We start from the raw sequence: 83,742 nt of genomic DNA, 5'->3' as shown, positions 1-83,742 counted from the left end.
CGCCGCTCTTGAACGGCCGATTCGTCATGCCCCCAAATCTTACCGTGAACACTGAGTTCTTGCCCAGCCTCGTCGGCCAAATCAAGCGCAGATTTCCGCCCGTCCCGCCTCACTGCAAGAGGGGCGTATCGCGGTCGTCACGAACGCTGAGGTGGGATGCGGTGGGCGTGTCGGATTGCGCGTGGGGCTTCCTCGCGCGGACGAGCAATTCCGGCACGCACGGTCAAGTCGCGCGGTCCTGATACCCCGATGCTGGTATCCAGCGCGATGCGCGCAAGCGCATTGCGCGACACGGTGGCCAAAAAGCCCGGCGCACCGAGGAGAATGCGAAGCAGCCGTTCAACCATCGCGCAGGGAAGGCCGGGTGTTCCGGCTCGTACCTGTGGTTCCTGCCGCCTGCATTTTTTCCGCAGGCGGGCCATGGGTGCGGCCAGCATCCGGCCTTCCCTGCGCCTCTTCGTTATCGGAGGCGATGCATGACGCATAGCTCGGGCGCAGATGCGCCGCGGGGATGCGCAGCCTTGTCTCAACCGCCATCGGCTCTTTGAAAAGTGAAATCCCGCCACCCCAAGCTCGTCATGGCCGGGCTTGTCCCGGCCATCCACGTCCGTCCTCGTGCGCGCCTCAAGCTGTGATCCTATCGTAGAGATCATCCCAGCTGGGATTGCTCGCAAGGATCAGTCCAACCTTCCAGGCGCGCGACCAATGCTTGATGTTGTGCTCCCGTTGGATCGCGCTCTGAATGTCGTCGAAGACTTCAAAGTACACCAATCGCTTCAAGCCATACCGCCTGGTGAAGCCATCAACCAAGCCGGATCGATGCTGAAAGACACGGCGCATGAGATCGCTGGTCACGCCGACATAGAGCGCACCGTTGGGACGATTAGTCATGAAGTACACGTAGCCGCCCGCCATCTCGCCATACTGCAAGACGTGGATGGCCGGGACAAGCCCGGCCATGACGGCGGAGAGAGCGGGCCACAAACTTCAACGAGGCCCCGGGGCTGCGGTCGCCCCCCGTCCCCCTACCGCCCCTTCTCCGCCCTGCTCAGAAGAAACACCCCCTGCTCGCCGAACATGTTCCAGAACCACCAGGGCATGGCGACGCGCAAGGGGCGGCCGTAACTATCAAGTGCGACGGCGCGCTCCATCTTGACGCCGATCTCGTCGCAGAGCTGCACGAAGTCCTTGATGGTGCAGAAATGGATGTTCGGCGTGTCGTACCAGGTGAAAGGCAGATTGTCGGTGCGCGGCATGTGGCCGCCGACCAGCAGCTGCAGCCGCAGCCGCCAGAAGCCGAAATTCGGGAAGGTGACGATGGCACGGCGGCCGATGCGCAGGAGATTTTCCAGCACCGTCTTGGGCCGCCGCGTCGCCTGCAGGGTCTGCGACAGGACCACGTAGTCGAACGCATCGTCGGGATAATCGACGAGATCGGTGTCGGCATCGCCCTGCACCACCGCGAGGCCCTTGGCGACACAATGGTTGACGCCCTCGCGCGACAGCTCGATGCCGCGGCCGTCGATGCCGCGGCTCTCCAGCAGCTGCAGCAGGTCACCGTCGCCGCAGCCGATGTCGAGCACCTTGGAGCCGCTCTCGACCATGCCGGCGATCAGGAGATGATCGGGCCGATAGGCCAGCACCTCGCCGCCGGAGAATCCGTTCAGCGGCAGCACACCCTGCATGCTCATGTCTCAGCCTCCCGTCACAGCCTTGAGGCCGCGCGCCTTGCCGGCGGAATCGAGAAAAGCGCTGGCGATCTCGAAGAACTCGGGGACGTCGAGCAGGAACGCGTCGTGCCCCCTGTCGGTCTCGATCTCGGCGAACGACACCCGCGCGCTGGACGCGTTGAGCGCATGCACCAGCGCCCGCGATTCCGAAGTCGGAAACAGCCAGTCGCTGGTGAAGGACACCACGCAGAAGCGGGTCTTGATGCCGCGGAACGCCGCCGCCAGCACGCCATCGTGGTCGCCGGCGATGTCGAAATAGTCCATCGCGCGCGTCAAATAGAGATAGGAGTTGGCATCGAAGCGCTCGACGAAGGACGAGCCCTGATAGCGCAGATAGCTCTCGACCTGGAAATCGGCGTCGAACGAGAACGTCGGCAACTCGCGGTCCTGCATGCGGCGGCCGAACTTGCGATGCAGCGCCGCGTCCGACAGATAGGTGATATGCGCGGCCATCCGTGCCACCGCGAGGCCGCGATGCGGATGAACGCCCTTGTCGCCGTAGCGGCCGTGGTCCCAGTCGGGATCGGCCATGACGGCCTGGCGGCCGAGCTCGTGGAAGGCGATGTTCTGCGCCGAATGCCGCGTCGCGCAGGCGATCGCGAGCGTGGCGAACACGCGCTGCGGATAGGCCACCGTCCATTGCAGCGCCTGCATGCCGCCCATCGAGCCGCCGACCACGGCGAACAGCGTGTCGATGCCGAGATGGTCGATCAGCATCGCCTGGGCGCGCACCATGTCGGGGATGGTGATGATCGGGAAATCGAGCCCCCAGACCTTGCCGGTCGCAGGGTTCAGCGAGGCCGGTCCGGTCGAGCCCATGCAGCCGCCGATCACGTTGGAGCAGATGATGAAATAGCGGCTTGGGTCGAGCGGGCGGCCGGGACCGACCAGCGTCTCCCACCAGCCGGGCTTGCCGGTGACCGGATGACGGTTGGCGACGTGCTGGTCGCCGGTCAGCGCGTGGCAGACCAGGACCGCGTTCGATCTGTCGGCGTTGAGCTCGCCATAGGTCTGGTAGGCGATCTGGAACGGCGACAGGTCGACGCCGCAATCGAGCCTGAGCGGCTTGTCGGCACCGAACTGCGCGACCAGCGAGCTCGGATGATCGACCTCGTGCGAGCGCTCTTCGGGCGCAATCGTGCGCAGCGCGGAGGTGGGTTTCGGCGTCAGGCCTGTCATGTCTCTCACCCCGGCCATCCGGCAAGGGCTCCCGAACCACGTGACACATCAGGCCATGAAAAACCCGGCCTGAACTGGGGTTCGGCCGGGATCGATAACGTCCCCGGCCTGTTTAGCGAGTTTTTTAACGTGGCTGCAAGCCGGCCGGCTCAAATGACCACGGAACGGGCAGAAACTAGTCCCGCGGGCGCTCCTCGTCAAGGCAAGCTCGGGTTGACCGCCGATCGGGCGCTCCATGGCTGCAGGTCAGCCAAGCCTAGGCAGCACGAGGTAAACTTGCTGTTGCGCACGTCCCCCGCATCGGAGAGAACGGCATCCGTTCCAGTCCGCCGCGCGTTGACCCGCGGCCTGCGAAGAGTGACCCTGCCCATGTCGACCCCGCCGCCAGCCCCTCCCTCGCTCGCCGATTTGCGCAAGGAGATCGACGCGATCGACGAGCAGGTCCATCAGCTGCTGATGAACAGGGCCGACATCATCGACCGGCTGATCAAGGTCAAGAAGACCCAGGAGGTCGGCTCGGCGTTCCGTCCGGCGCGCGAGGCCGACATGATGCGGCGCCTGGTGCAGCGCCATCGCGGCATCCTGCCGCTCGACACCGTCGAGGGCATCTGGCGCGTGATCGTCTCGACGTTCACTTACGTGCAGGCGCCGTTCTCGGTTCACGCCGACGTGTCGGTCGGCGAATCCGCGATGCGCGATTCCGCCAGGTTCCATTTCGGCTTCGTGGTGCCTTATGTCGCCCATTTCAGCGCCCAGGCCGCCGTCGAAGCCGTGGCGCGCTCGAAGGGCGATCTCGCGCTGGTGTCGACGACCTCGGGGCATACGCCGTGGTGGATCACGCTGGAGCCCGCGGGCGCGCCGAAGATCATCGCGCGGATGCCGTTCATCGAGCGTGCCGACCATCCGGCGGCGCTGCCGGTGTTCGCGATCTCGCGCGTCGCGGACGACGCGCTGGTGCTGGAGGTCGAGACCTGGAGCATCCGCGTCTCCGGCTGGAATGCGCAGGTGTCCCGCGCGCTGTCGCCGCTCGCCGACGTCATCGCGGTGCCCGATACCGCCTTCGACGGCGCGGCGCTGTTGGTGTCGATCGAGTCGCCGTCGAACCTCGACAAGATCAAGGCTGCCCTGATCGCGGCGGGCGCCTCGGTGCGCTCGACGGCCCTCGTCGGCGGCCATGCGAAACGCTATACGGTTCCCAACTGAGACGCCCCGCGCCAGTGATGATTTTCCGGAGTTGACGATGAACCGCCCCGTGCCGAATCCCGGCATCCTCGACATCGCGCCCTACACGCCGGGCAAGAGTCCCAAGCCGGAGCTTGGCCGCAAGGTGTTCAAGCTGTCGGCGAACGAGACTCCGTTCGGTCCTTCACCCAAGGCGATCGACGCCTTCAAGAGCGCGGCCACGCATCTGGAGGATTATCCGGAAGGCACCTCGCGGGTGCTGCGCGAGGCGATCGGCCGCACCTATGGCCTCGATCCCGGCCGCATCGTCTGCGGCGCCGGCTCCGACGAGATCCTGAATCTGCTGGCACACACCTTTCTCGGGCAAGGCGACGAGGCGATCTCCACCGCGCACGGCTTCCTGGTCTATCCGATCGCGACCATGGCCTGCGGCGCCAAGAACGTGGTTGCCGCGGAGACGGAATATCGGACCGACGTCGATGCGATCCTCAGCGCGGTGACGCCGCGCACCAAGCTGGTCTGGCTCGCCAACCCGAACAACCCGACCGGCACCTACATCCCGTTCGACGAGGTCAAGCGGCTGCGCGCCGGCCTTCCCTCGCATGTCGTGCTGGTGCTCGACGCCGCCTATGCCGACTACGTCTCGCGCAACGATTATGAGTTCGGGATCGAGCTGGTCGCCACGACCGAGAACACCGTCGTCACCCACACCTTTTCCAAGATCCACGGCCTCGCAGCGCTCCGCGTCGGCTGGATGTTCGGCCCGGCGCACATCGTCGATGCCATCAACCGCATCCGCGGGCCGTTCAACGTCTCCTCGCCCGCGATGCTCGCTGCGGTCGCCGCGATCGAGGACACCGCGCATCAGCAGATGTCGAAGGCACACACCGAGACCTGGCGCAACTGGCTCACCGAGGAGATCGGCAAGCTCGGGCTGAAAGTGACGCCGAGCGTCACCAACTTCATCCTGATCCACTTCCCGACCGACAAGGGCCGCACCGCGGTCGAGGCCGACGAATTCCTGACACGGCGCGGCCTCGTGCTGCGCGCGCTCGCCAACTACAAGTTGCCGAATGCGCTGCGCATGACGATCGGCACCGAGGAGGCCAATCGTCTGGTCGTCGAGGCTCTCAGCGAATTCATGAGGACGAAGTGAGCGTCGCGGGGAGATTTGAACGCGTCGCGCTGATCGGATTCGGCCTGATCGGCGGCTCGATCGCGCGCGCGGCGCGGCTGCAAGGCATGGCCGGCGAAATCGTCACCACGGCGCGTTCGGACAAGACCCGCGCCCGCGTGACCGAGCTCGGCATCGTCGACCGCGTCGTTGCGAGCAATGCCGAGGCGGTCAAGGATGCCGACCTCGTCATCCTCTGCATTCCCGTCGGCGCGTGCGGTCCCGTGGCCGAAGAGATCGCGCCGCATCTGAAGCCCGGCGCCATCGTCTCCGACGTCGGCTCCGTGAAGGGCGCCATCGTTCGCGACATGGCGCCGCACCTGCCGGCGCATGTTCATTTCGTACCGGCCCATCCGGTCGCCGGCACCGAGAATTCGGGACCGGACTCCGGCTTCGCCGAGCTGTTCATCAACCGCTGGTGCATCCTGACGCCGCCCGACGGTGTAGATGCCGACGCGATCGACCGTCTCCGCGCGTTCTGGGCCGCGCTTGGCGCCAAGGTCGAGATCATGACACCGGATCATCATGACCGCGTGCTCGCGATCACCAGCCACCTGCCGCATCTGATCGCATACACCATCGTCGGCACCGCCGACGAGCTGGCGCAGGTCACGGAGTCCGAGGTGATCAAGTTCTCCGCCGGCGGCTTTCGCGATTTCACCCGCATCGCCGCCTCCGACCCGACGATGTGGCGCGACATCTTCCTGAGCAACAAGGATGCCGTGCTCGACATGCTCGGCACCTTCACCGAGGACCTCTCCAAGCTGACGCGGGCGATCCGCCGCGGCGACGGCGATGCGCTGTTCGATCACTTCACCCGCACCCGTGCGATCCGCCGCGGCATCGTCGATATCGGCCAGGATTCGGCGGCGCCGGACTTCGGCCGGCCGCTGCCGCAGTTGAAGAAGCCCTGAAGGCTTCAGAACAGCGGTGGGACGCGGGCGACCTTGAACGGACCGAGCACCACGACCCCGTCGGCGAAGCGCAACGGGAAGGTCCGTGCCTTGCGCCCTTCGAGCGTGGCCTCCTTGCCGAGCGCATTGATGCCGAGCGCGACGCCGACATTGGCGTTCTGCTTGACGACCTTGCCGAGGCCGGGAATCGCGCGGTCGAGCGCACCGAGCAGGTTGTTGACGTCCTGCGACTTCACACCGGGCGCCACGCGATCGAGCGTCCCCTGCGGCACGCCGTTTTCGAGCATCTTGTCGAGACCGAGCGCCGGGATGACCTTTTCGATCCCCGCGACCGTCATCTGCACTTCGCCATCGATCCCGCCATTGGCGGTCAAGCTCAGCGTGCCCGCGGCGACCGCGAGCAATTCTCCCTGCTGGATGCGCGACTGGACGATCTCGACATGACCGCCCGCCGCCTGGATCTCGCGAAACCGCTCCGGCCAGGGTTTGGGCCTGAAGTCCTTGAGACCCGTGACGCGGGCCTGGACGTCGGTATTGAACGGTTCGGCAAGCAGAGGATGGCTGCCTTGGATGCTGCCGTTCGCGATCTGCAACGCAGTCTCCAGCACCGGATGGTCGGGCGGCGAGCCCTCGGCAACACGGCCGTGCAATTCGGCATGATCGGCGCGCGCGGCGGGCACCGCGGTGTTGCCCTCGATGCGGTCGATGGTCGGTTGTTCGAACACGAGGTCGGCGCGCTGCGGCGGCCCTGGCAGACCGCGGACACTGGCCTCACCGACGCGCCAGTTCACGGAGAACGAGGCCGGTCCGCGACCGTCGGCGATCATAGCGGGTCCCTTGAACTCCGCGATGACCCGCTTCGGGTCCCACACCTGTGCGACGACGAGAATCTCGTCGAGCTTGGCGTTCATCAAGGGCGTGCCGGCGGCCTGCGAAAACAGGGCTACGTTCGGATCCGTACAGCGGACCTCGAGCCGGAACGGAAAGCCGGCGACCGAGCGGTTCGCGCAATCGAAGACGCGGCCGGACTTCGCTTCCCGCGCACGCCAGGCGTCGGCCTGGACATCCACTTGCGAAGCGGCGAAGAACCAGAATGCGCTCCACGCGACGGCGGCAATCAGGAGCAGGACGGGAGCTATGAAAAGCCCCCAGCGAGAGCGCCTGCGCGGCGGTTGCGGCAAACGAGACATGCAGGACACCCTTTGGGCAGCAATTTTGGCAATTCGGCGATCACGGATTGTGTATCTAGATTAACAATTCGCGAGCACCACACTTAGGCCTCCGCATTGATGTCCGCAATGACCCTCTCCGAACGCGACCTTCCCCACGGCGACCTCTGGGTCTTCGGCTACGGCTCGCTGATGTGGCGACCCGGATTCGCCTTTCTCGAGCAGGTGCCGGCGCGGTTGATCGGCGAGCATCGCGCGCTCTGTGTGTATTCGTTCGTCCACCGCGGAACGCCGGAGAAGCCCGGCCTCGTGCTCGGTCTCGATCGCGGCGGCGCGTGTCGCGGCATTGCGTTTCGGGTGGCAGCAGACAAGCGCGACGATACCATCGCCTATTTGCGGGCGCGTGAGCAGGTGACCTCGGTGTATCGCGAAGTGACGCGCTCGGTATGGCTGGAGAACGACGCCCGCGAGCGGGTGAGCGCACTGGTCTACGTGGTCGATCGCGGCCATGTGCAATATGCCGGCCGGTTGTCGCCGCAGGAGCAGTTGCGCCATGTACGCCAGGGTCACGGCCAGTCCGGCGCCAATCGCGACTACGTGATCTCGACCGTGAAGGCGATCGAGGCGCAGGGCCTTCGCGACACGCAGTTGCATCGGCTCGCAACGATGCTGCACGATGACGGCCACTCGCTGCATCCTGCGCCGGAAGGTGCGCCACCATAGCGTCAAGCTTTCACCGCCGCCGCTATGCGGCCGAACAGCCGGGCCTGCTCGGCCTGCCCTGCGGCGACCAGCCGATTGGTGGCCTCCTCGATCACGCTTTGGATCCGTTGCATGAATTCATCGCGTGGCAGGCCCGGCGGCAGCGGATCAAGAAACTCCACCACAAGCGTGCCCGGATAGCGCAGGAATGTGCGACGCGGCCAGAACAGCCCTGAGTTCAGCGCCACCGGCAGGCACGGCACGCCGCAATCCGTGTAGATCAAGCCGACCCCGCCCTTGTAGTCCGGCGGTGCGCCCGCCGGGCGCCGCGTGCCTTCCGGAAAAATCACAAACTGACGGCCGTGCTTCACCTCCTCCGCCGCCCGCCGCATCACCTGCTTCAACGCGCGGGCGCCGGAGCTGCGGTCGATCGCGATCATGTCCGCCTTGACCAGATATTGTCCGAACAAGGGAATCCGCAGCAGCTCGCGTTTGAGAACGAAGAACGGCGCGTCGAAGAAATGCAGCAGCGAGATCGTCTCCCACATCGACTGATGCTTGGCGGCGACGATCAGCGGCCCCTTCGGGATCTTTTCGACGCCGCGATATTCGACGCGGATGTTGCAGACGACGCGCATCAACACGATGTTGCTCTGCGCCCACCAATTGGCGACGCGCAGCAGCGCCTTGCGGGGCATCGCCAGGGTCGGCAACGCAATCAGCGCCCAGAGCACGAAGTTCGGGTAGAACAGGATGTTGAACAGCAGCGAACGCAGGAAGATCGAGACCATCAGAAACCCAGTTCAATTGGCTTGCGCCGTCGTCGGTCGGCGCGCCACCGAGCCGGTTGGCGGATCGACCTCGGGCGCGAGATCGAGGCCGAGATCGGCCAGCCGCAGCCGCATCTCGGCGGCGACAAATTTGGCATATTCGGACAGCAGAAGTCGCAGCGTCGGCGCGCTGGTCCACCACGGCTCGTCACGCCATTTCTCGCCGACGACGGCGTACGGAATGAGATCCATGCTCGGCATCGCATGCGACAGTTCGACGATGGCCCGCGGCATGTGATAGTTCGACGTCACCACGATCAGCGACTTGAAGCCGCGCTCGCTGGCCCACCGCCGCGTCTGCGCGGCGTTGCTGCGGGTGTTGATCGCCGAATAATCCAGATCGACGCAGCAGTTGATGAATGATCGCGCCTCGGGCAGCGACCTGGTGATGTTGCTGGCCTCGTTGGTCGGGTGCACGCCGGAGATCAGCAGCCGCCGGCCATAGCCTCCCGCTAGGAGTTCCACCGCGTCCGACACGCGCGACGAGCCGCCGGTCAGGACCACGATTCCGTCCGCCTTGCGCTCGGGCTGGATCTCGGCACCGCGCAATTGCGAGAGGAAGCCGACGAAACCGACCGCGGCGACGAAGAAGCCGAGCCCGAGCGTCGCCACGGCGCCCGCGAGCGTCCGCCACACCGCCACGGTGAGCGGCAGCTTTCGCCTGCTATGGTCGGTCTCCGGCTCCATGCAACGCCTGGCTTGTCCTTGCCTGCCTGCGCGCGGCGCCATGCCGTCGCGCGATCCCGTCGTTCAAGTCCGGGAACGCAGGCAGGTTTCGCCGGCCTCCCGATCACGTTCGCTCGCCGCCGATCCTGGCGCGCGACCTCCGCCGTGTTCGTGACCCAGCTCACCCCGTCCTGCCTCACCCCGGCGCAGACGATTTTAGGCGGTTTTCGGGCCAAGTGAAATCCGCAACGAGATGGCTGGGGATAGAAGCCGCCATCAGTCGATGCTCGCCAGCGTCGTGAACAGGGTCCGGCGTGCGGCCCAGCCGGTCACCGCGGCGATCACGATGGCCTGCAGCGCGATCGCGACATAGCCGAGCGGGCGCAGCGAGAACGTCCCGAGCAATGCCGCAAACTGATCGCCGACGGGGGTGCCGGAGAACCAGTTGGCGATCGACTCCGAGAACCCGAATCCGAGCATCGCAAGGCCGCCGCCGATCACGCCCCCCTCCAGTCCGAGCTGCAAAAAGTGCCGCAGGAAGTGATTGGCGATGTAGCGGTCACCGGCGCCGACGAAATGCAGCACCTCGACGATCGGCCGGTTCGCGGCCATCGCACCGCGGGTCGCGAACGACACCGAGATGATGGTGGCCGCGATCACCAGCACGAGAATGCCGAAGCCTGCAAACAGGGTAGCACCGGTCATCGAGCGCATGCGCTCGATCCAGGCGCGGTGGTCATCCACGCTGGCGGTCGGCGCAACCTGGGTCACGCGGGCGCGCAGGGCGTTGAGATCGAAGCTGGTGCCGGGCTGGACGCGTGCGATGATGACGCGGGGCACCGGAAGCTCATCGAACGACAAGCCGCTGCCGAGCCACGGCTCCAGCAGCTTGCTCGATTCCTCCTTCGTGAATGGCCGGACCTCCACGATTCCGGACTGCGCCCGCATCGCCTCCGTCACCAGGGCAATGTCGCGCTCGAGATCCCGGCCGGTCTTGGGGCGAACCTGAACCGTGATCTCGCTCGCCACCTCCGACTGCCACTCGGCCGCGGACTCGCTGACCAGCAGCACGCCGCCGGTCGTGATCGAGGCCAGGAAGGTCATGATCGCCACCACGGCGACCAGCGCACGGCCCGCGATCGAGGCGCGCGGCACGATCGGCGACACGATGCGGGCCTGCGCCGGCAGTTGCGGGCGGTCGTCGCCGAGATCGACCAGGAGGCCGCGATCGTCTACGCTACTCATAGATGTGCAATCGTCCCTGATGCAGCACCAGCCGGCGGGCCTCGTATTGGTCCATCAGCGTGATGTCATGGGTTGCGATGATCACCGCCGTGCCCGAGCGGTTCAGTTCGATGAACAGCCGCAGCAGGCGGCGGCCGAGCGTCGGATCGACGTTGCCGGTCGGCTCGTCCGCGAGCAGCAGCTGCGGCCGCGAGATCACGGCGCGCGCGATCGCCGCGCGCTGCTTCTCACCACCCGACAGGATCGGTGGCAGCGCATCCATGCGCTCGCCGAGGCCGACCCATTTCAGGAGGTCGATGACCTCCTTGCGATAGCTTGACTCGTCGCGACCCATGACGCGAAACGGCAACGCCACGTTCTCATAGGTCGTCATGTGGTCGAGCAGCCGGAAGTCCTGCAGCACGATGCCGATGCGCTTGCGCAGATCGGCGATCTCTTCCTTGCTGAGCAGCGAGATGTCGTAGCCGAACAGATTGACCAGACCGCGGGTCGGCCGCAGCGACAGGAACAGCAGCTTCAGCAGCGAGGTCTTGCCGGCGCCCGACGGGCCGGTGAGAAACTGGAAGGAATGGGCAGGAATCTGGAAACTGAGGTCGCGGAGAATCTCCGGCCCCAATCCATAGCGCAGCCCAACATTTTCGAACCGAACCAAAGCGTCAGCTCCGTTCGACCGCGTGCGCGGCAGACCCGCACGCTCCAAGCTCAGCGGTACGATGGCCCGATTGAGCGCCCGTTATGGTTTCCGGTTCGTTAACGGTCGCCGTGTACCATTGGCGCGATTGAGTTCCGAAGTTCGTCGACATGGCGGTCCTTGTAGCACGAACTGTCGGAAACAAAGCGGCAATGGCCGTTGGAGAACAGGCGCGATGTTCATCGTTTGCCCTCATTGTACGACATCTTATGCCATCGACCTGGCAACCCTGGGTATGGCTGGCCGCAGCGTACGCTGTTCCCGTTGCAAGGAGGTCTGGCTGGCACGACCGGAGGATGCGGTCGAGGCGCCCGCCCCCATGCCTGCCATGGCGGAGGCCGGCGCGTCGGCCGCGCCCCGTGACGCCGCCGACGAGTGGGAAGCCCTCGCGCGCCAGGAAGACGACGACGAACGGACGCCCGATGTGGAAAGTCCGCCGCTGGCTGCCGGCTGGCCCGAGGATGCCCTCGCCGAGCCCGACGACGACACGGCCGATGCCGAGCAGCCGGCGCAGAGCGGGGCTTCGCGCCTCGCCGGTCTCCGCAAGCTCATCAGGCGCCCGACGTTGCCGGATTTCCCAGGCAATAAGCTGTTGAACCTGCCGGTGCTGACGGCCGCCATGGCGGCGCTCACGATTGCGCTCGTGGTGTGGCGCGCCGACGTCGTCAGGCTGCTGCCGCAGACGGCGTCGTTCTACAAGCTGGTCGGGCTCGAGGTGAACCTGCGCGGCCTGAACTTCAAGGACCTGAAGGTGGCGACCGAAACCGTCGACGGCAAGCCGGTGCTGGTGATCGAGGGAACGATCGTCAGCCTGACGAAGAAATCGGTCGATCTGCCGCGGTTGCGTTTCAGCGTCCGTGACGCGCAGGGCACCGAGATCTACGCCTGGAACACGCTGCTCGATCAGACCGCGCTCAAGCCCGGCGAGCGCACGACGTTCAAGTCGCGGCTCGCCTCGCCCCCTCCCGAAGGCCGCAATATCGATATACGGTTCTTCAACCGGCGCGACCTCGCCGCCGGCAGTGCATGATGGTTCCGGTCTCGCGGCTCTCTCGCGGGGCCCACGACACGGAGACGAAACGACATGTCGCGCGTGCTGATCGCCGACGACGAAGATTCGATGCGGACCTTGGTCGCGCGCGCCATTGCCATGGATGGACATGAGATCGTGACGGCGCAGGACGGTGCCGAGGCGCTCGACATCCTGACGCGCGAGGCCGGCGCCTTCGACCTGCTGCTGACCGACATCCAGATGCCCATCATGGACGGCATCGCGCTGGCGCTGTCGGCAGCACGCGATTTTCCCGATTTGACCATCCTGCTGATGACGGGCTTTGCCCATCAGCGCGAGCGGGCGTCGAATCTCAGCGCGATCGCACATGATGTCATCACCAAGCCGTTCTCGGTCGCCGATATCAGAACCGCGGTCGCCGACGCGCTGGCGTCGAAGGCGGGCAAGGCGTAGCGCGCCAACGATAATCCTCGACGTTGCTGCAGTCCGCGCTGTCATCCCTGCGAACGCAGGGATCCATAGCCACCGCCGCCGTTGAGGGACAAGACTGGTCCCACATCTCGCGCCATCACATCTCCCTGGGGGTATGGGTCCCGGGTCGGCACCACGCCGTCGCTTCGCGCCATCGCGGCTTGCCCGGGACGACAGCGATGGGTGCGATGGAGCGCGGACATGCCTGATGGGCTCGCGCCTGCGTAAAGGTCGCTGAAGGAACTGATCCTCTCTCCTCCGTCATTGCGAGCGCAGCGAAGCAATCCAGAATCCCTCTGCGGAGACCGTCTGGATTGCTTCGCTGCGCTCGCAATGGCGCTGGGGCGGCCGTCGGACGCCCCGCTCAGCTTCACGCGCTGAGCGCGCGCATCTCGGCATAGAGATCGGATTTGCCCTCGAAGCCGATGCCGGGGAGGTCCAGCATCGTGATGTGACCCTCGATGACCTTCACGCCGTCGGGGAAGCCACCATAGGGCTGGAACAGGTCGGGATAGCTCTCATTGCCGCCGAGGCCGAGGCCGGCGGCGATGTTGAGCGACATCTGGTGGCCGCCATGCGGGATGCAGCGTGACGGCGACCAGCCGTAGGTCCTGAGGACGTCGAGCGTGCGCAGATATTCGCACAGGCCGTAGGACAGCGCGCAGTCGAATTGCAGCCAGTCGCGATCGGGACGCATGCCGCCATAGCGAATGAGGTTGCGCGCGTCCTGGTGGCTGAACAGGTTCTCGCCGGTGGCCATCGGGCCGGGATAGAAGTCAGCCAGCGTCGCCTGCAGGTGATAGTCGAGCGGATCGCCCGCCTCCTCGTACCAGAACAGCGGATAGTCGCGCAGCATCTTGGCGTAGGCGATCGCGGTCTCCAGGTCGAAGCGGCCATTGGCATCGACGGCGAGCTGATGGCCGGGGCCGATTTCATCGAGCACGGCCTCGATGCGCTCACGGTCCTCATCGATCGGGGCGCCGCCGATCTTCATCTTCACGACATTGTAGCCGCGCTCGAGATAGCCGCGCATCTCGCGGCGGAGCGCCGAGAGATCCTTGCCGGGATAGTAGTAGCCGCCGGCAGCGTAGACGAAGACGCGCGGTTCGGCCTTGCGGCCGTGCCGCTCCGCGAGCAGACGGAACAGCGGCTTGTCGGCGATCTTGGCGACCGCATCCCAGATCGCCATGTCCAACGTGCCGACCGCGACCGAGCGCTCGCCGTGGCCGCCGGGCTTCTCGTTGATCATCATCGCCGCCCAGGCCCTGTCCGGATCGATGTTGTCCTTGCTGGCATCGAGCAACGATGTCGGGTCAGCTTCCAGGAGGCGCGCGCGAAAGCGCTCGCGGATCAAGCCACCCTGGCCGTAGCGGCCGTTGGAGTTGAAGCCGTAGCCGACGACCGGCCGTCCGTTGCGCTCGACATTGGTAATGACGGCGACGAGACTGGAGGTCATCTTGGTGAAGTCGATATAGGCATTGCGGATCGGCGATGAGATCGGCTTCGTCACCTCGCGGACGTCGACGATACGGACGGTCATGGTCATTCTCCTGGTCGGGGCCGCACGCGCCGCTCTACAGCGAGGCGCCTGCACAGATGGTGATGGTCTGTCCGGTGATGGCGCCCGCGTCCGGCGACAGCAGGAAGGCGGTGAGCGCGGCCACCTCCGCTGGATCGACGTAGCGCCCCATCGGCGGCAGCACCGGCGCGGTGCCCGCGCGGCTGGGATCGCGCAGGAACGGCGTGTCGGTCGCGGCCGGAGCGACGACGTTGACGGTGATCAGGCGCGGCGCCAGCTCGATTGCCCAGGAGCGCGCGAGGCCGGTGAGCGCGGCCTTGGTCGCTGCGTACTGGCTGCGCCCCGCCGCGCCATTGGCGGTGCGGCTGCCGATCAGGACGATGCGCCCGCCCTCCGTCATGTGCGGCGCGAGCGCATTGGCGAGCACCTCCGCCGCGCCGACATGGACGCGCCACATGCCTTCGCCGTTCTCACGCGTGAGTTCGCCGAGCCTTCCGACGCGCATGTAGCCGGCAGCATGAACGAGCGCAGTGACGACGCCGATGCCTGCGAGTCGCGCGACCAGCGCGTGCGGCTCGGCGAGATCAGCTTGCAGACTTCGAAAGCCCTCATGTGAGAACGCCGACGGCGCGCGGTCGATGCCCGTCACGCGCCAGCCGGCCGCCAGCAGGCGCTCGGCGATGGCGCGGCCGATGCCGGAGCTGGCTCCGGTCACCACCGCGTGGCGAAAACCGGAACTGCTGTCGTGATCCACTGTCATCCCTTGTACGCAGCCGCCTCGGCCTTGACCTTCACTGCATCGAAATTGTTGATCTTGTCGATCAGCTCATTGGTGTAGAGCGCATTGTAGTCCTTGATGTCGAGCCCGTTCATCGCGGCTTCGGTGCGGAACTCCTGCTCGTTGATCGCGCCCATCTTCGTATCAGCATAGGGCGGCGCGTAGAGCTTGATGCGGCGGCTGATCGACTGCAGCACGGCCTTCACGGCTTCGTCCTCGCTGGCGCCGCGCGGCGCCGTCTCCGGATAGAGCTTCAGGAACGCCCTGGCGCCGGCAGCGGGATTGGCGAGCAGGAACTGCGAGGCCTTGCAGACCGAGCGGCCGAAGCCGATCAGCAGATCCTTGTCCTTCTCGAACGTCTGGGGCATCGCCATCAGGAACTGGCCGCCGACCATCGGGATCGAGGTCGGACGCGGCAGGTAGCTCAGCTCGATGCCGGCCGCTTCGATCTGGCCAAAACCGGTGTCGAAATAGGCCAGCGCATCGACCACGCCGCGCTGCAGGGCGACGCCGGCCGGCGTGCCGTTGCCGACCGCGACCCAGCTCACGTCCTTGTCCGGATCGAGGCCGAGCGCCTTCAGCACATTCTTGGTCACCGGATATTCGGTGGCGCCAAAGTCCGAGACGCCGATCTTCTTGCCCTTGAGATCGGTGTAGCTCTTGAGCGCAGAGCCGGGCGGGACGGCGATGTCCCATTTGTAGGGGTAGGTGTACTGATAGAACATTTTCGCGCCGCCCCATTCATTTTTGGCGAGCAGCGGCAGCGCCGTCGAGGGCACGCCGACGCCGATCGCCACCGAGCCGCGATCGGTCGCGACCTGGACGTTGGCGTTGGTGCCGAGCGCCTGGACGTCGAGCGAAAAACCCTCCAGCGCATTGTAGCCGAGCGCCTCGCCGATCACGCAATTGATGACGGTGGCGTTGAGCGCCTTGAGGCCAACGCCGAAACGGATCTTTCTGACGTCGGCGGCCATCAGCCCGGCCGGAGCGCCGCTCATCAGCAACGCCGCTCCGGCGCTGCCCTTCAGGAATGACCTGCGCGAAACCATTCTTCGTTCCTCCCTGCTTCATTTTTTGCGGTTGGCGCCCCAGTGCACGACCTTGGCCTCGCACCAGCGCACGATCCCGTGCAGCACAATGCCGAGCACGCCGAGAATGATCAGCGCCGCGAACACGCCGGCGACATCGGAGACCGCCTGCGCCTGGGTGATGACGACGCCCATGCCGCGCTGCGCGCCGAGGAACTCGGCGACGATGGCGCCGAGCAGCGCATAGACCACGGCCATGTCGAGGCCGGCGAAGATGAAGGGCGCGGCGTTCGGCAGCTTGACGATGCGATAGGTCTCGAAGCGCGACGCCGACAGCGAGCGCATCAGGTCGATGCGCTCCGGCTCGACCGCGCGCAGGCCGGTGAAGCTGTTGATCAGCACCGGGAAGAACGACAGCAGCGCCGAGATCGCGATCTTGGAGCCGTCGCCGAAGCCGAACCAGATCACGATCAGCGGCGCGATCGCCACCTTGGGCAGGCTCTGCAGCGCGAACGCATAGGGCATCACGAGGCGCTCGATCGCTTCCACTTCCGCCATCAGCGAACCGATGACCAGGCCGAGCCCGACACCGATGGCGCAGCCGACCGCGGCATTGCTGAGCGTGCTCCACAACGGCAGGTAATAGCCGAGCGGGCTGGCCGGGCTGACCGCGAGCCCGGACCACAGCGCGCGGACGACGGCTTCGGGCTTCGGCAGGATGTAGGACGGAATGTTCAGCAGGTTGACCGCGGCAATCCAGCTCAGGATCAGCACCGCGAGGCCGATCCAGGCGATCGGCGATCCCAGGCGGATGCGGCGGCGCGGACTTGCGGGCTTCTGGGACACGGCTGAAACGGCGACGTTGGCGAGATCAGTCATGGCCGTGCTCCTGCGCATTGAGCAGTCCGCGGACTTCCCTGGCAAGCCGCGCATAGTCCGGATGCAACACGATGTCGTCGAACGTGCGCGGCCGCGGAATGGGCACGTGGAGATCAGCGAGGATGCGGCCGGGGCGGGCCGACATCACGATGACCCGGTCGGCGAGAAAGATCGCCTCGGAGATCGAGTGCGTGATCAGCAGGATGGTCTTGCGGTTCTCCTGCCAGATCCGTTGCAGCTCGAGGTTCAGGCGCTCGCGCGTCAGCGCATCGAGCGCGCCGAAGGGCTCGTCCATCAACAGGATCTCGGGATCGCGCGCCAGCGCGCGGCAGATGCCGGCGCGCTGCTGCATGCCGCCGGACAGCTCATAGGGATATTTGTCGCCGAAATCGGCAAGGCCGGTCACGGCGAGCAGACGATCGATGCGGTCGCCGGCCGGCGCATGCTGGCCGCCGACGCGCAGCGGCAGCCCGACATTGTCGCGCACCGTCATCCACGGCAGCAGATTGGCCGCCTGGAACACGACGCCGACCTTGCGCGAGGGACCGGCGACGTGCTCGCCATCGAGCAGCAGCCGGCCGTCGCTGTAACTATCAAGCCCCGCGAGCAGACGCAGCAGGGTGCTCTTGCCGCAGCCGGAGGGGCCGACGACGCAGACGAACTCGCCCGGCTTGATGTCGAGCGAGATCCGGCTCAGCGCATGGACGGCCGCGCCCGAGGCCGAGACGTAGGTCTTCGACAGCTGCTCGATCGCAATCAGCACATCGTCCGGCGCGGCGGCACGCCGTGGCGCATTGTCGACATCCATCATCAGCATGAGCGTCCACCCGGAATGTTATTCGTTGTCGTCTGGAGTGACGGCCGGGCCACACCCGACCGTCGCTTGTCGATCAATCAGGCCGCAGCCTGCACCGTCAGACCGGCAGCCGCGACCGCGGCGCGGATCGCGGCCATCTCCTCGGCGCTGGGCGCATGGGTCGGCGGGCGCACCGTGGCGTCGCGGATGACGCCGGCGACCTGCATCGCCGCCTTCATGCGGCCATGCGCCTCGCCGGTCGGCTCGCCGCCGCCATAGACGGCGTCCTTCAGCGGATCGATCATGCCCTGCAGCTTCATCGCAAGCTTGAGGTCGCCGGCGGTGACGGCCGCGAACAGATCGTAGATCAGATCCGGAATCAGCGAGGCGAAACCGACCAGCGCGCCGTCGACGTCCTGCACCATCGACGCCAGCAGATATTCGTCGTGGCAGGTCAGAAGCGCCTTGTGCGGCGCCGCCGCACGGATCGCCTTGAGGTCGCGGGCGTATTTGTTCATCTCGCGGGTGCCGATCTTGAAGGCCTGGACATGATCGAGACGGGCGAGCTCGGCGAGCAGCTCGGACGAGAACGAGGCGCGCGTCCAGGCGGGATAGACGTGCACGATCAGCGGCAGCCTGGTCGCCTCGCCGATCGCGCTGAAATAATCCAGGCAGTGCTCGCGCTTGAAGCCGAAGCGCAGCCAGTGATGCGGCGGCATGATGTCGAGCGCGGTGGCGCCGGCCTCTTTCGCCATCAGCGCATGCTCGATGCCGTCCTTGATGCCTTCGCACACGACAGAAGAAATGGTCGGACAGATGCCGGTGAGTGCCTTGGCGACGATGCGCGTCACCTCGGCGCGCTCCTTCGCGGTGAGGCTGAACACCTCGCCGGTGTGGCCGTTGGTCATGATGCCGACGATGCCGCGGCGCTTGCCGAGCCAGGCCGCGTAGCGCGACAGCTCGGCCTCATCGATCGAATGGTCGGCGTTGAAGGGGACGGCGATCGCCGGGATGATCCCCTTGAAGTTGGTCATGACGCTCATGCTTGCTCCTGTTTCGTCACATCGATGTTCATCGTTTCGAGACCGTCGCGGTCGCCCCGCCCATCGCCTCCAGAGCCCGCGACAGCTGGGCGGCCGCTCTGAGCAGCGGCGCCACGCCGAGCCGCTCGAAGTCGTCCGCCGTGATGCGCATGGTGGGCGCAGCGATGCTGATCGCCGCGAGCGGAATGCCGTCGCGATCGATGACGGGTGCCGCGAGCACGCACAGCCCGGGCGCATTTTCCTGATTTGACAGCGCGTAGCCGGCCGCCTTCACCTGACGCAGACGCTGCAGCAGCGCGTCGAGCTCGGTGATCGTGGTCTCGGTGCGCTTGATGCGCGGCTGCGCCTCCAGCACCTCGATCTGCGTCTCGACCGGCAGCAGCGCGAGAATGGCCTGGCCGACCGCGGTCGAATAGACCGGCGCCCGGCTGCCGATGCGGACATCGACGCCGAGCCTGACGAGGCCGGCCTGGATGCGCTCGACATAGACGATGTCGCTGCCGTCGAGCACGGCGAGCGAGGCGGCCTCGTTCATCTCGCCGACGAGGCTGCGCAGGATCGGGCGCGCCTGAGTCCGCAGCTCAGAGCGAGCGATCGCGTTGAAGCCGAGGTCGAGACATTTGAGCGTGAGGCGAAAGCGCCTGGTGTCGCCGACCTTCTCGACATAGCCGAGCATCACGAGCGTGTTGAGCAGGCGGAACGTGGTGCCCCTGTCGAGGGCGGCGCGGCGCGCGACGTCGGCGAGCACCAGCTCGGGCTCCTCGCTGGTGAAGGCGTTCAGCACCTGAAAGCCCTTGGCCAGCGACTGCACGACGCTTTTCCCAGCCTTGCTGTCCTCGTCCACTTGGAGGCTCCGACGTTTCCTGACTGACGCCGGCCTTGGCGACCGGCATTTTGATTTGCTATAGTTCGGATTGCGAACTATAGTTCGTATATTAGAATGCGCATAGCCGCTTCTGTCAAGCGCGCTCGCACGCCGCATGCGCGCACGGCTTGAAATCTGCGCAGCCGGCATGATCTCTCCCTGAGGGCCGCGACATCTCGCGGCCTTTTTCAGGAGTCCGGCGTGAGCGTTGCATTCACCAAGGAAGAGAGCGCCGAGACGGCCGCCGAAACGCAGCTACCCGACCGGCCGGTCTCGCCGCATCCGAACCTCGTCACCGAGGCGGGACTCAAGGCGCTCGAGGAGCAGTTGCGCGAGGCGCAGGCGGCGTTTGAAGCGGCGCAGGGGATCGAGGACGTGAATGAACGGCGACGGGAGTCGGCGCTGCCGCTGCGCGACGCCCGCTACTTTGCAGCGCGCGTGCGGACCGCGCAGGTGATGCCGGCGCCGACATCGACGGAGCAGATCGCGTTCGGCAGCACCGTGACGTTCAAGCGCGGCGACGGCCGCGTGCAGACCTACACGATCGTCGGCGAGGATGAGGCTGACCCGAAGCGCGGCATGATCTCGCACGTCTCGCCGGTGGCTCGCCTGCTGATGGGCAAGTCGGCCGGCGACGTCGTCGAGGTTACCGGACAAGAGCTGGAGATTCTCACGATCGCCTGAGGCGGTACCCATCACGCCGGCAGGAAACGATGCTCAAAGTTGGAATCATCTCCGACACGCATGGGCTGCTGCGGCCGGAGGCAGTGCGATGTCTGTCGGGCGTCCATCACATCATCCACGCCGGCGATATCGGCCGGCACGAGATCGTTGACCGGCTTCGCCTGATCGCGCCGGTGACTGCGATCCGCGGCAACATCGACACGGCAGACTGGGCGAATGCATATCCTGCGACCGAGACCGTCAGGCTCGGCACGCATGCCGTCCATGTCGTGCACGACGTCCACGACCTCGCGATCGATTCTGCAACGTCGGGCATCGACATCGTCGTGTCTGGTCACTCGCATCGCGCAGGCATCGAGAGGCGCGACGGCGTGCTCTACCTGAATCCAGGCAGCGCAGGGCCGCGCCGCTTCAAGCTGCCGATCACGCTGGCGACGCTGAACATCTCCTCAGGCCAACTGTCACCCGCGATCCACGATCTCGGCAGCGCCTGAGGCAAAGCGAAAGGGCGCCCATGGGCGCCCTCCCCGACCCCCGTATGAGATACATCGATCAGAAGCGATCGGCCAGCGCCATCCCGGGGTCGCTGAACGAGGGACGGCCGGTCTCGACGTGGCCGGCGACGCGGCGATAGAAGCTGTCGTCGGTGTCGCTGGTGACGACGAAGTCGTACCAATGGCCCGACTTGCGCAGTTGCCAGTACAGCTCGCCGTGGCGTCCGGGCGCGGACACCTTGACCGTCCACGACGTCGACGGACCGCCATGGCTCGGTCCGGGGAAGAAGCTCGGTGCGCCGAAGCCGAAGCCGGGCGCCTCGAAGTCGGGAGCCGACCGGAAGCCTGGCACCGCGCCAAAACCCACCGGGTGGAAGCCGGGCAGCGGACCGAAGCCCGGACATTGCGGCTCCAGCGCGGCGGAGACCGAGGCGGTGACGGCCTGCAGCGGCCCATAGATCTCGTTGGACTTCACCGTGAAGCTCGCGCGGGCATGGCCGTCGTTGCGCAGCTGCATGTGCAGTCCGCCCTCGAACACGTTGTAGCCGACGAAGATCTCGGGGTTGGCGGCATTCGACGGCCTGACCTTGTCGAGGTCGCCCTTGAAATGACGGTGGAAGCCGTTCGGGCCGAGCACCCAGAGATCATACAGGCCATCGCTGCCGACGCTCCATTCATCGTCGATCATCTTGCCGGCCTCGACGGTGTAGCGGCGCGGAATGAGATCGAGATGCCGCTTGTCGTAGACGTGGAACACGGCGCCGGCAAAGCCGGTGTTGGCGAACAGCAGCTTCACCTTGCCCGCGGCGGCATCGACCTTCGCGGTGGCGTGGAGGATGTAGGGCAGCGGACGCGAATAGCGCGCGCCGGTCTCCTGGAATAGCGGCTGCGGCGTCGCGGGCGCGACCGGCGCCGGCAAGGTCTTCTGGTGCGCATCAGACGCCTGCCAGTTGCTCTGGTCGGGCAATTCCGGGAAGCGCGGATCGTTCGGGCTGGCGAAATCGAACGCCGAGGTCAGGTCGCCCGAGACGGCGCGGTGCCACGGGCTGATGGCCTCGACCTTGATGCCGAAGCGCTTCTCGAGGAATCGCCCGATCGAGGTATGATCGAACACCTGCGAGTTGACCCAGCCGCCCTTGCTCCAGGGCGACACCACATACATCGGCACGCGCGCAGAGAGCCCCCACGGGCGGATGTTGCCGCTGACCGTGTCGGTCGCAGTCAGCACGTTGCCGACGGTGTTGGAGAAATACTCGCCGTCGAGCGGCAAGGTCGCCTTGCCCATCAGCTTGCCGTTGACGTCGTAGGACGGCACTGCGGGCGCCGGCAGATGATCGAAGAAGCCGTCATTCTCGTCGAAGGTCAGCAGGAAGACGGTCTGGCTCCAGACTTCGGGGTTGGCCGTCAGCGCCTCCAGAACCTGGTCGGTGAAATTGCCGGCGCGGGTCGGGCTGCCGCCGCCGGGATGCTCGGAGTTGGCCTGGGTCGGCAGGATCCACGACACCTCCGGCAGCGTACCGGCCATGACGTCGGCCTTCAGCCGGTCGAGGTAGTCGGGACCGCCGGTCAGGCCATGGACGTAGTTCGCATCGCCCGGCTGCGCATGGCGGAAGCTGGAGAACGCGAGGCAGCCGTGCATCGCGCCGGTCCAGTTGTCGTTCATGTCCTGATAGATGTGCCAGCTGACGCCGGCCTTGTTCAGCAGATCGGGCAGCGTGTCCCAGGCGAAGTCGCTGCCGACATATTTGTAGCTCGCCTGTGGCTGCGGCTGGCCGGCGACCCAATTGTGCGGGTTCGGCCAGCAGCGCAGATTGTTGGGCTCGGAGTCGTTGGTCGTAGAGTTGATGCCCTGCGCGCGCAGCGCCGGATTGAAGTTGGAGCCGGACCAGAACACGATGCGGTTGGGATCGGTGCCGGTGGTGATCGAGGCATGGTAGGCGTCGCACAGGGTGAAGGCCTCGGCGAGCGCGAACTGGAACGGGATGTCGTCGCGGCCGAAATAGCCCATCGCATAGGGCGTCTTGTACTTCGCCCAATAGCCCATCTTGCCCTGATTCCAGGCCGCCTGGCTGTCGCCGAACGAGTGCGGCGTGCCGTAGCCGACCAGCGCGTTGGAGGTCGCCGAGTCGCGGTGATAGGGCGGAATCTCGCGGCTGCCGTCGGACTGGAACCAGACCGGCTTGCCGCTCTCCAGCGGGATCGGGAAGCGGTCGCCGAAGCCGCGGACGCCGCGCAACGTGCCGAAATAGTGGTCGAAAGAGCGGTTCTCCTGCATCAGGATGACGATGTGCTTGACGTCCTGAATGGTGCCGGTCCGGCGCCGTGCCGGAATGGCCAGCGCCTGGCGGATGCTGGCGAAGGCAGCCGCCGCCGTGGCGCCTGCCAGAAAATCGCGACGTGTTGTCATGCTGATACGACCTTTTGAAATCTTGAAGAACGTATTCAGGGTTGGCGGGGCGAGCCCGACCTGCTCCTGCGAACGTCGCTGGCGTATCAGCGCGACTTGACAGCGCTGTGAAATTTTTATTTACGAAATGAATCTGAATGAGATTTTCTCAGCATCGGGGCACAGCGTGACGGGATCGACCTTTCGTTCTGGGCCGGGCGTGAACGGCATCTTGTTTCGTATTCGGGAGTTGCAGAACGAGCTGCCGCCGAAAGCGCGGCAGATCGCGGAGCTGGTCATCGCCCGGCCGGAGCCGTTCATCCACATGTCGATCACCGAGGTCGCGGAAGCCTGCGGCGTCAGCGAGGGGACGATCGTGTCGTTCTGCCGGCGGGTCGGGGTGCGGGGGTTTCAGGAGCTCAAGATCATGCTGGCGCGGGACCTGATCGAGCCGGTGCGGCTGATCCAGGAGGACCTGCATCGCGGCGATGATCCGGCGACGGTCACGGACCACATCTTCGCGGCGCATGCCGCCTCGCTGCAGGAGACGCGGCGGCTGCTGTCGATGGACGCGCTGGCGCAGGCGGCGAAGCTGTTGCGGCAGGCGCGGCGGGTCGAGATCTACGGCATCGGCAGTTCGGCGCCGATCGCGCAGGATCTGTCGTATCGCCTGCTGCAGCTCGGGCTGGCGGCCAATGCGATCGTGGATTCGCATGTCCAGGCGGTCAGCGCCGGGATGACCGGGCCCGACGTCGCGACCGTCACGGTGTCGCATTCGGGCAGCACGGTCGAGACCGTGCTGGCGACGCGGCTGGCGCAGGCCGCGGGTGCGCGGACCATCGGCATCACCCGGCTCGGCAAGTCGCCGCTGGCGGCGCATTGCGAGGTGCTGCTCTACACCGTCGCCAACGAGACGCGCTATCGCCCGGAGGCGATGAGCAGCCGCGTCGCGCAGCTCGCCATCATCGACACGCTGGTCAGCTGCTGCGCCCTCACCGACACCGAACGCTCCGTCGAGAGGCTGCAGCACGCGGCGCGCATCCTGTCCGAGAAACGCTACTGACCGACGCGGCCTCCGGTCAAAACGGTGAGCCACGGGCATGACCTCCCGTGGCCGACCCATCCTCAATAGTCCTTCAACAGCCGCTCGATGTAGTCGAGCTCGAGCTGCGGCCGCGACTGATCGCCGAGACGGCGGCGCAGCTCCTCGAGGATGCGGCGGACGCGCTGCACGTCGATCTCGCCCGGGATCTTCTGGGAGAAATCGTCGATGTCGCGGCCGGGATGCATCGGACGTCCGAGCGGATCGGTCTGCTGCGCGCCCTGCTGGCGGCCGGCGCGCTGGCCGGGGCCGTCGCCGGGCTGGTCGCCGTCGCCCTGCTGCATCGCCTCGGCGAGGCTCTGTGCGCCCTTGCGCAGCGCGTCCAGCGCCTTGCCCTGCGATTCCACCGCGCCGTCGGCATTGTTGTCGCCGAGCTGGCTGCCGGCATCGCCCATCGCGCTGTCGGCGTCGTCGAGCCCGTCGCCGGAATCGCCCTGGTCGCCTTGATCACCGGGATCGCCCTGCTGACCCTGTTGTCCCTTCTGGCCTTTCTGACCCTTCTGCCCCTTTTCGCCCTTCTGGCCCATGCCGCGCTTGGCGAGCTGGTCCTGCAGCTGCTTGAGACGGTCGCGCAGCGCCTGCTGGTCCTGCTGCAGGTCGCCCATGCTCTGGTCCTGGTCGCCCTGCTGCTTGTTGCGGTTGCGGCGCGAATCCTGGCCCTGCTTGAAGGTCTTGTCGCGGAGCTGCTGCTGCTTGCGGATCATGTCGCCGAGCTCGTTGAGCGCCTGCTCCATGTCGTTGTCGCCGCCCTGGTTGGGCTGCGCCATCTGCAGGTTCTCCAGCATCTGCTGCAACTGCTCGAGCAGCTCGCGCGCGCCCTCCTTGTCGCCCTGGCGCGACAGCCGCTCCATGCGGTCGATCATGTTCTGCAGGTCCTGCTGGCGCAGGATCTTGGTGTTCTGGTCGAGCGGCCGCTGCGCCATCTGCGGGTTGTTGCGCAATTGCTCGGCGAGCTGGCGCATGTAGTTGTCCATCGCCTTGCGCAGATCCTCGGCGAGCTTCTTGATCTCCTCGTCGCTGGCGCCGCGCTCCAGCGCCTGCTTCAGCGCGTCCTGGGCCGCGCGCAGCGCCTTGTCGACGTCGGAGATGTTGCCGTCCTCGATGGTGACGGCCAGCGCCCACAGGCTCGCCACCACCTCGCGCAGCGCATCGTCGGTGCGCGCCGCTTCGAGCTGCCGCGTCACCGAGCGCAGGCCGAGATACTGGCCGGGCTCGGGCGTGAACATCTCCGGCGCGATCGCCAGCGCATCGAGCGCGGTGAACACGTCGGCATTGCGGTTGCCGTCGAGCGCGAGGATGCGCCGCTGCTCGATCAGCGCCCGCGCCAACGGCTTGGTGAACAGCCGCTCCGGCAGCCTGGTCTCGAACGGCTCGCTGGTGCCCTCATTGCCGGCCTCGTCCTTGGCGGTCAGCGTGAGCGTGACGTCGGCGCCGGCGTAGGGGTCCTCGCTGAGATCCTTGACGGTCTGGCCGACGCCGTTGCGGGTGCGCGCATTCGGCAGCACCAGCGCAAACTCCGGCGGCTGGAACAGCGGCCGCGCGGCCGGCGCATCAGCCGTCTTGGTCTCGGCAGCCTTGTTTTCGGTAGACTTGCTTTCGACAGGCCGCGCGGTGACCCGGGCGCGGGCTTCGGTCACGCCGTAATCGTCCTCGAGCTTGTAGGACAGTTTCAGCGAGCCGCGCGCCTGCCGCTCGGGGTCCTTGGCCATGCTGATGACCGGCGGCTTGTCCGGCGTCGCCGCGAACACCCATTGCGGCTGCCCCGAGGGCGCGCGCACATGAACGGTGCCGTCGGCCTTGATCGTGTAGTGCTTCTCGGTGGTGCCCTTCGGCGCCGCCTCGCCGGCCGCGCCCTCGCCGGGCGCCGCCTCGGCGACGCCGCCACCGGTGATGACATCGAGATTGCCGCCGCTGGAACGCACGATCAGCGTCGAGCCCTGGGGCACCACGATCGGGCCGTTCGCCGGCACGGCGCCTTCCTTGTTGGCGGCGGACAGGATGATCGGCGGCTTGGCCGTGTAGAGCGGCGGCTTGACCCAGGCATCGACGCGGATCGTCACCGGCGTCAGCACGCCGTTCCAGTCGAACGCCGAGGCCACCCGCAGCGCCCGCTCGTCGCCGGCCGCGATCGAGGTCGCCACCAGCAGCACGATGACCAGCGCGCGCACGGCCCAGGGGTCGTGCAGCGACAGCCGCGGCCGCGGCGTCCCGGCGCGGATGCGCTTGATCGAGGCCAAAGTGCGCTCGCGCTGCGCCTGCCACAGCGCGTGCGCGATCGGATCCTTGGTGGTGAGTGTGTCGGTGAGAGCGGTGGCGGGGCGATGGGCGATGCCCGAGCCGCGGTCGAGCCGCGCCAGCCCCTCGTCGCGGCCGGGCCATCGGAAGCGCAGCATCGGCACGGCGGCGCCGAGCAGCAGCACGAGGAACAGCCCGATCCCGATCATGCGGGCCGCAAACGGCAGGCTGAGCCAGAGTCCGGCCCAGGACACGATCAGGAAAAGACCGACCACCGTGAGCAGCCGGGCGAGATGCGGCCAGCCGCGCTCCCAGGCGATGGCGAGACGCGCCCGCTTCAGCGCCTGCGCCAGCTTCAGCCGCGCCAAGCCATCATGCGTCAGGCCATCGGGCGTGCTGCTTGCCGGCCCAGCCGGCTCGGGGGTGACACCGCTCAACAATCCCTCCAGGTTGCCCGGATGTTCAACCTAGCACAAAGGCAGCCGTGAGGCACCCGCTGTGCGGGGACTTTCCCGGCGCCGGCCGCGGTTCACACGGGAGTGTGACCGGCCGGGTTCCCGGAAAGCTACGGGGCGCACGGGGGCCTCGTGGTTCGAGACGCGCCGCAAGCGGCGCTCCTCACCATGAGGGGTAAGCTCAGAGATCGTAGATTCACCTGCCCAAGAACAGCCTGCCCGGGGGCAAGGTCGAGCGCACCGGATTCGATCTGCACGATTCATGTTCCGGGCACCACCTTCGCTCCTCACCCTGAGGAGCCCGCCGCAGGCGGGCGTCTCGAAGGGCGAGGCCCGCACTGTAGCCTGCGTGGACCGACGTAGCGACCGCATCTGCAGCTTGCACGTCGCATGGAAATCCGTTCTCGCGGCGTGTTGTCACCCGAGCTATTCGAGAATGCGTCGCCCCCTGAAAAAGCGAGGGCGCAGGGAAGGCCGGGCGCCGGCCGGCGCCCATGGTCCGCGTGCAACAAAAAGCACGCGGCAGAACCACAGGCTCAGCCGAGATCACCCGGCCTTCCCTGCGCGATGGTGTTACGATTTATACGCGATCTTCCCGGGGATCGGCTGTCTTGCCCCCGTCGCCGGCGATTCGTCACCGCCAACTTGGCATCAGCACCGGGATGCCAGAACCACGCGACTTCATCGTCGCACCGGGATCGTTCGTCCGCGCGGGACAACCCGCGCTGCGCCCCAATGCGCCCACCGCATCCCGCACCCGACGTCCGTGACGACCGCGAAGCGCCCCCTCAGCGGGACGGGATGCGGGGAGTAGAGCACGATTTCGGATAAAGCGCAATAGCTAGTCTGAGTAGAGGACCGAGGCGCATGTCGCGCTGACGAGGACTGCCAAATCATCGCTTGTCCAATTTGAGGGAGCAATCCAACACTGTCGCCAGGCTACTAGAGCGGTCCTGCAATCTCCGCAGCATTACGGAGCTACTAATCGCTTTAACGGAATTTTGGCCCGCTGGCATGAAACTTGCCAAATTTTGGGTCGATAACTCACAAGGCAGCGCAATCGCTCCCCAGCTATGAGGGCCGTTATGGTAGCTCCTACCGCACTCAAGGCCATTCACCTTCCAGTTGCATCTCCATGCAGTTCCTCTAAAATTGCCTCGGGGGGATTCTGGACCATGAGCGGCTGGAAAGATGCCTTAACGGACGACACCACCGTTTTTGGCGCTTTGGGTGGCCTTTCCCCGCAATTGGCGAGAATGATCACCTACGGCGCTAGCGATTTTGGCGCAGCTGCTGGTTCAGTCATCTCTCTTACCCCGCAGCTTATATTAGTCTTTGTTCTTGTCGAACTTGGACTTGCGGCACTCGGTGCAATTGCCGCCCACGGATTGCTTGAAAAGAAATCGCAAACGAGACGCGGCGCGATGGCTGCAGGCATTGCAGGTCCGGCGATCTTGGCGCAAGCCACCTTAGGATTTCAGGATGCTCGTCATCCCCTACCGCCCATAGTGCAGCCCACACCACAGCAGCGATCTTTGACCTCGTACAGCTTCATTGGTAGCGCGAAGGCCGACGACTCAGACGTTCAGCGCACTTTGCAGTCGACTATAGATCGCATCTTGATGGACAAGGCGTTCATAAAGCTTCCCAATCCTAGAACTCTTTTGATAGTCGCAACTAACGACAAAGCTGCCCAATCGCTTGCTCATATTTGCTACCTTACCAAAGACGAAATCATCAAGTTAAACGCTTCGACAAAAGGCAAGGAAACCCCTGAGATCACTTGCCTAGATCAGGAGCTGTTTCGGCCCAAAGATTCGTCATTTACAACCTTCCAAGTACCCGATGCGGCTGTCGCCGTAATGGTCGACGCTCAGTTGTTCGCACTCGACAAGCCCTCAACGACGATTGGTCTCCAGGCGGATGTGAAGCCAACGTTCACAGGGGATCTGCTCTGGGCACTCGGGGGACGTCGCGTAGAAAGCGTAGTCATCGCTCCCAAAGAGCTATCCTCCCCGAACCAGATCGCTCCAAGATAGGACGACTATCAGAGGCGATCCAATAGAGACCAACGACCCGCGCTTATTCAGCGACGCCCCGTATCCCCGTAGTTCAAATTCCAATTGAACGCCACACTCGAGTGCCTTGGGGTCATTGGCCACCGCCATCAGACCATAGGCATCAGCACCATGACTAAGCAACTCGTGCCTGTGGCCGGCGTTCCGGGCCTAGTGCTTCTCGTTCCAAAGCCGAGCGAAAGAATTAGAACGGGTTACTGTCGTCTCCCAAACGGAACGACCTCGCCACTACTGTCTCCCTTTGGAGACCCCCTCTCTCCCAATTGTTTGAGCTGCACTACTTCTCCGGTCTTTTCAGTGAACCAGCCTTGAGGAAGGCACGCGAGATTCTCAATGTCCTTAGGTGACATTGTAAACTCGACCGCGAGTAAATCGTTCTTTGTGCGCACACCGGCGCTGACTATAACATTGAGAGCATCTCTCAGGAGACGCGGCTCATTCATCGGCCACTCTTGATCGAGCGGTTCTTGCCGATTCCAGCCTTTCGCGGAGTACAGCTTGTAAAGGTCGGTGTCGTATCCTTCGGGAATGATTTCAAGATCGGTGAGCCGTCTGATTTGTGCTTTGATCGAAACTCGCCAACGCGCCTTGAGGGTCAAGAAGGATGCCAGCGACGGCCGAGAGACTTCGGACGGGTAGGTTGTGGAGGGCATTAAGAAGGCGCTTGCCAGCCGGAACGCCTGCGTTTCAATCGCTTTCAAATTCTCTTTTAGTTCAGACGCCGTCACGTCCCTATGTAAAACGGCATGGGCCAGTTCGTGAGCCGCATCCATCTGACGGCGTGGGAATGACATTTTGTCAGTCGCAAGTAGTATGTGAGGTCGATCTTCGGCACTCCAACTACAAAGTCCGTCGAGCTTCGACGTCCCCATCTCGATCGTACCAACGATGATGCCGATGCGCTCAAGCAGCGCAACCATGTCGCCGCACGGCCCCTCGCCCAACTTCCAATATCGTCGCATCTCGATAGCGATACGCTCAATATCGTCATCGCGAAGTTGCCGATAACTTGCTCCCGCAAGGAAGTCTGGTAGATCGACGACGGGAAAGTCGACGTAGTGTTCTAGAATCCCGCTGATCTCCTGAAGCCAGCGCATTTGAGAATGTTGGTACTCGATATCCCTTACAAGGGTGCTCATCAGTGAGCGGTGGAACATCGGCCGCATAGAATTCACAATGGGGCGCAGAAAGAATTCACGGCGAACATGCAAAGCGGACGCCAGTGCGCCAAGCGCTTCGGCGTCGGGAGCGCTGGAACCATCCTCCCAGCGCGTCACCGTGCTCGCGTTCACTGTCAGCAGCCGCGCCAGAGCGGACTTGCTCGCGATTCCGCGGGCAGCCCGAGCCTCGACCAGCCGTTCCGGCACGAAGCCGGGGGTACCAACACGCATTTCTAAATCCCTGCCTTCCAACTATTGGTCACGCCCCGACCGGCGGTCCATCTTTCGCGATCGCCTCCTCATCCGCCGTAGCCTCGGGTGGCACAAACGGCTTTACGTGCGCCTTCAACGCAACCGCTGCGACCGCGCCTGCGGTGGGGTTCACTGGCGGGAGAGAGGGAACGTCAGCGTGGCCGCTGAGGAACGTTTCGACGGTCTCGTAGAAGAGAAAGTTCTCGTATTTGGAATCGATGATGCCGATCGCAATCTCCTCGATCAGCCCCGCCCTCTCACGGTGACGGGAGACCAATAGCAGGACGAAATTGTCACCCATCTTCGGGCCGGACGAATCGAAATCCAGCCGGGGTGTCAGGTGATAATTCAGGCTCACCCCTGCTACTCGAGATTTGTTCTTATTAGGAATCGTTTGAGGCTCTGACATCGTCGCAAGGCCGAAGATGATGCCCTTCCCGTCGACTTCGAATCGCATAAAGGGCTGGAACACTCGAAGGTCCGTGCTGGGGATCACGCCGCCCTCAAGCACTGTTCCACCATGCGTCAGACATACTTCTTCAAAACGCTGCTCCATCATCCGAAAGCGTAGTTGGCCCTCGGATTCCCGTGCACGCTTCTTGTTGAGATTGGTGTGGTCCCGGACGATCTCAAATGCCTTTAGCGCTTCTGCGCGCAGGTGGTCTTCGAGATCAACCAGGAGGTTGCTGGTCAACACCTTGACCAAATGGCTCTTGCCGGTGGGCAACATGCGGTGCGAATCTCCAGATTGCGCGAGATCCGATTTTTATCGTGATTCTTTGCGTAAAGCGAGGGTCACATCATGTTTACGGTTTTATAATACCATCTCGCCACAAAATGTTGTGGTTTCCGAGGTGCGATCACTGCGGCCCTGTCGCCTTGACCGGCCACTGCATACCGGGATCAATCGTCACGGCCAAACCGGCGCCCCCTCCAGCCCGGCCGTCTCCGGCAGCCCGCACATCAGATTCGCGTTCTGCACCGCCTGTCCGGCCGCGCCCTTGCCGAGATTGTCGACGACGCCAAGCGCGATCACCAGGTTGCGGTCGGGGTCGGCGGCGTAGCTGACGAAGGCGAGGTTGGAGCCGGTGGCCCATTTGGTCTGCGGCGGCTTGTCGGTGACGCGGACGAAGGCGCTGCCTTCGTAGAAGCGGCGGGCGACGTCGAGGCATTGCGCCGTCGTGGCGCGGCCGCGGGCGTAGATGGTGGCGAGGATGCCGCGGGTCATCGGTACCAGATGCGGCGTGAACACGAGGCCGGCGGCGCTGCCGCCGCTGAGGCGCCCGATGGTGCTTTCGATCTCGGGCATGTGGACGTGCTTGAGCAGGCCGTAGGGGATCAGGTTCTCGTTGCTCTCGGCGTAGCCGAATTTGCTGTCGCCGCCGCGGCCGGCGCCGGAGATGCCGGTCTTGGCGTCGATCACGATGTTGTCGGGCGAGATCAGTCTCTCGGCGAGCAGCGGCGCCAGCGGGGTCAGCGCCGCCGCGGGGAAGCAGCCGGGATTGGCGATGCGGGTCTTGCCTGCGATCTCCTTGGGCCAGACGTCGGCGAGGCCGTAGGTCCAGCCGTCGACGTAGCGGTGGTCGCCGCCGATGTCGACGATCTTCACGTCCGCCGGCACGCGCGCCAGCGCATCCCTCGAGGCGCCGGTGGGGAGCGAAGCGAACAGCACGTCGAGCTTCGGCAGGCGCGCGGGGTCCCACTTCTCGATCACGAGATCGGCGAGCTCGGCCGGCACGCCGGGAAAGCGATCCACCAGCCGGCTGCCGGCGCTGCCCTCGCCCGCGGCGTAGACCAGCTCGAACGCCGGATGCCCCGCGACCAGACGCATCGCCTCGCCGCCGCCAAAACCGCTGATCCCGACGATGCCGACGCGAATGCTCATGGGTGGGGTCCTGCTGGTAGAGTGACGGAACGGGTTGAGTGAGGTAACCGGCTGGCGGGGCCATATGCGGTATCCCGGGTCCTGCCCGCAAGGGGTGAAGAACAACAATGAGCACCATCGATCCAAGCCGATATCCGCTCTTCGATCGAATGGCCGGCGGGCTTTTTCAGGGGGTGTCGAAAGTCTTCGCATCGGAAGATGAGCTGGGCGTCTTCCTGATCGAGTTCTTTGGGGACGACGAGCTTGAACCACTGCTGGCCGAGCTTCGGGACATTTCGACGATGGAGATGAGCGACCAGGACTGGGAAGCGTATTGGTGGCGTAGCCCGGCTCAGAGCGCGCCTCAGGATGCCCTGTCGAGCCATCGACTGCTACAGGCCGTCATCGGTGAGATCGTCGCGTGTCTCGAACGACGTCCGAGATGATGGCGACGCGGATGATCACCGCGACGCCGCGGCTTTCGTCTTCGGCTTGGCGCGGGCCGGCTCGGCCGTCAACCGGATTCCCATCGCATTGATGATCCGCAGGACGGTCGCAAACTCCGGGTTGCCGTTCTCGCCGAGCGTCTTGTAGAGCCCTTCCCGCGTCACGCCGACGGCCTTGGCAACCTGGCTCATGCCCTGCGCGCGGGCGACGAGATTGAGCGCGTCGCGGACCTCGGCGGGATCACCGTCGGCGAGCACGAGGTTGAGATACTCCGCGCGGGCGGCCGGGGTGCGGAGATGCTCAGCGGCGTCGAATGTCTTGAGCTTGCTGATCTTCATCCTCAATCCTCCAATGTCGCCGCGAGGTCCTGGGCGTTCCGGATGTCCCTGTCCTGGGTGCGCTTGTCGCGCTGCGGCAGACCGGCCCCCCTCGCATCTCCCGGTGGCCCGTGCTATTTCATGGATATGACCGACGCTACCACCCGTGCAATGCCTTCCGCGCTGCCGCCGAGCGAAGCCGAGCTTGCCGAATGGCAGGCTTTGAGCCGCGACGAGCAGCTCGCGCGCTACCGCGAAGTGCTGCAGCATACCGATTGCGCGCGCATCAGCAGCTCGACCATGAGCGATATTCGCGCCGAGGCACAACGGCGGGCGGCGGCTCGCCGTGGCTGAGTTCAAGCTCTCAGCCCGCGCCGAGGCTGATCTGCTTGAAATCTACGATTATACGAACAGCACTTTTGGTACGTACCAAGCCGACGCCTACCATGCCGGGCTCGAGCGGACGTTCGATCTGCTGGCGAATTTTCCGCGGATCGGTGCGAGTGTGGACGATATTGCGCCCGGGCACCGGCGGTTTCGGTTCCAGGCGCATATCGTGTTCTACACCGAAGATCGCGACGGCGTCGTGATCCGCGCCATCATGCATCACTCGCGCGAGATCAGGCCCGATCTGTTCGATTGATCGTCCTCACAGCCACGGCGCCGGCGTATCCATCGCGATCAGCTGCTCGACCTCGATCCGTGGCCGGATCACGGCGGACTGGTCGCCCTTGACCAGGACCTCGGGCACCAGGGCGCGGGTGTTGTAGGTGCAGGCCTGCACGGCGCCGTAGGCGCCTGCGGTCATGATGGCGAGGAGGTCGCCCGGCGCGGGCTCGGGCAGCGCGCGGTCGAGCGCGAGGTAGTCGCCGCTTTCGCACACCGGGCCGACGACGTCGGCTATGAAAGCAGGCGCATTCGGCGCGGGCTGCTTGACGGGCAGGATGTCGTGATGCGCCTCGTAGAGCGTCGGGCGGATCAGGTCGTTCATCGCGGCGTCGATGATGACGAAGTTCTTGGCCTCGCCATGCTTCACATAGATCACCTTGGCGACGAGGATGCCGGCATTGCCGACGATCATGCGGCCGGGCTCGAACATCAGGGTGCAGCCGAGATTGTGGCTGACGCGCTTGACCATGGCGGCATAGGCCGCCGGCTCCGGCGGCACCGCGCGGTCCATGTGATAGGGAATGCCGAGGCCGCCGCCGAAATCGACATGGGAGATGTCGTGGCCGTCGGCGCGCAGGGTCTGCACGAACTCGGTGAGGATGCGGAACGCCGTCTCCATCGGGCCGAGATCGGTGATCTGGCTGCCGATATGGACGTCGACGCCGGTGACCTTGATGCCCGGCATCTTCGCCGCGCGGGCATAGACGCGGCGGGCGTGCTCCAGCGGAATGCCGAACTTGTTTTCCGACTTGCCGGTCGAGATTTTGGCGTGGGTGCCGGCATCGACATCGGGGTTGACGCGCACGGAGATGCGGGCGGTGTGGCCGGTCTCGACCGCGAGGCGCGCCAGCAGATCGAGCTCGGGCTCGGACTCGATGTTGAGGCAGTGGATGTCGGCCGCGAGCGCGGCGCGCAGCTCGGCCTCGGTCTTGCCGACGCCGGAGAACACGATCTTGCGCGAGGGGATGCCGGCCGCCAGCGCGCGCTTCAATTCACCGCCGGAGACGACGTCGGCGCCGGCGCCGAGTTTCGCCAGCGTGCGCAGCACCGACTGGTTGGAGTTGGCCTTCATCGCGTAGCAGATCAGCACGTCCTGGCCGGTGAAGGCGTCCGCGAACACGCGGTAGTGCCGCTCCAGGGTCGCGGTGGAGTAGCAGTAGAACGGCGTGCCGACGGTGGCGGCGAGTGAGGTGAGATTGACGGCCTCGGCGTGCAGCACGCCGTCGCGGTAGTCGAAATGATTCATGGGTCTGATCCGCGCACGGGGCCGCGAGAAGGTGGATTGTGGCGGCGAATTGCCGGGAAATGAGCGGGAATGTCAATTGAAGCTGCCGTCCTCGCCGAGGCACAGATGCCGCGCCGTCCGGGCCTCATGGTTCGAGACGCGCCGCGCGCGGCGCTCCTCACCATGAGGGTGGAGATCTCGCCGGGGGCCAGGTCGCGCCACAAGTTCAGTCCTCGTCCTGAGGAGCCCGCCGGAGGCGGGCGTCTCGAAGGACGGTGGCGGCCTAGGTGCCTGCGCAGGCGTCGGTCGGATGCGATCTCCCCCGGAGAAGGGGTGGTGCCCGTCGCGGGCGCGTCAGCCGCTATTTGCTGTCGAGCAGCGGGTCGAGGATGAAGGGTTTCTTCTGGCCGCGGGTGGCGGCGGGGGCGGCGTCGGCGCCGTAGCCGGAGTTGAACAGGCCAGGCTTGTTCGCAGCTTCCGTCGCGGTGTCGGCGGGAGCGGCCGACATCTGCGGCGCCGGCGGGGAATTCGCCGGCAGGTCCAACGGGCCCTTGCGCCCGCAGGCGGCGAGCAGAAGGGCTGCGGCGCCCACGACGAGGAGGGCGCGGGCTACGGACAGCGGACGGCGACTGCGATTCACGTGTGAGATCCCCATGCGGGCGGCACCATACAGAGATTGCCCCGATGTGGCGAGTGCCGGAGTGCCACGCCAAGCCGGTCAAATTTCGGACAGCAGCCCTACTTTCGCTGTTTTTCCAGCCGCTTCAGCCAGGCTTTGGCCTGCGCGGCCACGTTCTTCGGCGCGGTGCCGCCGAAGCTGGTACGGCTCTTCACGGAGGACTCGACCGAGAGCACGCCGAGCACCTCGGCTGATATTTTCGGCTCGACCTCCTGCATCGCCTGCAGCGGCAGCTCGTGCAGCGCGACGCCCTGCTTGGAGGCGAGCGCGACGATCCGCCCCGTGACGTGGTGGGCCTCGCGGAACGGCATCTTCAGGGTGCGGACCAGCCAGTCGGCGAGGTCGGTCGCCGTCGCATAGCCCTCGCCGGCGGCGGCCTTCATCCGGGCCTCGTCCGGGACGAGGTCGAGCGCCATGCCGGTCATGGCGCGGATGGCGAGCGACAGCGCCGCGAACGCCTCCATCGCGCCCTGCTTATCCTCCTGCATGTCCTTCTGATAGGCGAGCGGCAGGCCCTTCATCACGATCAGCAGCCCGTTCAGCGCGCCGACGACGCGGCCGGTCTTGGCGCGGACCAGCTCGGCGGCGTCGGGATTGCGCTTCTGCGGCATGATCGAGGAGCCGGTGGTGAACTTGTCCGACAGCTTGATCAGGCCGACCAAAGGCGAGGTCCAGATCACGATCTCCTCGGCGAAGCGCGACAGGTGCACGGCGCAGATCGAGGCGGCCGACAGGGTCTCCAGCACGAAATCGCGGTCGGACACGGCGTCCAGCGAATTGGCCATCGGGCGCTCGAAGCCGAGCGCCTCGGCGGTGGCGTGGCGGTCGATCGGGAACGAGGTGCCGGCGAGCGCGGCAGCCCCCAGCGGCGATTCATTGAGGCGCTTGCGGGCGTCGAGGAAGCGGCCGCGGTCGCGCCCGGCCATCTCGACATAGGCCAGCAGGTGGTGGCCGAAGGTGACCGGCTGCGCGGTCTGCAGATGGGTGAAGCCGGGCATGACCGTGCCGGCGTAATCGAGCGCGCGGGTCGCGAGCGCGTGCTGGTAGGCGGCCAGCGCGGCGTCGATGTCGTCGATGGTGTCGCGCACGAACAGGCGGAAGTCGGTTGCAACCTGGTCGTTGCGCGAGCGCGCGGTGTGCAGGCGGCCCGCGGCCGGGCCGATCAGCTCGCTGAGCCGGCTCTCGACATTCATGTGAATGTCTTCCAGCGCCCGCTTGAACTCGAACGAACCCTTGGTGATCTCTGACAGAATCGTGTCTAGACCCTTGCCGATATTTTTCGCATCAGTCGCGGTGATGATGCCCTGGGCGGCGAGCATGGCGGCATGCGCCTTGGAAGCGGCAATGTCCTGTGCGTAGAGGTGGCGATCGACGTCGATCGAGACGTTGATGTCCTCCATGATCGCGTCGGGACGCTCCGAGAACCGTCCGCCCCACATCTTGTTGCTCATGCCTGAACCGCTTCTTAGACCTTGCTGACCGCCATGGGATGGGACACGCCGTCCGGCGCCGCCCCGAAACTCGCGCTCCTGATAGCCGCAACCGACCCGAGATGACAAACGATAAGCCTGACCCGTCCCCTGCCCGCCCCGCCCGCTCGCGCCGGACGCTGCTCGCGGCCAGTGCCGTCGCGGTCGTCGCCGCGGCCGGCATCGCCGCGGTGGCCTTTGGCGGATTGCTGAAGGGACGGCCGTCGGGCGACCAGGCGTGCCAGGCGGCGGTCGCCACCGCCAAGCGGATCGCGCCGCTGATCAAGGGCGAGGTGGCGGCGCTGACGGCGGCAACAGTGCCGCTGCGGCTGCCGGATCTCGCCTTCGAGGACGCCGCAGGCGCGTCGAAGAAGCTGTCGGATTTCCGCGGCAAGACGGTGTTATTGAACCTCTGGGCGACATGGTGCGTGCCGTGCCGCAAGGAGATGCCGGCGCTGGACTCGCTGCAGGCCAGGCTCGGCAGCGACGCCTTCCAGGTGGTCGCGGTCAACATCGATACCCGCGATCCGGACAAGCCGAAGGCGTTCCTCAACGACGCCAAGCTGACGCAGCTCGCCTATTTCAGCGACCAGAAGGCCAAGGTGTTCCAGGACCTGAAGGCGGTCGGCCGCGCGCTGGGCATGCCGACCTCGGTGCTGGTCGACGGCAATGGCTGCGAGATCGCCACCATCGCCGGCCCCGCCGAATGGGACAGCGCCGACGCGATCAAGCTGATCCAGGCGGCGACGACGAAGGCGGCCGCGGGACTGTAACCAGAGATATCAGGCGGCGATGTTGAGGTTGCCGCCGACGCCGGGGCCGGCATTGGCGAGCGACAATGTCTGCTGCGCGCCGCCGAGCAGCGTCATGACCGCATCCTTCTGGGCGTTCAGGTTCTGCTTCATCACGGACGTCGCGACCTGCTGCTGAATCGCACCCGTCTGCTGCGCCATGACCGCAGCCACCAAGCTCATATCCATACGCGCTTACCTCTCTGGGGCACACGCTAGCCGAGGAGGCTTAACGAAGCGTATCGAGGGAGCCGCGGTGGCGGGAAATCTAGCGCGTCGGCACCGGCTTGGGGCCGCGATAGTCGTAGAAACCGCGCTGCGTCTTGCGGCCGAGCCAGCCGGCCTCGACGTATTTCACCAGCAGCGGACACGGCCGGTATTTGGAGTCCGCCAGCCCCTCGTGCAGCACCTGCATGATGGACAGACAGGTATCGAGACCGATGAAATCGGCAAGCTCCAGCGGGCCCATCGGGTGATGCGCGCCGAGCTTCATCGCCGCATCGATCGCCTCGACGTTCCCGACGCCCTCATACAGCGTGTAGATCGCCTCGTTGATCATCGGCAGCAGGACGCGGTTGACGATGAACGCCGGGAAATCCTCGGAGACGGCGACCTGCTTGCCGAGCCGCCCGACGAACTCCTTGGCCGCCTCGAAGGTGGCGTCGTCGGTGGCGATGCCGCGGATCAGCTCCACCAGCTCCATCAGCGGAACCGGGTTCATGAAATGGATGCCGATGAAGCGCTCGGGGCGGTCGGTGCAGGCGGCGAGCCGGGTGATCGAGATCGACGAGGTGTTGGAGGCGATGATTGCCTCCGGCTTCAGCACCGCGCACAGATCGTGGAAGATCTTGCGCTTGACGTCCTCCTTCTCGATCGCCGTCTCGATGACGAGATCGCAATCGGCCAGGCCGTCGAGGGTTTCGGTGATCGAGATATGGCCGAGCGCCTGATTGCGGGCCTCCTCGGAGATGACCTTCTTGGCGACCTGACGGGTCAGGTTGCCGTTGATGGTGGCCATGCCCGACTTCAACCGGTCGGCAGTGACGTCGTTGAGCACCACGTCGAGCCCGGCCAGCGCGGCGACATGCGCGATGCCGTTGCCCATCTGTCCTGCGCCGATCACACCGAGCTTGTTGATCTGAGCCATGTTGTCATCCACCCGGACGGCACGCCTGCTGCGCCCGTCCATGCCCTTGGAAGTGAGAACACCGGCCGCCGCGGTCCCATGCGGCCGGTGCCAGCAGCGTTATTTGCCGAGCTTGCCGAGCGCCTCGGTCAGCTCGGGGACCGCCTGGTAGAGATCGGCCACTAGGCCGTAATCAGCCACCTGGAAGATCGGCGCGTCCTCGTCCTTGTTGATCGCGACGATCACCTTGGAGTCCTTCATGCCGGCCAGATGCTGAATGGCGCCTGAAATGCCGACCGCGACATAGAGCTCCGGCGCCACGACCTTGCCGGTCTGGCCGACCTGCCAGTCGTTCGGCGCGTAGCCTGCGTCGACCGCGGCACGCGAGGCGCCGACGCCGGCGCCGAGCTTGTCAGCCAGCGGCTCGATGTATTTGGCGAAGTTCTCGCGGCTCTGCATCGCGCGACCGCCGGAGACGATGATCTTGGCCGAGGTCAGCTCGGGACGGTCGCTCTTGGCGACCTCCTCGCCGACGAAGGTCGACAGCGCCGGATCGCCGGCCGCCGCGACGGTCTCGACCGACGCGCTGCCACCCTCGCCTGCCGCGGCGAAGGTCGAGGTGCGCACGGTGATGACCTTCTTGGCGTCCTTCGACTTCACGGTCTGGATGGCGTTGCCGGCATAGATCGGCCGCTCGAACGTATCGGGCGCGACGACCTTGATGATCTCCGACACCTGCATCACGTCGAGCAGCGCCGCGATACGCGGCATCACGTTCTTGAAGCGCGAGGTCGCGGGCGCAACGATCGCGTCGTAGTTCGCGGCGAGCTTGACGACGAGGTCGGCGAGCGGCTCGGCGAGATCGTGCGTGTACGCCGCGTCGTCGGCCAGCAGCACCTTCTTGACGCCGGCGAGCTTGGCGGCGGCATCCGCCGCGCCCTTGGCGCCCTGGCCCGCGACCAGCACGTCGACATCGGCGCCGAGGGCAGTGGCCGCCGTCAGCGCCTTGTTGGTCGCGTCCTTGATCCCGGCATTGTCGTGTTCGGCAATCAGCAGCGTGGCCATCAGAGCACCCCCGCCTCGGTCTTGAGTTTGTTGACGAGCTCGGCGACGTCCTTGACCTTGACGCCGGCCTTGCGGCCCGCCGGCTCGGTGGTCTTGAGCACCTCGAGCCGCGGCGTGAGATCGACGCCGGTGTCGGCGGCGGTCTTCTCGGCGATCGGCTTCTTCTTCGCCTTCATGATGTTCGGCAGCGACGCATAGCGCGGCTCGTTGAGGCGCAGGTCGGTGGTGACGATCGCCGGCCCCTTCAGCTTCACGGTCTGCAGGCCGCCATCGACCTCGCGGGTGACCTTGAAGTCGGAGCCGTCGACCTCGAGCTTGGAGGCGAAGGTCGCCTGCGCCCAGCCGAGCAGCGCCGCCAGCATCTGGCCGGTCTGGTTCGAGTCGTCGTCGATCGCCTGCTTGCCGAGGATGATCAGGCCCGGCTGCTCCTCCTGGGCGACGGCCTTGAGGATCTTGGCGACCGCCAGCGGTTCCACGTTGCCCTCGGCCTTGACCAGGATGCCGCGGTCCGCGCCCATCGCGAGCGCCGTGCGGATCGTCTCCGAGGCCTGCGCGGGGCCGATCGAGACCACCACCACCTCGGTCGCCTTGCCGGCTTCCTTCAGCCGCAGCGCTTCCTCGACGGCGATCTCGTCGAACGGATTCATCGACATCTTGACGTTGGCGAGCTCAACGCCCGATCCGTCGCTCTTGACGCGGACCTTGACGTTGTAATCGACCACCCGCTTGACCGGCACCAGAACCTTCATCGATCCTCTTTCGCTCTAAATTGTCCGGGGTTGACCTTTCGGGCGCGGAACCTAAAGCCCCCATCCCCCCCGGTCAACGCGCGACGGGCGAAAAAACGCAGGCCCGCACGCCGCCGGGTTAACGGTTTTGCCCGGGCACCCACAACACGTCGCCGGCGCCGTTCCGGTTCGCGGCCCGGCTCGCCACGAACAGGAAATCCGACAACCGGTTCATATAACGAATGGCGGCCTCGCTGACCGGCTCGTCGGGCTTGCCGGCGAGCTCCGTCATGATCCGTTCCGCCCTGCGGCAAATGGTACGCGCCACATGCAGATGCGCCGCCGCCGCGGTTCCCCCGGGCAGCACGAACGACGTCAGCGGCGAGAGCCGTTCGTTCAGCGTATCGATGTCACGCTCCAGGCGGTCGACCTGGCTGGCGACGACGCGCAGCCGCTCCGCCTTGCCCTCGCGCTGCGGCACGGCCAGATCGGCGCCGAGGTCGAACAGATCGTTCTGGATCAGGCCGAGCATCGCATCGATCTCGGGCGCATCGGCCAGATGCAGCCGGACCACGCCGATCGCAGCGTTGGTCTCGTCGACGGTTCCATAGGCGGAGACGCGCAGATCGTACTTGGGACGGCGCTCGCCATTGCCGAGCGCGGTCGTGCCGTCGTCACCGGTCCGCGTGTAGATGCGATTCAGGACCACCATGCTGCTTCTCAACGTCCGTTTCTCGACGCCTCGGCGTCTCGGTCTCAGCGCCCCATCGCCCAGATCGCCGCCATGGCAATGACGACCGCGACGAACTGCAGGATCACCCGCCAGCGCATCAGCTTCTGCGACAGGTTCGGCGAGCCGCCGCGCGTCATGTTGACGAGGCCGAGAAACAGCACAAGGGCGACCGCGCCGACGGCGATGGGAAGGATGAATTTACCGAGAAGTGAAGCCATCGGGGCTAGATAACACCGCAGACGCAAGAGCGCCATGGCGGATCCGCGCGGCCGGCGCTGCAACTTCTGGCTTTTGGACCCGTAATATCGGATTGTACAAACCAAGTTTCTTTTGCGGAGTGCAGGGACAGGTGAAGGCGCTTCGCTACATCTTCCACGTCGTCATGGACGCGTTCTACACCTTCCTCGCCGACGACGGCTGGGCGATCGCCAGCCATATCGCGCTGTCGACGCTGATGGCGCTGTTTCCGTTCCTGATCGTCCTGACCTCGCTCGCCGGCTTTCTCGGCTCCAAGGACCTGGCCGACCAGGCCGCCACCCTGATGCTCGAGACCTGGCCGGCGCAGGTGGCGGATGCGCTGACCGGCGAGATCCACGACGTGCTGACCACGACCCGGACCGATGCGCTGACCATCGGCGCCGTGCTCGCGGTCTACTTCGCCTCGAACGGCGTCGAGGCGCTGCGGGTCGCGCTCAACCGCGCCTATGGCGTGATCGAGCAGCGCCGCTGGTACTGGCTGCGGCTGGAATCGATCGGCTACACCCTGGTCGCCGCGTTCACGGCGCTGGCGATGTCGTTCCTGATCGTGCTCGGCCCGCTGATGCTGGCCACAGCCCGGCGCTATTTGCCGCTGGCGGTCGAAGCCAACGAGCGCTTCGTCAACCTGTCGCGCTACGGCATCACCATCAGCGCGCTGATCGTCGCGCTGTTCATCCTGCACGCCTGGCTGCCGGCGGGCCGGCGCAGCTTCATGCAGATCGTGCCCGGCATCGTCTTCACCTTCGTCGCCTCGCTGGTGTCGGGCATCGTGTTCGGCCAGTATCTGGCGCGCTTCGCCAACAACTACGTCACGATGTATGCGGGGCTCGCATCGGTGATCATCGCGCTGGTGTTCCTGTATTTCATCGCCGCGATTTTCGTGTATGGCGGCGAGTTGAACGCCTCGATCATCAAGTCGCGGCTGCCGCGCGGCGTATCGCTCCAAGAAGCGCAGTCGCTAGAGCCCGCGGCGAAACGGGCTTGAGCAGGAACGCGTCCGCGCCGGCAGCGCGCGAGGCCGCCTCGTCCTCGCCGCGTCCGGACACGCCGATGATCGGGATAGTCCCTTGGGGCGCGTCCAGCTTGCGAATGCGAGCAATCGCCTCGACGCCGTTGATGCCGGGCAGCACCATGTCCATCAGCACCGCATCGTAATTGCCGGCCGCGATCCGCTCCGGCGCCGCCTCGCCACGGCCGATGAACTCGGCCTGGTGGCCGAGCTCGTTGAGGATGGTGTTGAGCACCACGCGGCCGAACGGATTGTCCTCGACCCCGAGGATGCGCAACGGCCTGGTCGGCGCCAGGGTCACGCCATTCTCCGATCCGCCCGCCGCGGTGTGCGGCGCGGCCGCAACGGTCAGCGTCACGGTCAGCGTGAAGGTCGTGCCGCCGCCTTCATGCGGCGCCACGGCGACGTCGCCCCCCATCGCGCGCGCCAGCTGCCGGACCGAGGACAGGCCGAGGCCGGCGCCGCCGAAGCGCGAGGCGATCGAGACATTGGCTTGGCTGAACGGGCGGAACAGCCGCTTGATCTCCTTCAGGGTCAGGCCGATGCCCGAATCCGAGACGTGGAAGGCGATCGCGGCGCGGCCCCTGTTCGCGCCTCGGCCTGCGCTCGTGCTCGGCTTGCCGCGACCGCCGCGACGTGCGGGAACGACCTCCAGCGCGACGCCGCCCTGCTCGGTGAACTTCACCGCATTGTCGATCAGGTTCTCCAGCGCAGCGCGCAGCCGCACGGGATCGCCGAACACGAGTCCCGGCAAGTCGTCGGAGACGTGGACCTTGACATCCAGCCCCTTGGCGGCGGCGCGGCCCGACAGCGAGTCTCCGGCGGCCCGCGCCAGCACGCGCAGATCGAACAGATCCTCACGCAGCAGCGCGCCGGCGGTCTCGTCCTTGGCGGCATCGACGAACAGGGTGGCGAGGCTCGACAGATGCTCCGCGCCGGCCTTGATCGTATCGACCCAGCGCCGCTCGCGCTCGCCGAGCTCGGAGGTGGCAAGCAGGTCGCTGATGGCGAGAATGCCTGTCAGCGGCGTCCGCACCTCATGGGCGAACACCGCCAGCGCGGCTTCGACGACCCCTGGTGATCCGGCGCCAGCCCTGGGCACTGACTTCGCGGCTTCGGGCTTCCTCACTCCGGACTTGGCCGCGCTTCGCCGGCTCCCCGCCATCGCCGTGACCTGAGGAACGTGCTTCTTGAGCGGTCGCGCCTTGGCGCGCTCCTTAGCCGGCGCCGCCTTCGCGGCCTTGGTCTTCGGCGTTTGTGTCTTCGGCGCTTGTGCTGCGGGCGACGGCATCCTGACGGATGTCGTCCTGGAGGACGCCTTTTCAGCGGGCGCTCTGGACGCGCCGGCGGGCCTGGGCGCAGCCGGCTTGGCCGGTCGGGCCCGACGCCCCGTACTCATCTTCCGAACGCGCTTCATCATGGCCCCTGTGACATGAACTCCGAAAAACGAAGGGGCACTTGTACTGTCATGTCTCGTCGTGCCGCTTTCGATTGAAGCTCCCGATTACCCGCGCCATTGAGCAGCATGGCACGGTCGTTTCCGGGTGTCACGATGCCCCGGAGGTTGTCCCCGCCGGAAACATTCGGAGATATCAGGGCTGCGGACAGGACACGGCTAGACCATGCCGATCCTGTGTCGGATTTCCGTCGGCGAGACGCCTTCCGCGCGCAAGGCGCGCAATCCCGTCGCCTGGGTGGACTTGGACAGCTTGTGGCCCTGCGCGTCGCGAATCAGTTGGTGATGCCGATAGGCCGGGGCCGGCAGGCCGAGCAGGACCTGCAGCAGCCGGTGGACGCTCGTGGCATGAAACAGGTCCTGTCCACGCACCACCTCCGTCACCCCCTGCAGGGCGTCGTCGATCACGACGGAGAGGTGATAGCTGGTCGGCGTCTCCTTGCGCGCCAGAATCACATCCCCCCAGGCCTCCGGCCTTGCTTCGACCCTGCCACTCTCGCCCGAAGGCCCGGCGCCGTGCTCGTCCCAGGCCGCCCGGCCCGCGCGCGCGACCGCAGCGACCATGTCGAGCCGCAAGGCATAGGGCGCGCCGCCGGCCATCAGTGCCGCACGGCGCGCTCCGGAGAGCGAGGTCGCGGTCCCCGGATAGAGCGGCGCGCCATCCGGATCGCACGGCCACCTCCCCTCTGCATCCCGTTGCGCGACCATCCGCGCGACCTCGGCCCGGCTCTCGAAGCTCGGATAGACCAGCCCCATGCCCTGCAGCCGCTCCAGCGCAGCGCGATACTCGGCGAGGTGCTCCGATTGCCGCCGCACCGGCTGCTCCCAGGTGATGCCGAGCCAGGCGAGGTCCTCATAGATCGCCTGCTCGAACTCGGGGCGGCAGCGGGTCGGGTCGATGTCCTCGATGCGCAGCAGCAAGCGGCCGCCGCTCCGCTGCGCGCATTGGAAGTTCAACAGCGCCGAAAAAGCGTGGCCGAGATGCAGATAGCCGTTGGGGCTGGGGGCGAATCGGAAAACGGGTGGCATGTCATCTCGTCCTTGCCGGACTTGAGCTGGCGTGGTCCGACGATCATTCTTCGCCGGCTCGTTCGATCCGAGATGGATACGCGGGTCAAGCCCGCGCATGACAATGGAAAAGGTCGCACTGAGATGACCCTTCACCTCGACAGCCAGGACATCCTCGAGGATGCGATCCGCGACCTGGTGAAGCAGGACGCGCGGCTGGCGCCGATCCTCGCCGCCGCCGGCATGCCGGCGCTGCGGCGGCGCGAGCCAGGCTTTGCCGGGATCGCGCACATCGTCTGCGGCCAGCAACTGTCGACCGCCAGCGCGGCCGCGATCTGGGGCCGGCTGCAGGCGGCATTCGATCCGTTCGATGCCGACGCCATCCGCCGCGCCCGCGCCGACCGGCTGGGACGGCTCGGTCTCTCTGCGGCCAAGATCAAGACGCTGAAGCACATCGCGCGCGAGCTTGGCGCCGGGCGGCTCAATCTCGACGTGCTCGCCAATGAGGACGCCGATGCGGCCCACGCCACCTTGACGACCCTGCCCGGCATCGGACCGTGGACCGCCGACGTCTACCTGCTGTTCTGCCTCGGCCATGGCGATGCCTGGCCGGCCGGCGACCTCGCCGTGCAGGAGGCGGTCAAGGTCGGGCTCGGCCTTGCGGCGCGGCCTACGGCCAAGCAGATGATGCCGCTGGCCGAATCGTGGCGCCCGCTGCGCGGCGCGGCGGCGCACCTGTGGTGGAGCTATTACCGCGTGGTCAAGAAGCGCGAGGGCGTCATCGCATCGGCGAACTAACAACTCCGGTGAACGCCGTTTCAAACAAAGTTGGGGTTGCAAAACGGTCATCGATGTCGGCCAGGATCGCACCACGACGCACATCATCGCATGGCCGGGGTCTTCATCATGCAATCGTCCGATTTCATCGTCGCACGCAGCGATCTGCAGCAGTGCAAGACGATCGTCACCGAGCTTCCCGATGGCGACGCGCTTCCCGCCGAGGCGCTGCTGGTGAAGGTCGACCGCTTCGCCTTCACCGCCAACAACATCACCTACGCGCTGCTCGGCGAGCAGTTGAAATATTGGCAACTGTTTCCTGCGCCCGACGGCTTCGGCATCATTCCCGTGTGGGGCTTCGGCGACGTGATCGCCTCCCGCCATCCTGCCGTCGCGGAAGGCGAGCGCCTGTTCGGCTACTTCCCGATGGCGACGCATCTCGTCATCGAGGCCGCCGACGTCGGCAAGCGCGGCCTGCGCGACGCGGCCGCACACCGGCAGGGCGTCGCGCCGGTCTACAACGCCTATGCGCGGGTCGGCGACGATCCCGCCTTTGCCGGACGGCACGGCGATCATCAGGCCCTGCTGCGCCCGCTGTTCATGCTGTCGTTCCTGGTCGACGACTTCCTCGCCGAACAGGCTCATTTCGGCGCCACAACCGTCATCCTGTCCTCGGCCTCGAGCAAGACCGCGTTCGGACTCGCCTACCTCCTGCATACGCGGCGCAAGGACATCCGCGTGATCGGGCTGACCTCGTCATCGAATGCCGCCTTCGTCCGCTCGCTCGGCTGCTACGACGAGGTCGTGACCTACGACGCGGTCGACATGCTCGACGCGACGTCGCGCGCGGCCTTCGTCGACATGGCCGGCAATGCCAGTCTGCGCGCGGCGCTGCATCGACACTACGGCGACAACCTCGTCTATTCCGGCCGCATCGGCCTGACGCATCAGGACGGCAGCGATGATGTCGAGACGCTTTCCGGCGCCCGGCCCACCTGGTTCTTCGCGCCTGACCAGATCAGGAAGCGCGCCAAGGAATGGGGACCGGGCGGCATCGAGGCGCGGCTCGGCGCGGCGTGGCGGGACTTCGCTCCGCGGCTCGACGGCTGGCTCACGATCGTCGACGGACGCGGTCCCGACGCGGTGCGGCGCGTCTATCTCGACACGTTGCAGGGACGCATTCCGCCGGATCAGGGGCACATGCTCACGATGGCAGCATGAGGCGCTTTCCGCCGGGTGCCGGTCGCGTGTAGCCTTGCGGCAACTTGGATTGCGCGAATTCCCGGAGGCCACCGCATGTCCCCCATTGTCGGTTCTGGCGAGCACAGCTATCGCGTCGTCAAGGACTGGGCCGCTGCCCGAAGGCTGGGCGCTGACCGACGTCGCCTCGGTTGCCGTGGACAGCAAGGACCGTGTCTACGCCTTCAATCGCGGCGCCCATCCGATGATCGTGTTCGACCGCGACGGCAATTTCATCAGGAGCTTTGGCGAGGGCCTGTTCAGCCGCGCCCATGGCCTGTCGATCGACGGCGACGACAATCTGTACTGCACCGATGATGGCGACCACACCGTCCGCAAATTCACTCCGGAAGGGACGGTGCTGCTGACCATCAGCCTGCCGAAGCGTCCGACCCCGTTCATGAGCGGCGAGCCGTTCAACCGCTGCACCCACACCGCGCTGTCGCCCTCGGGCGAGATCTATGTCTCCGACGGTTACGGCAATGCGCGGGTCCACAAATACACCCCCGACGGCCGGCTGATCCGCAGCTGGGGCGAGCCGGGCTCCGATCCCGGCCAGTTCAACATCGTTCACAACATCGCGACCGATGCCGACGGCTTCGTCTATGTCGCCGACCGCGAGAACCACCGCGTCCAGATCTTCGACGGCAACGGCCGCTACGAGACGCAGTGGAACAATCTGCACCGGCCCTGTGCGCTGTGTGCCTGCGGCGCCGGGCGCAGGACCTTCATCATCGGTGAGCTCGGTCCGGGCATGCCGGTCAACCTCAACGTCCCCAATCTCGGCCCTCGCCTGACCATCACGGATGCTGGCGGTCAGCGGCTGGCGCGGCTGGGCGGCGAGCACGGTCCGGGGCTGGAAACCGGCCGTTTCCTGGCGCCGCACGGGCTCGCGATCGACAGCCGCGGCGACATCTATGTCGGCGAGGTCGGCGTCACCAATTGGAGCACAAGCTTCCCGGACCGGCCGATGCCCGCCGAGGTCAACATCCACCGCTGCCTGCAGAAGCTGGAGCGTGTCCAGGCCTGACGACGCCTCGCCAGCCAGTTGGGGCGGCGACCGCAGATCTGCGACTGATTTGCAGTGCAGCTGCAAATCGCTCTGCCGCCGTTTTGACGCCTTTCGGGCGCCGCCTCGAAAGACGGGAGAAGCCGTGTCAAGCCATTCTTGGGGCTTCACAATCCCGTCACGCTGCATGTAGTATGTGAGGGCATGCTGCTTCGCAGCCGTTATGGAGGCCAGGAGCGTTACTTGAACGCACATGTCTCGCAAGGCGGTTGGCCGGTGTTGGTGCTGAACGCGGACTTCCGGCCGCTGAGTTATTACCCACTGTCTCTCTGGTCGTGGCAAGACGCGATCAAGGCGGTGTTCCTCGATCGCGTCAACATTGTCGAGTACTACGACAGAGCGATCCGAAGTCCCTCCTTCGAGATCCAGCTGCCCAGCGTGGTTTCGCTGAAATCCTTCGTGAAGCCGACGACGCATCCGGCCTTCACCCGCTTCAACGTCTTCCTCCGCGACCGCTTCGCCTGCCAGTACTGCCACTCCGGCGACGACCTGACCTTCGACCACGTCATTCCCCGCAGCAAGGGTGGCCAGACCACCTGGGAAAACGTCGTCGCCGCCTGCTCGCCCTGCAATCTGAAGAAGGGCAATCTGACCCCGCAGCAGGCCAAGATGTTCCCCAAGCAGGCGCCCTACGCGCCGACCGTCCACCAGCTCCATCGCAACGGCCGGCTGTTTCCGCCGAACTACCTGCACGACAGCTGGCTCGACTATCTCTATTGGGACACCGAGCTCGATCCGTAGCGGATCGGCGCTTTGTCGTCGTCGTTGGACCTCTGTGAAATGGCGGAAGCGCTCGCACGGCCGTGCCGGCTGGGGGTGATCGATGTCCGACGTCGACGACCACCGGCTCGATCGGCCAGACGGCTCGCCGCATGGCTCGGCCGTCCAGCGGTATAATGGGCTGGATTAACCCCACCTTAGGCCCCTGTTCAGCATGCTCCTGCGTCGCCGCGTTGGGCGCCGCCATGGCTGCCCGCTTCCGTCACCGATTCAGCAGGGCCGTCCGTTCCGCGCATGCAGACCGCAATCACCGAGTGCAAAGCGGCGGCGCTCGCGAAAGCCCAGGCAGCGAGCTCGCTGCAGAACATTTCCCTGACGCTGTTCGCCAATGTGGCGATCGCAACGTCGCTGGCGCTGTTACTGTATCTCAGAGAGGGGGGCACGCTCATCTTCTGGTGGCTGGCAGCCGCCATCACCTTCGCGGCGCTCCGCGCTGGATGGGTGTCGTACCTGAAGTCTTCCGGACGGATCGAGCGCGATCCACGGCGCGTGCTGCGCAATCTCACCATCATGGCTTTCGCCAGCGGAGTGCTGTGGGCGATCGTCCCGCTCGCACTGCCGGCCTTCTCCCGCGCGCACAACGTCAACGACGTCGTCTTCATCATGGCCGGCACCACCACCGGCGCCATCATCCAGAGTCTTGCTTATTCGCCGATGGCGATCGCCTTCGGCGCGCCGCTGATGGGCTCGACCGTGTTGCGGATGCTGATCTCGGGCAGCGACGTCGACTACATCGTTGCGGTCGACGTCGCATTCCTGACCTTCATGCTGTTCCGCGCATCGCGGCTCGGCGAGCGCAACTTCATTGCGAGCCAGAATACCGCCATCGAGGCGACGGTGCTGGCGGAATCCGTCGCCGAGGCCAACCACGCCCTGGAGCGCCTGGTTCGCACTGACTCGCTCACCGGGCTCGCCAATCGCAGTCACTTCCGCACCGTGGCCGCCGCGGCCTGCCGTTCCGGACGTGGGGTCGCATTCCTCCTGATCGACGTCGACAACTTCAAGACCATCAACGATACGCGCGGCCACGACGCCGGCGACCGGGTCATCCAGGCCGTGGCCACCCTGCTGCAGTCCGCCTGCCACGCCGACGATCTGCCGGTTCGCCTGGGCGGCGACGAGTTCGTGGTCGTCATGCAGGGTGACGATGTCGCGAGCCGATCCGTCGCACTCGCCGAATGGCTGATGGCCGCCCTCACGCAGCCGCTCGCGATCGCGGGCCAGGTGCTGCCCGTCAGCTGCTCGATCGGCATCGCGGCGCATGCGGAAGGCTCGATCGATCTGGAAGAGCTCTCCGCCCGCGCCGACGTCGCGCTGTATCGCGCCAAGGACGACGGTCGCGGCTGCATGCGCGTGTTCGACGCCAAGATGCAGTCCGAGCTGACGCTGCAGCGCCGGCTCGATGCGGAGCTCCCCGCCGCGCTGGCCCGCCGCGAGCTCCACGTCGAATTCCAGCCCCAGGTCGCGATGGCCACGCAGGAGGTCATCGGGTTCGAGGCGCTGCTGCGCTGGAAGCACCCGAGCGCCGGACTGATCCCGCCGCCGGACATCGTGTCCGCGGCGATCCGATTGCGCCTGTCCGGCCAGCTCACGGAGTTCGTGGGCGAGCGCGTCTGCGCGTTCCTGCGCGCGCTCGACCGCAAGAAGGCGCACGGCATCCGGGTATCGATCAACGTCTCGCCGCGGGAATTCCCGCTTCACTCGCCAGCGCAGACCCTCAAGACCGTCTCCGAGCGCTACGGCGTCGATCCCCACCGGATCGAGATCGAGGTGACCGAAGAGGCGATGTTCGATCCCAAGCGCTGCGCCGACGAATTGAAGCTGATCGACCAATACGGCTTTGGTCTTGCGATCGACGATTTCGGCGTCGGCCATTCCTCGATTGCCAACCTGATGGCGGTCGAGATCGACACCATCAAGGTCGACCGCTCCTTCATCCACGGCATCGCCAGCAATCGACGGGATCAGCAGCTCGTCGCCGCCATCACCGCGGTGGCGCTGCCGCTCGGCCACCGCATGATCGCCGAGGGCGTCGAGAGCGAGGCGGATGCCGAGTGCCTTCGCATGCTCGGCTGCTCCTATGGACAGGGCTGGCTGTATGGCAAGCCGATGAAGGAGGACGACGCCATCGCGTGGCTCGTCCAGCATCGCAGCGGTGCTGCTGCCGCGGTCGAGCGCTTGCCGCGCAGCGCGTAGGTGCGGCGCGGACGTCGCGCTCACGGATGGACCAGCACATCGGCAAGACCATGGGCAAGGCTCGGTCCGAAGGCGCCGGCCCACGCGGCGGCGATGACGAGGACGAGTCCGGGGACGAGACGCAGGGCGAAGGACGACCCACCGCTGGTCCACGCCACCACGATCTTGCTGATCGTGTTCGTCGACAGCGCCGCGAGCACCGGAGCCACGGCATCGGCCGCGCTGATCTTGCCCGATGCGGCGAGCGCAGCCGCGGCCGCCGCCGGCGCATGGGTATCGACGAGACCGGCGACGGCGGCGCTCGCCACCAGGCCGGCTTCGCCGAACGCCTCGCGCAACGCGGCCGACAGCACCAACACCGCAGAGATCGTCAGCGCCAGCAACAGCGCGCCCGGCAGGCTGAAGGCGTGTCCGGGCGGCAGATCGGCGGAGCCGCTCTGCCGCAAGCCGACGATCGTGAAGATCGCACCGTAGATCGCCGCCGCCGCGCCGGCACATAGCAGCGGAACCAGCAGCGCCTGCAGCGCCGGCAGGCTGGTGACGGCCAGCACCGCGGCGAGCTGAGCGATGGTCGCGACGGTCGACAATGTCGCGCCCGCAGCCGCGGCACCGCCGAGCTCCGGCGCCTTGCGCGCCCGCGCGCCCATCGCGCCGATCGTGGCCGTGCTGGAGACGAAGCCCGAGGCGAAGCCGGACACGGCGAGCCCGCCGCGTGCGCCGAGCAGACGCATCGAGACATGTCCGGCGGCACCGATCGCCATCATCAGGACGACGAGCGTCCAGATGCCGCGCAGATTGAGCGCGCCGTACGGACCGATCGGCTGATCCGGGAGCAGAGGCAGCACGACCAGCGTGGCCGCGGCAAAGATCAGGCCGTCCTTGAGCTCGCTCTCGCTGAGCACCGAACGGACGAAGTCGTGCAGCACCGGCCGGGCCGCCAGCAGCACCGCCAGCACGACGGCGACGCCCGCCGCCAGAGCAGGTTGCTCGGTGGCGAGGCCGCCGAGCAGGACGGTCAGGATCAGCGCCGCCTCCGAGGTCAGTCCCGGATCGTCGCTGCGCGAACGCCAATAGGCGATCGCCGTGAGGACCATGATTCCAGCGGTGACGATGGCCAGCAGCACCTTGCCGCCGATCAGCATGCTCACCGCGCCGGCCAGCGAGGCGACGGCAAAGGTCCGCAAGCCCGCGGGCGAGCGCCCGGGCCCTTCGCCCTTGCGACGCTCGCGCTCCAAGCCGATCAGCAATCCGATGCCGAGCGCGACGACGATCGCGATGATCCCAGGATTGAGGCTCATGACATCCGGCATCGACATGGTCCTGAATCACATCGCCGGGTCGACGCCGGGGACCATCGGGAAACATGATACATCGGGCTGACAGTTCCTTCCCGGCCGGCTCAAGGCGCGACGAACGCGCTGACGATCATCAGCATACACGTGATGAGACCGAGCGCAGGGACCCATAGCGGCACCCGCACATGGGCGGCATCCGATCCAATGCGCCGGATGCGAATACGAAGCAGGCACAGGTTGACGATGGCAAAGATCGTCAGCGTCGCGAGCGAGGTGCCTTCCGCCAGCCGCTCCAGCGGGAAGGCCAGCGCGAGAACCGCGACCGCCAGCATGACGAGCCCGGTTGCGATCAGCGGCGTTCCGGTGCGCGGATCGACGCGGCCGGCGATGCGCGGCAGGTCGCCCTGCCCCGCCATGCCATAGACGACGCGGGCCGTCATCGTCATCTGGGCGAGAATGGTGTTGAGCGTGGACACGATCGCGATCGCATTGAAGGTGGCCGGACTGATGCCCGCTACGGCATTGAACACCACGCTGAGCGGCGCGGAAGAGGCCGACAGCGTGCCCGGCGGCACGGCGGTCACCGCAATCGCTGCAATCAGCACATAAAGCACCGTGGTGATCAGCAGCGTGAGCGCCATCGCCCACGGAATGCTTCGCTGCGGGCTCTTGGCCTCTTCCACGACGTTGGCGAGGTCCTCGAAGCCAACGAAGGCGAAGAACGCGAGTAGGCCGGCGAACGTGATGCCTGAGAGAACGCCGAGATCGAGCGGCGGCGGCGTCAGCAAGGCAGGGCCGAACGCGACGCCGGAGTGAACGGCCGAAACGACGATCCACACCAGTCCGCCGGTCTCGATCAAGGTCAGCAGTCCGGCGAGCATCACCGATTCGAGAATGCCCCAGGACGCGACCATGCCGAGCGCGACCACGATTGCCATCGCGATCAACGGCGTCGGCAGATCGATCAGTTGCCGGATGTAGCCGGCGCCGCCGAGCGTCACCGCGGCCGCCGCGATGATGCCGGTGGCGAGCCGCAGCGTGCCGACCGCCGTCGACAACAGCCGCGACTTGAATGCCGCGCGGGCATAGGCGGCTTCGCCGGCGCTCACGGGATAGCGGGTCGCAAGCTCGGCATAGGAGGCGGCGGTGAACGCCATCACGAACGCCGCCAGCGCAAAGGCCCAGGAGGAATGGACTCCTGCATGACCGGCGACCGCGCCGATCAGGACGTAGATGCCGGCTCCGACGGTTACGCCCGTGCCATAGAGGACCAGCAGCGGCAGTCCGAGCCGCCGCCGCAAGCCAGATGGAGGCACGATTGGATCTTGCGGCACCACGACGTCCATTCTTGATCACAACGAACAACAGAGTTGTAGGGGCTTAAGGGAGCAAGCGCGAGCGCTCTTGATCCCGGTCAATCCGGGACACGCGCCGGACGCTGCGAGCCGTGACATTCGGCCGCCTGTCAGCACAACGCGCTTCGTCGAAGCAGTCGCGCCGGGCAACACTCAGGCCGACAAGGCGTCGCGACGGGTCTTCATCAGGCGATCCTCCGATGACATGCGCCCGCGCTCTCGCGGCGCAATCCGCCCGAGCCATGCTGATCGAACGCCCTCTCCGCAAGCGAGAGGGTGCAGGGAAGACCGAGCCTCGGCTGAAGCCCGTCGCCCCCATGCGACAAGACAGAAGCTGCCGAGCAGCGCCCCCCGACGCCAATTGAGTCGGACAGGAACGATGCGCAGCTACTCTTTCTCCTCTAAGGGCGGGCTGAGTAGCGGCGCGGCGCGTTGCGGCGAGGTCGATTCGAGCAAGGGGAAGCTTCGTTGACCAACCAACCCAAACACATTGGGATCTTTTCCGAAGCGGTTTGGATCGCTGCATATCAAACCCAACACATGAGAGAACATTGGGTCCTTGGCAAAGATTACCTCACCGGACTTACCAGTTTGCACGTATAGGCCCAGCTTTCGAAGACGCTCAAATCCCGCAACGAACTGGTCGTACGAAAAATGCTCATCTTCAGATGCTATTACAAACCTAACCAACCTATCTACACCATGAACTCCATTGGCACCTATCTTAAAGATCGCCCTCAAAACAAAACGAAGCTCAAGACTCTTTCGAAGTTCGACTTCAACGTCACGAATTCGCTTGTTGCACCTGCTCAAATTTTCCTGCAACATTAACTCGGCTTGGCTAACAGCCACTGTCGGCGACACCCTAACTCTCCTTCCCGGATTGCTTTCATCAAGAACCTTCTCACATATTCGAACACCCAGCTCATTGATGTACTTTGGCATACCATCGGCTGCCTCATAGAACGCCATCTCCAAGCTATCAGCCTCACCCTTAGTTATAAGCTTACTCCTAAGCAACGACCTCGGATTGTCAAAATCCAAACGATCGAAGCCGTCATTTAGATAATTCCAAACCTCGCGATCGTTTCCGAATGAAGCGACTGGCAACTCTGCGAGCCTGCCGTCGAGCCCCTCATCAGCCTGGTATAGACGAGCAAAGGTATCACCAGTTCCAATTATGATGCACTTCGGGACTGGCCGTGTAGTCAGCCGTTTGCAAAGGTCTGCGATCGCTTGAACAAGTGGATCGGGCGCCTTCTCAAAATCGTCGATCAGCAGACAATGCCCGCTAGCGTCAATAAACCCCTCCACATCTGCGATTTTCCAGTCTCTCGCTGCTTTACGTGCTTCCGAGACTTTGGCTCCGGCGTCCTTCGCGGCAAAAGTGAGCCTATCAAGAAGCTTCAATGGATTTATCAGTTCGCCGCCCGCAAGGGGCTTCGCCGAATCTATCTCAAGCGATACAGATTTTCGACTTCGTCCGCCACCCTGGCTTCCTCGATATTTGATTACTATCTCTTCACAGAAGTCTGCCCATGACATTCTATTGTAGACTGGGATCCAAACGAACGGCTGCCCAATCGTGCTCAGCATCGTGAGAGCCACCGAGGACTTTCCGCTTCCCGTGGGACCATCGACGCACACGTTCTGAGATCTAGCCGATATCAGCTGGGACAACCGTCCTTCAATTTCTCTCCTACGATGCCAAAGAGCGCCTTGCTTCGAGCCGTCTCTGGGTTGGCTGCCGAACGTCTCTTGAATCTTCGAATAAATGGAATTTGTCATCTAAAACTCCAAGTCAAAATTGGGATTACAACCAATCTTAGGACGATTCGACGCCAGAAGTATTTTCGCTTTGGACCAAATCCGGTTCTTGACCCGGCATTGGTCTTGGCGATAGGCCTGTCGAGCCATCGCGAACTGAGAGAAATTGAGCTCCCGCAAATCTGCAATAGCGCGGTCACGGGACGATGTCGCCGCCAGCAGTCAATGATGCCCAGCCCACCGTATGATTGCTAGGCCGCTCACATTCGCACATGACATTGCGGTGCGAAACGGCTAAGCGGTCCGCCCCCCCGGACGGAAACGAGACGAGCATGGCGGCAGCGGCCCATTGTGGCATCGACTTCGGCACTTCGAACACCACGGTCGGCCTCAGCAATTCCGCCTCCGCAGAGCTCATCCCCCTGGAGGGCGAGCAGCGGACCTTGCCGAGTGCGATGTTCTTCGATTTCGAGGATCACGGCACCCAGTTCGGGCGCAGCGCGATCGAACGCTATCTGACCGGCCACGACGGCCGCTTCATGCGCGCGCTGAAGAGCATCCTCGGCACCGCGCTGATTCACGAGAAGACCTATATCCGGCAGAAGGCGGTGCCGTTTGCCGGCATCCTCGGCTTCTTCTTCGCGCATCTGAAGACGCAGATCGAGACGCGGCTCGGCAGGGAGATTAATCAGGTCGTGCTCGGCCGTCCCGTCCGCTTCGTCGACAAGGACGACGCGGCCGACGCGGAGGCGCAGAGCGCGCTGGAGGGAATCGCGCGCGACCAGGGTTTCAGGCACATCGCGTTCCAATACGAGCCGATCGCCGCCGCGCTCGACTACGAGCAGCAGGTCGCCCGCGAGGAGCTGGTGCTGATCGTCGACATCGGCGGCGGCACCTCGGACTTCTCGATCGTGCGCGTCTCGCCCGAGCGGCGCAGCAAGGCGCAGCGCGAGGACGACATCCTCGCCAATGGCGGCATCCATATCGGCGGCACCGATTTCGACCGGCTTCTCAGCCTGAAAAGCGTGATGCCGCATCTCGGCTATGGCAGCCGGACCGCCGACGGCAAGCGCGAGCTGCCGACGGCCTATTATCACGAGCTCGCCACCTGGCACCGCATCAACCAGCTCTACAAGAGGGGCGTCATCGGCGAGCTGCACCAGATCCGCTACGAGGCCGAGCGGCGCGATCTGGTCGACCGCTTCATCAAGGTGGTGGAGGAGCATCGCGGCCATACGCTTGCGATCGGCGTCGAGCAGGCCAAGATCGCGCTGACCGCGGCGAAGTCGCTGACCTCGGTGCTGTCGGAGAAGGACGACTGGGCCCGCATCCGCTTTACGCGCAAGGATTTCGACCGCGCCATCGCCGATTCCGTCGAACGCGTCGTCGGCACCGTGACGAAGCTGCTCGACGATGCCGGCGTCGGGGCCGCTTCCATCAACACCATCTTCCTCACCGGCGGCTCGAGCATGGTGCCGGCGCTGCGTCAGGCGATCCTGGCGCTGTTTCCGGCGGCGCGCATCGCGGAGACCGACCTGCTCGGCAGCGTCGGCATCGGGCTCGCGCTCGACGCGCGGCGCAAGTTCGGCTGAGCCCGCTCAGCGCGGTTCCGACGCCGAGGGCTGCGGGTCCTGCACCCGGAGTGTCCGCGGCCGTGGCGCGGCGCGCGGCGGAGCCGGCGCCGATCCGGGAGCGCGAGCCTGGCTGCGCTTGGCGCGAGCCGGCGGAAGGCTGGTCGTCGTTGTCGCCGCACCCGCCCATTCTCCGTCACGAATGATGCGCCAGGGTTCGGGATCGATCGGACGCGATTGCGGAGCAACGACCGCGGGCCGGCTGGCGCGGCGCCGCCGCGGCGGCTCGCTCGGCACCGGCGGAGCGACCGGACGGACCATGTCGGATGTCGTCTCGGCGGCCGGCGGCGCATCGGCGGGCATTTCGATTGGGACTGCCGCCGCGGCCGGCTCGGCCGCAACAGGCTCGGCCTGAACGGCGGGCGCAGCTTGAGACGGCGTCTCCGCTCGCACGATCGATCCCGTGGTCTCCTCGACCGGCCCCGACTGGAACATGTCATTCGGCAGCAGCACGCCCGCAATCGCGAGTGCGGCGGCGAGGCTTCTGCCGAGCGAGATCGGCGCAGGACGCTCGCGCGGCAGCGCGGCGCTGCTGATCATCCGGCGCCCGGCATCGACGCCGACCACCGCGACAAAGGCCGCGAAGCCGAGGCTGCCGCCCACGCTGGGCAGGATCGCCGCCGCCTGGACCAGCAACGCGGTCAGCGCCACCGCGGCGACCAGCGGCTGGACCACGCCGTGCAAACGCTGCGGCGACGACATGCCGACGAAACAACCGGCAAAATACGCGTCGGACAGGCGGGCATCGTCCGGCACGAGCTGCTGCAGGATGACGAGACCGGCACAGGCCAGTGCTGCCGAGACGAAGATGCGCGCCGGCCGCCCTGCGGCCGCGACCTGCGGCAGCCTCAGCGCGAACATCGTTGCGACCATTCCGACGCCGCACAGCGCCAGCATGAGCACCGAATGATTGAGACCCTTATCGAAGCCCTGAAGGCTGGCGACGCGCAACGGCACGCCATCGGCGCCGAGCAGCGGCGCGAGACTGAGGAACAGAAACGAGCCGATCGCCGCGAGCGCGCCGAAGCGCCCGCCATAGCCGCGCAACAGCACGACGCGCAGCCGCATTTCGAGCGCGCAGACGCTGCAGAACACGAGGCCGCAGAACAGCGACAGCAGCAGGAAGGACCTGTCGACCGGAAGCCCCGACCGCGCCACGCTTTCGCTCAACGCAACGATCGGCGTCATCCCGCTGAAGCTGCCGCCATAGACCGAGGAGGAGAAGGTCGTCGGCAGCAGATCTCTGGTTCTTGCCGTGATCAGGCCGGCGCAGAGCAGCAGGGTGGCGGTGACCGACGCGAGCGCCGGGGGCAGACCCGACGTGCTCAGGTGCAGCGTCGCCAGACAGCCGAGAAAGGCACCGGCGAACGAGGCCAGCGGCACGACATTCAGCAACCGGCGCGGCCAGCGGCGAGAGCCGGGCTCGGACGACTGGTCGAGCGCGCCATCGCGGTCCGCTGTCACGGCCCCGCCAACGTCGACGGGTCCGGCCGCCACTCCGGCGCGGGCTGCACCTCATGGCGGGCCACGATGCGCGGTCGCGCCGTCGTGTGCGGCACCACACGCGTCTGGTGGCGCTTCGGCGGCGCAGCTAGGACGCCCACGGCCTGACCGTCGCGAGCGATCCGCCGGGACGGCCCTGCGGAGGCCGGCGACGCGGACTGCTGGGACGGCTCACTCGGGCGCCGCGCGGCGAGCGGATTGGCGCCCTGCGGATCCAGGATCTGAAGCGGCAGATCCGGCGCTGTGGCAGCGGCCGAGGCCGGCTCGCCGGGCACCATGCCGTCGCGCCGATCCTCGTCACGTGAGGGCATCGTGGTCCGCGCCGGCGCAGCGGCCCCGTCCGCGTTCACGAACGGACCGTTGGGCTCCGCCACCGGCCGCTGAAACATCAGCTCGCTGGAGAGCAGCACCGCGAAGATAGCGAGTGTGGCGACGAGCCCCCGCGTCCAGGCGAGGGCGGTCTGCCACGGCGATTCCCCTGCCTCGACGAACAGCCGGACCGCAGCATCCACGAAGATGACCGAGACGAAGGCGATGTATCCGAGGCTGCCGCCGACGCTCGGCAGGATGGGACCGGTGAGGATCAGCAGAGCCGTCAGCAGCACCGCCGCGGCCATCGCCTGCAGCAGGCTGCGCAGCCGCCGCGACGACGACATGCCGACGAAGCAACCGGCAGAATAGGCGTCGAGATCGGGGGCGTCGCTGGGCAGGAGCTGCAGCACCACGAGGCCGGCAAAGGCCACGGTCGCCGCAACGAAGATGCGCACCGCGCGGCGCGACCCTGCCACGGGCGCCCAGCGCAAGGCGGCCATCGTCGCCAGCATGCCGACCGAGCACAACGCGAAGGTGAGCGCGATGCCGCCGAGCCCCTGCTCCAGGGCGCCGCGACGCGCGATCGGAAACAGCTCGCCCTCGGCGCCGAGCAGCGGCGCCAGACCGACGAACAGGAACGAAGCGACCGCCGCCAGCGCGCCCAGTCGTCCGCCATAACCGCGCGCGAGCCCGCCGCGCAGCCACATGTCGAGCGCGCAGCCCAGACAGAACATCAGTCCACAGAACAGCGAGAGCAGAACGAAGGCGGCGTCGAGCGGCAGGCCGGCGCGAATGACGCTGGCGTTCAACAGCGCCACGGGAGTCATGCCGACGAAGCTGCCGCCATAGGCCGACGAGAAGAACGTGCTCGGCACCAGATCCGCGGTCCGTGTCAGGATCAGCGAGGCGCACAGCAGCAAAGCCGCCGCCGCCGAGGCAATCAGCGGCGACAGCCCGGCTGCACTCAGATGCAGGGTCATCAGGCAGCCGAGGAACGCGGCGATGAACGACGCCAGCGGCGGGCAGCCGAGCTGGAACAGCTGCGAGCCGTAGAACGGCACGGCCCGGCCGAGCTGCCGATCGCGCCATGTGCGCGGATCGAAGCTCTGCTCCGCCCGCAGACGACGTAACTGACGATCCGCCGCTTTGCGCTTCATGTCCACGACACCCCGAATCGCGCCAGCCCAAGATCTGCGTGATGATCTCGCGGCAAGCGAATGGTTGACGTTCGGGCGCAACCCTGAGCCCGAGCCGGCGCAGTTTCCTGCGACGGTTGTACGCGCGCTGCATTCGCGCAGGTTGCGTGTGCTCGATTCATGCACTGCAATGCAACGTTGTGGAAGTATCGGGCTCCAGTCCGGGCGTGAAAGTTCCTGGCAACCTTAATGGCGGAGCGCGATGCGAATTATCAATGACATGCGAGTTAGACGGCGTAGCAACCCCGGCTTGCAAACGAGCTTGGTAAACGACAGCATGGCGTCATGCTCACGCCCACGTTGCATACCGCCCGTCTGATCCTGCGGCCGCTGGCCCTCGCCGATGCGCCGGCGATCCAGCGTCAGTTCGACAACTGGAACGTGATCCGCAACCTCGCGGCCGTCGTGCCGTGGCCCTATCCTCCCGACGGCGCCGAGACCTTCGTCAGGCTGCAGCTCGACAGGATCGCAGCCGGCGAGGAGCTCTATCAATGGGTGCTGGTGCTGCGCGACAGTGACGGCGAGGCCATCGGCAACATTCACTTCCGGCCGCGCATGAAGTCGGTGAAGGGCCATCGCGGCTTCTGGCTCGCCGAGCCCTATTGGAATCGGGGACTGATGAGCGAGGCGATCGCCGCCGTGAACGACTTCGCCTTCGGTCCGCTCGGCCTCGATCAGTTCACCGTCTGCAACGTCGCGACCAATGTCGCGTCACGGCGAGTCAAGCAGAAGACGGGCGCCGAGTTCGTCGGCTTCATCGAGGTCGCGCACCACAATGGCGAGACCCGCTCCGAGCAATGGATCGTGCGGCGGGAGACGTGGCTGCAACGTCAAGGGAAGCAACGCGCTCCCGCCTGAGATCGTCGGCGCTACGCGCTCGCCGTCACGTCGAGCACCGCCTGCGCAAACGCTTGCGGCGCCTCCTGCGGCAAGTTGTGGCCGATGCCGCCGGTGATCAGCCGGTGCTCGTAGCGGCCGGTGAACTTCCTGGCATAGGCTTCGGGCGCTGGATGCGGCGCGCCGTTGGCATCGCCCTCCATCGTGATGGTGGGCACGGTGATGTCAGGAAAGGTCGCGAGCTTCGCCTCCAGCGCATCATATTTCGCCTCGCCCTGCGCGAGGCCGAGCCGCCAGCGATAGTTGTGCACGACGATGTCGACGTGATCGGGATTGTCGAAGGCGGCGGCGCTGCGCGCGAAGGTGGCGTCGTCGAACGCCCATTTCGGCGAGGCCGTCTGCCAGATCAGCCTGGCGAAGTCGCGCCGGTTCTTGTCGTAGCCCTCGCGGCCGCGCTCGGTCGCGAAGTAGAACTGGTACCACCATTGCAGCTCGGCGGCCGGCGGCAACGGCATGCGGCCGGCCTGCTGGCTGCCGATCAGATAGCCGCTGACCGAGACCATCGCCCTGCACCGCTCCGGCCACAGCGCCGCGATGATGTTGGCGGTGCGCGCGCCCCAGTCATAGCCGGCGAGGGTCGCGGTCCTGATCGCGAGCGCGTCCATCAGCGCGACGATGTCGGCGGCGACGGCGACCGGCTGGCCGCTGCGCAACGCGGTCGGCGACAGCAGCCGCGTCGTGCCGTAGCCGCGCAGATGCGGAATGATGACGCGATGGCCGGACGCGGCCAGCGCCGGCGCGACGTCGGCGAAGCTGTGGATGTCGTACGGCCAGCCGTGCAGCAGGATGACGACGGGACCGTCGGCCGGACCTGTCTCGGCATAGCCGATGCTGATCTCGCCGGCCGTGACCTGCTTGATCGGTCCGAGCGACGTCCCCGCCCCCGGCCGGATCGCCGGCAGCTTCGTCGCCGCCTTGAAGCTTTGCGCCTGCCCAGCGCTGGAGCCGAGTTGAAAGGTCGCAACGGCGGTTCCGGCAAGGGTGAGGAAACGGCGGCGGTCGGGGTAAAGAACGGTCGGCATGGCGGAGGCTCCTGGTTCCGATGTGCGGCCCTTGTGCGCCATGCATCCGCGCGGCGCTTGGAGGAGGCATTGATTTTTCCTTGAGGCCGGCTTGATTTTGCGGATCGCGTGACGCGAGGGTGAAACCGGCTGCCGCGGCGGCCAGGGCGGTGCATGTGGTGTATTGCTTCGACGATTTCGTGCTCGATCCCGGCCGCCGCGAGCTGCGCCGCGGCGACGACCTGGTTGCGATGGAACCGCAGGTGTTCGACCTGCTCGCGTTCCTGATCAGGACGCGCGACCGCGTCGTCAGCCGCGACGACATCCTCGCCGAGGTGTGGGGCGGCCGCATCGTCTCCGAGGCGACGCTGGCGAGCCGCATCAGCGCCGCGCGGAGCGCGATCGGCGACAGCGGCGAGGCGCAGCGCCTGATCCGCACCATTCCGCGCAAGGGCGTCCGCTTCGTCGGGGAAGTCCATGAACAGGCGGACGCAGTGCAGACGCCGGCCGTATCGGCCGCACCCGCCTTCGACGGCCCCGCTATCGCCGTGCTGCCCTTCACCAACATGAGCGGCGATCACGAGCAGGACTATTTCGCCGATGGGATGGCCGAGGACATCATCACCGCGCTGTCCCGCTGCAGCGGCCTCGCCGTGATCGCCCGCAACTCCTCCTTCATCTACAAGGGCAAGGCCGTCGATATCCGTGCGGTCGGACGCGAGCTCGGCGTCGGTTACGTTCTCGAAGGCAGCGTGCGCCGCGCAGGGTCCCGCCTGCGCATCAACGGACAGCTGATCGATGCGGCGTCCGGCGCACATCTGTGGGCGGAGCGCTTCGACGGCCAGCTGGACGATGTGTTCGCGCTGCAGGACCGCATCACCGAAAGCATCGTGGCGGCGATCGAGCCGACGCTCGAGCTGGCGGAAGGCGAGCGGCGGCGCGCCACGCCGCCGCTGCATCCGGACGCCTACGATCTGCTGCTGCGCGCCGCCAGCCTGCGCGACGCCTTCACGCCCGACAGCCTCGCGGCGGCGGTCGCCTGTCTCGACCAGGCGCTGGCGATCGATCCCGCCTGCGCGCCCGCGATGGCGGCTTGGGCCTATTGTCAGGCGCTGCGCCATTTCCAGGGCTGGAGCGCGCCGGACGAGACCTATCGTACGGCCGCCGTCGCGCGGGCGTGGCAGGCGTGCGAGCGTGCGCCCAGCGACGCGCAGGTGCTGTGGATGGCGGCCTTCGCGATCTGGAACATGGCCGAGGACATCGCCCCGGCACGGGAGCTGTTCAGGCGCTCGCTTGCCATCAACCCCAACTCGGCCATGGCGCTGACCTTGAGCGGGTGGATCGAGATCATGGCCGGACAGCCGGCGACGGGCCACGCGATGATCGAACGGGCTCGGCGGCTGAACCCGCGCGATCCACGGGGCTGGTTCGCAGCCGGAGCGCTGGCGATCTGCGCGGTGGCGGAGGACGATCTCGCAGGCGCCATTCGATGGGCCGAGATCGCGCTGGCGCAGAACCGCCGTTTCGCCGTGGCGCTCCGCGTCCTGATCGTGGCCCTGGTCGGGACCGGTGAGATGTCGCGCGCCGGCGAGGTCGCGCGTCAGCTTCTGAGCCTCGAACCGGATCTCACCGTGTCCGGGTTCCTCAAACGGATCCCGTTTCCGGCCGGAATGCTCGCCACAACCTATGCGGAGGCGCTGCGCGCAGCCGGGGTGCCGCCGTGATCCCGTTCGCGTGCAGCGGACCCTGCTGCAACTGAAATTTTCGACATGAACGGCAAAGTTGCGAAACTTGGCTGGACCTCGTTCACACTACCTTAGGTTCCATTCCGTAATTTTGCGGAGATCGTCCCGGCGGCCATTTGCCGGACGGCGGAGGGGAATTGATGAGGAAATTGCTTCTCAAATTTTACGAGGATGAATCGGGCGCAACCGCGATCGAGTACGGCCTGATTGCGGCCGGCATCGCGCTCGCGATCATCACCATACTCAACAAGCTCGGACTGACCCTGGAAGGCATCTTCACGACCCTGACCACGAAGCTGAACGGCGGCTGATCGATCGATTGTCTGCAATGGCGTTCTCAGGATCGGAGCAATCCGGTCGCCATGGTCGGACTGGCCGGGCCTCGCGCCCGGCCTTTGTCTTTTGATATAGTTCCATTCTTCGATGGAGCGCGCAGCATAAGTGCGTCGTGCTGCGTCCAGCCTGCTCGCAGGCATTCGTGCAGCGCCGGCAGGACTCGGCGCCGATCCGGCAATGGGCATGGATCCCGGCGTGCTGCTCGCATTCCTCGGCACAGAGCCGGCATCAACGTATCCGGACGCGCTGACGCCTAACTCTGTTCCCGCCTGCATCATCGATTGGGCGATCAAGTTCAATCGCGCGGCGCGACCTCAATCATCTCACGATCCGCGTGACGGAATTATCACCTCGCCGTGCGTCACGGCTTCCGGCATCTCATTCGCCCGCGCCTACGAGCGCCATTTTGCAGAACTGCCATCCGAAACCTTGCGGCGTGCGCGTATGGACGCACCCGTTGGGTTGAGGCACAACAGCTCTCGTCACTGACGTCGGCGGCCCGAGCCGCGGACCAAGAACGACGTGCGCAGGCAAAGCGCCGACGATGTGGAGGAATGGATGCTGATTCCGATGGCCGACGTACCGCGCTGGTATGCGGAGCGCAAACCCAGGGACAGCGTCGCGCTCCGGCACGGGACCGATACGCTGACCTGGGAGCAGCTCGAGCGCCGCGCCAATGCGCGTGCGCGCGCCTTCGCGGCCAAGGGCGTCAAGCCAGGCGACTTCGTCGCGATCGGCTTGCCCAACGGCAATGCGCTGTTCGAGACCAGCTTCGCGGTGTGGAAGTGCGGCGCGACGCCGACGTCGCTGTCGTGGCGTCTGCCGCGCGGCGAGGCCGCCGCGGTGCTCGAGATCCTCAAGCCGTCGCTGGTGGTCGGTGGTGAGGCCGACTGGAACGCGCCGAACGCGCTGCCGGCCGATTTCACGCCCGAAGGATTTTCGGACGCGCCGCTCACCGCGCCGGTGTCACGCTATTGGAAGGCGATGACCTCGGGCGGCTCGACTGGGCGGCCGAAGGTGATCCTCGACCACCAGCCCGCGGTGACCGACACCGCCGCCGAGCCGCCGCTCGGAATTCCGAAGGGCGCATCGCTGCTCAATCCCGGCCCGCTCTATCACAACGCGCCCTTCATCGTGTCGCATTACGCGCTGTTCGCCGGCGGCAGCCTGACCGGGATGGTGAAGTTCGACGCCGAGGAGACGCTGCGGCTGATCCAGGCGCAGCGCATCCAGTGGGTCAACTTCGTGCCGACGATGATGCACCGGATCTGGGCGCTGCCGGAGGCGGTCCGCAACAGCTACGACGTATCGAGCCTGAAGATGGTGTTCCACATGGCCGCGCCGATGCCGCCATGGCTCAAGGAAAGATGGATCGAGTGGCTCGGGCCCGAGCGCGTCCATGAGCTCTATGGCGGCACCGAGCGCCAGGGCCGCACCATCATCTCCGGCACCGAATGGCTGCAGCACAAGGGCTCGGTCGGCAGGATCGACGAGTCCTGCAAACTGCGCATCCTTGGTCCCGACGGCAACGATGTCGCGCCCGGCGAGAGCGGCGAGATCTACTTTCTTCCCGCTGATGGCGCCGGCAGCACCTATCACTATCTCGGCGCCGAGCCGAAACGGCGCGCCGACGGCTGGGAGTCGCTCGGCGACATCGGCCGGCTCGATGCCGACGGCTACCTCTATCTCGGCGACCGCCTCGCCGACATGATCCTGCGCGGCGGCGCCAACATCTATCCGGCCGAGGTCGAGGCGGCGCTGATGGCGCATCCCGACATCCGCTCCTGCGTCGTGGTCGGCCTGCCCGATCCGGAGCTCGGCCAGCGCGTGCATGCGATCGTGGAGATCGACCGGGCCAAGGACGCGCAAGCCATCGTCGACGGCATGGGTGCATTCCTCGCCGACCGGCTCAGCCGCTACAAGCACCCGGAAAGCTACGAGCTGGTCGACGTCATGCTGCGCGACGATTCCGGCAAGGTCCGCCGCACCTTGCTGCGCGACGAGCGCGCCGAGTGGATGAAGGATGGCTGCGACTTCCGTCTCGTGCCCACGCGGGCGCGACCGGCAGCAGACTGACGGCACGGAAATTTTTCGAACGTTTACGATGCTGGCGTAGACTCCGTGAAGGGAAGGAGAGTCCGCGCCATGATGTCGAGACGACGGTTTCTGTGCGCCGCGGGTACGGCCGCGGCGCTGCCCTTTGCGCGGATGCCGCGGGCGCGTGCCGAGCTGCGCACCATCCTCAACGATGCCAGCCGGCTCAACCCGACGCCGGTCGCCAGACACGTGGTGATCAGCAAGCCCGCGACCGACGATCTGATCGCGCGGCTGCGCGCCGAGCTGAAGGAGGCTGCGGCCGCGAAACGCCCGGTGACCGCGGCCGTGGCCCGGCATTCGATGGGCGGCCAGAGCCTGCCGCGCGACGGCACCGCGATCACGCTCGACGGCGGCGCGATCGAGCTCGACACGGCGGCGAAGACCTATCGGACCGCGGCCGGCAACCGCTGGTGGGACGTGATCGCCGCGCTCGATCCCAAAGGCTTCTCGCCGGCGGTGATGCAGTCGAACAGCGATTTTGGCGTCGGCAGCACGTTCTGCGTCAATGCCCATGGCTGGCCGGTGCCGTACGGCCCGTTCGGCTCCACGGTGAAGTCGATCCGCATGCTGCTTGCCGACGGCACCTTGGTGCAGTGCTCGCGCAACGAGAATGCCGAGCTGTTCGGCCTTGCGATGGGCGGCTACGGCCTGTTCGGCATCATCGTCGATCTCGAGGTCGAGATGGTGCCGAACCTGCTGCTCGAGCCGCGCTTCGAGCGCATGGCGCCGGAGACGTTCGCGGCGAAGTTCACGCAGAGCATCGACGGCGACGCCAATGTGAAGATGGCCTATGGCCGGATGTCGGTGTCGCGCAAGGCGTTCTTCGACGACGCCCTGCTCGTCACCTTCCGACCCGCCCCCGATGCCCCCGCGACCCTGCCCGCGGCAGTGAGCTCCGGCAAGCTCACCGGCGTCGCCAACACGATCTATCGCGCCCAGACCGGCTGGGAGGTCGCCAAGGGCCTGCGCTGGTTCATGGAGACGCGGCTCGGCCCCGCCATCTCCGACAGCCGCTACACCCGCAACTCGTTGATGGCCGAGCCGGTCGCCAATCTGGCGCAGAAGGACATGCACCGCACCGACATCCTGCATGAATATTTCGTGGCGCCGGAGCGGTTCGGCGACTTCCTCGCCGCCTGCCGCGAGATCATTCCCAAGGCGCGCGCCGAATTCCTCAACGTCACCCTGCGCTACGTCGCCGAGGACAGGACACCCGCGCTCACGATCGCGCCGGTACGCCGCATCGCGGCCGTGATGTCGTTCTCACAGGCCACTTCGCCCGAAGGCGAGATCGACATGCTGCGGACGACGGAGGCGCTGATCGACCGCATCACCGCGATTGGCGGCGCGTTCTATCTGCCCTATCGTCTGCACACCCGCCGCGACCAGGTCGAGAAGGCCTATCCGGCGGCCGCGCGCTTCGTCGCCGCCAAGCGGCAGTATGATCCGAACCTCCTGTTCCGCAACGCGATGTGGGACGCCTACTTCGCATGAATACATCAGCAGCAGACGGCTTCGCATTTGACCGCTACCGCATCGCCGCGCTGGCGCTCGCCATGGCGCTCCTGTTCGCCGCCGCGACCGACTACATCCCGGCCTTCATCGATGCGCAGGGCCGCGTGTTCGGCCTGTTCCAGCTCGACATCTACAAGGATGCGCTGCATGTCGTCTCCGGCCTGTGGGCGCTGGCCGCGATGCTGACCCGCCGCAGCGCGGTGTTCTTCCTGCGCGTGTTCGGCACGCTGTACTTCCTCGACGGCGTGATGGGCGTGTTCACCGGCTCCGGCTATCTCGACCTCTCGATCGTGATCGACGGCATCCGCAACACCTCGTGGCTGGTGAAGGTTCTCTCCAGCCTGCCGCATCTCGCACTCGGCGCGATCGGCATCGCTGTCGGCTGGTCGCCGTGGCGCACGCAGGCCGCCGTCGCATGAGCCTGCGTCGCAAAGCGCTATATCTCGCCGGCGCCCTCGTCGCGGCCGCCGCGATCGGCATCGCCGCCACCGCGATCAGCGTCGAGACGGTCTGCGTCGCCGACGTACCGACCCCCGCCGTGACCTCGGAGTTCGGCATCACCGATCCCGCTTATGCGCGATCGCAGGGTGACAGCTTCCTGACCTTTCCGGAATGGTACATCGTCCACGCCTATGCCGACCTCGCTGCGGTGACCGGGCAGGCATCGGAATCGGACTTCCACTATTTGTCGAGCATCTCCGGCTTCTGGCGCAGCCTGTGCCGCGCCACGCGGCAGGCCGCGGGCTCCGGACCCGCCACCTCGGAGCAGAAGCTGACGAACTACATCATCGGCTTCAGCTTCACCGCCGAGATGGCGCTACAGGGCGCTTACGAGAAGAGCATCGGAGCGATCAGCTGGGAGACCACGAACGGCGTCAAGACGGCAGAGGACGCCTTCAACCTTGCCCTGTTGAAGGACTACGCGGCGTTCCTGTACCAGACACCCTGGTATCGGTATCCCTTCGCCGCCAAGCTCGGTGAGTTTTGGCGCGAGACGCCGTTCGTGCCGTCGTTCCGCGCGATGGAGCGGCGCGTTTCGCTCAGCCTGCAATATGCAGGGCGCGCCGCCTATGCGGCCGTCATCGGCTATGCGGCGGGCTACGATCCGGCCGTGCTGACCATCCAGAGCGTCGTCACCGGCCTGCCCGCCGCCGAGCTTGCAGTCATTCCGGGAGTGAAGGTGATCCGCGAGGTCACGGACGCCAAGGGCGCGAAGGGCGTGCTGGTGGAGACCCAGCGCTACGCCAAGTTCGATGCCTTCGCCAAGGAGCTCGGCCGTCATGACGGTGCTTCGCTCGGCGAAATCGCAGGCAACCATCGTATCCTGGTCACGATCGTGGTCCCGCCCGGAGACGGACGGCTGGCAGCTTTCGACGGGCTGCCTATATTCAGCGTGCCGATCCAGTCCCGTCCCGGTGCCCGTCGCATCGGTGTCGACGTGCCGGTCCGGTCACTGGTTCAGGACATCACCCGTTTCGAAGCCGCGGGATATACGTTCGAGCATGCTTACGACTATTGACCAGCATCCCCGATCCCGCGCCGTTCCAGTGAAGGGCGTGCTGGCAGTTGCCTTCGCCTGGTTTGCGGGCATGGCTGCCATGGCGCTGGTGATCAAGCCGGATGCGGTGGTCGTGTTCGGTCCGCCAGACCGTGTGATCCCCGCGATCGTTACCGCCGATGGAGCCTTGCTCGACGCCGGGCGTTTCCACCTCGCGGCCAGAACGGGAGCCGCCACGGTCGGCAGCCTCTACGCCGCCGGCGCGTGGCTGGTCTGGCCCCTGATCGGCAGGGGCTGCGGCCGCGGGTAGTCGGTGAAGCGCAGTTCCTCCTCGCGCGAACGCGGAGCCCTCGGAACTGGCGCCGACGCCCAAAGATGTTAAGCTCGCGTTCACGCTGTGGCCGTCACGCGACACGAAGCAGAAGCTTGGTCGATGCACCCGGGGGTATCGACAGAGCAGGAGAACGAAATGCCTTCTTTGACCGAATGGAAAGTGCCATCCGCCTTCCAGCCTCGCGCCGAAGACTATCAATATGATCTTGATCAAGCCCTGTCCTCGATCGTGGGCCTGCATGCCATCATTCCGTCCGACGCCTTCAGCGCGGAAACGCTGGGGACCGAGCGCGCCGGCAATGCCGTCGTCATCGACGACGGGCTGGTGCTGACCATCGGCTACCTGATCACCGAGGCCGAATCCGTCTGGCTGCACCCCAATGACGGACGCGTGGTCGAAGGTCATGTGCTCGGCTTCGACTTCACCACCGGCTTCGGCCTGGTACAGGCGCTCGGGTCGCTTGACCTGCCGGCGCTGCCGCTCGGCTCGTCGGCCGCTACCAAGGTCGGCGATCATGTCGTGCTCGGCGGCGCCGGTGGGCGGACGCGATCGGTCGCGAGCCAGATCATCGCCAAGCAGGAATTCGCCGGCTATTGGGAATATCTGCTGGACGAGGCGATCTTCACCCACCCCGCCCATCCGAATTGGGGCGGCACCGGCCTGCTCTCGGCCAAGGGCGAGCTGATCGGCATCGGGTCGCTGCAGCTGGAGCGCGAGCGCGACAGCAAGGACGAGCACGTCAACATGATCGTGCCGATCGATCTGTTGAAGCCGATCATCGATGATCTCAGGCGCTTCGGCCGCGTCAACAAGCCGGCGCGCCCCTGGCTCGGCATGTACGCGACCGAGGTCGACGATCGCGTCGTCGTGATCGGCGTCTCCGACAACGGTCCCGCGGCCCGCGCCGAGCTCAAGGCGGGCGACGTGATCCTCGGGATCAACGGCGACAAGGTGACAAGCCAGAGCGAGTTCTATCGCAAGCTCTGGGCGCTCGGCGCAGCCGGCGTCGACGTGCCGCTGACGGTGCACCATGAAGGCGTCACCTTCGACGTCACGATCGCCTCGACCGACCGCGCCAAGCTGCTCAAGGCCCCGCGGCTGCACTGAGGCGGCCGCGGGCCTGCGCTCACGCGTTGACGTGCCAGGCCGCCGCGATCTGGTCGTGCAGCTGCGCATCCGTCGGCAACTGTGATGCCACTGTGGGATCGAAACCCGGATGCGCCTGGGCGTAGGTCGCCATGGCCTGCACGAGCTGCGAAACGTGCGTATCGATCTCGAGGCCTCCGGCCTTGATCTCCTGCAGCTGATAGGAGCCGCCAAGGAACCAGTCGGCCACCGTGACCTGCTGATGGGTGCCGAGAATGTCGATCTCGAGATCGTTGCCCGATTTGACGAACCAGAAATTGTCGGCCGTATAGGCGGTGCCGAAATCGAGCGTGCCGGTCGGCTTCGCCAGCGACGCGACGCCATTGATGATGACGTCGTTGCCGTCACCGGGCGCGTAGACATAGGTGGCGCCGACGCCGCCAACCAGGATGTTGTCGCCGGCCCCGCCCTGCAGCACGTCACTGCCCAGACCGCCGATCAGCAGATCGTCGTTGGCGGTCCCGAACAGCATGTCGTTGCCGCCGCCCGCGATCAGCAGCGCACCATCGGTTGCAGCAATGGTCGCGCCCGACACTGGATCGATCGTCACCGTTGTCGCCGCGTCGCTCAAGGCTGCGCTGAGCCAGTCGAGATTGTCGGTCTTGCCGCCCCAGAGCACGCCGATCGCCATGTCGATCAGGCCAGCATCCTCGCCGTCGAAGCTGGCGACGGCATCGATGAGCGCGACCTTGCCCAGGATGTCGACCGCCGATCCCGTGTCCCAGCGCGACCACAGATCGGATGACAGGTCGGCGACCAGCAGGTTCTTGGCCGTGTCCTGATAGAGGATGCCGTGCTCGTGGCCGATCAGGCCGGGCGTCGTCGACATCACCTCGTCATGGTTCTGCGCCAGCAGCGCCGAATACTCGACCACGATCTCGGCCAGCGCCTTCTCGACCCCGCCGTTCTTCAGGTAAGTCGCCGCATTGTCGGCGCTGACGCTGTTGCCGAGCACGCCGCCGCCGTTGAACAGGGCCTGCACGGCGCTGTTGCCGTAGCCGCTGGCGTCGGTCACCGTCGAATAGGCGATCATGTCCTTCATCTTGTCGGACGGCGCGCCTTCCCCGCTCACACCGGCCGCGGGAATGCCGACGGCCGAAGCAATCGCGTCATCCTGCAGCGGCGCCAGCAGCACAGCCGCCGCCTTCTTCCAATCCTGGGCACCGTTGTCACTCGCCCATTGCATCATCGTCAGCAGCGCGATCGAGTGCAGGCTGACCGGATCCAGACCGAGATCCGTGCCCGCGCCGAGCACGGTCTTCTGCTCGGACGAGATGCCGATCGCAGCATGTGCGATGGCGAGCGCGCCGGCGACCGGTCCGAGCTGCAGCAACGCCAGGGGCGCTTCCAGCACGGGCGCCGCGGCTCGGACATATTGCAGGATCTCGCCGGCGACGGAGACCATGTGGATGTCGGAATAGCGCTCGACGGGGTGCGACGTCAGCGCGCCCCAGAAGCCGTGCAGCTGATCGTAACGGACCTCGGCGGCGAACTCGAACGGCATCGCGTCGTAGGCGTAGACCACCTTGTCGTTGAGCGCAGCGATGTAGCCGGCAAGTCCGCCGCCCAACGAATGGCCGGTCAGCGAGACGTTCGATGTCGCCCATGTCTTGTAGTAGGCTTCCGCATCCGGGAACTGCGTCGGCCAGCCGGTCAGACCAGCGCCGCCAAGCCACGACGGCACGTCGGCGAGACTGTCGGTGCCGCGAAACGAAATGATCCGTGTCGATGGATCGCCCGCGAGCTGATAGGTCGCGGCCTCGAAATTGTCGGCGGTCGAGGTCACGCTCGCCGCCACCAGCTCATAGCTCCCGATACGGTTGAAATTGACCACAAGCGTCGGGTTGACGCCTCTGTTGTAGACGTCCATGGCGAGCACCGCGTTGATCAACGCGGCCGACGGCGACTTGGTCATGATGCGAATCCCCCCTCGGCAACCGATCGGCAGTTTTGACCCAGGGCGGAGATCCACGAGGAACCCTCCGCTGCGCCGCCGGCTCTCACCAAGTGCGACATCGCGCCCGAATTTTGTCAACCAACTATCGTCTCCGCGTGTATTCGCGCGCGACTCACCTGCCGCGCGCGATGGCAGCCTCCGCGCTGTGTTGACTTGCAGGAGCCGCATCGCGAGATTGTGGCTTCGCGGAGCGAACACGCGTTCGGAAAATGGTCATTGCCCGGACGTCCGATTTTGCGTTGCATGACAGCGCTCGCCGGCAAGCAGACGAGACGGCCAGACCCGCGTACCAAGGAGACCTGCATGACGGATGCCGTGGTGGATGACATTCTCATCGTGTTGCCGCCACTGCTGCAGACGCTCGAAGCCCTGTCCCACGTTGCACGCTACCTGAACCCGCCGGATTTCGATCGCGTGATGGCTGATGTCGGCGATCCCGAGCGGACGCTGCACACGGCGCGGATTCATCTCACGTCGTGGCCGGCGGACTTCGCCCATATCCGTATCGCCTTCGACACCGCGGCGGACGCCGCGCTGATGTCGTTTGCCGGCCTGCGCGCCGTTCAGCGCGGTGAGGGCGACCTGGTCGATGTGTTCAGGGCCCTTCGTCAATTGCCACGCGCACTCGAGGCGCTGTTTCCACTGGCAGCGACGCTGCCGCCGCTGAGCGAATTCTTCCTCGATCCCGCCGTCGATGGCGACAACGGGCTGCGCCAGTTGCTGGCCGCGTCCTCTGCAGGCAAGGACACAGTGTTTCACGACCATAACGAGATCGGCAATCGCGGCGGCTTTTCGCTGTATGTGCCGGAATACTACACGGCGGACAGGGCTTGGCCGCTGGTCATGGCGCTGCATGGCGGCAGCGGCAACGGCCGCGACTTTCTCTGGAGCTGGCTGCGCGCCGCGCGCAGCCTCGGCGCCATCCTGGTCGCCCCCACCGCGGCAGGACCGACCTGGGCGCTGATGGGCGACGACGCCGATACGCCGAACCTCCTGCGCATTCTCGACCTCGTCCGCAGTCGCGTCGCGATCGATCCCGCCCGCATGCTCCTGACCGGGATGAGCGACGGCGGCACGTTCTGCTACGTCAGCGGATTGGCCGCAGGCTCGCCGTTCACGCATCTTGCGCCGGTGGCCGCGACGTTCCATCCGCTGATGGCCGAGATCGCCGACCGGGACCGTCTGCGCGGCCTGCCGATCCAGATCGTGCACGGCCGGCTCGACTGGATGTTCCCGGTCGAGATCGCGCGGCATACGGCCGACGCCCTGGCCAAGGCCGGCGCCAACGTCGCCTATCGCGAGATCGACGATCTCAGCCATTGCTATCCGCGCGAGGCCAATGTCGAGCTGCTGCGCTGGCTGTTGCGCTGAGCTTGCCTCTCCTTGCTACGACATGGCTGATCGGCAATGCCGCCGACACAATGTCGGCGGATTTTGTCCGCATTGATCCTGCTCGGTCATACAGCGGGGGCGCTGCACACGGGCGGCCATGACGCCGCCGAAGGTCTGCTCATGCCCTCGCCGCTGATGCCCTCGCCTGCCGCGTCCGTCGCGCAAGTCTCGTCCGCCCGCTCCTCCACCTCCGTCGTGCTTGCCAATGGCGTCAACCGTCTCGAGGTGACGCTGAAGCTCACGACCGCGATCCTGGCGCTGGCCGCCGGCGTCTACACCTATCTTGGCGTCCGCGAGCTGCTCAACGGCAGTCCAACCACGGTGTTCTTTGCGGCGGTCATCTACTCCGTCGCGGTCTCAGTCGGCATCTACGCCTTCTGGGTGTTCATGATGCAGTTCATGCCGCACGTCACCAGCGCGATGGGGCGTTTGATGATGGCCGGCTGCATGCTGCTGGGCTCGCTGATGATCGTCGCGATGTCGTCCTGGCTGAATGCGTCTGCCCTGGCCGGCGCCGCGGCGATCCAGCAGCATCTCGCCATCACCGTGCAGAACTACACGCGCGACCTCGACAGGGCCAATAGCCAGGCCATCGCTGCGCAAAGCCTGCTGCCCGATATCCAGCTCGCCTCCTCCCGCTTCGCCAAGCTGGCGGACGCCGAACGCGCGGGCTCGCTGACCGGCACCTCCGGATCGGGCACCGTGGTCCAGCTTCTCGCGCAGATGTCGACGCAGCTCGACGGACTGGGCCAGCAGGTCCAGGAGTCCGGCAAGCGCGTCTCTGCTCTCTACGAGCAGGGCGGCAAGAGCCTCGCCAAGATGCGCGAGCTGATCTCCGACCGCGGCCCGATCGCAACGCGCAGCGATGCCTTCGCCACGGAGTCGTTGAACCTGATGGGCGTGATCGCCAATCTGCAGCAGACCTCGGTGGCACCTGCGGTGAGGCGCGCCGCGGCCTCGCTGTCCGCCGGTTTCATCGCGCCCGCCGCAGGCGGACGCAGCGGCGACCTGGCCGAGCGCCAGACCGCCGTCGTCGGCAAGGTGGAAGGCGCGATCGCCACGCAGGCCGCCTCGCTCGCCGACGCCGCCGACAAGATCCTGGCGCTGCCGCGCATCGAGCCGACCCGCTTCCAGACGCTGTCGCCGGCCGAAGCCGTGCTGCGCTACGCCGGCGATTTCATCCCGAGCTGGGCGGGCGCGATCTCGATCGACCTGATGCCGGCGGTGCTGGTGCTGATCCTCTGCGTCGTCCATGCCGCCATCCGCCGCGAGGGCCTGCCCGCCGTGAGCGCCTCCAGCCTGACGGCCGCCGATCTCGTCACCGCATTGCAGATTGCGCGCGAGGTCGAGGACGCCAGGCGGGCGGCCGAGCGCCGGCCAGCCGAAGCGCCCACGGAGGCGCCTGCTGCACCGGCCATTGAGCCGGCGCCGGCCGCGGCGGATGAGAACGTGACGTCGCTGTCGTCGGCACGAATCGGAAAGTAGTCCCGTGGCTTCGGCGCTGAACCGACGCGTCCATGCCTGGCTCGCGGGCAATCCCGACGAGAGCATTCTGCGTTGGGTCTTCCGCAGCGTTCTCGTCGTCACCGTCGCGGTTCTCGCGGCGGACCTGCTCGAGTTGAATGCTCCGCAGGTGCCATCGGATGCAGCCCCGCCTCAGCTCGACATTCGGCGCGAGGCGCCGGACCTGCCGGCCGAGTCACCATCCTTGCTGGCGCCCCTGATGAAGCGGCTGATGCCGCTGCCGCAGGGCGATCGTGCCTTGCAGCAGCCGATTCAGTTCGAGCTGCGCGGCGGCGGCCGGCTGTTCGCGACCGGCACGATCACACCCGGCAGCGCGCGCAGCTTTGCGGACGCAGTCGAACGTCATGGCGAATATATCAGGACGATCGTGCTGAACTCGCCCGGCGGCTCCGTCGCCGACGCGCTGGCGATGGGGCGACTGATCCGCGCGCGGAAATTCGCAACCGAAGTGGAGGCGGGAAAATATTGCGCCTCGTCGTGCCCGCTGGTGTTCGCCGGCGGTCTCGAGCGCCGGGCCGGCGAGCGGGCGATCATCGGCGTGCATCAGATCGCCGCAGCCCCCACGTCCGGGACCGCCGTGAGGTCCGGCGACGACATGAGCCTTGCGCAGAACATCTCGGCGCGATGCCAGCGCCACCTCGCCGAGATGGGCATCGATCTGAAGGTCTGGGTGCATGCGATGGAGACGCCGCATGACCAGCTGTTCACGTTCAAGCCCGACGAGATGAAAACACTCAATCTCGTCACCTCGCTGCCGGAATCGCGGCCTGAAAAATCGCGCAGTTAGGATGTTCTGATCGCGGCGGACCGGGACCGCGGCGAGCGCGGAACCAAGTTTCGACCACGGCGTTGTTGGCCGTCACACTGGAGAACATGACATGCGGACATTCGTGGGAATGATCCTGGGGGCCCTCATCCTGGGGTTCGGCGTCTACATCCATGATTCGATGCAAACCTCCGAGGTCGCCAACGGGCCGACCGCGCAGACGCGCCGGACCATCGTGAACTGGGACGTCGCGGCGGATAGCTGGAATTCACTCAAGACCCGCGCGCATGACGATTGGGTTCGCATCTCGTCGAAGTAACGCGCACGACGCTGCTGTTTTCAAGGCGTCTCGGCCGTTGGTCGAGGCGCCTTTGCTTTGCCAATCAGTTGGCCGCCTTGGCCTTGCGCGCGTCGGCGATGACCTGCTCGAACTGCGCCATGGTCAGCACGCCGGGCACCCTGAACTTGCCGACGATGAAGGACGGCGTACCGCGGAAACGCAAGCCGCGCGCCTGCTTGTCGTTGCGCGCCAGCATGTCGTCGATGGCCTTGGCGTTGGCGGCGAGGTCGCGCTTGGCGCGGTCGACGTCGACGCCTGCTCCCGCGAGCAACTCGTCGATGCGCGGCTCGGTGAGCTTCGAGCTGACGCCGATCAGCGCCTCATGCGCCTTCGCATATTTGTCCTGATATTTGCAGGCCAGCGCCATCCGCGCGGCAGTTACCGAAGTCGGCCCGAGAATCGGCCACTCCTTCAGCACCCAGCGCACCTTGCCATCATCGTGGATGACCTGCTGCAGTTCGGGATCGAGCTTGCGGCAATACGGGCAATTGTAGTCGAACCATTCGACGATCGTGATGTCGCCCGAAGGATTGCCGAGCACCGGCGCGTCGGGGTCGCGCAGCACCGCGCCCTCGTCGGGCTCGTCGGCATCCTCGGCGTGACTGTCGCGGGGCCACAAGGAAAGCGCCGCGCCGGCGCCAAGAAGCGTCAACACGTCACGCCGGCTGCTGGCGGAGGTGATCGCAGTCGAGGGGACGCACTTCATTGAGGTCAGCTCCAGATATGCAGCAGGCTGCGCGTCAGCATGTACAGCGCCACCACTGCGATCACGATCGAAAACACCACGTTCAGTGCGCCGCGCCGTTCGGAGAGATGGCGCGCCAGGTGTGTGCCGGCAAGACCTCCGGCGATTCCGCCAGCGATGAACAGTCCGGCGAGATCCCAGGCGACGAGCCCGGACCAGGCATAGCTCGCCGCGGTGGTGAGCCCGAAGGTCGTCACCGCGACCAGCGACGAGCTGACCGCATTCATGATCGGCATGCCCGTCGCAGCCATCAGCGCCGGCACGATCAGGAAGCCGCCGCCGATGCCGAAGAAACCGGACAGCGTGCCGGTGGCGAGGCCGAAGCCGACGACCGCCGGGACGTTGGCCATGCTCATCTTCACATCGGGGGTGCCGATGCGGGCGCGCGTCTTCAGCATCAGCATGGCGATGACCATCATCACCAGCGCGAACAGCGCCAGCAGCTTCTGGCCGTCGACCATCTTGCCGAGCAGCGAGCCGATGAAGGCGCCGACGATGCCCGCCGTTGCGAACAGCGCCGCGATCGGCCAGATCACGGTGCCGCCGCGCGCATGATTGGCGAGATTGATGGCCGCGTTGGTGGCGACCGCGATCGCGCTCGAGCCGATCGCGATGTGCGGCTCGGGCACGCCGACGACATAGACCATCAGCGGCACCGCGAGCACCGAGCCGCCGCCGCCGACGAGGCCGAGCGAGAACCCGACCATCGCGCCGCAAAACAGGCTGAGCACACCTTGGACAGCAGAGATCATGGCGAGAGCAGGGTCATTTCCCGCACAGGAAGGCAAGCCCCAAAATCACCGGAGCAGCAATGCCGCCGCCACCGCTGCGAACCGCCGCGCGACCGGCGCCGATCCGAGCCCGGCCGCGGTCTCGCGGCGATGCGCGGCGTCGAAAGCGTCGGCCGGACGCATGATGCCCCCGGCCGCCGGCAACGTCTCGTCAGCCCGGATCAGGCAGCGCCCTTCAGCTTCTTGGTGCATTCGCTGTAGTAGCCGCCGCCCTTCTGGATCCACTTCAGGCCGCCATTGGCGTTGGTCGCCTTGTTGGCATTGTACTGATCGACGCAGGTCTGCAGCCGCGCCTTGCCGGGCTTCTCCTTGGCGTATTTCGGGTCCACCGCGTTGGGGAACACGGCGGGACCGGTCGGCGCGGGAGCGGCCTCCTTGGCTTCGGATTTCGCCGCCTTGGCCGGCTTGGCCTCGGCGGCAGGCGCGGCCGGAGCCGCCGGAGCCGCGGCCGCGGCGGCATCGCTGCCGCACTGGGCCTTGCGGAAGTCGTTCCACTTCTGGCCGCCCAGCGTGCCGGCCTCCTTCGCCTGCTTGTACTTGGCGCTGCATTCCTGCGCGGTCAGCGCCTTCGCCGGGGCGGCGGCGAACGTCGCGAGCCCGATCACGGCCAGCGTAGCGAGTGACGAAGCAACCAATGATTTTGCGTGAAAACTCATCCTCGATCTCCCTGTGGAGCATGATGGAATGGGACGCTAATTCTAGCGAGACGCCCGCGACCGACAAAGCAGGCGGGAGCGTGGCCGCGCGAAAATATAATTTGCGTCGCGCGGCGATCCGGCTCATTCCATTCACTGCGGGTTCAGCATCGCCGGACATCGCGCCGTGCCTTTCGTTCGAGGACTTCAGCATGAGATTCACTGCCCGGGCGGCGATTGCGGCCATCGCAATTGCCACCCTGTGGACCGCCGGCCCCGCCTGCTCGCAGCCCGGATTGACGCTGCCGGCGCGGCCCGATGCCGCCACCGACAAGTTCGCCAGCCTGGACAAGGCGGCGCGGCGGACGATTTCCGTTGCCTGCTCCAAGGAGGCTGACGAGCAGGGGCTGAAGGGCAAAGCACGCGGCAAATTCCGCTCGGCCTGCAAGCGCGACAAGGCGGCGGCCGCCGCGGCGACACCCGTGCCCGCTCCCGCGCCGACGCCGGAGAAGTCGAAATGATCGGCACCTGCGGGGTGCATGCGCGCATGGCGCCTGCGCAGCGGCGGGAATTGTTCGCGCAGGCAGCTTTTGGCATAAGGCGCCGTGCGCCAGATCATCTCCTCCCTCCCCTTTGACCTGCCGAGCCGCGCCAAGACCCTGAGCGCGATCGAGACCCTCGTGCTCGGCACCGCCGGCGGCCTGATCTTCCTCGTCGCCCATCTGCCCGGCGGGCTGATCTCCGGCGCGATGATCGCGACCGCGATCGCCGCAATCGCCGGCCGCCCGCTGGCGATGCCGCCGATCCTGACCCAGACCGTGCTGCTGCTGCTCGGCATCTCGATCGGCGCCGTGGTCTCGCGCGAGCTGATCAACCATGTCAGCGCCTATCCGGTGACCATCGGCCTCCTGGCGCTCGCGACGTTCTGCTCGACCTTCGGCTCCAGCCTCTATCTGCAGCGCGTCCATGGCTGGGACCGCACCTCGGCGCTGCTCGCCGGCAGTCCCGGTGCGCTGTCGCAGATCACGATGCTCGCGGTCGAGCGCGGTGCCGACCTGCCGGCGATCGCCGTGGTGCAGACGCTTCGGGTGATCATCCTGACCGCGGCGCTGCCGCTGGTGCTGGCGGTGGCGGGCGTCGCACCGGCCGCGCCGATCTCGCTCGGCCAGAGCGTCGCCTCGCCGCTCGGCCTGCTCGCACTGCTGGTGGCCTCGCTGGTCGCGGCGATGCTGATGCAGCTGATCAGGTTTCCGGCGAGCTGGCTGTTCGGCGCGATGGTCGCCAGCGGCGTCCTACACGGCACCGGCCTCGTCGAGGGCGGCCTGCCGGAATGGATGCGCGGCGTGGCGCTGGTCGGCATCGGCGCCCTGATCGGCAGCCGCTTCGCCCGGATGCGGATGAAGACCCTGGTCGGCCATATCAGGGCTGCGCTGGGCTCGTTCGCGATCGCGGTGGCGATCTCGGCGCTGTTCGTCACCGTGATCGTGCTGGTAACGCATGTGCGCTTTTCCGACACCATTGTCGCGTTCGCGCCCGGCGCCATGGACGCGATGATGGCGCTGGCGTTGACGCTGCACATCGACCCGATCTTCGTCGGCGCGCATCACCTGTCGCGCTTCGTGTTCGTCACCATCGCCACCCCCGGCATCGTCCATCTGTTCGGACGGCCGCAGGAGGACGTCGACGACTAGGCGCGCTTCCGGGCGATGCCCCAGCCCGCGATGGCGGCGATGGCGAGCGAGATCAGCACGCTGTAACCGGCGAGCGACAGGCCGAGGAAGCGGAATTGCACCTCGTCGCAGCGTACGACCTTGACGCTGTCGAGCCGCTCCAAGAGGTTGCCGGCGCTGCCGAGATTGCCGATCGGCCCGGTGCATTCGGTCGGCCCCGGCCAGAAGCCCCATTCGACGCCGGAGTGATAGACGCCGAGCCCGGCATTGCCGAGTGCGGCCAGCGCCACCACGCCGACCCCGGCGAGCACCAGCGCGCGCGGCGCGCCGCCTTTGGCGGCGAGCGCGATCAGCAGCCCGAGCGGCACGATCGCATAATAGGCCCAGCGCTGCTTCAGGCAGAGCTCGCAGGGCTGCAGGCCCCAGACCAGCTGCATGTACCAGGCGCCGGCCAGGGTCGCCGCCGCGATGCCGGCCGCAAGCAACGCCGCCGCCACCGCCGGGCTCATGGCTCCCGCCGCGGGGCGGGCCATCACAGACGTATTGGTCATCGGTCCTCCCGAACGGGGCTGCATCCGGTCCCATGCCGGGCCGTCCCGGCTCCTACTCCGGCCAGCGAAAGCTGTCGAGATGCGCGCCCATCACGTCCGTGCGGGTTGACCCGGCCCGGCCGCCCGCTATAGTCCGCCCGCTTCGCTATGGTTCCTGCACAGGCCCGGCGAATGCCCCTGTGGCGGAACTGGTAGACGCGCTCGACTCAAAATCGAGTTCCGCAAGGAGTGCTGGTTCGATTCCGGCCAGGGGCACCAACTAGGCTGTTCAAGCCCGTTCTAAATCGTCCGCAACAGTTCGCGCTCTGCTCGGAACCCCTTGAAAAGTGGGCCTTTCCGCGCACATTGGCGTTCATCACCGTTTGTTCTCGCCCGATCCCAGCCGCCCGATTTGTTGGTATTTTTGTTGGTATCGTGTTGGTATCGGGAGAACAAACGTTCACGGCGACTTTCGCTATTCCGAACGAAGGAATGGAGCAGATGACCCGCAAGAACGATGTCGCGTGCGTCAATCCCAAGCAGATCAGAACCGACGTCGACTGCCGCGCTGCCCAACCGAGATTCGACAATGGCGCGTGGGGTGCCGCCAAGATTTCCGATGTAACCGGCGGCGGTCTCTACCTCTTCGTCACACCCGACGACAATAAACCCGGCCATGCTGCCTCCAAGCTCTGGCGGATGGCCTACCGCTTCTCCGGTCGCCAGAAAACCTACTCCATCGGGCCTTACGGCAACGGAAAGAACGGCACGTTCTCGCTCGCCGACGCACGTCACGAGCGCGACAAGGCCAAGCACCTGCTCAAGGACGGCAAAGACCCGAGCACCGAGAAACAGCTCGATAAGCACAGGCAAGCGGCCGCTCGACCTTTCGGGCAATGGGCTGACGAGTGGCTCGCGAAGAAAAAGATGGAGAAAGTCAAGCGCGGCAGAATCGTTGCGGTGCGCGACCCAAAGACAATCGAGGTCCTTGAGCTGCGCGTCCGCTACGTCAAGGCCCGCTTTGGCAAGCTGTGCAGGCAGGACATCAAGCGTCCGGACGTGCTCGCTTTCCTGCGTTCATACGAAGCCAAGGGAAAGCTGGAAACCCGCGACCGCGTGCGCAGCCTCGGTGCGCAAATCTGTGACTATGCCGACGTCGAAGGCGACGGCTACAATCCATTCCGCAATCTGAATGGGAAGCTGATTGCCAACATTTCGACGCCGCGTCCCGGCGTAACCGAACCACGCGACGTGACGCGCGTCTTCAAGCTCATCAGCGCACCCTGGGCGAGAGGGAGGTTTGGCGACATTGTTGGCCTTGCCTTGCGCTTCGATGCGCTGACCATTCCCCGCCCCGGCATGGTCAATGAAATGGAGTGGAGCGAGGTCGATTGGGACACTGAACGCTGGACTATTCCAGCCACCAAAATGAAGACCGGCTGGGACCATGTCGTGCCCTTGTCACGACAGGCACTCGCAATCCTGCGGAGTGTCCAAAAGCTGACCGGCCATCGCCAGTATGTTTTTTCCTGCTCAAAGGATGCCCCGCTATCGAACAACACGCTCAACAAGCGCTTGCGGCTGCTTGGCATTGACACCAAGACTGATCATTGCGCCCACGGATTCCGGACCACCTTCTCGACCCTGTCTCACCACGAAGAGATCAACGAGGCCAAGGCATGGGATGGCGATGTCGTCGAGCTGCAGCTCGCGCATCTCGATAGTTCGACCGTGGAAGGGCTCTACAAGAAGCACGGACCGCTCGCGCTGATCGGCTCGCGCACGAAGCTGATGCAGCATTGGGCTGATCGTATCGACCACTGGCTCGATCCCAAGAAGGTGATGCCGATCAAGCGCGGCACGCCGGGCTGAGTCACGTATCTTCGTGCGCGGTTGATGCCGCCGTTCGATCCCTGGCAAAGATCAGTTTTCAGCAAACTGCTGGGTCAAAACTGGCCTGCCTTCCTCATAACCGAGCTCTCCTGACCTTGCCCCCAAGTTTTATCCAGATCTGAGTTCGTTCGGGCGGTTTGATGTGCCCATCTGGGCGGTCGTAGCGGCGCGAGCTGGCGCGGAGCTCTCGGCATAGCGCAGCGCCAGATCCCGACGCGGATTGCAGGTGGCGGCGAACTCGGATGGC

Annotated in this window: 80 protein-coding genes, 1 tRNA gene, 2 pseudogenes and 1 riboswitch; of the genes and pseudogenes, 39 read left to right on the top strand and 44 right to left on the bottom strand. The window is 66.0% G+C overall.

What is annotated here, in order from left to right; genetic code table 11:
• Nucleotides 1-624 precede the first annotated feature (624 nt).
• The 3 genes from QX132_RS32010 to QX132_RS32000 form a co-directional block, all read right to left on the bottom strand.
• Nucleotides 625-960: a GIY-YIG nuclease family protein gene (locus tag QX132_RS32010; RefSeq protein ID WP_316163756.1), complete on the bottom strand. Its 336-nt coding sequence runs from the start codon at nucleotides 958-960 to the stop codon at nucleotides 625-627.
• A gap of 65 nt (nucleotides 961-1,025) precedes the next feature.
• Nucleotides 1,026-1,691, bottom strand: a complete 666-nt coding sequence (gene metW / locus QX132_RS32005) for a methionine biosynthesis protein MetW (RefSeq protein ID WP_315736241.1) — start codon at nucleotides 1,689-1,691, stop codon at nucleotides 1,026-1,028.
• Nucleotides 1,692-1,694: 3 nt separating this feature from the next.
• Nucleotides 1,695-2,909: a homoserine O-acetyltransferase gene (locus QX132_RS32000; RefSeq protein WP_316163755.1), complete on the bottom strand. Its 1,215-nt coding sequence runs from the start codon at nucleotides 2,907-2,909 to the stop codon at nucleotides 1,695-1,697.
• Between the two features lie 91 nt (nucleotides 2,910-3,000).
• Nucleotides 3,001-3,080: riboswitch (SAM riboswitch) on the bottom strand.
• A gap of 198 nt (nucleotides 3,081-3,278) precedes the next feature.
• Between QX132_RS32000 and QX132_RS31995 the strand changes: the two genes are divergently transcribed.
• The 3 genes from QX132_RS31995 to QX132_RS31985 are packed head-to-tail and all read left to right on the top strand — an operon-like array spanning nucleotide 3,279 to nucleotide 6,179.
• Nucleotides 3,279-4,112 carry a chorismate mutase gene (locus tag QX132_RS31995; RefSeq protein WP_316163754.1) on the top strand — a complete coding sequence of 278 codons (834 nt, stop codon included), beginning with the start codon at nucleotides 3,279-3,281 and terminating at the stop codon, nucleotides 4,110-4,112.
• Nucleotides 4,113-4,149: 37 nt separating this feature from the next.
• A complete protein-coding gene (gene hisC, locus QX132_RS31990; protein ID WP_316163753.1) occupies nucleotides 4,150-5,247 on the top strand; it encodes a histidinol-phosphate transaminase in 1,098 nt (365 codons plus the stop codon).
• Nucleotides 5,244-6,179, top strand: coding sequence for a prephenate/arogenate dehydrogenase family protein (locus tag QX132_RS31985; RefSeq protein ID WP_316163752.1), 936 nt, complete (start codon nucleotides 5,244-5,246; stop codon nucleotides 6,177-6,179). Before hisC ends, QX132_RS31985 begins: the two co-directional genes overlap by 4 nt.
• 5 nt (nucleotides 6,180-6,184) lie before the next feature.
• Here QX132_RS31985 and QX132_RS31980 read toward each other — a convergent pair whose 3' ends face one another.
• Nucleotides 6,185-7,369: a DUF2125 domain-containing protein gene (locus QX132_RS31980; protein WP_316163751.1), complete on the bottom strand. Its 1,185-nt coding sequence runs from the start codon at nucleotides 7,367-7,369 to the stop codon at nucleotides 6,185-6,187.
• A gap of 99 nt (nucleotides 7,370-7,468) precedes the next feature.
• Between QX132_RS31980 and QX132_RS31975 the strand changes: the two genes are divergently transcribed.
• On the top strand, nucleotides 7,469-8,071 hold the full coding sequence (locus QX132_RS31975; protein WP_410051307.1) for a gamma-glutamylcyclotransferase: 603 nt from the start codon (nucleotides 7,469-7,471) through the stop codon (nucleotides 8,069-8,071).
• Nucleotides 8,072-8,073: 2 nt separating this feature from the next.
• Here QX132_RS31975 and QX132_RS31970 read toward each other — a convergent pair whose 3' ends face one another.
• From QX132_RS31970 to ftsE, 4 genes are all read right to left on the bottom strand, one after another.
• Nucleotides 8,074-8,841, bottom strand: a complete 768-nt coding sequence (locus QX132_RS31970; protein WP_315755963.1) for a lysophospholipid acyltransferase family protein — start codon at nucleotides 8,839-8,841, stop codon at nucleotides 8,074-8,076.
• A 12-nt stretch (nucleotides 8,842-8,853) separates the two neighbouring features.
• Entirely contained in the window at nucleotides 8,854-9,567 is a 714-nt protein-coding gene (locus QX132_RS31965; protein WP_315736233.1) for a YdcF family protein, read from the bottom strand.
• 255 nt (nucleotides 9,568-9,822) lie between these two features.
• On the bottom strand, nucleotides 9,823-10,791 hold the full coding sequence (locus QX132_RS31960) for an ABC transporter permease (protein WP_315736232.1): 969 nt from the start codon (nucleotides 10,789-10,791) through the stop codon (nucleotides 9,823-9,825).
• Nucleotides 10,784-11,443, bottom strand: coding sequence for a cell division ATP-binding protein FtsE (gene ftsE, locus QX132_RS31955; RefSeq protein ID WP_006615648.1), 660 nt, complete (start codon nucleotides 11,441-11,443; stop codon nucleotides 10,784-10,786). The genes QX132_RS31960 and ftsE overlap by 8 nt, the downstream gene beginning before the upstream one ends.
• A gap of 214 nt (nucleotides 11,444-11,657) precedes the next feature.
• Here ftsE and QX132_RS31950 point away from each other — a divergent pair, with 214 nt between their 5' ends.
• Both QX132_RS31950 and QX132_RS31945 read left to right on the top strand, forming a co-directional pair.
• On the top strand, nucleotides 11,658-12,512 hold the full coding sequence (locus QX132_RS31950; protein ID WP_316163758.1) for an MJ0042-type zinc finger domain-containing protein: 855 nt from the start codon (nucleotides 11,658-11,660) through the stop codon (nucleotides 12,510-12,512).
• Between the two features lie 54 nt (nucleotides 12,513-12,566).
• On the top strand, nucleotides 12,567-12,947 hold the full coding sequence (locus QX132_RS31945; protein ID WP_315736231.1) for a response regulator: 381 nt from the start codon (nucleotides 12,567-12,569) through the stop codon (nucleotides 12,945-12,947).
• A gap of 388 nt (nucleotides 12,948-13,335) precedes the next feature.
• Here QX132_RS31945 and QX132_RS31940 read toward each other — a convergent pair whose 3' ends face one another.
• From QX132_RS31940 to QX132_RS31910, 7 genes are all read right to left on the bottom strand, one after another.
• Entirely contained in the window at nucleotides 13,336-14,505 is a 1,170-nt protein-coding gene (locus QX132_RS31940) for a mandelate racemase/muconate lactonizing enzyme family protein (RefSeq protein ID WP_316163749.1), read from the bottom strand.
• 34 nt (nucleotides 14,506-14,539) lie between these two features.
• The gene (locus QX132_RS31935) at nucleotides 14,540-15,244 is read right to left on the bottom strand and encodes an SDR family oxidoreductase (RefSeq protein ID WP_316163748.1); all 705 of its coding nucleotides are present in this window, start codon (nucleotides 15,242-15,244) and stop codon (nucleotides 14,540-14,542) included.
• Nucleotides 15,241-16,311: an ABC transporter substrate-binding protein gene (locus QX132_RS31930; RefSeq protein ID WP_315778293.1), complete on the bottom strand. Its 1,071-nt coding sequence runs from the start codon at nucleotides 16,309-16,311 to the stop codon at nucleotides 15,241-15,243. The genes QX132_RS31935 and QX132_RS31930 overlap by 4 nt, the downstream gene beginning before the upstream one ends.
• Before the next feature lie 18 nt (nucleotides 16,312-16,329).
• Nucleotides 16,330-17,169 (bottom strand): ABC transporter permease, encoded by an 840-nt coding sequence (locus QX132_RS31925; RefSeq protein ID WP_315778292.1) that lies wholly within the window; start codon nucleotides 17,167-17,169, stop codon nucleotides 16,330-16,332.
• The gene (locus tag QX132_RS31920; protein WP_315778291.1) at nucleotides 17,162-17,986 is read right to left on the bottom strand and encodes an ABC transporter ATP-binding protein; all 825 of its coding nucleotides are present in this window, start codon (nucleotides 17,984-17,986) and stop codon (nucleotides 17,162-17,164) included. The genes QX132_RS31925 and QX132_RS31920 overlap by 8 nt, the downstream gene beginning before the upstream one ends.
• 77 nt (nucleotides 17,987-18,063) lie before the next feature.
• Nucleotides 18,064-19,008 carry a dihydrodipicolinate synthase family protein gene (locus QX132_RS31915; RefSeq protein WP_316163747.1) on the bottom strand — a complete coding sequence of 315 codons (945 nt, stop codon included), beginning with the start codon at nucleotides 19,006-19,008 and terminating at the stop codon, nucleotides 18,064-18,066.
• A 28-nt stretch (nucleotides 19,009-19,036) separates the two neighbouring features.
• Nucleotides 19,037-19,852: an IclR family transcriptional regulator gene (locus QX132_RS31910; protein WP_316163746.1), complete on the bottom strand. Its 816-nt coding sequence runs from the start codon at nucleotides 19,850-19,852 to the stop codon at nucleotides 19,037-19,039.
• Nucleotides 19,853-20,074: 222 nt separating this feature from the next.
• Here QX132_RS31910 and greA point away from each other — a divergent pair, with 222 nt between their 5' ends.
• Together greA and QX132_RS31900 are read left to right on the top strand one after the other, a co-directional pair.
• Entirely contained in the window at nucleotides 20,075-20,557 is a 483-nt protein-coding gene (greA, locus tag QX132_RS31905) for a transcription elongation factor GreA (protein WP_316163745.1), read from the top strand.
• A 29-nt stretch (nucleotides 20,558-20,586) separates the two neighbouring features.
• Nucleotides 20,587-21,051: a metallophosphoesterase family protein gene (locus QX132_RS31900; protein ID WP_315795607.1), complete on the top strand. Its 465-nt coding sequence runs from the start codon at nucleotides 20,587-20,589 to the stop codon at nucleotides 21,049-21,051.
• Nucleotides 21,052-21,109: 58 nt separating this feature from the next.
• On the opposite strand, the gene QX132_RS31895 is transcribed toward QX132_RS31900, so the two are convergent.
• Nucleotides 21,110-23,458 carry a phosphocholine-specific phospholipase C gene (locus QX132_RS31895; protein WP_316163744.1) on the bottom strand — a complete coding sequence of 783 codons (2,349 nt, stop codon included), beginning with the start codon at nucleotides 23,456-23,458 and terminating at the stop codon, nucleotides 21,110-21,112.
• A gap of 211 nt (nucleotides 23,459-23,669) precedes the next feature.
• Between QX132_RS31895 and QX132_RS31890 the strand changes: the two genes are divergently transcribed.
• Complete coding sequence (locus QX132_RS31890) at nucleotides 23,670-24,500, top strand: MurR/RpiR family transcriptional regulator (RefSeq protein ID WP_315812437.1); 831 nt, start codon at nucleotides 23,670-23,672, stop codon at nucleotides 24,498-24,500.
• A gap of 62 nt (nucleotides 24,501-24,562) precedes the next feature.
• Here QX132_RS31890 and QX132_RS31885 read toward each other — a convergent pair whose 3' ends face one another.
• Nucleotides 24,563-27,211 carry a TIGR02302 family protein gene (locus QX132_RS31885; protein ID WP_316163743.1) on the bottom strand — a complete coding sequence of 883 codons (2,649 nt, stop codon included), beginning with the start codon at nucleotides 27,209-27,211 and terminating at the stop codon, nucleotides 24,563-24,565.
• A 1,193-nt stretch (nucleotides 27,212-28,404) separates the two neighbouring features.
• On the opposite strand from QX132_RS31885, the gene QX132_RS31880 reads away from it, so the two are divergent.
• On the top strand, nucleotides 28,405-29,268 hold the full coding sequence (locus QX132_RS31880) for a hypothetical protein (protein WP_316163742.1): 864 nt from the start codon (nucleotides 28,405-28,407) through the stop codon (nucleotides 29,266-29,268).
• A gap of 233 nt (nucleotides 29,269-29,501) precedes the next feature.
• Here QX132_RS31880 and QX132_RS31875 read toward each other — a convergent pair whose 3' ends face one another.
• From QX132_RS31875 to argC, 3 genes are all read right to left on the bottom strand, one after another.
• The gene (locus tag QX132_RS31875) at nucleotides 29,502-30,698 is read right to left on the bottom strand and encodes an XRE family transcriptional regulator (protein WP_316163741.1); all 1,197 of its coding nucleotides are present in this window, start codon (nucleotides 30,696-30,698) and stop codon (nucleotides 29,502-29,504) included.
• A 28-nt stretch (nucleotides 30,699-30,726) separates the two neighbouring features.
• Nucleotides 30,727-31,449, bottom strand: a complete 723-nt coding sequence (locus QX132_RS31870; RefSeq protein ID WP_316163740.1) for a hypothetical protein — start codon at nucleotides 31,447-31,449, stop codon at nucleotides 30,727-30,729.
• Between the two features lie 180 nt (nucleotides 31,450-31,629).
• A complete protein-coding gene (gene argC / locus QX132_RS31865) occupies nucleotides 31,630-32,604 on the bottom strand; it encodes an N-acetyl-gamma-glutamyl-phosphate reductase (RefSeq protein WP_316163739.1) in 975 nt (324 codons plus the stop codon).
• A gap of 107 nt (nucleotides 32,605-32,711) precedes the next feature.
• On the opposite strand from argC, the gene QX132_RS31860 reads away from it, so the two are divergent.
• Nucleotides 32,712-33,029 carry a hypothetical protein gene (locus QX132_RS31860; RefSeq protein ID WP_315736214.1) on the top strand — a complete coding sequence of 106 codons (318 nt, stop codon included), beginning with the start codon at nucleotides 32,712-32,714 and terminating at the stop codon, nucleotides 33,027-33,029.
• 15 nt (nucleotides 33,030-33,044) lie between these two features.
• Here the strand turns inward: QX132_RS31860 and QX132_RS31855 are convergent, their stop codons facing one another.
• Nucleotides 33,045-33,368 carry an addiction module antidote protein gene (locus QX132_RS31855; RefSeq protein WP_315783050.1) on the bottom strand — a complete coding sequence of 108 codons (324 nt, stop codon included), beginning with the start codon at nucleotides 33,366-33,368 and terminating at the stop codon, nucleotides 33,045-33,047.
• Nucleotides 33,369-33,488: 120 nt separating this feature from the next.
• On the opposite strand from QX132_RS31855, the gene QX132_RS31850 reads away from it, so the two are divergent.
• A complete protein-coding gene (locus QX132_RS31850; protein WP_315736212.1) occupies nucleotides 33,489-33,701 on the top strand; it encodes a hypothetical protein in 213 nt (70 codons plus the stop codon).
• Nucleotides 33,694-33,990 carry a type II toxin-antitoxin system RelE/ParE family toxin gene (locus QX132_RS31845; protein WP_315736211.1) on the top strand — a complete coding sequence of 99 codons (297 nt, stop codon included), beginning with the start codon at nucleotides 33,694-33,696 and terminating at the stop codon, nucleotides 33,988-33,990. The genes QX132_RS31850 and QX132_RS31845 overlap by 8 nt, the downstream gene beginning before the upstream one ends.
• A gap of 6 nt (nucleotides 33,991-33,996) precedes the next feature.
• On the opposite strand, the gene lysA is transcribed toward QX132_RS31845, so the two are convergent.
• From lysA to argH, 3 genes are all read right to left on the bottom strand, one after another.
• Nucleotides 33,997-35,262: a diaminopimelate decarboxylase gene (lysA, locus tag QX132_RS31840; RefSeq protein WP_316163738.1), complete on the bottom strand. Its 1,266-nt coding sequence runs from the start codon at nucleotides 35,260-35,262 to the stop codon at nucleotides 33,997-33,999.
• A gap of 340 nt (nucleotides 35,263-35,602) precedes the next feature.
• Complete coding sequence (gene lptM / locus QX132_RS31835; protein WP_316163737.1) at nucleotides 35,603-35,896, bottom strand: LPS translocon maturation chaperone LptM; 294 nt, start codon at nucleotides 35,894-35,896, stop codon at nucleotides 35,603-35,605.
• Between the two features lie 83 nt (nucleotides 35,897-35,979).
• On the bottom strand, nucleotides 35,980-37,371 hold the full coding sequence (gene argH / locus QX132_RS31830) for an argininosuccinate lyase (RefSeq protein WP_316163736.1): 1,392 nt from the start codon (nucleotides 37,369-37,371) through the stop codon (nucleotides 35,980-35,982).
• A gap of 101 nt (nucleotides 37,372-37,472) precedes the next feature.
• Here argH and tlpA point away from each other — a divergent pair, with 101 nt between their 5' ends.
• A complete protein-coding gene (gene tlpA / locus QX132_RS31825) occupies nucleotides 37,473-38,162 on the top strand; it encodes a thiol:disulfide interchange protein TlpA (RefSeq protein ID WP_316163735.1) in 690 nt (229 codons plus the stop codon).
• A gap of 9 nt (nucleotides 38,163-38,171) precedes the next feature.
• Here tlpA and QX132_RS31820 read toward each other — a convergent pair whose 3' ends face one another.
• From QX132_RS31820 to QX132_RS31795, 6 genes are all read right to left on the bottom strand, one after another.
• A complete protein-coding gene (locus QX132_RS31820; protein WP_315736206.1) occupies nucleotides 38,172-38,369 on the bottom strand; it encodes a putative motility protein in 198 nt (65 codons plus the stop codon).
• A gap of 79 nt (nucleotides 38,370-38,448) precedes the next feature.
• The gene (locus QX132_RS31815) at nucleotides 38,449-39,327 is read right to left on the bottom strand and encodes a 3-hydroxybutyryl-CoA dehydrogenase (protein WP_315736205.1); all 879 of its coding nucleotides are present in this window, start codon (nucleotides 39,325-39,327) and stop codon (nucleotides 38,449-38,451) included.
• Nucleotides 39,328-39,426: 99 nt separating this feature from the next.
• Nucleotides 39,427-40,371 carry an electron transfer flavoprotein subunit alpha/FixB family protein gene (locus QX132_RS31810; RefSeq protein WP_316163734.1) on the bottom strand — a complete coding sequence of 315 codons (945 nt, stop codon included), beginning with the start codon at nucleotides 40,369-40,371 and terminating at the stop codon, nucleotides 39,427-39,429.
• Entirely contained in the window at nucleotides 40,371-41,120 is a 750-nt protein-coding gene (locus tag QX132_RS31805) for an electron transfer flavoprotein subunit beta/FixA family protein (protein WP_315777790.1), read from the bottom strand. Before QX132_RS31805 ends, QX132_RS31810 begins: the two co-directional genes overlap by 1 nt.
• Before the next feature lie 118 nt (nucleotides 41,121-41,238).
• The gene (locus tag QX132_RS31800) at nucleotides 41,239-41,811 is read right to left on the bottom strand and encodes a cob(I)yrinic acid a,c-diamide adenosyltransferase (RefSeq protein WP_315736202.1); all 573 of its coding nucleotides are present in this window, start codon (nucleotides 41,809-41,811) and stop codon (nucleotides 41,239-41,241) included.
• Nucleotides 41,812-41,855: 44 nt separating this feature from the next.
• Nucleotides 41,856-42,050 (bottom strand): twin transmembrane helix small protein, encoded by a 195-nt coding sequence (locus QX132_RS31795; RefSeq protein WP_015664263.1) that lies wholly within the window; start codon nucleotides 42,048-42,050, stop codon nucleotides 41,856-41,858.
• 131 nt (nucleotides 42,051-42,181) lie between these two features.
• Between QX132_RS31795 and QX132_RS31790 the strand changes: the two genes are divergently transcribed.
• Entirely contained in the window at nucleotides 42,182-43,075 is an 894-nt protein-coding gene (locus QX132_RS31790; protein ID WP_315736201.1) for a YihY/virulence factor BrkB family protein, read from the top strand.
• On the opposite strand, the gene QX132_RS31785 is transcribed toward QX132_RS31790, so the two are convergent.
• Both QX132_RS31785 and gluQRS read right to left on the bottom strand, forming a co-directional pair.
• Entirely contained in the window at nucleotides 43,002-44,156 is a 1,155-nt protein-coding gene (locus QX132_RS31785; RefSeq protein WP_410052926.1) for an ATP-binding protein, read from the bottom strand. The genes QX132_RS31790 and QX132_RS31785 overlap by 74 nt on opposite strands.
• A 558-nt stretch (nucleotides 44,157-44,714) precedes the next feature.
• Nucleotides 44,715-45,584, bottom strand: a complete 870-nt coding sequence (gene gluQRS / locus QX132_RS31780) for a tRNA glutamyl-Q(34) synthetase GluQRS (protein ID WP_316163732.1) — start codon at nucleotides 45,582-45,584, stop codon at nucleotides 44,715-44,717.
• 123 nt (nucleotides 45,585-45,707) lie between these two features.
• Here gluQRS and QX132_RS31775 point away from each other — a divergent pair, with 123 nt between their 5' ends.
• From QX132_RS31775 to QX132_RS31755, 5 genes and pseudogenes are all read left to right on the top strand, one after another.
• On the top strand, nucleotides 45,708-46,361 hold the full coding sequence (locus QX132_RS31775; RefSeq protein WP_315736198.1) for a DNA-3-methyladenine glycosylase 2 family protein: 654 nt from the start codon (nucleotides 45,708-45,710) through the stop codon (nucleotides 46,359-46,361).
• 108 nt (nucleotides 46,362-46,469) lie between these two features.
• The gene (locus tag QX132_RS31770; RefSeq protein ID WP_316163731.1) at nucleotides 46,470-47,561 is read left to right on the top strand and encodes a DUF2855 family protein; all 1,092 of its coding nucleotides are present in this window, start codon (nucleotides 46,470-46,472) and stop codon (nucleotides 47,559-47,561) included.
• Between the two features lie 75 nt (nucleotides 47,562-47,636).
• A pseudogene (locus QX132_RS31765) lies at nucleotides 47,637-48,609 on the top strand (peptidyl-alpha-hydroxyglycine alpha-amidating lyase family protein).
• 222 nt (nucleotides 48,610-48,831) lie between these two features.
• Nucleotides 48,832-49,389, top strand: a complete 558-nt coding sequence (locus QX132_RS31760) for an HNH endonuclease (RefSeq protein WP_009025578.1) — start codon at nucleotides 48,832-48,834, stop codon at nucleotides 49,387-49,389.
• 273 nt (nucleotides 49,390-49,662) lie between these two features.
• The gene (locus QX132_RS31755) at nucleotides 49,663-51,624 is read left to right on the top strand and encodes a putative bifunctional diguanylate cyclase/phosphodiesterase (protein WP_316163730.1); all 1,962 of its coding nucleotides are present in this window, start codon (nucleotides 49,663-49,665) and stop codon (nucleotides 51,622-51,624) included.
• Nucleotides 51,625-51,644: 20 nt separating this feature from the next.
• Here QX132_RS31755 and QX132_RS31750 read toward each other — a convergent pair whose 3' ends face one another.
• From QX132_RS31750 to QX132_RS31740, 3 genes are all read right to left on the bottom strand, one after another.
• Nucleotides 51,645-52,940, bottom strand: coding sequence for an MgtC/SapB family protein (locus QX132_RS31750; protein ID WP_316163729.1), 1,296 nt, complete (start codon nucleotides 52,938-52,940; stop codon nucleotides 51,645-51,647).
• Between the two features lie 83 nt (nucleotides 52,941-53,023).
• A complete protein-coding gene (locus tag QX132_RS31745) occupies nucleotides 53,024-54,235 on the bottom strand; it encodes an APC family permease (protein ID WP_316163728.1) in 1,212 nt (403 codons plus the stop codon).
• Nucleotides 54,236-54,661: 426 nt separating this feature from the next.
• Nucleotides 54,662-56,062: a hypothetical protein gene (locus QX132_RS31740; protein WP_316163727.1), complete on the bottom strand. Its 1,401-nt coding sequence runs from the start codon at nucleotides 56,060-56,062 to the stop codon at nucleotides 54,662-54,664.
• A 311-nt stretch (nucleotides 56,063-56,373) separates the two neighbouring features.
• On the opposite strand from QX132_RS31740, the gene QX132_RS31735 reads away from it, so the two are divergent.
• A complete protein-coding gene (locus QX132_RS31735; RefSeq protein ID WP_316163726.1) occupies nucleotides 56,374-57,633 on the top strand; it encodes an Hsp70 family protein in 1,260 nt (419 codons plus the stop codon).
• A gap of 6 nt (nucleotides 57,634-57,639) precedes the next feature.
• Here QX132_RS31735 and QX132_RS31730 read toward each other — a convergent pair whose 3' ends face one another.
• Nucleotides 57,640-59,136 carry a hypothetical protein gene (locus QX132_RS31730; RefSeq protein WP_316163725.1) on the bottom strand — a complete coding sequence of 499 codons (1,497 nt, stop codon included), beginning with the start codon at nucleotides 59,134-59,136 and terminating at the stop codon, nucleotides 57,640-57,642.
• Entirely contained in the window at nucleotides 59,133-60,644 is a 1,512-nt protein-coding gene (locus tag QX132_RS31725) for a hypothetical protein (protein ID WP_315783017.1), read from the bottom strand. The genes QX132_RS31730 and QX132_RS31725 overlap by 4 nt, the downstream gene beginning before the upstream one ends.
• A gap of 324 nt (nucleotides 60,645-60,968) precedes the next feature.
• Here QX132_RS31725 and QX132_RS31720 point away from each other — a divergent pair, with 324 nt between their 5' ends.
• Entirely contained in the window at nucleotides 60,969-61,541 is a 573-nt protein-coding gene (locus QX132_RS31720) for a GNAT family N-acetyltransferase (protein WP_315736185.1), read from the top strand.
• Between the two features lie 11 nt (nucleotides 61,542-61,552).
• On the opposite strand, the gene QX132_RS31715 is transcribed toward QX132_RS31720, so the two are convergent.
• Nucleotides 61,553-62,602, bottom strand: a complete 1,050-nt coding sequence (locus tag QX132_RS31715; RefSeq protein ID WP_315783013.1) for an alpha/beta hydrolase — start codon at nucleotides 62,600-62,602, stop codon at nucleotides 61,553-61,555.
• A 155-nt stretch (nucleotides 62,603-62,757) separates the two neighbouring features.
• Here QX132_RS31715 and QX132_RS31710 point away from each other — a divergent pair, with 155 nt between their 5' ends.
• The 9 genes from QX132_RS31710 to QX132_RS31670 all read left to right on the top strand — a co-directional run bounded on the left by QX132_RS31710 (nucleotide 62,758) and on the right by QX132_RS31670 (nucleotide 71,213).
• On the top strand, nucleotides 62,758-64,305 hold the full coding sequence (locus tag QX132_RS31710; RefSeq protein WP_316163757.1) for a winged helix-turn-helix domain-containing protein: 1,548 nt from the start codon (nucleotides 62,758-62,760) through the stop codon (nucleotides 64,303-64,305).
• Nucleotides 64,306-64,466: 161 nt separating this feature from the next.
• Nucleotides 64,467-64,637 carry a Flp family type IVb pilin gene (locus QX132_RS31705; RefSeq protein WP_315736183.1) on the top strand — a complete coding sequence of 57 codons (171 nt, stop codon included), beginning with the start codon at nucleotides 64,467-64,469 and terminating at the stop codon, nucleotides 64,635-64,637.
• 130 nt (nucleotides 64,638-64,767) lie between these two features.
• The gene (locus QX132_RS31700; protein ID WP_315812412.1) at nucleotides 64,768-65,151 is read left to right on the top strand and encodes a hypothetical protein; all 384 of its coding nucleotides are present in this window, start codon (nucleotides 64,768-64,770) and stop codon (nucleotides 65,149-65,151) included.
• A 69-nt stretch (nucleotides 65,152-65,220) separates the two neighbouring features.
• Nucleotides 65,221-66,738 (top strand): AMP-binding protein, encoded by a 1,518-nt coding sequence (locus tag QX132_RS31695; protein ID WP_316163724.1) that lies wholly within the window; start codon nucleotides 65,221-65,223, stop codon nucleotides 66,736-66,738.
• 69 nt (nucleotides 66,739-66,807) lie between these two features.
• The gene (locus tag QX132_RS31690; protein WP_316163723.1) at nucleotides 66,808-68,253 is read left to right on the top strand and encodes an FAD-binding oxidoreductase; all 1,446 of its coding nucleotides are present in this window, start codon (nucleotides 66,808-66,810) and stop codon (nucleotides 68,251-68,253) included.
• The gene (locus QX132_RS31685; RefSeq protein WP_316163722.1) at nucleotides 68,250-68,693 is read left to right on the top strand and encodes a DUF4383 domain-containing protein; all 444 of its coding nucleotides are present in this window, start codon (nucleotides 68,250-68,252) and stop codon (nucleotides 68,691-68,693) included. Before QX132_RS31690 ends, QX132_RS31685 begins: the two co-directional genes overlap by 4 nt.
• Nucleotides 68,690-69,793, top strand: a complete 1,104-nt coding sequence (locus QX132_RS31680; RefSeq protein WP_316163721.1) for a hypothetical protein — start codon at nucleotides 68,690-68,692, stop codon at nucleotides 69,791-69,793. The genes QX132_RS31685 and QX132_RS31680 overlap by 4 nt, the downstream gene beginning before the upstream one ends.
• A complete protein-coding gene (locus tag QX132_RS31675; RefSeq protein ID WP_316163720.1) occupies nucleotides 69,777-70,082 on the top strand; it encodes a hypothetical protein in 306 nt (101 codons plus the stop codon). The genes QX132_RS31680 and QX132_RS31675 overlap by 17 nt, the downstream gene beginning before the upstream one ends.
• Before the next feature lie 159 nt (nucleotides 70,083-70,241).
• Nucleotides 70,242-71,213: a S1C family serine protease gene (locus tag QX132_RS31670; RefSeq protein ID WP_315716217.1), complete on the top strand. Its 972-nt coding sequence runs from the start codon at nucleotides 70,242-70,244 to the stop codon at nucleotides 71,211-71,213.
• A 19-nt stretch (nucleotides 71,214-71,232) separates the two neighbouring features.
• Here the strand turns inward: QX132_RS31670 and QX132_RS31665 are convergent, their stop codons facing one another.
• The gene (locus tag QX132_RS31665; RefSeq protein WP_316163719.1) at nucleotides 71,233-73,167 is read right to left on the bottom strand and encodes a calcium-binding protein; all 1,935 of its coding nucleotides are present in this window, start codon (nucleotides 73,165-73,167) and stop codon (nucleotides 71,233-71,235) included.
• 345 nt (nucleotides 73,168-73,512) lie between these two features.
• On the opposite strand from QX132_RS31665, the gene QX132_RS31660 reads away from it, so the two are divergent.
• The 4 genes from QX132_RS31660 to QX132_RS31645 all read left to right on the top strand — a co-directional run bounded on the left by QX132_RS31660 (nucleotide 73,513) and on the right by QX132_RS31645 (nucleotide 77,210).
• A complete protein-coding gene (locus QX132_RS31660; RefSeq protein ID WP_316163718.1) occupies nucleotides 73,513-74,580 on the top strand; it encodes a phospholipase in 1,068 nt (355 codons plus the stop codon).
• 156 nt (nucleotides 74,581-74,736) lie between these two features.
• The gene (locus QX132_RS31655) at nucleotides 74,737-76,086 is read left to right on the top strand and encodes a hypothetical protein (protein ID WP_315783198.1); all 1,350 of its coding nucleotides are present in this window, start codon (nucleotides 74,737-74,739) and stop codon (nucleotides 76,084-76,086) included.
• 4 nt (nucleotides 76,087-76,090) lie between these two features.
• On the top strand, nucleotides 76,091-76,912 hold the full coding sequence (locus QX132_RS31650) for a hypothetical protein (RefSeq protein ID WP_316163717.1): 822 nt from the start codon (nucleotides 76,091-76,093) through the stop codon (nucleotides 76,910-76,912).
• 91 nt (nucleotides 76,913-77,003) lie between these two features.
• Nucleotides 77,004-77,210 (top strand): hypothetical protein, encoded by a 207-nt coding sequence (locus QX132_RS31645; protein ID WP_172111383.1) that lies wholly within the window; start codon nucleotides 77,004-77,006, stop codon nucleotides 77,208-77,210.
• Nucleotides 77,211-77,274: 64 nt separating this feature from the next.
• Here QX132_RS31645 and QX132_RS31640 read toward each other — a convergent pair whose 3' ends face one another.
• The 3 genes from QX132_RS31640 to QX132_RS31630 form a co-directional block, all read right to left on the bottom strand.
• The gene (locus QX132_RS31640) at nucleotides 77,275-77,937 is read right to left on the bottom strand and encodes a DsbA family protein (protein WP_316163716.1); all 663 of its coding nucleotides are present in this window, start codon (nucleotides 77,935-77,937) and stop codon (nucleotides 77,275-77,277) included.
• Nucleotides 77,938-77,942: 5 nt separating this feature from the next.
• Nucleotides 77,943-78,728: a sulfite exporter TauE/SafE family protein gene (locus QX132_RS31635; RefSeq protein ID WP_316163715.1), complete on the bottom strand. Its 786-nt coding sequence runs from the start codon at nucleotides 78,726-78,728 to the stop codon at nucleotides 77,943-77,945.
• Nucleotides 78,729-78,928: 200 nt separating this feature from the next.
• Nucleotides 78,929-79,423, bottom strand: coding sequence for a hypothetical protein (locus tag QX132_RS31630; RefSeq protein ID WP_315755910.1), 495 nt, complete (start codon nucleotides 79,421-79,423; stop codon nucleotides 78,929-78,931).
• A 191-nt stretch (nucleotides 79,424-79,614) separates the two neighbouring features.
• On the opposite strand from QX132_RS31630, the gene QX132_RS31625 reads away from it, so the two are divergent.
• Together QX132_RS31625 and QX132_RS31620 are read left to right on the top strand one after the other, a co-directional pair.
• Entirely contained in the window at nucleotides 79,615-79,923 is a 309-nt protein-coding gene (locus QX132_RS31625) for a PsiF family protein (RefSeq protein WP_316163714.1), read from the top strand.
• A gap of 84 nt (nucleotides 79,924-80,007) precedes the next feature.
• Nucleotides 80,008-81,093 (top strand): AbrB family transcriptional regulator, encoded by a 1,086-nt coding sequence (locus tag QX132_RS31620; protein ID WP_316163713.1) that lies wholly within the window; start codon nucleotides 80,008-80,010, stop codon nucleotides 81,091-81,093.
• Here QX132_RS31620 and QX132_RS31615 read toward each other — a convergent pair.
• Nucleotides 81,090-81,623: a disulfide bond formation protein B gene (locus QX132_RS31615; protein ID WP_316163712.1), complete on the bottom strand. Its 534-nt coding sequence runs from the start codon at nucleotides 81,621-81,623 to the stop codon at nucleotides 81,090-81,092. The two genes, QX132_RS31620 and QX132_RS31615, sit on opposite strands and share 4 nt — an antisense overlap.
• 173 nt (nucleotides 81,624-81,796) lie before the next feature.
• Here QX132_RS31615 and QX132_RS31610 point away from each other — a divergent pair.
• Nucleotides 81,797-81,881 (top strand) — tRNA-Leu (locus QX132_RS31610).
• A gap of 222 nt (nucleotides 81,882-82,103) precedes the next feature.
• Complete coding sequence (locus QX132_RS31605; RefSeq protein ID WP_316163711.1) at nucleotides 82,104-83,474, top strand: tyrosine-type recombinase/integrase; 1,371 nt, start codon at nucleotides 82,104-82,106, stop codon at nucleotides 83,472-83,474.
• A 129-nt stretch (nucleotides 83,475-83,603) separates the two neighbouring features.
• Here QX132_RS31605 and QX132_RS31600 read toward each other — a convergent pair.
• Nucleotides 83,604-83,742, bottom strand: a pseudogene (locus QX132_RS31600) (IS3 family transposase); the annotation flags it as partial.

The sequence above is a fragment of the Bradyrhizobium sp. SZCCHNRI20481 genome (assembly GCF_032485055.1).
In the GTDB taxonomy this organism is placed as follows: Bacteria; Pseudomonadota; Alphaproteobacteria; order Rhizobiales; family Xanthobacteraceae; genus Bradyrhizobium.
Note: the sequence above shows the minus strand (reverse complement) of the source record. Positions and strands in the feature narration are given on the sequence as shown.

Excerpts from the sequence above, each read along its gene's own strand:
- QX132_RS32010 (WP_316163756.1), bottom strand. The coding sequence starts at position 960 with ATGGCCGGGCTTGTCCCGGCCATCCACGTCTTGCAGTATGGCGAGATG.
- metW (WP_315736241.1), bottom strand. The coding sequence starts at position 1,691 with ATGAGCATGCAGGGTGTGCTGCCGCTGAACGGATTCTCCGGCGGCGAG.
- QX132_RS32000 (WP_316163755.1), bottom strand. The coding sequence starts at position 2,909 with ATGACAGGCCTGACGCCGAAACCCACCTCCGCGCTGCGCACGATTGCG.
- QX132_RS31995 (WP_316163754.1), top strand. The coding sequence starts at position 3,279 with ATGTCGACCCCGCCGCCAGCCCCTCCCTCGCTCGCCGATTTGCGCAAG.
- hisC (WP_316163753.1), top strand. The coding sequence starts at position 4,150 with ATGAACCGCCCCGTGCCGAATCCCGGCATCCTCGACATCGCGCCCTAC.
- QX132_RS31980 (WP_316163751.1), bottom strand. The coding sequence starts at position 7,369 with ATGTCTCGTTTGCCGCAACCGCCGCGCAGGCGCTCTCGCTGGGGGCTT.
- QX132_RS31975 (WP_410051307.1), top strand. The coding sequence starts at position 7,469 with ATGTCCGCAATGACCCTCTCCGAACGCGACCTTCCCCACGGCGACCTC.
- QX132_RS31970 (WP_315755963.1), bottom strand. The coding sequence starts at position 8,841 with ATGGTCTCGATCTTCCTGCGTTCGCTGCTGTTCAACATCCTGTTCTAC.
- QX132_RS31965 (WP_315736233.1), bottom strand. The coding sequence starts at position 9,567 with ATGGAGCCGGAGACCGACCATAGCAGGCGAAAGCTGCCGCTCACCGTG.
- QX132_RS31960 (WP_315736232.1), bottom strand. The coding sequence starts at position 10,791 with ATGAGTAGCGTAGACGATCGCGGCCTCCTGGTCGATCTCGGCGACGAC.
- QX132_RS31950 (WP_316163758.1), top strand. The coding sequence starts at position 11,658 with ATGTTCATCGTTTGCCCTCATTGTACGACATCTTATGCCATCGACCTG.
- QX132_RS31945 (WP_315736231.1), top strand. The coding sequence starts at position 12,567 with ATGTCGCGCGTGCTGATCGCCGACGACGAAGATTCGATGCGGACCTTG.
- QX132_RS31940 (WP_316163749.1), bottom strand. The coding sequence starts at position 14,505 with ATGACCGTCCGTATCGTCGACGTCCGCGAGGTGACGAAGCCGATCTCA.
- QX132_RS31935 (WP_316163748.1), bottom strand. The coding sequence starts at position 15,244 with ATGACAGTGGATCACGACAGCAGTTCCGGTTTTCGCCACGCGGTGGTG.
- QX132_RS31930 (WP_315778293.1), bottom strand. The coding sequence starts at position 16,311 with ATGGTTTCGCGCAGGTCATTCCTGAAGGGCAGCGCCGGAGCGGCGTTG.
- QX132_RS31925 (WP_315778292.1), bottom strand. The coding sequence starts at position 17,169 with ATGACTGATCTCGCCAACGTCGCCGTTTCAGCCGTGTCCCAGAAGCCC.
- QX132_RS31920 (WP_315778291.1), bottom strand. The coding sequence starts at position 17,986 with ATGCTGATGATGGATGTCGACAATGCGCCACGGCGTGCCGCCGCGCCG.
- QX132_RS31915 (WP_316163747.1), bottom strand. The coding sequence starts at position 19,008 with ATGAGCGTCATGACCAACTTCAAGGGGATCATCCCGGCGATCGCCGTC.
- QX132_RS31900 (WP_315795607.1), top strand. The coding sequence starts at position 20,587 with ATGCTCAAAGTTGGAATCATCTCCGACACGCATGGGCTGCTGCGGCCG.
- QX132_RS31895 (WP_316163744.1), bottom strand. The coding sequence starts at position 23,458 with ATGACAACACGTCGCGATTTTCTGGCAGGCGCCACGGCGGCGGCTGCC.
- QX132_RS31880 (WP_316163742.1), top strand. The coding sequence starts at position 28,405 with ATGAGCGGCTGGAAAGATGCCTTAACGGACGACACCACCGTTTTTGGC.
- QX132_RS31875 (WP_316163741.1), bottom strand. The coding sequence starts at position 30,698 with ATGCGTGTTGGTACCCCCGGCTTCGTGCCGGAACGGCTGGTCGAGGCT.
- QX132_RS31870 (WP_316163740.1), bottom strand. The coding sequence starts at position 31,449 with ATGTTGCCCACCGGCAAGAGCCATTTGGTCAAGGTGTTGACCAGCAAC.
- argC (WP_316163739.1), bottom strand. The coding sequence starts at position 32,604 with ATGAGCATTCGCGTCGGCATCGTCGGGATCAGCGGTTTTGGCGGCGGC.
- QX132_RS31860 (WP_315736214.1), top strand. The coding sequence starts at position 32,712 with ATGAGCACCATCGATCCAAGCCGATATCCGCTCTTCGATCGAATGGCC.
- QX132_RS31855 (WP_315783050.1), bottom strand. The coding sequence starts at position 33,368 with ATGAAGATCAGCAAGCTCAAGACATTCGACGCCGCTGAGCATCTCCGC.
- QX132_RS31850 (WP_315736212.1), top strand. The coding sequence starts at position 33,489 with ATGGATATGACCGACGCTACCACCCGTGCAATGCCTTCCGCGCTGCCG.
- lysA (WP_316163738.1), bottom strand. The coding sequence starts at position 35,262 with ATGAATCATTTCGACTACCGCGACGGCGTGCTGCACGCCGAGGCCGTC.
- lptM (WP_316163737.1), bottom strand. The coding sequence starts at position 35,896 with ATGGGGATCTCACACGTGAATCGCAGTCGCCGTCCGCTGTCCGTAGCC.
- argH (WP_316163736.1), bottom strand. The coding sequence starts at position 37,371 with ATGAGCAACAAGATGTGGGGCGGACGGTTCTCGGAGCGTCCCGACGCG.
- tlpA (WP_316163735.1), top strand. The coding sequence starts at position 37,473 with ATGACAAACGATAAGCCTGACCCGTCCCCTGCCCGCCCCGCCCGCTCG.
- QX132_RS31820 (WP_315736206.1), bottom strand. The coding sequence starts at position 38,369 with ATGGATATGAGCTTGGTGGCTGCGGTCATGGCGCAGCAGACGGGTGCG.
- QX132_RS31815 (WP_315736205.1), bottom strand. The coding sequence starts at position 39,327 with ATGGCTCAGATCAACAAGCTCGGTGTGATCGGCGCAGGACAGATGGGC.
- QX132_RS31810 (WP_316163734.1), bottom strand. The coding sequence starts at position 40,371 with ATGGCCACGCTGCTGATTGCCGAACACGACAATGCCGGGATCAAGGAC.
- QX132_RS31805 (WP_315777790.1), bottom strand. The coding sequence starts at position 41,120 with ATGAAGGTTCTGGTGCCGGTCAAGCGGGTGGTCGATTACAACGTCAAG.
- QX132_RS31800 (WP_315736202.1), bottom strand. The coding sequence starts at position 41,811 with ATGGTGGTCCTGAATCGCATCTACACGCGGACCGGTGACGACGGCACG.
- QX132_RS31795 (WP_015664263.1), bottom strand. The coding sequence starts at position 42,050 with ATGGCTTCACTTCTCGGTAAATTCATCCTTCCCATCGCCGTCGGCGCG.
- gluQRS (WP_316163732.1), bottom strand. The coding sequence starts at position 45,584 with ATGCCACCCGTTTTCCGATTCGCCCCCAGCCCCAACGGCTATCTGCAT.
- QX132_RS31775 (WP_315736198.1), top strand. The coding sequence starts at position 45,708 with ATGACCCTTCACCTCGACAGCCAGGACATCCTCGAGGATGCGATCCGC.
- QX132_RS31770 (WP_316163731.1), top strand. The coding sequence starts at position 46,470 with ATGCAATCGTCCGATTTCATCGTCGCACGCAGCGATCTGCAGCAGTGC.
- QX132_RS31755 (WP_316163730.1), top strand. The coding sequence starts at position 49,663 with ATGCAGACCGCAATCACCGAGTGCAAAGCGGCGGCGCTCGCGAAAGCC.
- QX132_RS31750 (WP_316163729.1), bottom strand. The coding sequence starts at position 52,940 with ATGTCGATGCCGGATGTCATGAGCCTCAATCCTGGGATCATCGCGATC.
- QX132_RS31740 (WP_316163727.1), bottom strand. The coding sequence starts at position 56,062 with ATGACAAATTCCATTTATTCGAAGATTCAAGAGACGTTCGGCAGCCAA.
- QX132_RS31735 (WP_316163726.1), top strand. The coding sequence starts at position 56,374 with ATGGCGGCAGCGGCCCATTGTGGCATCGACTTCGGCACTTCGAACACC.
- QX132_RS31725 (WP_315783017.1), bottom strand. The coding sequence starts at position 60,644 with ATGAAGCGCAAAGCGGCGGATCGTCAGTTACGTCGTCTGCGGGCGGAG.
- QX132_RS31720 (WP_315736185.1), top strand. The coding sequence starts at position 60,969 with ATGCTCACGCCCACGTTGCATACCGCCCGTCTGATCCTGCGGCCGCTG.
- QX132_RS31715 (WP_315783013.1), bottom strand. The coding sequence starts at position 62,602 with ATGCCGACCGTTCTTTACCCCGACCGCCGCCGTTTCCTCACCCTTGCC.
- QX132_RS31705 (WP_315736183.1), top strand. The coding sequence starts at position 64,467 with ATGAGGAAATTGCTTCTCAAATTTTACGAGGATGAATCGGGCGCAACC.
- QX132_RS31695 (WP_316163724.1), top strand. The coding sequence starts at position 65,221 with ATGCTGATTCCGATGGCCGACGTACCGCGCTGGTATGCGGAGCGCAAA.
- QX132_RS31690 (WP_316163723.1), top strand. The coding sequence starts at position 66,808 with ATGATGTCGAGACGACGGTTTCTGTGCGCCGCGGGTACGGCCGCGGCG.
- QX132_RS31685 (WP_316163722.1), top strand. The coding sequence starts at position 68,250 with ATGAATACATCAGCAGCAGACGGCTTCGCATTTGACCGCTACCGCATC.
- QX132_RS31680 (WP_316163721.1), top strand. The coding sequence starts at position 68,690 with ATGAGCCTGCGTCGCAAAGCGCTATATCTCGCCGGCGCCCTCGTCGCG.
- QX132_RS31675 (WP_316163720.1), top strand. The coding sequence starts at position 69,777 with ATGCTTACGACTATTGACCAGCATCCCCGATCCCGCGCCGTTCCAGTG.
- QX132_RS31670 (WP_315716217.1), top strand. The coding sequence starts at position 70,242 with ATGCCTTCTTTGACCGAATGGAAAGTGCCATCCGCCTTCCAGCCTCGC.
- QX132_RS31665 (WP_316163719.1), bottom strand. The coding sequence starts at position 73,167 with ATGACCAAGTCGCCGTCGGCCGCGTTGATCAACGCGGTGCTCGCCATG.
- QX132_RS31660 (WP_316163718.1), top strand. The coding sequence starts at position 73,513 with ATGACGGATGCCGTGGTGGATGACATTCTCATCGTGTTGCCGCCACTG.
- QX132_RS31655 (WP_315783198.1), top strand. The coding sequence starts at position 74,737 with ATGCCCTCGCCTGCCGCGTCCGTCGCGCAAGTCTCGTCCGCCCGCTCC.
- QX132_RS31645 (WP_172111383.1), top strand. The coding sequence starts at position 77,004 with ATGCGGACATTCGTGGGAATGATCCTGGGGGCCCTCATCCTGGGGTTC.
- QX132_RS31640 (WP_316163716.1), bottom strand. The coding sequence starts at position 77,937 with ATGAAGTGCGTCCCCTCGACTGCGATCACCTCCGCCAGCAGCCGGCGT.
- QX132_RS31635 (WP_316163715.1), bottom strand. The coding sequence starts at position 78,728 with ATGATCTCTGCTGTCCAAGGTGTGCTCAGCCTGTTTTGCGGCGCGATG.
- QX132_RS31630 (WP_315755910.1), bottom strand. The coding sequence starts at position 79,423 with ATGAGTTTTCACGCAAAATCATTGGTTGCTTCGTCACTCGCTACGCTG.
- QX132_RS31625 (WP_316163714.1), top strand. The coding sequence starts at position 79,615 with ATGAGATTCACTGCCCGGGCGGCGATTGCGGCCATCGCAATTGCCACC.
- QX132_RS31615 (WP_316163712.1), bottom strand. The coding sequence starts at position 81,623 with ATGACCAATACGTCTGTGATGGCCCGCCCCGCGGCGGGAGCCATGAGC.
- QX132_RS31605 (WP_316163711.1), top strand. The coding sequence starts at position 82,104 with ATGACCCGCAAGAACGATGTCGCGTGCGTCAATCCCAAGCAGATCAGA.